At 60.4% G+C, this 115,343-nt stretch carries 102 protein-coding genes, 6 tRNA genes and 3 rRNA genes (2 of these 111 running past the window's edge); 49 read left to right on the plus strand and 62 right to left on the minus strand.

The genetic code is table 11. The features are described from left to right. A protein-coding gene (gene can, locus GFU70_RS24075) for a carbonate dehydratase (RefSeq protein WP_058546018.1) crosses the window boundary here: on the minus strand, positions 1–307 show its start. 338 nt of this gene lie to the left of the window's left edge; the window shows 307 of its 645 coding nt (coding positions 1–307); the start codon lies at positions 305–307; its stop codon lies beyond the left edge, outside the window. Between the two features lie 132 nt (positions 308–439). Between can and GFU70_RS24080 the strand changes: the two genes are divergently transcribed. Next, positions 440–844 (plus strand): hypothetical protein, encoded by a 405-nt coding sequence (locus tag GFU70_RS24080; protein ID WP_058546017.1) that lies wholly within the window; start codon positions 440–442, stop codon positions 842–844. A 70-nt stretch (positions 845–914) separates the two neighbouring features. Here the strand turns inward: GFU70_RS24080 and rimI are convergent, their stop codons facing one another. Together rimI and GFU70_RS24090 are read right to left on the minus strand one after the other, a co-directional pair. Then, positions 915–1,367, minus strand: coding sequence for a ribosomal protein S18-alanine N-acetyltransferase (gene rimI / locus GFU70_RS24085; protein WP_058546016.1), 453 nt, complete (start codon positions 1,365–1,367; stop codon positions 915–917). Next, a complete protein-coding gene (locus GFU70_RS24090; RefSeq protein WP_064106943.1) occupies positions 1,360–2,139 on the minus strand; it encodes a hypothetical protein in 780 nt (259 codons plus the stop codon). The genes rimI and GFU70_RS24090 overlap by 8 nt, the downstream gene beginning before the upstream one ends. 181 nt (positions 2,140–2,320) lie before the next feature. Between GFU70_RS24090 and mksB the strand changes: the two genes are divergently transcribed. Genes mksB through mksF form a run of 3 tightly spaced genes read left to right on the plus strand, consistent with a single transcriptional unit; the run spans position 2,321 to position 7,129 of the window. Then, positions 2,321–3,601 carry an Mks condensin complex protein MksB gene (gene mksB, locus GFU70_RS24095; RefSeq protein WP_153388906.1) on the plus strand — a complete coding sequence of 427 codons (1,281 nt, stop codon included), beginning with the start codon at positions 2,321–2,323 and terminating at the stop codon, positions 3,599–3,601. After that, positions 3,591–4,292 (plus strand): Mks condensin complex protein MksE, encoded by a 702-nt coding sequence (mksE, locus tag GFU70_RS24100; RefSeq protein WP_014340217.1) that lies wholly within the window; start codon positions 3,591–3,593, stop codon positions 4,290–4,292. The genes mksB and mksE overlap by 11 nt, the downstream gene beginning before the upstream one ends. Further along, on the plus strand, positions 4,289–7,129 hold the full coding sequence (gene mksF, locus GFU70_RS24105) for an Mks condensin complex protein MksF (RefSeq protein WP_058546015.1): 2,841 nt from the start codon (positions 4,289–4,291) through the stop codon (positions 7,127–7,129). The genes mksE and mksF overlap by 4 nt, the downstream gene beginning before the upstream one ends. 304 nt (positions 7,130–7,433) lie before the next feature. Here the strand turns inward: mksF and GFU70_RS24110 are convergent, their stop codons facing one another. The 14 genes from GFU70_RS24110 to GFU70_RS24175 form a co-directional block, all read right to left on the minus strand. Then, the gene (locus tag GFU70_RS24110; protein ID WP_058546045.1) at positions 7,434–9,737 is read right to left on the minus strand and encodes a PqiB family protein; all 2,304 of its coding nucleotides are present in this window, start codon (positions 9,735–9,737) and stop codon (positions 7,434–7,436) included. Continuing rightward, the gene (locus GFU70_RS24115) at positions 9,730–10,353 is read right to left on the minus strand and encodes a paraquat-inducible protein A (protein ID WP_058546014.1); all 624 of its coding nucleotides are present in this window, start codon (positions 10,351–10,353) and stop codon (positions 9,730–9,732) included. The genes GFU70_RS24110 and GFU70_RS24115 overlap by 8 nt, the downstream gene beginning before the upstream one ends. Then, positions 10,340–10,999, minus strand: coding sequence for a paraquat-inducible protein A (locus GFU70_RS24120; protein ID WP_058546013.1), 660 nt, complete (start codon positions 10,997–10,999; stop codon positions 10,340–10,342). The genes GFU70_RS24115 and GFU70_RS24120 overlap by 14 nt, the downstream gene beginning before the upstream one ends. Positions 11,000–11,147: 148 nt before the next feature. Next, a 5S ribosomal RNA gene (rrf, locus tag GFU70_RS24125) occupies positions 11,148–11,263 on the minus strand. Between the two features lie 167 nt (positions 11,264–11,430). After that, positions 11,431–14,322: ribosomal RNA gene (locus GFU70_RS24130) — 23S ribosomal RNA — on the minus strand. Between the two features lie 245 nt (positions 14,323–14,567). Next, a tRNA-Ala gene (locus tag GFU70_RS24135) sits at positions 14,568–14,643 on the minus strand. Between the two features lie 30 nt (positions 14,644–14,673). After that, positions 14,674–14,750: transfer RNA gene (locus tag GFU70_RS24140), tRNA-Ile, on the minus strand. A 160-nt stretch (positions 14,751–14,910) separates the two neighbouring features. Next, a 16S ribosomal RNA gene (locus GFU70_RS24145) occupies positions 14,911–16,447 on the minus strand. The 16S, 23S and 5S rRNA genes sit together here with 2 tRNA genes alongside, the layout of an rRNA operon. A gap of 553 nt (positions 16,448–17,000) precedes the next feature. Further along, complete coding sequence (msrQ, locus tag GFU70_RS24150) at positions 17,001–17,621, minus strand: protein-methionine-sulfoxide reductase heme-binding subunit MsrQ (protein ID WP_153388907.1); 621 nt, start codon at positions 17,619–17,621, stop codon at positions 17,001–17,003. Beyond that, positions 17,621–18,634: a protein-methionine-sulfoxide reductase catalytic subunit MsrP gene (gene msrP, locus GFU70_RS24155; RefSeq protein WP_058542139.1), complete on the minus strand. Its 1,014-nt coding sequence runs from the start codon at positions 18,632–18,634 to the stop codon at positions 17,621–17,623. The genes msrQ and msrP overlap by 1 nt, the downstream gene beginning before the upstream one ends. Before the next feature lie 75 nt (positions 18,635–18,709). Then, on the minus strand, positions 18,710–19,555 hold the full coding sequence (gene pssA, locus GFU70_RS24160) for a CDP-diacylglycerol--serine O-phosphatidyltransferase (RefSeq protein WP_058542140.1): 846 nt from the start codon (positions 19,553–19,555) through the stop codon (positions 18,710–18,712). A 143-nt stretch (positions 19,556–19,698) separates the two neighbouring features. Further along, the gene (gene ilvC, locus GFU70_RS24165; RefSeq protein WP_003185459.1) at positions 19,699–20,715 is read right to left on the minus strand and encodes a ketol-acid reductoisomerase; all 1,017 of its coding nucleotides are present in this window, start codon (positions 20,713–20,715) and stop codon (positions 19,699–19,701) included. A gap of 45 nt (positions 20,716–20,760) precedes the next feature. Continuing rightward, positions 20,761–21,252 carry an acetolactate synthase small subunit gene (gene ilvN / locus GFU70_RS24170; RefSeq protein WP_057450890.1) on the minus strand — a complete coding sequence of 164 codons (492 nt, stop codon included), beginning with the start codon at positions 21,250–21,252 and terminating at the stop codon, positions 20,761–20,763. 2 nt (positions 21,253–21,254) lie between these two features. Continuing rightward, positions 21,255–22,979: an acetolactate synthase 3 large subunit gene (locus tag GFU70_RS24175; RefSeq protein ID WP_003205612.1), complete on the minus strand. Its 1,725-nt coding sequence runs from the start codon at positions 22,977–22,979 to the stop codon at positions 21,255–21,257. A 401-nt stretch (positions 22,980–23,380) separates the two neighbouring features. On the opposite strand from GFU70_RS24175, the gene GFU70_RS24180 reads away from it, so the two are divergent. Further along, positions 23,381–23,803 (plus strand): DUF4124 domain-containing protein, encoded by a 423-nt coding sequence (locus GFU70_RS24180; protein WP_058542141.1) that lies wholly within the window; start codon positions 23,381–23,383, stop codon positions 23,801–23,803. 6 nt (positions 23,804–23,809) lie between these two features. Here GFU70_RS24180 and GFU70_RS24185 read toward each other — a convergent pair whose 3' ends face one another. From GFU70_RS24185 to mrcB, 3 genes are read right to left on the minus strand one after another with little or no spacing between them, the layout of a single operon-like run. After that, a complete protein-coding gene (locus tag GFU70_RS24185) occupies positions 23,810–24,139 on the minus strand; it encodes a YqcC family protein (RefSeq protein ID WP_058542142.1) in 330 nt (109 codons plus the stop codon). Continuing rightward, positions 24,139–24,858 (minus strand): tetratricopeptide repeat protein, encoded by a 720-nt coding sequence (locus GFU70_RS24190; protein ID WP_058542143.1) that lies wholly within the window; start codon positions 24,856–24,858, stop codon positions 24,139–24,141. The genes GFU70_RS24185 and GFU70_RS24190 overlap by 1 nt, the downstream gene beginning before the upstream one ends. 16 nt (positions 24,859–24,874) lie before the next feature. Further along, on the minus strand, positions 24,875–27,193 hold the full coding sequence (gene mrcB / locus GFU70_RS24195) for a penicillin-binding protein 1B (RefSeq protein WP_058542144.1): 2,319 nt from the start codon (positions 27,191–27,193) through the stop codon (positions 24,875–24,877). A gap of 129 nt (positions 27,194–27,322) precedes the next feature. Between mrcB and GFU70_RS24200 the strand changes: the two genes are divergently transcribed. The 3 genes from GFU70_RS24200 (at position 27,323) to GFU70_RS24210 (ending at position 29,805) form a co-directional block, all read left to right on the plus strand. After that, positions 27,323–28,879: an AAA family ATPase gene (locus tag GFU70_RS24200; RefSeq protein WP_058542145.1), complete on the plus strand. Its 1,557-nt coding sequence runs from the start codon at positions 27,323–27,325 to the stop codon at positions 28,877–28,879. 91 nt (positions 28,880–28,970) lie between these two features. Beyond that, positions 28,971–29,312, plus strand: a complete 342-nt coding sequence (locus GFU70_RS24205) for a pentapeptide repeat-containing protein (RefSeq protein WP_058542146.1) — start codon at positions 28,971–28,973, stop codon at positions 29,310–29,312. 220 nt (positions 29,313–29,532) lie between these two features. Beyond that, complete coding sequence (locus GFU70_RS24210) at positions 29,533–29,805, plus strand: TfoX/Sxy family protein (protein WP_058542147.1); 273 nt, start codon at positions 29,533–29,535, stop codon at positions 29,803–29,805. A 353-nt stretch (positions 29,806–30,158) separates the two neighbouring features. Here GFU70_RS24210 and GFU70_RS24215 read toward each other — a convergent pair whose 3' ends face one another. From GFU70_RS24215 to GFU70_RS24230, 4 genes are read right to left on the minus strand one after another with little or no spacing between them, the layout of a single operon-like run. Next, positions 30,159–31,010, minus strand: coding sequence for a ChaN family lipoprotein (locus tag GFU70_RS24215; protein WP_153388908.1), 852 nt, complete (start codon positions 31,008–31,010; stop codon positions 30,159–30,161). Positions 31,011–31,034: 24 nt separating this feature from the next. Then, positions 31,035–31,802, minus strand: coding sequence for a heme ABC transporter ATP-binding protein (locus tag GFU70_RS24220; protein WP_058542149.1), 768 nt, complete (start codon positions 31,800–31,802; stop codon positions 31,035–31,037). Then, complete coding sequence (locus GFU70_RS24225; RefSeq protein ID WP_193034317.1) at positions 31,802–32,785, minus strand: FecCD family ABC transporter permease; 984 nt, start codon at positions 32,783–32,785, stop codon at positions 31,802–31,804. Before GFU70_RS24225 ends, GFU70_RS24220 begins: the two co-directional genes overlap by 1 nt. 50 nt (positions 32,786–32,835) lie before the next feature. Beyond that, positions 32,836–33,714, minus strand: coding sequence for a heme/hemin ABC transporter substrate-binding protein (locus tag GFU70_RS24230; RefSeq protein WP_153388910.1), 879 nt, complete (start codon positions 33,712–33,714; stop codon positions 32,836–32,838). Positions 33,715–33,969: 255 nt separating this feature from the next. On the opposite strand from GFU70_RS24230, the gene GFU70_RS24235 reads away from it, so the two are divergent. Beyond that, on the plus strand, positions 33,970–34,287 hold the full coding sequence (locus GFU70_RS24235; RefSeq protein ID WP_116641330.1) for a Rieske (2Fe-2S) protein: 318 nt from the start codon (positions 33,970–33,972) through the stop codon (positions 34,285–34,287). Here GFU70_RS24235 and sfsA read toward each other — a convergent pair. Together sfsA and GFU70_RS24245 are read right to left on the minus strand one after the other, a co-directional pair. Next, on the minus strand, positions 34,243–34,989 hold the full coding sequence (gene sfsA, locus GFU70_RS24240) for a DNA/RNA nuclease SfsA (RefSeq protein WP_153388911.1): 747 nt from the start codon (positions 34,987–34,989) through the stop codon (positions 34,243–34,245). The two genes, GFU70_RS24235 and sfsA, sit on opposite strands and share 45 nt — an antisense overlap. Further along, on the minus strand, positions 34,989–36,161 hold the full coding sequence (locus GFU70_RS24245) for a pyridoxal phosphate-dependent aminotransferase (protein ID WP_153388912.1): 1,173 nt from the start codon (positions 36,159–36,161) through the stop codon (positions 34,989–34,991). Before GFU70_RS24245 ends, sfsA begins: the two co-directional genes overlap by 1 nt. A 351-nt stretch (positions 36,162–36,512) precedes the next feature. Here GFU70_RS24245 and dksA point away from each other — a divergent pair, with 351 nt between their 5' ends. The 15 genes from dksA to GFU70_RS24320 all read left to right on the plus strand — a co-directional run bounded on the left by dksA (position 36,513) and on the right by GFU70_RS24320 (position 56,632). Next, a complete protein-coding gene (dksA, locus tag GFU70_RS24250; RefSeq protein ID WP_058542230.1) occupies positions 36,513–36,956 on the plus strand; it encodes an RNA polymerase-binding protein DksA in 444 nt (147 codons plus the stop codon). A 234-nt stretch (positions 36,957–37,190) separates the two neighbouring features. Then, complete coding sequence (gluQRS, locus tag GFU70_RS24255) at positions 37,191–38,081, plus strand: tRNA glutamyl-Q(34) synthetase GluQRS (RefSeq protein ID WP_116641327.1); 891 nt, start codon at positions 37,191–37,193, stop codon at positions 38,079–38,081. Positions 38,082–38,159: 78 nt separating this feature from the next. Next, a complete protein-coding gene (locus GFU70_RS24260) occupies positions 38,160–38,336 on the plus strand; it encodes a hypothetical protein (RefSeq protein ID WP_003176118.1) in 177 nt (58 codons plus the stop codon). Beyond that, complete coding sequence (locus tag GFU70_RS24265; RefSeq protein ID WP_165826005.1) at positions 38,320–41,274, plus strand: sensor histidine kinase; 2,955 nt, start codon at positions 38,320–38,322, stop codon at positions 41,272–41,274. The genes GFU70_RS24260 and GFU70_RS24265 overlap by 17 nt, the downstream gene beginning before the upstream one ends. Before the next feature lie 22 nt (positions 41,275–41,296). Next, a complete protein-coding gene (locus GFU70_RS24270; protein WP_058542227.1) occupies positions 41,297–42,730 on the plus strand; it encodes a sigma-54-dependent transcriptional regulator in 1,434 nt (477 codons plus the stop codon). A gap of 714 nt (positions 42,731–43,444) precedes the next feature. After that, positions 43,445–44,842 (plus strand): polynucleotide adenylyltransferase PcnB, encoded by a 1,398-nt coding sequence (locus tag GFU70_RS24275; protein WP_058542226.1) that lies wholly within the window; start codon positions 43,445–43,447, stop codon positions 44,840–44,842. Positions 44,843–44,845: 3 nt separating this feature from the next. Further along, complete coding sequence (gene folK, locus GFU70_RS24280) at positions 44,846–45,331, plus strand: 2-amino-4-hydroxy-6-hydroxymethyldihydropteridine diphosphokinase (RefSeq protein ID WP_116641325.1); 486 nt, start codon at positions 44,846–44,848, stop codon at positions 45,329–45,331. Between the two features lie 364 nt (positions 45,332–45,695). Then, positions 45,696–46,496 carry a 3-methyl-2-oxobutanoate hydroxymethyltransferase gene (gene panB, locus GFU70_RS24285; protein ID WP_058545001.1) on the plus strand — a complete coding sequence of 267 codons (801 nt, stop codon included), beginning with the start codon at positions 45,696–45,698 and terminating at the stop codon, positions 46,494–46,496. Beyond that, positions 46,493–47,353 carry a pantoate--beta-alanine ligase gene (gene panC / locus GFU70_RS24290; protein ID WP_116641324.1) on the plus strand — a complete coding sequence of 287 codons (861 nt, stop codon included), beginning with the start codon at positions 46,493–46,495 and terminating at the stop codon, positions 47,351–47,353. The genes panB and panC overlap by 4 nt, the downstream gene beginning before the upstream one ends. A gap of 208 nt (positions 47,354–47,561) precedes the next feature. Further along, the gene (gene panD / locus GFU70_RS24295) at positions 47,562–47,942 is read left to right on the plus strand and encodes an aspartate 1-decarboxylase (protein ID WP_058545003.1); all 381 of its coding nucleotides are present in this window, start codon (positions 47,562–47,564) and stop codon (positions 47,940–47,942) included. 302 nt (positions 47,943–48,244) lie between these two features. Further along, positions 48,245–49,909: a glucose-6-phosphate isomerase gene (pgi, locus tag GFU70_RS24300; RefSeq protein WP_116641323.1), complete on the plus strand. Its 1,665-nt coding sequence runs from the start codon at positions 48,245–48,247 to the stop codon at positions 49,907–49,909. Between the two features lie 171 nt (positions 49,910–50,080). Further along, entirely contained in the window at positions 50,081–52,018 is a 1,938-nt protein-coding gene (gene acs, locus GFU70_RS24305; RefSeq protein WP_153388913.1) for an acetate--CoA ligase, read from the plus strand. Between the two features lie 244 nt (positions 52,019–52,262). After that, on the plus strand, positions 52,263–53,279 hold the full coding sequence (locus tag GFU70_RS24310) for a class I SAM-dependent rRNA methyltransferase (RefSeq protein WP_116641321.1): 1,017 nt from the start codon (positions 52,263–52,265) through the stop codon (positions 53,277–53,279). 121 nt (positions 53,280–53,400) lie between these two features. After that, positions 53,401–56,334 (plus strand): DUF748 domain-containing protein, encoded by a 2,934-nt coding sequence (locus GFU70_RS24315; RefSeq protein WP_153388914.1) that lies wholly within the window; start codon positions 53,401–53,403, stop codon positions 56,332–56,334. A gap of 1 nt (position 56,335) precedes the next feature. Beyond that, positions 56,336–56,632 carry a DUF2845 domain-containing protein gene (locus tag GFU70_RS24320; protein ID WP_058542683.1) on the plus strand — a complete coding sequence of 99 codons (297 nt, stop codon included), beginning with the start codon at positions 56,336–56,338 and terminating at the stop codon, positions 56,630–56,632. 324 nt (positions 56,633–56,956) lie between these two features. On the opposite strand, the gene GFU70_RS24325 is transcribed toward GFU70_RS24320, so the two are convergent. Then, positions 56,957–57,310, minus strand: a complete 354-nt coding sequence (locus GFU70_RS24325; protein WP_058542682.1) for a BON domain-containing protein — start codon at positions 57,308–57,310, stop codon at positions 56,957–56,959. 273 nt (positions 57,311–57,583) lie between these two features. Further along, positions 57,584–57,994, minus strand: coding sequence for a pilin (locus tag GFU70_RS24330; RefSeq protein WP_058542685.1), 411 nt, complete (start codon positions 57,992–57,994; stop codon positions 57,584–57,586). Positions 57,995–58,219: 225 nt separating this feature from the next. Here GFU70_RS24330 and pilB point away from each other — a divergent pair, with 225 nt between their 5' ends. Genes pilB through yacG form a run of 5 tightly spaced genes read left to right on the plus strand, consistent with a single transcriptional unit; the run spans position 58,220 to position 62,831 of the window. After that, positions 58,220–59,920: a type IV-A pilus assembly ATPase PilB gene (gene pilB / locus GFU70_RS24335; protein WP_058542681.1), complete on the plus strand. Its 1,701-nt coding sequence runs from the start codon at positions 58,220–58,222 to the stop codon at positions 59,918–59,920. Positions 59,921–59,922: 2 nt separating this feature from the next. Further along, entirely contained in the window at positions 59,923–61,140 is a 1,218-nt protein-coding gene (locus GFU70_RS24340; RefSeq protein ID WP_058542680.1) for a type II secretion system F family protein, read from the plus strand. A 1-nt stretch (position 61,141) separates the two neighbouring features. After that, the gene (locus tag GFU70_RS24345) at positions 61,142–62,011 is read left to right on the plus strand and encodes a prepilin peptidase (protein ID WP_153388915.1); all 870 of its coding nucleotides are present in this window, start codon (positions 61,142–61,144) and stop codon (positions 62,009–62,011) included. Beyond that, positions 62,011–62,634, plus strand: a complete 624-nt coding sequence (gene coaE / locus GFU70_RS24350) for a dephospho-CoA kinase (protein ID WP_058542678.1) — start codon at positions 62,011–62,013, stop codon at positions 62,632–62,634. Before GFU70_RS24345 ends, coaE begins: the two co-directional genes overlap by 1 nt. Beyond that, complete coding sequence (yacG, locus tag GFU70_RS24355; RefSeq protein WP_058542677.1) at positions 62,631–62,831, plus strand: DNA gyrase inhibitor YacG; 201 nt, start codon at positions 62,631–62,633, stop codon at positions 62,829–62,831. Before coaE ends, yacG begins: the two co-directional genes overlap by 4 nt. 185 nt (positions 62,832–63,016) lie before the next feature. Here the strand turns inward: yacG and GFU70_RS24360 are convergent, their stop codons facing one another. Both GFU70_RS24360 and GFU70_RS24365 read right to left on the minus strand, forming a co-directional pair. Next, positions 63,017–63,232 carry a hypothetical protein gene (locus tag GFU70_RS24360; RefSeq protein WP_013694234.1) on the minus strand — a complete coding sequence of 72 codons (216 nt, stop codon included), beginning with the start codon at positions 63,230–63,232 and terminating at the stop codon, positions 63,017–63,019. A gap of 63 nt (positions 63,233–63,295) precedes the next feature. After that, the gene (locus GFU70_RS24365) at positions 63,296–63,982 is read right to left on the minus strand and encodes an energy-coupling factor ABC transporter permease (RefSeq protein WP_058542676.1); all 687 of its coding nucleotides are present in this window, start codon (positions 63,980–63,982) and stop codon (positions 63,296–63,298) included. Positions 63,983–64,125: 143 nt separating this feature from the next. On the opposite strand from GFU70_RS24365, the gene GFU70_RS24370 reads away from it, so the two are divergent. The 4 genes from GFU70_RS24370 to GFU70_RS24385 all read left to right on the plus strand — a co-directional run bounded on the left by GFU70_RS24370 (position 64,126) and on the right by GFU70_RS24385 (position 66,870). Further along, positions 64,126–64,752, plus strand: coding sequence for a DUF1780 domain-containing protein (locus GFU70_RS24370; RefSeq protein WP_003205682.1), 627 nt, complete (start codon positions 64,126–64,128; stop codon positions 64,750–64,752). Continuing rightward, positions 64,749–65,276: an MOSC domain-containing protein gene (locus tag GFU70_RS24375; RefSeq protein WP_153388916.1), complete on the plus strand. Its 528-nt coding sequence runs from the start codon at positions 64,749–64,751 to the stop codon at positions 65,274–65,276. The genes GFU70_RS24370 and GFU70_RS24375 overlap by 4 nt, the downstream gene beginning before the upstream one ends. Positions 65,277–65,328: 52 nt before the next feature. Continuing rightward, positions 65,329–65,502, plus strand: coding sequence for a DUF3094 domain-containing protein (locus GFU70_RS24380; protein ID WP_003205686.1), 174 nt, complete (start codon positions 65,329–65,331; stop codon positions 65,500–65,502). Positions 65,503–65,571: 69 nt separating this feature from the next. Beyond that, the gene (locus tag GFU70_RS24385) at positions 65,572–66,870 is read left to right on the plus strand and encodes an NAD(P)/FAD-dependent oxidoreductase (protein ID WP_058542674.1); all 1,299 of its coding nucleotides are present in this window, start codon (positions 65,572–65,574) and stop codon (positions 66,868–66,870) included. Between the two features lie 112 nt (positions 66,871–66,982). On the opposite strand, the gene GFU70_RS24390 is transcribed toward GFU70_RS24385, so the two are convergent. The 8 genes from GFU70_RS24390 to rluD all read right to left on the minus strand — a co-directional run bounded on the left by GFU70_RS24390 (position 66,983) and on the right by rluD (position 73,997). Continuing rightward, positions 66,983–68,608, minus strand: a complete 1,626-nt coding sequence (locus GFU70_RS24390) for a methyl-accepting chemotaxis protein (RefSeq protein WP_153388917.1) — start codon at positions 68,606–68,608, stop codon at positions 66,983–66,985. A gap of 146 nt (positions 68,609–68,754) precedes the next feature. Further along, positions 68,755–68,831, minus strand: a tRNA-Pro gene (locus GFU70_RS24395). 93 nt (positions 68,832–68,924) lie between these two features. Next, a tRNA-Lys gene (locus tag GFU70_RS24400) sits at positions 68,925–69,000 on the minus strand. Between the two features lie 5 nt (positions 69,001–69,005). Then, positions 69,006–69,082: transfer RNA gene (locus GFU70_RS24405), tRNA-Pro, on the minus strand. 7 nt (positions 69,083–69,089) lie between these two features. Continuing rightward, a tRNA-Asn gene (locus tag GFU70_RS24410) sits at positions 69,090–69,165 on the minus strand. Between the two features lie 452 nt (positions 69,166–69,617). After that, positions 69,618–72,182 carry an ATP-dependent chaperone ClpB gene (gene clpB, locus GFU70_RS24415; protein ID WP_053125348.1) on the minus strand — a complete coding sequence of 855 codons (2,565 nt, stop codon included), beginning with the start codon at positions 72,180–72,182 and terminating at the stop codon, positions 69,618–69,620. 130 nt (positions 72,183–72,312) lie between these two features. Continuing rightward, the gene (gene pgeF, locus GFU70_RS24420) at positions 72,313–73,038 is read right to left on the minus strand and encodes a peptidoglycan editing factor PgeF (RefSeq protein WP_153388918.1); all 726 of its coding nucleotides are present in this window, start codon (positions 73,036–73,038) and stop codon (positions 72,313–72,315) included. Then, a complete protein-coding gene (gene rluD, locus GFU70_RS24425; RefSeq protein WP_003205696.1) occupies positions 73,035–73,997 on the minus strand; it encodes a 23S rRNA pseudouridine(1911/1915/1917) synthase RluD in 963 nt (320 codons plus the stop codon). The genes pgeF and rluD overlap by 4 nt, the downstream gene beginning before the upstream one ends. 150 nt (positions 73,998–74,147) lie before the next feature. Here rluD and GFU70_RS24430 point away from each other — a divergent pair, with 150 nt between their 5' ends. The 4 genes from GFU70_RS24430 to GFU70_RS24445 all read left to right on the plus strand — a co-directional run bounded on the left by GFU70_RS24430 (position 74,148) and on the right by GFU70_RS24445 (position 78,449). Continuing rightward, the gene (locus tag GFU70_RS24430; protein ID WP_058546854.1) at positions 74,148–75,164 is read left to right on the plus strand and encodes an outer membrane protein assembly factor BamD; all 1,017 of its coding nucleotides are present in this window, start codon (positions 74,148–74,150) and stop codon (positions 75,162–75,164) included. Between the two features lie 126 nt (positions 75,165–75,290). Then, the gene (locus GFU70_RS24435) at positions 75,291–75,527 is read left to right on the plus strand and encodes a PP0621 family protein (RefSeq protein ID WP_058546855.1); all 237 of its coding nucleotides are present in this window, start codon (positions 75,291–75,293) and stop codon (positions 75,525–75,527) included. Next, complete coding sequence (locus tag GFU70_RS24440; protein ID WP_153388919.1) at positions 75,517–77,106, plus strand: two-component system sensor histidine kinase NtrB; 1,590 nt, start codon at positions 75,517–75,519, stop codon at positions 77,104–77,106. Before GFU70_RS24435 ends, GFU70_RS24440 begins: the two co-directional genes overlap by 11 nt. Beyond that, positions 77,103–78,449: a sigma-54-dependent transcriptional regulator gene (locus tag GFU70_RS24445; protein ID WP_058546857.1), complete on the plus strand. Its 1,347-nt coding sequence runs from the start codon at positions 77,103–77,105 to the stop codon at positions 78,447–78,449. The genes GFU70_RS24440 and GFU70_RS24445 overlap by 4 nt, the downstream gene beginning before the upstream one ends. Before the next feature lie 82 nt (positions 78,450–78,531). On the opposite strand, the gene GFU70_RS24450 is transcribed toward GFU70_RS24445, so the two are convergent. The 8 genes from GFU70_RS24450 to GFU70_RS24485 form a co-directional block, all read right to left on the minus strand. Continuing rightward, positions 78,532–78,897 carry a DUF6124 family protein gene (locus tag GFU70_RS24450; protein ID WP_039014157.1) on the minus strand — a complete coding sequence of 122 codons (366 nt, stop codon included), beginning with the start codon at positions 78,895–78,897 and terminating at the stop codon, positions 78,532–78,534. 1,934 nt (positions 78,898–80,831) lie between these two features. Then, positions 80,832–81,932: a glycine oxidase ThiO gene (gene thiO, locus GFU70_RS24455; protein ID WP_153388920.1), complete on the minus strand. Its 1,101-nt coding sequence runs from the start codon at positions 81,930–81,932 to the stop codon at positions 80,832–80,834. Between the two features lie 56 nt (positions 81,933–81,988). Beyond that, a complete protein-coding gene (locus tag GFU70_RS24460) occupies positions 81,989–82,390 on the minus strand; it encodes a type IV pilin protein (protein ID WP_058544090.1) in 402 nt (133 codons plus the stop codon). An 11-nt stretch (positions 82,391–82,401) separates the two neighbouring features. Then, entirely contained in the window at positions 82,402–85,497 is a 3,096-nt protein-coding gene (locus GFU70_RS24465; protein ID WP_153388921.1) for a pilus assembly protein, read from the minus strand. Next, positions 85,484–85,954 carry a PilX N-terminal domain-containing pilus assembly protein gene (locus tag GFU70_RS24470; protein ID WP_116643726.1) on the minus strand — a complete coding sequence of 157 codons (471 nt, stop codon included), beginning with the start codon at positions 85,952–85,954 and terminating at the stop codon, positions 85,484–85,486. Before GFU70_RS24470 ends, GFU70_RS24465 begins: the two co-directional genes overlap by 14 nt. 20 nt (positions 85,955–85,974) lie before the next feature. Continuing rightward, on the minus strand, positions 85,975–86,691 hold the full coding sequence (locus GFU70_RS24475) for a PilW family protein (RefSeq protein ID WP_058544087.1): 717 nt from the start codon (positions 86,689–86,691) through the stop codon (positions 85,975–85,977). Next, positions 86,688–87,149, minus strand: a complete 462-nt coding sequence (gene pilV, locus GFU70_RS24480) for a type IV pilus modification protein PilV (protein ID WP_153388922.1) — start codon at positions 87,147–87,149, stop codon at positions 86,688–86,690. Before pilV ends, GFU70_RS24475 begins: the two co-directional genes overlap by 4 nt. Further along, positions 87,146–87,619 (minus strand): GspH/FimT family pseudopilin, encoded by a 474-nt coding sequence (locus tag GFU70_RS24485; protein ID WP_058544085.1) that lies wholly within the window; start codon positions 87,617–87,619, stop codon positions 87,146–87,148. Before GFU70_RS24485 ends, pilV begins: the two co-directional genes overlap by 4 nt. A 158-nt stretch (positions 87,620–87,777) precedes the next feature. On the opposite strand from GFU70_RS24485, the gene GFU70_RS24490 reads away from it, so the two are divergent. Then, positions 87,778–88,317, plus strand: a complete 540-nt coding sequence (locus GFU70_RS24490; RefSeq protein WP_058544084.1) for a GspH/FimT family pseudopilin — start codon at positions 87,778–87,780, stop codon at positions 88,315–88,317. On the opposite strand, the gene ispH is transcribed toward GFU70_RS24490, so the two are convergent. From ispH to murJ, 6 genes are all read right to left on the minus strand, one after another. Then, the gene (gene ispH / locus GFU70_RS24495) at positions 88,271–89,218 is read right to left on the minus strand and encodes a 4-hydroxy-3-methylbut-2-enyl diphosphate reductase (RefSeq protein ID WP_058544083.1); all 948 of its coding nucleotides are present in this window, start codon (positions 89,216–89,218) and stop codon (positions 88,271–88,273) included. The two genes, GFU70_RS24490 and ispH, sit on opposite strands and share 47 nt — an antisense overlap. Positions 89,219–89,326: 108 nt before the next feature. Continuing rightward, complete coding sequence (gene fkpB, locus GFU70_RS24500; protein ID WP_058544082.1) at positions 89,327–89,764, minus strand: FKBP-type peptidyl-prolyl cis-trans isomerase; 438 nt, start codon at positions 89,762–89,764, stop codon at positions 89,327–89,329. Further along, on the minus strand, positions 89,757–90,269 hold the full coding sequence (gene lspA / locus GFU70_RS24505) for a signal peptidase II (protein WP_058544081.1): 513 nt from the start codon (positions 90,267–90,269) through the stop codon (positions 89,757–89,759). Before lspA ends, fkpB begins: the two co-directional genes overlap by 8 nt. Further along, complete coding sequence (gene ileS / locus GFU70_RS24510; protein ID WP_058544080.1) at positions 90,262–93,093, minus strand: isoleucine--tRNA ligase; 2,832 nt, start codon at positions 93,091–93,093, stop codon at positions 90,262–90,264. Before ileS ends, lspA begins: the two co-directional genes overlap by 8 nt. A gap of 13 nt (positions 93,094–93,106) precedes the next feature. Further along, on the minus strand, positions 93,107–94,045 hold the full coding sequence (gene ribF, locus GFU70_RS24515) for a bifunctional riboflavin kinase/FAD synthetase (RefSeq protein WP_058544079.1): 939 nt from the start codon (positions 94,043–94,045) through the stop codon (positions 93,107–93,109). A gap of 129 nt (positions 94,046–94,174) precedes the next feature. Further along, on the minus strand, positions 94,175–95,713 hold the full coding sequence (gene murJ, locus GFU70_RS24520) for a murein biosynthesis integral membrane protein MurJ (RefSeq protein ID WP_153388923.1): 1,539 nt from the start codon (positions 95,711–95,713) through the stop codon (positions 94,175–94,177). A gap of 254 nt (positions 95,714–95,967) precedes the next feature. Between murJ and rpsT the strand changes: the two genes are divergently transcribed. Then, complete coding sequence (gene rpsT, locus GFU70_RS24525) at positions 95,968–96,246, plus strand: 30S ribosomal protein S20 (protein ID WP_003185593.1); 279 nt, start codon at positions 95,968–95,970, stop codon at positions 96,244–96,246. A 122-nt stretch (positions 96,247–96,368) separates the two neighbouring features. Here rpsT and GFU70_RS24530 read toward each other — a convergent pair whose 3' ends face one another. From GFU70_RS24530 to rplU, 5 genes are all read right to left on the minus strand, one after another. After that, a complete protein-coding gene (locus tag GFU70_RS24530) occupies positions 96,369–96,833 on the minus strand; it encodes a CreA family protein (RefSeq protein ID WP_116641307.1) in 465 nt (154 codons plus the stop codon). A gap of 9 nt (positions 96,834–96,842) precedes the next feature. Further along, a complete protein-coding gene (gene proB / locus GFU70_RS24535) occupies positions 96,843–97,961 on the minus strand; it encodes a glutamate 5-kinase (RefSeq protein WP_058544076.1) in 1,119 nt (372 codons plus the stop codon). A 326-nt stretch (positions 97,962–98,287) separates the two neighbouring features. Then, on the minus strand, positions 98,288–99,511 hold the full coding sequence (gene cgtA / locus GFU70_RS24540) for an Obg family GTPase CgtA (protein ID WP_116641305.1): 1,224 nt from the start codon (positions 99,509–99,511) through the stop codon (positions 98,288–98,290). A 190-nt stretch (positions 99,512–99,701) separates the two neighbouring features. Continuing rightward, positions 99,702–99,959 carry a 50S ribosomal protein L27 gene (gene rpmA, locus GFU70_RS24545; protein WP_003205738.1) on the minus strand — a complete coding sequence of 86 codons (258 nt, stop codon included), beginning with the start codon at positions 99,957–99,959 and terminating at the stop codon, positions 99,702–99,704. Between the two features lie 35 nt (positions 99,960–99,994). Further along, positions 99,995–100,309 carry a 50S ribosomal protein L21 gene (rplU, locus tag GFU70_RS24550; RefSeq protein WP_003176051.1) on the minus strand — a complete coding sequence of 105 codons (315 nt, stop codon included), beginning with the start codon at positions 100,307–100,309 and terminating at the stop codon, positions 99,995–99,997. A 239-nt stretch (positions 100,310–100,548) separates the two neighbouring features. Between rplU and GFU70_RS24555 the strand changes: the two genes are divergently transcribed. The 3 genes from GFU70_RS24555 (at position 100,549) to GFU70_RS24565 (ending at position 102,528) form a co-directional block, all read left to right on the plus strand. Beyond that, positions 100,549–101,517 carry a polyprenyl synthetase family protein gene (locus GFU70_RS24555; RefSeq protein ID WP_153388924.1) on the plus strand — a complete coding sequence of 323 codons (969 nt, stop codon included), beginning with the start codon at positions 100,549–100,551 and terminating at the stop codon, positions 101,515–101,517. Between the two features lie 204 nt (positions 101,518–101,721). Continuing rightward, positions 101,722–102,063: a zinc ribbon domain-containing protein YjdM gene (locus GFU70_RS24560; RefSeq protein ID WP_003205741.1), complete on the plus strand. Its 342-nt coding sequence runs from the start codon at positions 101,722–101,724 to the stop codon at positions 102,061–102,063. Between the two features lie 207 nt (positions 102,064–102,270). After that, complete coding sequence (locus tag GFU70_RS24565; RefSeq protein ID WP_003205743.1) at positions 102,271–102,528, plus strand: hypothetical protein; 258 nt, start codon at positions 102,271–102,273, stop codon at positions 102,526–102,528. 133 nt (positions 102,529–102,661) lie between these two features. Here GFU70_RS24565 and GFU70_RS24570 read toward each other — a convergent pair whose 3' ends face one another. From GFU70_RS24570 to GFU70_RS24585, 4 genes are all read right to left on the minus strand, one after another. Continuing rightward, on the minus strand, positions 102,662–103,279 hold the full coding sequence (locus GFU70_RS24570; RefSeq protein ID WP_003205746.1) for an FKBP-type peptidyl-prolyl cis-trans isomerase: 618 nt from the start codon (positions 103,277–103,279) through the stop codon (positions 102,662–102,664). 204 nt (positions 103,280–103,483) lie between these two features. Continuing rightward, the gene (locus tag GFU70_RS24575) at positions 103,484–103,972 is read right to left on the minus strand and encodes a TIGR00645 family protein (protein ID WP_014340287.1); all 489 of its coding nucleotides are present in this window, start codon (positions 103,970–103,972) and stop codon (positions 103,484–103,486) included. 132 nt (positions 103,973–104,104) lie between these two features. Beyond that, a complete protein-coding gene (locus tag GFU70_RS24580) occupies positions 104,105–104,446 on the minus strand; it encodes a hypothetical protein (protein WP_013694243.1) in 342 nt (113 codons plus the stop codon). Between the two features lie 341 nt (positions 104,447–104,787). Further along, positions 104,788–107,226 carry a Lon protease family protein gene (locus GFU70_RS24585; protein WP_058544073.1) on the minus strand — a complete coding sequence of 813 codons (2,439 nt, stop codon included), beginning with the start codon at positions 107,224–107,226 and terminating at the stop codon, positions 104,788–104,790. 274 nt (positions 107,227–107,500) lie between these two features. Between GFU70_RS24585 and GFU70_RS24590 the strand changes: the two genes are divergently transcribed. The 6 genes from GFU70_RS24590 to GFU70_RS24615 all read left to right on the plus strand — a co-directional run bounded on the left by GFU70_RS24590 (position 107,501) and on the right by GFU70_RS24615 (position 112,930). Further along, on the plus strand, positions 107,501–107,989 hold the full coding sequence (locus tag GFU70_RS24590; RefSeq protein ID WP_003185616.1) for a DUF3015 domain-containing protein: 489 nt from the start codon (positions 107,501–107,503) through the stop codon (positions 107,987–107,989). Positions 107,990–108,079: 90 nt separating this feature from the next. Further along, a complete protein-coding gene (locus tag GFU70_RS24595) occupies positions 108,080–109,933 on the plus strand; it encodes a DUF4105 domain-containing protein (RefSeq protein WP_116641304.1) in 1,854 nt (617 codons plus the stop codon). A gap of 134 nt (positions 109,934–110,067) precedes the next feature. Beyond that, positions 110,068–111,330, plus strand: coding sequence for an AAA family ATPase (locus tag GFU70_RS24600; RefSeq protein WP_058544071.1), 1,263 nt, complete (start codon positions 110,068–110,070; stop codon positions 111,328–111,330). Then, complete coding sequence (locus tag GFU70_RS24605) at positions 111,327–111,896, plus strand: hypothetical protein (RefSeq protein ID WP_039014169.1); 570 nt, start codon at positions 111,327–111,329, stop codon at positions 111,894–111,896. The genes GFU70_RS24600 and GFU70_RS24605 overlap by 4 nt, the downstream gene beginning before the upstream one ends. A gap of 115 nt (positions 111,897–112,011) precedes the next feature. Continuing rightward, complete coding sequence (locus GFU70_RS24610) at positions 112,012–112,368, plus strand: hypothetical protein (RefSeq protein WP_116641302.1); 357 nt, start codon at positions 112,012–112,014, stop codon at positions 112,366–112,368. A gap of 70 nt (positions 112,369–112,438) precedes the next feature. Next, positions 112,439–112,930: a GreA/GreB family elongation factor gene (locus tag GFU70_RS24615; protein ID WP_153388925.1), complete on the plus strand. Its 492-nt coding sequence runs from the start codon at positions 112,439–112,441 to the stop codon at positions 112,928–112,930. Positions 112,931–113,114: 184 nt separating this feature from the next. On the opposite strand, the gene ettA is transcribed toward GFU70_RS24615, so the two are convergent. Next, positions 113,115–114,779 carry an energy-dependent translational throttle protein EttA gene (ettA, locus tag GFU70_RS24620; protein ID WP_058544068.1) on the minus strand — a complete coding sequence of 555 codons (1,665 nt, stop codon included), beginning with the start codon at positions 114,777–114,779 and terminating at the stop codon, positions 113,115–113,117. Positions 114,780–115,050: 271 nt separating this feature from the next. Between ettA and GFU70_RS24625 the strand changes: the two genes are divergently transcribed. Beyond that, positions 115,051–115,343, plus strand: partial view of an EAL domain-containing protein gene (locus tag GFU70_RS24625; RefSeq protein ID WP_153388926.1) — the beginning only. 3,556 nt of this gene lie beyond the right edge of the window; only the first 293 of its 3,849 coding nucleotides appear in the window; the start codon lies at positions 115,051–115,053; the stop codon falls past the right edge of the window.

A 115,343-nucleotide genomic window follows, 5' to 3' on the forward strand; every position in this document is an offset into this window, starting at 1 on the left:
CGCCACAGCCGTAATGGCCGGTGACCAGGATGTGTTTGACCTTGAGCACGTCCACCGCGTACTGGATCACCGACAGGCAGTTGAGGTCCGTGTGCAGCACTACGTTGGCCACGTTGCGGTGTACGAACAGATCGCCCGGCAGCATGCCGACGATCTCGTTGGCCGGCACCCGCGCATCGGAACAGCCGATCCACAGGTACTCTGGGGTTTGCTGACGAGCCAGCTTGGAGAAGAAGTCAGGATCTTCCTGCTTGATCGCATCGGCCCAGCGCGCGTTGTTATCAATCAGATCTTGTAATTCGTTCATGCTGTCTAGCCTCGATTGAGAGTGCGCAACTGTGACAAACGACCGCCGGTCGAGGTCACGTCGGCAATGCATTGGAATTCCTGGATGCGCTGCCGGTCGACACCAGTAAGGCCCATAGTATGAGGAATTGCCATGAATGATTCACGACGCCCCTTCGATGCGACGCAACCGGAACCCATCGACGACAACGAAGATCGCATGGGCTCGATGCATGAACTGGAGTTCGACGAAGAAGAACCCAGCGCGAAAATCGGTGACGAACTGCCGGAAAACGAACGCGAGCACCTGATGCCTCGCGAACGCGTCCGTGAAGCCGGGCTGACCGGGGCTTCGACGGATGATCACGAATCGACCGACGACGACATGAGCCCGGAAACCCTCATCCGCGAAGACGGCGCTCGGGATGCCCACGAGACCGGGGACGACGAACAGGCGGACTGGGACCTGAGTGTCGTCGATGAAAACGATATTGGCGGAGGCGATGGGCTGGATGAAGCGGAAATGGCGGATATCGATCCGCTGGATGGCAAGCGGTAAGCCGACAATCGCCATCGTGAGCAAGCTCGCGATGGCGGCGTTGTGGTCAACCTCAATGTGATGTGGCGCTTCAGTCCACCAAGGTACAAGCCATGACCACCGCATCCTCACGGCCGCCCACCGCCGGGTAGTAATCCCGGCGCCGGCCAATTTCATTGAAGCCATAGCGCTCATACAGCCGGAACGCCGTGCGATTGCTGTCGCGCACTTCCAGGAAGCATTCCCGGGCCTGGGCCTTGTAGGCGATCGACATCAAATGTTCCAACAGGCGCAAGCCCAGGCCACGGCCCTGGTTTTCCGGTTTGACGGTAATATTGAGCAGGTGCGCCTCATCCAGGATGATCTGCACCACGCCATGGCCGACTTGCTGCTGGCCTTCGAACATCAACCAAATCTGGTATTTGCCCAGCCCGTCGAGAAATATCCCGCGGGTCCAGGGGTGGCTGTAGGCGGCGTATTCGATTTTCAGTACAGCGTCGAGGTCCGCCTCGGTCATCGGGCGGAACGATACAGCGTCACTCATTCGATTCTTTCCAGCGCGCCATCAGCCGGCGCATGGCTTGCCAGACATCAGCCTTGCGCTGTGGCGTTTCCATTAACAATTCCAACCCGGGCAACGCCCAGGCCGAGCCCAGGCCTTCGACCTGCAGTTCGCGATTGAACGCTTCGGCGTCCGCCTCGCCGGCAAACTTCACCGCCGGCAGGCCGATCAGCCACAGGCACACGCAGGGCTCGTCTTCGAGACGCGCCGAAACGAACCCCTGGACGAAATCCCGCGCCGCTTCGGGCCCCTGGTCCATGGTGCCGCGCGACAACAGCGGCCAGCGCACCGGTTCGCCAATGATCTGCGGGCTGTCTGGCAGACCGGCGGCGCGCAGCATGTCCTTGAGCAGCAGATAGGCCGGGTCACGGCTTTGGAACGGCTCGCCCGTGGGCAACTCCACCAACAGCAGGCAACGCCCGGCCCGCAGCAGCTGCAGGGCGAAACGCGGCGGTGCGACGTAGGGGGCCTTGGGCGGCGCCTCGACAACCTCTTCCACCGGCTTGGCGTTGGTACGGGTCGAGGCCAGGCTGGGACGCGGCACTTCGATTTTTGGCCGTTCGACCACGGGCGCCACCGGCTCGGCAACCGTCTTGGCCACAGGCGCAGTCACGACCGGCGCGATGTACTCGGGCTCGGGCGTTTCCAGCAGCTCGGGCCGCGACGGGGCGGCGAACGGCAATTCGGTACGCGGCAGCCAGTTGACCACCTGCATGGCGGTCAGATAGGCGCGGCGACGGGACTCGATAAGCAAGGGTCGGCCACTTGTGGATAACGGAAAGTGGGAGCGATTCTACCGCCCTTCGGCGCGGATCGCTTCCCTGTTGAGCCAATAGTTGATCGATAGCAAACGACAGTCCGTCCAAGGGGTGAATCGCAACCGGCCCGATGCAGTACAATCGCCGCTTTTAATTGCCAACCCGACGGCCATTGCGATGATCGAACCCAAGCGCGTCTTGCGCGCCCTCGCTGAACACTGGGCATTGCTGGAACCTTTGTGCGAGCACTTCGACCAGGGCACCCTGAGCCTCAACGAATTGCGTTCACAGCTGGCCGCCCAACAACTGGACAGCACGCCCCAGGACATCACCAGCCTGCTGGATGTGTGGATCCGCCTGGACATCCTCGTACCGGTGGCGAAAAGCCCGAACCGCTTCGAGCTCAACGCCCAGATCCATGACTTCCTCGCCTACCTGCGCCGCGAACACCGGCTGGGCCTGTGCCTGGAGATCGAAGCCTACCTGCGTCACCTCGAGCGCCTGGCCGGTTACATCCAGGACGCCTTCGATGTGCGCGACGGCAACGACCTGGCCCGCCAGTTGCGCCTGCTGGACATGCGCGTGCGCGACGTGCTCAAGAAACTCGCCAACGACGAACAGGCCCTGGTGGCCGTCGCCGAACGAGCCAAGACCAGCGACCGGCAGATCCCGTTGCGCCAGCGTTATGCCGAAGTGCTGGCGACCTGGGACGAATACGTCGAGCCGATGATCCAGTTGGTGAACGCCGACGGCGCCTTCGAGCAAGGCGTGCGCAAGGTCGAGAACGTGCTGTTGCGCATGCTCACCGAACAGCAGCGCCTCGGTCACCTGGTGGACGACGACATGCTGCTGCGCACCCACGCGCGCATCCTGGAGATGCAGACCAGCGCCCAGTTGACCCTGCGTCATGCCCGAGAATTGCTCCTGCCACTGCGCGAAGAGGCCCGCCGCCACAACGCCGTGACCCGTGGCGCCGCCCTGGCCCTGGCCGCCATCCGGCGCAAAGGCATCGATGCCGTACCGCAGGCCGCCATGCCGCTGTTCACCCGGCCGCAAAGCACGTTCCTGGGCAGCGCCAGCCAGGTCGAAGCCTATGTCTACGCCCTGGCCCGTTTCGAACCGAAACCGGCGCGCTTCCCCAAGTCCCACAAGACCCACAAGGGTGGCGATGCACCACGCGCGCCACGCACCGTGCGCGAGATGGTCGAGCGTTGCGAAGACGCCCTGCCGATGCCGGACCTGATGTCCTGGCTGCTGGAGCAGGAACCGGACGGCGCCACCGACGAATTGCTGTACTGGTTCTCGCGCCTGTCGCGGGAAAAACGTTTCAAGCGCGAGCGTCTGGAACGCCGCGACTATCACACTCACGAGCATCAGGTCAGCCTGCGCTCCTTCGCCCTGCTCTCGGCCGGCGACACCGCCGTCGAGGATTCTGCGAGCATCCCCCATGCATCTTGATCTATCCGAACTCTCCCAGCTGGCGCCGATCTTTCGCGAGCTGTTCAAGGGCTACCACGTCAGCCGCCGCGACCCGGAGCTGTACGCGCAACTGTCGAACTTCCAGGACCAGTACCGCACGCTGTTCAAGGCCCTGGGCTTCGAACTGGTGTGCGATACCCGTGGCTTCTATTACTTCGTACCGGACCTGGCCGCCGCGGCGGTGAACAAGACCGCCCAGCGCCTGGCCCTGTTCACCTTCATCCTGGTCGAGCACCTGGCCGACCAGGGCCGCGACCCGATTGCCGTGCTCGACGGCGGCAGCCTGGGCCGCGATGAGCTGCCGTCGCTGCTGGAAAAGTACCGCGACCTGTTCATCCAGGCCGAAGTACAGACCCAGGAAGAACTGGAAGAGAAAATCATGCGGCGCATGACCCAACTGGGTTTTGCCAGCGAAGAAAACGGCGTGTACCGCTTCCTGCCGCCGATGCATCGTTTCCTCGACGTGTGCCTGTCGGTCCAGCAGGACCGCGACCTGGCCGCCAGCCTGCACAGTGTGCTGCCGTTGCCGGCGCCGGTGCTGATCGACGAAGACAGCGACGAAAAATTGCTGCAGACCGATGATCCGCTGGACCTCAGCGAATTTGAAGGTGAGAGCGAAGAAGACGCACTGGCCCGCGCCATTGCCGAAGAACAGGAGACCGACGCATGAGCAAGGAACGCTACGGCATCCGCCGCTTTGCCCTTTTGAACACCGCCGGCTACAGCCTCGGTTTGTTCCCGCTGGAAGAACCGCTGTCGGTCTATGGCGCGAACAACCTCGGTAAATCCGCCTCGATCAACGCCTTGCAGTTCCCGATCCTGGCGCGCATGTCGGACATGAGCTTCGGCAAGTACAGCCTGGAGCAATCCCGGCGGTTCTACTTTGCCTCGGACACCAGCTACATCCTGGTGGAAGTCGCCCTGCCCCACGGCCCGCACGTGATTGGCGTGGTCGGTCGCGGCCCTGGCGGCGGTTTCGGTCACCAGTTCTTTGCCTACGCCGGCAAACTGGACCTGGCCCACTATCAGAAAAATGACACCTGCCTGCGTCAGAAAGAGCTGTTCACCAACCTGGAGCGCGAAGGCCTGAAAGCCTACGAACTCAAGCCCGATGAACTGCGACGCCTGCTGGTGGGTGGTCACACCTCGATCCCGCTGGACCTGACGCTGATCCCGCTGCGTTCCACCAGCGAGCAAAGCCTCAAGACCTTCCGCGCGCTGTTCATCAACCTGCTGCACATGCGCGAAATCACTGCAGCCAAGCTCAAGCAACTGTTCCTCGACGCGTTCGAGCACAGCCTGCGCTCCGGTAGCGTGGACTACATCGCCGCGTGCGAAGAAGCCTTCCGCGACGTACGCCGCATGGAGCAGGACTACAACTCCCTGGTGGCGGCCGGTCCGCTGGTGGAAGCCCTGGCCAATGGCGTGAAGCAGCGCGATATCCTGCGCGGCAAATTGCATCGCCTGTCGCCATTGCTCGACTCGTTGCTGGGCACCTGGTCGGATTACGCCAGTGCGCGCAAGGAAGAGCTGACCATCCAGGCCGAGCACTACCGCAACGAACAGGATTCACTGCAGAACGACCAGCGCGGCGGCACTCAGGAGTTGATGCGCCTGGAGCGGGAAATCAGCGGCATCCAACGCTGGATCGGCGAGCTGTCGGTGCTCAAGAACCGCTTTGCCCTGGTGGATGACGTCAAGGTCCTGGAGCAGCAATTGCTCGCCGCCAAGGACGCCCACGACGAACTGGCCGGCGCCTTGGCCCAGTCCCGGCAGTTCAGCGCCGAAGACCTGGAAGAGCGTCTGCGGGACCTGGAAAAACGCCTGAAGTCGGTCAAGCAGCAACTCGATCACGCCGACAACAACAGCTACGCCCGCCTGCGCGAAGAGTTCTCGCAACAGGACGTCGAACGCCTGATGCGCCTGTTCAACAGCGCCCTGTTCAGCCTGCCGCTGGGCGAACACGGCATCGCCCTGGACGAGAACGGCGAGTGGGTCAAATCCATGGAACTGATCCTCGACGGCTTCAAGGGCGAACGTTTCGAAGTGCCCGGCCTGTCCATCGACCTGTCCCACATCGAGCCGCCTGCCCTGCAAGCCCTGGCCGACCGCGCCGCACTGCGCGACCAGAAAGAGCGCCTGGAAAAAGAACTCAAGCAGCTCAAGACCCAGCAAGCCGTGGCTGCCGACCGCGCCGCGAGCAAGACCCAGACCGAGGCGCTGTACCAGCAGGTCCTCGATGCACAAAAAGCCTTGGAAGATTTCCGTCGCACCCAGACCTTGAGCGCCGAGGAAGGCGAAAAGCTCGAGCAACTGGCGCAGATGGAAGCCGCCCAGGACGAACTCAAGCGCTCCAGCGATGCCTTCACCGAGCGCGTCCAGCAGTTGTCCGCCAAGTTGCAGTTGGTGGGTCGGCAGATCGCCGACATGGAAGCCAAGCAACGCACCCTCGACGACGCCCTGCGCCGTCGTCAATTGCTCCCGGCGGACTTGCCGTTCGGCACGCCGTTCATGGACCCGGTCGACGATTCCATGGACAACCTGCTGCCGCTGCTCAATGACTACCAGGACAGCTGGCAAGGGCTGCTGCGGGTCGACGGCCAGATCGAAGCGCTGTATGCCCAGGTGCGCCTCAAGGGCGTGGCCAAGTTCGACAGCGAAGACGACATGGAGCGACGCCTGCAACTGCTGATCAACGCCTATGCCCACCGCACCGATGAAGCGCTGACCCTGGGCAAGGCGCGCCGTGCGGCGGTGACCGACATCGCCCGGACCCTGCGCAACATCCGCAGCGACTACGACAGCCTCGAGCACCAACTGGCGCTGTTCAACCGCGAGATCAACAAGCGCCAGGTCTCCAACCTGCAGAGCTTCCGGATCGTCCTGGCGCCGAACAAGGAAGCGCTCAAACACATCGACCAGATCATCCACAGTGCCGGCCAGTACGAGGAAGGCGAGACTTTGTCAGTGTTCGACCTCAGCCAGAGCGCCGAGCAGGACAACAAGAACGAAGAAGCCAAGGAGTACCTGGCACGGCTGGTGGCGGCGAACCACAACCAGCTTGGCCTCAAGGACCTGTTCGAACTGGCGTTCGAGATCACCAAGGTCAACGGCCAGCCAGTGATCCACACCGACATCGACGGCGCGGCATCCAACGGCACCACCATGACCATCAAGGCGCTGACCAACATGTACTTGTTGCTGCACCTGATGGACCGCGAACAGGCCGGCCGCGTGCGCCTGCCGTACTACCTGGACGAAGCAGCGGACATCGACGAGAAAAACCAGGCTGCATTGCTGGAAACCAGCCTGCAGCTGGGCTTCGTGCCGATCCTGGCCAGTGTGAAGCCGCAAGTCTGCGCCAGTGTCGCCATCGACCTGGAAGGCGGCAGCGGCCCGAACGGCATCTACATCGACGAAGCGGACTGGAAATACATCCGTCGTCACGATGCGGTGAAGGCCACGGTGAATGTCCAGGCCGACGAGCCGGAGCTGGATCCGGTGTGAGGTGAATAGCCGGACATGAAAAAGGCCGCGATCCAAATGGATCGCGGCCTTTTTCATGCACCGTGGCGAGGGAGCTTGCTCCCGCTCGACTGTGCCCGTAAGAACTGTGTAGCAGCTGTGTAGGAGCTGTGTAGGAGCTGTGTAGGAGCTGTCGAGTGCAACGAGGCTGCGATCTTTTCCCAGGCACTTGAGTCTCAAGCAAAAGATCAAGATCAAGATCAAGATCAAAAGATCGCAGGCTTCGCCAGCTCCTACAGAGCCCAGCGGGAGCAAGCTCTCGCCACAAGTGCTACATCCAATAACCTTACTTACCGAGACTGATTTTCGGCGCCCAGGTCAGCCATTCATCTTCAAACTTATCGAACAGTGGGAAAGTCTGCTCCGGTCGGGCCGGATTGCCCATTCGCTCGCCATCCGGCGTTGCGAACGCAATGCCGCCCTGGATAAGCGTTTCAAGCGACTCGGTTCGCACCGTCGCACCCTTGAACAGACCGAAGTCCAGACCGAAGCCACTGCTATTCCAGAACCGTGTGCCGCTGCGCACCAGCGGCGCATACTTGGGCTCAATCAGGATATGGATCAGCACCCGGTCCGCGGTCTGGCCCAGTTCATAACCGGTGACCTTGCCCACCGTGATCTCGCGATAGGTGACCGGTACGCCGATCTTCAACGAACCACGGCGGGCTGCGCTCAGCACCAGGCTCAATCCCGCTTCGGGCACAGCGCTTTGTGGTGGGTCGGCCAGGGCCACGAAGCTTTTTTGCGGCCCGAGGTTTTTCGCCGAAGGCTGCACTTCAATGTATTGGCCGGTTACCAGCGTTTCCAAGTTGGAAGTCTTGATCAACCCCAACTCAGGCTTGACCACCCAGAACTGGGACCCGACCCGGGCGATGCGCTCCGGCACTTCGGTGATACGCGCCGTAAGCAGCACAGACTGCATGTCGGCGCTGAGATCGACATCCTCGATCTTGCCCACATCCAGGCCTTTGAAACGGATCGGCGTACCACTGCGCAAGCCATCGGCGCGGTCGACCTTGATCGTGACCACGGTGCCTCGTTGTTGTGCAGCTTCGTGATCGGCAAACAGACGGAAACGTGGGATGCGTCTTTTCAGCGGCACATTCGGTTCCGGAGTTTCGAAGGCAATCCCGCCGGCCATGAGGCTTTGCAGGGACTCGCTCTTGACCTGGATCCCGCCCGTCAAACCTCCCGTGAGGGTGATACCACTGGCGTTCCAGAAGCGTGTCGAGCCGTTGACCAGTCCTTCGTACTCCTTCTCGATGTGTACCCCAATGATCAACCGCTTCTTCTTACGCGAGAACTGGTAGCTCTGCACCGACCCGACCTTGACCTGTTTGTAGAGGATCGGACTGCCAACCTCCAGCGATCCGAGGTTTTCAGTCAGCAGGACCAAGTGCAGCCCCGGGGAACGCAAGTCCAACGGTGGCGCTTTTGCCCGGGCTTCGAATTCGCGTTGCGGCGCGCCGCCCTTGTCACCCGGTCGCACGGCAATATAGTTGCCCTTGACCAACGCTTCCAGGCCGGTGATACCCGCCAGGGAAATCGATGGTTTGACGACCCAAAACTGAGCGCCGGCCACCAGATAATCTTCGGCCAACGGATCGAGGGTCAGCTCCGCGCTGGCGCTGGACAGGTCCGGGTCGACTTTCAAGGTCTTCAGGCTACCGACCTGGATGCCCTTGTACATCACCGGCGTGCGGCCAGCCTGCAATCCTTCGAAGTCGCTGAGCTTGACCTTGACGCGAATCCCCGCGGCGGCGGCATCGAAATCTTCGTACAGACGAAACGGCAGGCTTGGGTCCGTAGGTGGGCTGTCTTTACGGTTTTCCGGCGTGGCAAACGCGATACCTCCCGCCACGATGCTGGCCAAGGACTCGCTGCGCACTTTGACGCCCGAGAGGTTGGCATCGATGCTGATGCCACTGGCGTTCCAGAAACGCGTGTGTTTGCGCACCAGGTTGGCATAGGTCGGCTCGATGAAGATTTTGATCTCGACCTTGCTCTGATCCTCCGACAGCAGGTAACTCTTCACCTGACCGACCTGAATCTGTTTGTAGAACACCGGACTGCCACGGTTCAGCGAACCCAAGCGATCAGCCTTGAGGGTCAGGTGCAAACCCGGCTTGGCGTCCGACAATGGCGGCTCTTCGGCCAGCGCCTTGAATTTACGGGTCAACTCACCTTCACCCGGGCTGATAGCCACATAGTTACCCGATACCAGGGTTTCCAGACCAGTGATCCCGGCCAGGCTCACGCTCGGCTTGACCAGCCAGAAACGCGTCCCGGTCTTGAGGTATTGCTCGACGTCCTTGTTCATCTCGATGGTCGCGACCACGCCCTTGGAGCTGCCTTGGTCATCGAGGGTAAGGGCCGTCACTTTGCCGACCGGCATCCCTTTGTAGACGACTTCGGTTTTGTTGACTTGGATGCCTTCGCCGCTCTCAAAGCGCACGTTGATCTCGATTCCGGTCTCGTTATAAGCCCGCCAGCCGAGCCAGCCGCCGATGATCAAGGCAATCAACGGCAGGACCCAGATGGCCGACCAGTTCGAAGCCGGTCGAGTTTTAGCGGTAGGCAAATCAGTCATGGTCGTCATCCGACTCCGTGTTATCCCAAATCAGTCGGGGATCGAAGGTTACTGCGGCAATCATTGTCAAAATCACTACGCTGGCGAAAGCGATCGCGCCGAGACCGGCTTCGACACTGGCGAGCCGTCCGAAATTCACCACGGCCACCAAAATAGCGATCACGAAAATATCCAGCATCGACCAGCGACCAATGAATTCGATGAAACGATACATAAAGATGCGTTGCCGCGCCGACATCGGCTGATGCCGCTGCACGGAAAATAACAACAAAGCGATGCCCACCAGTTTGAAAGTGGGTACGACGATGCTGGCGATGAACACCACGGCGGCAATAGGAATCATGCCGTGTTGAACCAGCTCGATGACACCGGCCATGATGGTACTCGGGGCGCCCTCGCCCAGCGAGTTGATAGTCATGATCGGCAAGATGTTGGCCGGAATATAAAGAATCGCGGCCGTGATCAACAATGCCCAAGTGCGCATCAAGCTGTTCGGGCGGCGGGGGTGAACCAGCGCACCGCAGCGAGTACAAGTTTGGTTATCGGCCTCAGCATCCTGCCGATTCAACTCATGGCATTCCGTACAGATCAAAATCCCTGCATCAATCGCCCGCATGGGCATCTTCTCCTGACAACGCCTGCCAGATCTGATGGGGTGACATCACCACTTCCAGCCAGACCTGGACCAGCAACAAACTGATGAAGCACACCAGACCAAGGCCTACGGTGATGGCCGCCATATCTGCCAACTTGACGATGGCCACCAGTACGCCCATGAGGTAGACCTCAAGCATCCCCCAGTCTCGTAGATGGTGATAAATGCGATACAGCAACAAACCGTAACTGCGGCCAAAATCCAAGCGGATGGACAACAACACCACCAACTGGCAAAGCAACTTGAGTAGCGGAATGCCCATGCTGCACAAGAACACCACTGCCGCAATGCCTTGCATGCCGGTATCAAACAGGCCGACCACCCCACTCCAAACGGTGTCCTGGGAGGACTGCCCGAGCAGATTGAGTTCCATGATGGGTAAGAAGTTGGCCGGCACATATAACAGCAGGGCGGCGATAACCAAGGCAAGGCTGCGTTCGACTACATTGTGCCGATGAGCATAAAGCTCATACCCGCAACGGGGGCACTCGGCTTTTTCGCCATGGGCCAGCCGAGGCTTGCGCATCAACAAGTCGCACTCATGACACGCCACCAGATCGCTCAGGGGCAGATCTGACAACCTATCAATGTCTGACGGATCGGGCATAAACAGCTCTGGCTCAGCTAAGGTGGGGCTATTCTAGTGTTCCAGCTCGAAAATAACTGTGCAAATTTATCACGAGCTTTCGCGGACTTTCCTGGGGACAAAAACAAAACCCCTACCTGCATCAGCAGATAGGGGTTTCGGAATTTAATCTTGACGATGACCTACTCTCACATGGGGAAACCCCACACTACCATCGGCGATGCATCGTTTCACTGCTGAGTTCGGGATGGGATCAGGTGGTTCCAATGCTCTATGGTCGTCAAGAAATTCGGGTACTGAGTCGCGGCCAGCTGGCCTCGCTTCAGCAAATTGGGTATGTGATAGCTTCGGTGTTTTGTGAGATTCGAACTTTCGGTTCGTTTCGTCTTCACACACCGCAATCTGGTCTCTTTGCTTTTCAGCTTGGAGCATACAAATTGCTTGGGTGTTATATGGTCAAGCCTCACGGGCAATTAGTACAGGTTAGCTCAACGCCTCACAGCGCTTACACACCCTGCCTATCAACGTCGTAGTCTTCGACGGCCCTTCAGGGGACTCAAGGTCCCAGTGAGATCTCATCTTGAGGCAAGTTTCCCGCTTAGATGCTTTCAGCGGTTATCTTTTCCGAACATAGCTACCCGGCAATGCCACTGGCGTGACAACCGGAACACCAGAGGTTCGTCCACTCCGGTCCTCTCGTACTAGGAGCAGCCCCTCTCAAATCTCAAACGTCCACGGCAGATAGGGACCGAACTGTCTCACGACGTTCTAAACCCAGCTCGCGTACCACTTTAAATGGCGAACAGCCATACCCTTGGGACCGGCTTCAGCCCCAGGATGTGATGAGCCGACATCGAGGTGCCAAACACCGCCGTCGATATGAACTCTTGGGCGGTATCAGCCTGTTATCCCCGGAGTACCTTTTATCCGTTGAGCGATGGCCCTTCCATACAGAACCACCGGATCACTAAGACCTACTTTCGTACCTGCTCGACGTGTCTGTCTCGCAGTCAAGCGCGCTTTTGCCTTTATACTCTACGACCGATTTCCGACCGGTCTGAGCGCACCTTCGTACTCCTCCGTTACTCTTTAGGAGGAGACCGCCCCAGTCAAACTACCCACCATACACTGTCCTCGATCCGGATAACGGACCTGAGTTAGAACCTCAAAGTTGCCAGGGTGGTATTTCAAGGATGGCTCCACGCGAACTGGCGTCCACGCTTCAAAGCCTCCCACCTATCCTACACAAGCAAATTCAAAGTCCAGTGCAAAGCTATAGTAAAGGTTCACGGGGTCTTTCCGTCTAGCCGCGGATACACTGCATCTTCACAGCGATTTCAATTTCACTGAGTCTCGGGTGGAGACAGCGCCGCCATCGTTACGCCATTCGTGCAGGTCGGAACTTACCCGACAAGGAATTTCGCTACCTTAGGACCGTTATAGTTACGGCCGCCGTTTACCGGGGCTTCGATCAAGAGCTTCGCGTTAGCTAACCCCATCAATTAACCTTCCGGCACCGGGCAGGCGTCACACCCTATACGTCCACTTTCGTGTTTGCAGAGTGCTGTGTTTTTAATAAACAGTCGCAGCGGCCTGGTATCTTCGACCGGCGTGGGCTTACGCAGCAAGTGCTTCACCCTCACCGGCGCACCTTCTCCCGAAGTTACGGTGCCATTTTGCCTAGTTCCTTCACCCGAGTTCTCTCAAGCGCCTTGGTATTCTCTACCCAACCACCTGTGTCGGTTTGGGGTACGGTTCCTGGTTACCTGAAGCTTAGAAGCTTTTCTTGGAAGCATGGCATCAACCACTTCGTCACCCAAAGGGCAACTCGTCATCAGCTCTCGGCCTTAGAATCCCGGATTTACCTAAGATTCCAGCCTACCACCTTAAACTTGGACAACCAACGCCAAGCTGGCCTAGCCTTCTCCGTCCCTCCATCGCAATAACCAGAAGTACAGGAATATTAACCTGTTTTCCATCGACTACGCTTTTCAGCCTCGCCTTAGGGACCGACTAACCCTGCGTCGATTAACGTTGCGCAGGAAACCTTGGTCTTTCGGCGTGGGTGTTTTTCACACCCATTGTCGTTACTCATGTCAGCATTCGCACTTCTGATACCTCCAGCAAGCTTCTCAACTCACCTTCACAGGCTTACAGAACGCTCCTCTACCGCATCACTTACGTGATACCCGTAGCTTCGGTGTATGGTTTGAGCCCCGTTACATCTTCCGCGCAGGCCGACTCGACTAGTGAGCTATTACGCTTTCTTTAAAGGGTGGCTGCTTCTAAGCCAACCTCCTAGCTGTCTAAGCCTTCCCACATCGTTTCCCACTTAACCATAACTTTGGGACCTTAGCTGACGGTCTGGGTTGTTTCCCTTTTCACGACGGACGTTAGCACCCGCCGTGTGTCTCCCATGCTCGGCACTTGTAGGTATTCGGAGTTTGCATCGGTTTGGTAAGTCGGGATGACCCCCTAGCCGAAACAGTGCTCTACCCCCTACAGTGATACATGAGGCGCTACCTAAATAGCTTTCGAGGAGAACCAGCTATCTCCGAGCTTGATTAGCCTTTCACTCCGATCCACAGGTCATCCGCTAACTTTTCAACGGTAGTCGGTTCGGTCCTCCAGTCAGTGTTACCTAACCTTCAACCTGCCCATGGATAGATCGCCCGGTTTCGGGTCTATTCCCAGCGACTAGACGCCCTATTAAGACTCGCTTTCGCTACGCCTCCCCTATTCGGTTAAGCTCGCCACTGAAAATAAGTCGCTGACCCATTATACAAAAGGTACGCAGTCACCCAACAAAGTGGGCTCCCACTGCTTGTACGCATACGGTTTCAGGATCTATTTCACTCCCCTCTCCGGGGTTCTTTTCGCCTTTCCCTCACGGTACTAGTTCACTATCGGTCAGTCAGTAGTATTTAGCCTTGGAGGATGGTCCCCCCATATTCAGACAAAGTTTCTCGTGCTCCGTCCTACTCGATTTCACTTCTAAGATCCTTTCGCGTACAGGGCTATCACCCACTATGGCCGCACTTTCCAGAGCGTTCCGCTAAAATCAAAGAAGCTTAAGGGCTAGTCCCCGTTCGCTCGCCACTACTAAGGGAATCTCGGTTGATTTCTTTTCCTCAGGGTACTTAGATGTTTCAGTTCCCCTGGTTCGCCTCTTGCACCTATGTATTCAGTACAAGATAACCATCTTATGATGGCTGGGTTCCCCCATTCAGACATCTCCGGATCAAAGTCTGTTTGCCGACTCCCCGAAGCTTTTCGCAGGCTACCACGTCTTTCATCGCCTCTGACTGCCAAGGCATCCACCGTATGCGCTTCTTCACTTGACCATATAACCCCAAGCAATCTGGTTATACTGTGAAGACGACATTCGCCGAAAATTCGATCTTGCTCAAAGAGCAACTCACAAATTTTACCTTAGCCTGATCCGTTACCAGTGAAAGTAACGTTCAGTCTATCTTTCTATCACATACCCAAATTTTTAAAGAACGAACTAGTCAAAGACTAGAAATCAACATTCACCATCGAACCGATGGAATGCTCATTTCTAAGCTTTATACAATCGAAGCAGTAGTGGTGGAGCCAAGCGGGATCGAACCGCTGACCTCCTGCGTGCAAGGCAGGCGCTCTCCCAGCTGAGCTATGGCCCCGTATTTCTACAGGCGTTTCCCACACAAAATTGGTGGGTCTGGGCAGATTCGAACTGCCGACCTCACCCTTATCAGGGGTGCGCTCTAACCAACTGAGCTACAGACCCAATTTCGAGCTACTAAGGCCGACCTCACCCTGCTCTTTACCACAGAGCATGGGGTGCGCTCTAACCAACCAAGCCACAACCCTTTTGGCTGCTTCTTTCGTCTTCTTCAATGAATCAAGCAATTCGTGTGGGAGCTCATGGAGCAGCTGCGGTCGTCGATTAAGGAGGTGATCCAGCCGCAGGTTCCCCTACGGCTACCTTGTTACGACTTCACCCCAGTCATGAATCACACCGTGGTAACCGTCCCCCCGAAGGTTAGACTAGCTACTTCTGGTGCAACCCACTCCCATGGTGTGACGGGCGGTGTGTACAAGGCCCGGGAACGTATTCACCGCGACATTCTGATTCGCGATTACTAGCGATTCCGACTTCACGCAGTCGAGTTGCAGACTGCGATCCGGACTACGATCGGTTTTGTGGGATTAGCTCCACCTCGCGGCTTGGCAACCCTCTGTACCGACCATTGTAGCACGTGTGTAGCCCAGGCCGTAAGGGCCATGATGACTTGACGTCATCCCCACCTTCCTCCGGTTTGTCACCGGCAGTCTCCTTAGAGTGCCCACCATAACGTGCTGGTAACTAAGGACAAGGGTTGCGCTCGTTACGGGACTTAACCCAACATCTCACGACACGAGCTGACGACAGCCATGCAGCACCTGTCTCAATGTTCCCGAAGGCACCAATCCATCTCTGGAAAGTTCATTGGATGTCAAGGCCTGGTAAGGTTCTTCGCGTTGCTTCGAATTAAACCACATGCTCCACCGCTTGTGCGGGCCCCCGTCAATTCATTTGAGTTTTAACCTTGCGGCCGTACTCCCCAGGCGGTCAACTTAATGCGTTAGCTGCGCCACTAAGAGCTCAAGGCTCCCAACGGCTAGTTGACATCGTTTACGGCGTGGACTACCAGGGTATCTAATCCTGTTTGCTCCCCACGCTTTCGCACCTCAGTGTCAGTATCAGTCCAGGTGGTCGCCTTCGCCACTGGTGTTCCTTCCTATATCTACGCATTTCACCGCTACACAGGAAATTCCACCACCCTCTACCATACTCTAGCTCGACAGTTTTGAATGCAGTTCCCAGGTTGAGCCCGGGGATTTCACATCCAACTTAACGAACCACCTACGCGCGCTTTACGCCCAGTAATTCCGATTAACGCTTGCACCCTCTGTATTACCGCGGCTGCTGGCACAGAGTTAGCCGGTGCTTATTCTGTCGGTAACGTCAAAACACTAACGTATTAGGTTAATGCCCTTCCTCCCAACTTAAAGTGCTTTACAATCCGAAGACCTTCTTCACACACGCGGCATGGCTGGATCAGGCTTTCGCCCATTGTCCAATATTCCCCACTGCTGCCTCCCGTAGGAGTCTGGACCGTGTCTCAGTTCCAGTGTGACTGATCATCCTCTCAGACCAGTTACGGATCGTCGCCTTGGTGAGCCATTACCCCACCAACTAGCTAATCCGACCTAGGCTCATCTGATAGCGCAAGGCCCGAAGGTCCCCTGCTTTCTCCCGTAGGACGTATGCGGTATTAGCGTCCGTTTCCGAGCGTTATCCCCCACTACCAGGCAGATTCCTAGGCATTACTCACCCGTCCGCCGCTCTCAAGAGGTGCAAGCACCTCTCTACCGCTCGACTTGCATGTGTTAGGCCTGCCGCCAGCGTTCAATCTGAGCCATGATCAAACTCTTCAGTTCAAACATCTTTGGGTTTTGAGAAAACCCTAAACTTGGCTCAGCAATCGTTGGTTACATCTTTGATTTCTCGCGGAGTAACTTGTGATGCTGATAATCTGTTGACTAGCAGTCTGACTCCACAAGCACCCACACGAATTGCTTGATTCAGTTGTTAAAGAGCGATTGGCTGAGTCTTTCGTCTCAACCGAGGCGCGCATTCTACAGCGCCCCGCGTATCTGTCAAGCGGTTATTTTAAGAAGTTTTCAAAGTTTCGCTTCGGAAACATCAACAACTTCAACCACTTGCGCTTCCGATCTCTCGTTAGCGGGAGGCGAATTCTACAGCGTTACTCGCTGCTGTCAACACCTCTTTTTCACCGCTTTCGACCGAGAAGATCGAACCGCCGATAGAGCCAAACAACACTGCTCTACCTGCTCCTTCCGGGCTTCGATGAACTGAAGCCCAACACCTTCGAAACTTACTTAACTCATTGAATCTCAAGGAGTTTTCCGTTTCGACTGCGCCGGAAGTGGGGCGAATTATAGACTTCCAGAATCTGCCGTCAACCCCTAATTACGCTTTTGTTGCAGAAGGCACTTTCCTGCCCAGTAAACGCGGGATCCGGCGCTTAACTGGCGGGACTCTTAGCATCAACAGTACGGCCCCTATGAAGGCGTATATCGCCCACTCCTTCAGATCCGCCCGCACGATCCACAGCATATGCAGCAACCCAAGCCCCAGAATCAGATAGACCAGGCGATGCAATTTCTTCCAGCGCACGCCAAGCCGCCGCTGACTGTAGCGATTGGATGTAACCGCCAGCGCCAATAGGCCAAGAAACCCAAGGGCCCCGACAATAATGTAAGGCCGTTTGCTCAGCTCGACGCCCAACTGCGACCAGTCGAATCCCAGTATGAACGCCGCATACCCACTCAAATGCAGCACCACATAAGCAAAGCACCACAACCCCAACTGCCGCCTGACCGCAATCCACCCCGCCCATCCCGTCAGCTTTTGCAGCGGTGTCATGCTCAAGGTGATCAACAGCAGGATCAGCGTGCCCAACCCAAGCCGATCCACCAGCACCTTGCCCGGGTCAGGACCCAGCGAGTTCATCAAGGCCTCGTAAAGCCAGAACAGCGGCCAGACTGCCGCCGCGATGAAAACGCTAATTCGCCAGACTGGAAAACGCATCAGTAGTCCTTCCTCAGGTCCATCCCTGTATATAAAGAAGCGACTTCATCCTGATAGCCGTTGAACATCAACGTATCGCGAACATTGGGACTGAACAGCCCGCTTGGTAAACGACGCTCATGCGCCTGGGTCCACCGCGGATGATCAACCGTCGGATTGACGTTGGCATAGAAACCATATTCGTCAGACGCAATGCTTTGCCAAGTCGTCTTCGGCTGCTCGCTCACCAGACTGATACGTACGATGGACTTCACACTTTTGAAACCGTATTTCCATGGGACCACCAACCGCAGCGGCGCGCCGTTCTGGTTCGGCAACTCCCGTCCGTACATTCCCACCGCCAGAATGGCCAGCGGATTCATGGCCTCATCCAATCGCAAGCCTTCGACATACGGCCAGTCGATCAAGGCGAAACCGGAACGCTGCCCCGGCATGACCTTGGGATCCTGCAGGGTTTCGAAGCGGATGTACTTGGCCTTGGAGGTCGGCTCAACCTGCTTGAGCAATGCAGAGATGGGGAAGCCAATCCACGGAATAACCATCGACCAGGCCTCGACACAGCGCAATCGATAAATACGCTCTTCCAGTTGATATGGCTTCATGAAGTCTTCCAACCCGTAGCGTCCCGGCTTGCCCACCTCCCCGTCCACGACCACGCTCCAGGGCTCGGTCTTCAACGATCCAGCATTGGCTGCCGGGTCTCCCTTGTCGGTTCCGAACTCATAGAAGTTGTTGTAATGGGTTGCGTCCTTGAACGGCGTGATGGGCTCATTCTTGACCGTGATCGCACCCCATTGGACTGAAGGCAGTTTCTCGGCAAACCAGGACGGCGCCTTGCCGGGCTCGACATCGGCATAACGCGCCGCATCGGCAGCACTGGCCCATTGAGGCAAGCTGCTGACGGCGAGGCCAGCCAGGGTTGCACCGAGCATTTGCCGACGGGAGAGATAGAGGGATTCGGGCGTGACGTCCGATTCACGGCAGTCGGACGACTTGGGGATCTTGATCAGCATAAAAACTCCGCAGTATTGGAGGGCAGATGCACCAATAGACTGCGGAGTATGGGGGAAATTACATTAAGGCAACGTTTAGCGTCGGCGAAGACGCAACAAGTATTGCACCGGTCCGGAGGCGGCATAGCCCAGGAACACCAACAGCAGGATACGCGGTGGATCACTGAACACGACTGCGAACACCAGCACCACCGCCAGAATCGCCACGAACGGCACACGGCCCTTCAGGTCCAGCTCCTTGAAGCTGTTGTACTTGATGTTGCTGACCATCAGCATCCCGGCCGCCGCAACCAGCAGCGCCACCAGGAACGACATTTTTGAACCCTGGATCCCGTAATCGCTGAATGCCCAGACAACGCCTGCCACGACACCCGCCGCGGCCGGACTGGCCAGGCCGATGAAGTAACGTTTGTCGGCCTTGCCGACCTGAGTGTTGAAACGAGCCAGGCGCAACGCCGCACCCGCCACATAGACAAAGGCAACCATCCAGCCGACCTTGCCCATGTCCCCCAGCGCCCAGCCGAACGCCAGCAAGGCGGGAGCCACACCAAAGGCGACCATGTCGGACAGCGAATCGTATTCGGCGCCGAACGCGCTCTGGGTATTGGTCATGCGGGCCACGCGCCCGTCCAGACCATCGAGCACCATGGCGACGAAGATCGCAATGGCGGCGAACGCGAAGTAACGGCTCGCCCCTGCGCTATCGCCAGCGCTCAAGGCAGCCTGGGCACTCATGGAGTTGATGATGGAATAGAAACCGGCGAACAGGTTCGCGGTGGTGAACAGGTTCGGCAGCAGATAGATGCCACGATGCCGGACCTTACGGCCTTCAGCGTCATGGCCTTCTTCGACGTGTTCATCGATGGGCAACAGGCTTTCGGCGTCAGGAGCCTGGTTTGGCTCGTCGGGACGTTCGCTCATGGACAATACCTTGCAACGGTGTGAAAAATTCGACAGATGTCTGGGACGACGGTTCGCCCGCAAACGATGCAGCTTTATACCAGAAGCCACCGCCCAAACGAAAAAACGCGGCCGAAGCCGCGTTTTTCGATCAAGCTCGCGACTTAGTTCTTGGCTTTGTCGACGATCTTGTTGGCACCGATCCACGGCATCATCGAGCGCAGTTGCTCGCCGATGATTTCGATACCGTGGGCGGCATTGTTACGACGCTTGGCGGTCATCGAAGGATAGCCGGTAGCACCTTCACTGATGAACATCTTGGCGTATTCGCCGTCCTGAATACGTTTCAGGGCGTTGCGCATGGCCTGGCGGGATTCGGCGTTGATGACTTCCGGACCGGTCACGTACTCGCCGTATTCGGCGTTATTGGAGATCGAGTAGTTCATGTTGGCGATACCGCCTTCGTACATGAGGTCAACGATCAGCTTCAGTTCGTGCAGGCACTCGAAGTAGGCCATTTCTGGCGCGTAGCCTGCTTCAACCAGGGTTTCGAAACCGGCTTTGACCAGCTCCACGGTACCGCCACACAGAACGGCTTGTTCGCCGAACAGGTCGGTTTCGGTCTCGTCCTTGAAAGTGGTTTCGATGATGCCGGTACGACCGCCGCCCACGCCAGCAGCGTAGGACAGGGCCACGTTCTTGGCATTGCCGGACGCATCCTGGTAGATCGCGATCAGGTCAGGGATACCGCCGCCTTTCACGAACTCGGAACGCACGGTGTGACCCGGGGCCTTCGGCGCGATCATGATCACGTCGAGGTCGGCACGTGGCACGACCTGGTTGTAGTGGATCGCGAAGCCGTGGGAGAAGGCCAGGGTGGCGCCTTTCTTGATGTTCGGTTCGATTTCGTTCTTGTACAGCGCCGATTGGAACTCGTCCGGGGTCAGGATCATGACCAGGTCGGCAGCAGCAACGGCAGAAGCCACGTCGGTCACTTTCAGGCCGTGGGCCTCGGCCTTGGCAACGGTGGCCGAGCCTTTACGCAGGCCGACAGTCACGTCAACACCGGAATCTTTCAGGTTGCACGCTTGGGCGTGACCCTGGGAACCGTAGCCGATGATGGCGACTTTCTTGCCCTGGATGATCGACAGGTCGCAGTCTTTATCGTAGAAAACTTTCATGAATTTCCTCTCTATCCGGCCGTTCAGGCCATTCGCAAATTTGGTTTAAACGCTCAATACTTTGTCGCCACGGGCAATCCCGGTGACGCCACTGCGTACGGTTTCCAGAATCGAGGCAGTGCCGATCGATTGAATGAAGCTGTCAAGCTTGTCGCTGGTACCGGTCAACTGAACGGTATAGACGCTGGCGCTGACATCGACGATCTGCCCACGATAAATATCGGTAGTGCGTTTGATCTCGGCGCGCTGGGCGCCGGTGGCCTTGACCTTGACCAGCATCAGTTCACGCTCGATGTGAGCGCTTTCCGACAGGTCCACCAGCTTGACCACCTCGATCAGCTTGTTCAGGTTCTTGGTGATCTGCTCGATGATTTCATCGTGCCCTACGGTGGTCAGCGTCAGACGCGACAGGGTCGGGTCTTCGGTTGGCGCCACGGTCAGGCTTTCGATGTTGTAGTTGCGCTGCGAGAACAGGCCCACAACACGAGACAGAGCACCCGGTTCGTTTTCCAGAAGCAGGGAAATAATATGTCGCATGATTAGGTACGCTCCGTCTTGCTCAGCCACATATCGCGCATGGAGCCGTCTTTGATCTGCATCGGGTAGACGTGCTCGCTGGTGTCGACCGCAATATCGATCACCACCAGGCGATCCTTCATGGCGAACGCTTCCTCCATCTTCGACTTCAAATCCTTCGATTCGGTGATGCGCACGCCAACGTGACCGTAGGCCTCTGCCAGCTTGACGAAATCAGGCAACGATTCCATGTACGAGTGCGAGTGACGGCTGCCATAGCTCATGTCCTGCCACTGGCGAACCATCCCCAACACACCGTTGTTCAGGATCACGATCTTCACCGGCAAACCGTATTGCAGGCAGGTGGACAGTTCCTGGATGTTCATCTGGATGCTGCCCTCGCCCGTGACGCAGGCGACATCAGCCTCTGGAAAGCTCAACTTGATGCCCATGGCCGCCGGAAAACCGAAGCCCATGGTGCCCAGGCCGCCGGAGTTGATCCAGCGGTTGGGTTTGTCGAACTTGTAGTACTGCGCAGCGAACATCTGGTGCTGGCCCACGTCGGAGGTCACAAAGGCATCGCCCTTGGTCACTTCGCACAGGGTTTCGATCACGGTCTGCGGCTTGATCACACTGCCGTCACCCTTGTCATAAGGGAACAGCCCACGATCGCCGCGCCATTCATCAACCTGCTTCCACCAACTGGCCACGGACTCCTTGTTCGGAACCTCGCCGATTTCCTTGAGAATGGCGACCATTTCGGTCAGCACGCTCTCTACAGGACCGACAATCGGCACGTCTGCCTTGATGGTCTTGGAGATGGACGCCGGGTCGATGTCGATGTGGATGATCTTGGCGTTCGGGCAGAATTTCGCCGGACCATTGATGACGCGGTCGTCGAAACGTGCGCCGACCGCCAGGATGACATCGGCGTGGTGCATCGCCAGGTTGGCGGTATAGCTGCCGTGCATGCCGAGCATACCGATGAACTGACGGTCGGTGCCCGGGAACGCGCCCAGGCCCATCAGCGTATTGGTGACCGGCAGGTTGAGCATTTTCGCCAGTTCGGTCAGCGGCGCGGAGCCACCACCGAGGATCACGCCACCACCGGAGTACAGCACAGGGCGCTTGGCCGCCAGCAGCATTTCGGCTGCCTTGCGGATTTGCCCGGAGTGGCCGCGTACGGCCGGGCTGTAGGAACGCAGCTTGGCTTTTTTCGGGAAGATGTATTCGAACTTCTCGGCCGGGTTGGTCATGTCTTTCGGGACATCGACCACGACCGGGCCCGGACGCCCGGATTCTGCCAGGTAGAACGCCTTCTTCATGACTTCCGGGATTTCCGACGCGTGCTTGATCATGAAGCTGTGCTTCACGATCGGCCGGGAGATACCGATCATGTCGGTTTCCTGGAATGCATCGGTGCCGACCATGGTGCTGGGCACCTGGCCGGAGATGATCACCATCGGGATGGAGTCCATGTACGCGGTGGCGATACCGGTGATGGCGTTCGTGGCGCCTGGACCGGAAGTCACCAGTACCACGCCGGCCTTGCCGGTGGCACGGGCATAGCCGTCAGCCATATGGGTGGCCGCCTGCTCGTGACGAACCAGGATGTGAGTCACTTCCGGTTCTTTGAACAGGGCATCATAGACATGAAGAAGAGCACCACCGGGGTACCCGTAGATATATTTGACGCCTTCGTCACGCAAAAAGCGGACGAGCATCTCACCGCCAGATAAAAGCTCCACGTTGTTCACCTCTAAAACGCCAGAATACCGACCCACAAGAAAGGGACGGGTCTTAATAGGTTTACTTCTCGGCAGAGCATGAGCGACGGTGGTCGCCGACTACGTCAGCACTGACTGAGCAAGTATTGGGATCGTCCCAAGTGTTGCGGGCCTTTCCCACCCAGCGCGAGGTAACGCGTTGCGGGTGTAACAGGTCGGCGCGGATGTGCGCCTCATGATCTGCCGAGTGGGTCTGCTTCTGGCAGTCCCTCTACAGCGGACTTTGGATTCTTCTGTTTCGCCTCCTTCAAGTCAAGTCGTCTATGTGCTTTATTCGAAGTAAGCGCATGAGAACGCAAGAAAAAACCTTTAAACGGCAACTGTGTTAGCTTCAATTGCGCAACCCATGACAAGGAAACAGCATGCGAATGATCTTCTTGACGGCCAGCCTGCTGGTTGGCCTGAGCCCGATGTGCATGGCCGGTCAGATCTACAAATGGGTGGACGCCCAAGGCGTTACCCACTTCAGCGCCCAGCCGCCCGAAGGCACGGAGGCCACAACCGTGATCAAGTCCGCCCCGCCTCCCGCCAAACCGGCGGCACCGCCGTCTGGCGGGGTCATTGGCGACCAGAAGGCCATCGACCAACAGGTCAAGAAAGAGATTGCCGAGCAGCAAGCCCAACTCAAGGCGTTCTGCGAACAGGCCCGGACCAACCTGGCACAATTGCAGAACAACCCCAGGGTTCGCGAAGACGTGGAAGGAGAAATGCGCCGCCTCACCGATGAAGAGCGGCGCCTGCGGATCGACGAGACCCGCAAGCAAATCGAGGAGAACTGTCAGTAACGTCGGTCAGCCGGCGTTGCTGATCAACTGATCGAACTGCGCCAGCAGCCGCTGTAACTCCATCCCCTGCCCTGGCCGCTGGGCATAGACCATCTCGGCCATGGCAAGGATGCCCGAGGCGTTGGGCAGCGGCAGGTCGTTTTCCAGGATGGCTTTCATCCTGGGCAGGAAAATCCATTGCAGCCATTGCTCGAAGTCCAGCGTGTCGACCGCGAACGGCTCGACACTGGCCAGTGCCTGCGCCGAAGGCGAAACATCGCTCCACCAGCCCTGGACCCGCAGTTCCCGCTCGATCAACAGCAACTGATCGGCGATCTGAGGAAAACGCGTATCCATCAGAGCGAAACCTTGGCCTTCTGACGGGCCAATGCCGCACCAGCGGAATCGCCCTGTTTCTCACGGGCCTGAGCGATCAATTCCCACAGGCTGGCCTGAAGTGCCGGGCGACCACTGGATAGTGTCAGGCCACGACGGGCCAGCTGTTCGGCTTGCGGCGCATCGCCCTGGGCCATGCGCACCTGGGCCAGGCGATAAAGCACCTGGGGTTCGCGCGGTGCCACACGCTGGGCACGCTCCAGGCTGGAAGACGCACCATTGAGGTCGCCGCCGGCCTGTTGCTGTTGCGCCGTGGTCAGCAGGGCCAGCACCGGGCCGTCCAGTTGTTCATCGGCGGACAAACCACCGGCCCCTGCCGACGGGATGCTGCTCGGCGTCGAAGGCATGCTGTAGCTACCCTGATCGATCGGCGAGGTCTCGATAGGCCCCGGGATGATCGGGCCCGGCGTGATCGGCGTGCCACTGATCGGCGCCGAGGTCGTCGCGCCGCCACCAGGCACCATCACGACGACACCGGTGTCGCCCTGCGGGATTGCCTGGACCTGGCCCTGCGCCGGCCGCTTCACTGTCGTTTGACGGAAACCGCCGTTGGCCGAGACGCGCTCGCTGTTGGACACAGCGGTGCCGGAATCAACGACCGGAATCGAACCGCGTTGTACGGTAGAGCAACCACTGAGCAAAGCCACGGCCGTTACCGCTGGAATCAACCACTTGTTCACTTGAAGCCCTCTTTGCTTAATTCATCCAGTCCTTGACCCAATCCATCACCGATTCGGCGGGATTGGTGCCGCCACAGGCTGCACCGGGTGGCGGTTCGCTGCCGCGAATATACGGCATCTGCACGGCACCCGGGCAATTGGCATCGGAACCTTGCCCCGTACGCGAATCGACCCACGCCTGGACGATGTTGTCCGGTTGCGGCATGTCCAGCGGCAACGGATCGGCCTTGCGCATGAAACTGGTCCAGACCTGCAGCGCGCCGGTGGCACCGGTGAACGGGGTCTTGCCATTGTCATCACGTCCGAGCCAGACCACCGCCAGCAGGTCCTGGCTGAAACCGGCGAACCAGCTGTCGCGCGAGTCGTTACTGGTGCCGGTCTTGCCCGCCAGGGTCAGGGTCCGGGGCAGCACGTTATAGACCGAGCTGCCGGTGCCTTCACGCATGACCCGCTGCATCGCGCTCTGGATCAGGTAAATGGAGGCTGGGTCGAAACGTTGCTGGATCTGGAACGGATAACGCTTGAGCGGCTCGCCATCGGCGGTCAGGACGCTGCGGATCCCGCGCATCGGCGTATTGAAGCCACCGTTGGCCAGCGTCTGGTACATGGCCGCCACTTCGATCGGCGTAAGGCCACCGGCCCCCAACAACATCGATGGAAACGCCGGGAATTCGCGACTCACCCCCAGGCGCGCCAGGGTCTTGAGTACGTTCGGCACGCCGACTTCCAGCCCGAGGCGAGCCGTCGACAGGTTGTAGGAATGCGCCAACCCCTGGTATAGGAACACCGTGCCGTGGGAACGACGATCATAGTTCTGCGGCTTCCAGACCTGGCCATCCGCGCCCTTGACCGAGAACGCCTCGTCCGACAGCCAACTGGTCAACGTGTACTGGCTCGGCTTTTCCAGGGCGGTGAGGTACACCGCCGGCTTGATCAGCGAGCCAATCGGACGCACCGCATCCAGGGCTCGGTTGAAGCCGGCGAAACTGGCCTGGCGGCTGCCGATCATGGCCTGGACTTCACCGGTTTCCGGGTTGGTCACCACCATCGCGGCTTCAACTTCATCAGAGCCCTTGCGCCCGGCCAACCGTTTGAAGGTGTCATTGACCGAAGCTTCAGCCTTCATCTGCAGGATCGGGTCGAAACTGGTGAAGATCCGCAAGCCTTCTTCAGTCAAGTCTTCGTCGCGGTAGTCCTCACGCAGTTGACGCTTGACCAGGTCCATGAAGCCCGGGAACGAACTGTCTGCCAGACGGCCACGCTTGGTCACGCCCAACGGCATCTTTTTCGCTGCCTCGACTTGCTCGGCCGTCGCCACACCCTGTTGTTGCAGCAGGTCGAGCACCAGGTTGCGCCGTTCGAGGGCACGCTCCGGATTACGCCGCGGGTTGTAGGAAGACGGCCCCTTGACCATGCCCACCAGCAGCGCCACCTGATGCAGCTTGAGCTCGGACAGCGGCTGGCTGAAGAAGAACTGGCTGGCGAGGCCGAAACCGTGCACCGCCCGTTGACCGTCCTGGCCGATAAATACCTCGTTGAGGTAGGCCTCCAGGATCTCCCGCTTGTCGTAGTGCAACTCCAGCAACAACGCCATCATGGCTTCGGTCAACTTGCGGGTCAGGCTGCGCTCGTTGGTCAGGTAGAAGTTCTTGACCAATTGTTGGGTCAGGGTACTGCCGCCCTGGCGCATATGGCCCGAGGAGGTGTTGACCCAGATGGCCCGGGCAATCGATTTGGGCGAGACGCCGAAGTGATGGTAGAAGTCGCGGTCTTCGACGGCGATCAGCGTATCGAGCAGGAACGGCGGCACCTGGTCGATCTTGATCAGGATCCGGTCTTCGAGGTTCTTGGGGTACAGGCCACCAATGAGCAGTGGCTCGAGGCGCACCACCGACAGGCTGGCGTTCTTGGCGCCGGTCAGTGCAGCGACATAATCGCCGGAAAAACGCACCCGCACCGGTTGCGCCTGCTCCAGGCCCTCATAGAACTGGAAGCCACGGGTGTTGAGGTCGATGGTATTGCCATTGACCGAGGCCTCCCCCGGGCCATTGACCACGCTTTCACGGCGATAACCCAAGGCATCGAGTTCGGTCAGGAAATCGTCCTTGCTCAGCTTTTGTCCGACGAACAGCTCCAACGGCCGGGCATAGACCTTGGCCGGAATGGTCCAGCGCTTGCCGGAGAACTTCTCCTGGACCACGGCATCGAGATAGACCGCAAAACCGGCGAGCACGACAAGGCCCACCAGACTGAGTTTAAGGGCCCAGCCCATCCAGGGCCGCAGGCGGCTGGCGGGTGGTTTCTTGGGGGTACGGGGAGATCGGGTACGAGTCATGGCGGCGGATTATACGCACTTTGTCGCGGTTCAACATGAGCCCAGCCACACAGGTCATCCGGTTTGCGTTCGCGTCGCTTGCCGCCATAATGACGACCTCGAATTTTTCCAGACTCTGAAGGACCGCCCGTGAGCCAATCCCTGATCGCTGCCCTGCAAAACCCGGCCCTCTACCCGCATCCCGTTGAAGGGTTTCAGGTCATCGAAACCCATATTTCCTGGGTATTGCTCACTGGGCCATACGCCTACAAATTCAAAAAACCGGTCAACTTCGGCTTCCTCGATTTCACCAGCCTCGAGGCGCGCCAGCATTTCTGTGACGAAGAGTTGCGCCTCAACCAGCGTCTGACCCAGGATCTGTATCTGGAGGTCCTGCCGATTACCGGCAGCGCCGAAGCGCCACAACTGGGTGGCGACGGCCCGGCCATCGAATACGCCCTGAAGATGCGTCAGTTCCCCCAGAGCCAACTGCTCAGCACGCTGCAAGCCAACGGCGAACTGACCACCGCGCACATCGACGAGATGGCCACGCAGATCGCCCAGTTCCACCTTTCCACGCCCAAGGTGCCCGCCGAAAACGACGCTGGCACCCCGCAAAGCGTGATGGCACCGGTGCTGCAGAACTTCGAACAGATCCGCCCGTTCCTCAACGACAAGGCCGACCTGTTGCAACTCGAAGCCTTGCAAGCCTGGGCCGAAAGCAGTTTCGAACGCCTCAAGCCGCTGCTCACCCAGCGCAAGGCTGAAGGTTTCATCCGCGAATGCCACGGTGATATCCACCTGGGCAACGCCACCGTGATCGACGGCAAGGTGGTGATTTTCGATTGCATCGAGTTCAACGAACCGTTCCGTTTCACCGACGTCTACGCCGACACCGCGTTCCTGGCAATGGACCTGGAAGACCGCGGCCTGAAGTCGCTGGCGCGGCGTTTCGTCAGCCAATACCTGGAACTGACCGGTGATTACCAGGGCCTGGAGCTGTTGAACTTCTATAAAGCCTATCGCGCCCTCGTCCGGGCAAAAGTCGCGCTGTTCAGCATGCCAGCCGAAGCCGATCCGGTGCAGCGGGCCACCACCCTGCGCCAGTACCGCAACTACGCCAACCTGGCCGAGAGCTACAGCACCATTCCTTCGCGCTTCCTGGCCATCACCCACGGCGTTTCGGCCGTTGGCAAAAGCCATGTCGCGATGCGCCTGGTAGAGGCGCTGGGCGCCATCCGCCTGCGTTCGGACGTGGAGCGCAAGCGCCTGTTCGGCCAGCAACAGGTCCCCAACGATCCACAGGCCGGCATTTATAACAGCGATGCCAGCAGCGCGACCTACGCTCGCCTGCATGAAATCGCCGCAGTGATCCTGCACGCCGGATTCCCGGTGGTGATCGATGCCACTTACCTCAAGCGTGATCAGCGCGACGCAGCGGCGAAAATCGCCGAGGCCACGGGTGCTCCGTTCCTGATCCTCGATTGCGAGGCGCCGCAAGCGGTCATCGAAAGCCGCCTGGCGCAGCGTCAGGCCGACCAGAAAGACCCCTCCGATGCGAACCTGGCGGTCATTGCCGCACAACAATCCAGCCGTGAAGCCCTGACCCCAGCGGAAATTCTCTGCAGCAAACGGGTCCAAACCAACGAAAGCGGCACACTCGACATCGTGGTCGCGCAGATCCGTCAACGCCTGCCAGGCCTGTAGTTAACTATTTCGGCCGTGAACCGATGCCCGACTTCACGGCCGTCAAATAGTGGCACTATACTGGCGTCATAAAACCAACAGGTGATATGAAATGAGCCTTCCCAAGCTTCTCAATACCCCGCTTTATGCCTTGTTGCGCAAAGATGATATCGCCGGGTTCAACAACGAACGTCCACAAGGCCTGGTCGACATGCGCGGCGGCGACTTTCGAGGCCTTGACCTGCGGGAACTGAACGCGGACGACGTTGACTTCAGCGACGCCTACTTCCGCTCCGCCGACCTGCGTGGTATCGATTTTCGCAAGTCTTCACTGGAAGGCGCGAGCCTGGCCCATGCACAAATCTCTGGAGCCTACTTCCCGCCCGAACTGTCTGCGGACGAGATCCTGATGTCGATGAACTTCGGCACCCGCCTGCGCTACCGCACCCGCTGACAGGTAAACCAAGTCGGCCAACGCGCGGACTTGCCACCACCGAACGGATCTCCAGCGCCCCCGCTTGCGCTGGAGAGTGCAGCCTTTTCCCACCCCATCGTGCGTAATGCATTAGAAGCTTTTGCATCGAATCCCACCAAAGAATCACGCTTTTCCTACTGACCGCTACACTGCTCAGAAGCTTGCCCACTGCACCGATCGGCCGTCGCAAGGAGGCTCGATGAATGATGAACTGCAACACCTGAAGAATCTGGGCAAGACATCAGCCCAGTGGCTGCACGCCGTGGGCATCCACAGCGCTTCCGATCTACGCCGGCTCGGCGCGGTGGACGCCTATCGCGCCGTGCGCACGCGTGGCTTCCGGGCGTCCAAGGTGTTGCTGTACGCCATCGAGGGCGCGTTGATGGACGTGCATTGGAATGACATCCCCGCCGAGCGCAAAGACGCCCTGAATAAACAACTGGATGCCATTTCGACGCGCCACAAGGCCTGACCCCCCTTTCGTTGCCAGCGAAAACCCTGGCCTTGAGGTTATTTCGACAAATCGTCAAACAATGTTTGACATGGTAATGAGAATCGCTATTATTACCACATCCGGTCGCGAGACTGGTCGATATTTGAACAGCCCTTGGTTCGGACTCTCAGATATCTCCTCATCAGGCTAATCACGGTTATTTGACCCGGCTTTTGCCGGGTCTTTTTTTGCCTGGAAGAACCACACCGCCCCGTAGAAGCCGTGTAGGAGCTGTCGAGTGCAACGAGGCTGCGATCTTTCCCCCGACACCCGAATCTCAAGCGAAAGATCAAAGGATCAAAAGATCAAAAGATCGCAGCCTTCACCAGCGCCTACGGGGCTGGGTAGGATTTGCGCATCTGCGCGCAGTAATCCTGTGGCGGCATGGCCGGCGTGTACCACACGTAATCGGCCATGGCCGACGTCACCTCACTGCCCTCCTCGGCCAACATCAGCACGATGGGCGCCTCGCTGGCGCCAAGATCCAACGCATGCAGCGGCACAGCGACGTCTTTTCGAGCGTGCCAGGCACCGGCGAACAACATTGCCGGTGTCGGCGCTTGCAGCAGGCGCTCGGCCATGCGTCGATCGCGCTGTTGCTGCACGGCCAGCATCGCCGGCATTTGCGACTCTGGCAGCAAACCGCAGTGGGATTCACGGATTTGCCCCAACAACTCGTCCTTCACAGTAGCGGCATTGGAGCGAGTGCCCATCAAGCCCGGCGCTTGTCGATAGAAACGCTGGATCTCGGCGGCGTCCAGATTGGCGGCCAGCAACGGATAGCGTTGCGCCAGGGCAAACTCGACGACGGGGCCATACAGGCTCCAATCCCAGCCCGGCGACCAGTCCAGTGCACCGGGCAGGTCCTTTGGCAAGGCGGGTAGCTGGCGGACCGAATCAACGCGTGGCTGCTGGGCGGGGGTGAGCATTTCCAGCAACAGGCTGCCTTGGGCCCGCTGCCCGGCCAGGGCCTGGAGCAGCCATACCTGCAGTGCGTGGTGATCGCGATTGTCGTGCCGCTCTCCCACCACCACCCGAGGCGCCTTGGCCAGGCGTTCGACCAATGCCTGGGGCGTCACGGCCTGGCCATTGTGCAAATCACGGATTCGCCCGCCGAGTGGGGGCGGTGCGATGCTCTGACACGCCGTCAGTACACTCAATGCCAGAATCAGGAGCAGACGCACGTCCGTATCCTCCAGGGCGCCCTCTCAGCGGGCAATGATCAATGGATGCCCACGCTCCGGATGGTCTTGCACCAGCACGTCCAGGCCAAACACCGCCTTGAGGGGTTCCGGGCGCAGCACGTGCCGAGGCGTGTCCAGGGCCGCCGGCCGACCGGACGCGAGCAGCAACAGGCGATCACAATAACGCGCCGCCAAGTTCAGGTCATGCAGGATCACCAGCACGGCAGCGCCGCGACTGGCGAACTCACGCACCGCCTGAAGGATGGTGTGCTGGTGCAGTGGGTCCAACATCGAGGTCGGCTCGTCCAGCAACAGGGTTTGCCCCGCTTCACCTGGCCACAACTGTGCCAACACCCGCGCCAGATGCACCCGCTGACGCTCGCCACCGGACAACGCCAGGTAACTGCGACCATGCAGATGCGCGGCGTCTGCCGCTTGCAGCGCCGAGGCGACGATTTGCTCGTCGCGCAGCCGACCACTCTGGTGCGGCAGGCGTCCCATGCCGACGACTTCCTCGACACGGAAAGCAAAATCCAGGGTCGAGGACTGCGGCAAGACCGCCAGGCGACGGGCGCGTTCGGCACCCTGCCACTGGGCCAGTGGCCGGTCATCGAGCCAGACCTGCCCCTGGGCCGGGCGCAATTCGCCGCACAGCCCCGCCAGCAAAGTACTTTTACCTGCGCCGTTGGGCCCAAGCACTCCGAGTACTTCGCCAGGGTTGAGCGCCAGATCGACGTCCGCCAGCACCGTCTTGCGACCACGATGAATGTGCAGGTTCTGCGCTCGCAGCATCAGGCGCGCCCTCGCACCAATAGATAAAGGAAGAACGGCGCGCCTATAAAAGCCGTGACAATGCCGATCGGCAATTCCGCAGGGGCCAGTGCCAGGCGCGCCACCAGATCGGCGAACAACAGCAGGCTCGCACCCGCCAACATCGAAGCGGGCAGCAACACGCGGTGGTCAGGGCCCGCCACCAGCCGCACCAGATGCGGCACTACCAGCCCGACAAAGCCGATCATGCCCGCAGCCGCCACCGCTGCGCCAACCCCCAAGGCCGTACAAAACACCAGTTCACGCTTGAGGCCTTCGACATTAACACCCAGGTGGGCAGCCTCGGACTCCCCCAGCAACAACGCATTGAGCGCCCGGGCCCGGCGAGGCAGCCAGAGCGCCACACCAGCGCTGACCAGCAACAGCGGCCACAACCGCGCATAGCTGGCGCCGTTGAGACTGCCCAGGTTCCAGAACGTCAAGGTGCGCAGGGTCGCGTCGTCCGCCAGGTAGGTGAACAGGCCGACGGCCGAACCGGACAGTGCGGTCAGGGCAATACCGGCCAGGAGCATAGTCGCGACATGGGTCTGGCCGTTGCGGCGGCCGAGACGATAGACCAGCGCCGTAACGCCGAGCCCGCCAAGGAATGCACACAACGACAACACGTAGGGACCAAAGGCTTCGGGCAACCCACCCAGCGCCGAGCCACCGACAATGGCGAACGCGGCGCCCAGTGCCGCACCGCTGGATACACCCACCAGCCCCGGGTCGGCCAGCGGGTTGCGAAACAGCCCCTGCATCGCCACACCGGACAACGCCAATACCGCGCCCACCGCCAACCCCAGCAAGGTGCGCGGCAAACGGATCTGGCCGAGGATCAGTTCGGCCTGCTCCAAACCATCGGCGGCCACCGGCAAGCCCAACAGGCGCAAGGCGGCGCGCAAGGTGTCGAGCAGCGGCAAGCTCACCGGCCCCAGGGCCAGGGACAGCCAGGTCGCCAGCAGACACAGCAAGCCCAGGCCGATAAATAAGGTGCGTGATTTGACCAACGCGGTCATGGCGCCATAGCCGACGCCGCCGGATAGAAGCCTGCCGTCAGTGTCACCAAGCTTTGTGGCAACCGCGGGCCCAACCCGCCTACCAGCAGCGTCGGATCAAGCTCCATGACACGCCCGTCCCTGGCGGCCCGGGTCGAGGAAAGAATCGGGTTTTCCCTGAACAGTGCCGCACGCGCCTTTTCACCGCTCAAGGCACGGTCAGCAAAGACCAGTACTTGCGGATTCAGGCTGGCCAGGGTTTCCACGGAAAAAGATTTGTAACCACTGTGGGTCGCCAGGTTGTGACCGCCGGCCTGCTGTAACAGCCAATCCGCGGAAGTGCCCCTGCCAGCAACCAGTGGCTTGCCGCCGGAACTGCCCACCAATAGCAATACGCCGGGAGCCTTTTGTTTGCGCTGGGCTTCGGCCACCCGGGTCTGTTGCTGGGCGAGCTGTTTTTGATAGAGGTCGAACAACCGCGCCGCCTCGACCTCGGCTCCCAACAATTGCCCCAAGTGCTGCAAATTGCCCTGCAGGGCCGCCAGTTCTGGTGTGGCCGAGAACAGTTCGACCTGCACGCCGGCGCTGCGAATTTGCGCCAGCACGGGCGGCGGCCCCATTTCCTCGGTGCCGACCAGGATCTGCGGACGCAGGCTCAGCACACCCTCCGCCGACAGCTGTCGCTGATAGCCGATACTGGGCAAGGCCCGCAAGGATTCAGGATGCTGACTGGTTGAGTCCACGCCCACCAGCTTCGACTCGCCCCCCAGTGCACTGACCCACTCCGACACGGCGCCGCCGGCGCTGACCCAGCGTTGCGGCAATTCGGCCGCGCCGGCCCCCTGGCCGGCCAACAGTGCGACACAGAGCGCAACAACGCGGATGTTCAGGCGCATCGGGCAGCTTCCTCAAAGAAGTTTTTCACAGGACCGAGCCTGGCCAAGTATCCTCAGCCACCTGTGAAGAAGGCTCCATTTGATAATTGTTTTCATTTGATCGTCAAGCGTGGATCTTTTGCCACACGAAACCTTGTGGGAGCGAGCTTGCTCGCGATAGCGGCGTGTCAGTCACTGAGATGCTGAATGTGCCGCCGTCATCGCGAGCAAGCTCGCTCCCACAGTGGATTCACTCCGACAAATATTGAGACACACATGAAGTTTCTTTGTACCGCCGCCCAATTGCCCGACAACGGTAGTCGCGGTTTCGACCTCGATGGGCGCAAAGTGCTGGCCGTGCGGCGCGCCGGCCAGGTGTATGCCTATCTCAACCGTTGCCCACACCGGGGCGTGCCGCTGGAATGGCAACCCGACCAGTTCCTCGACCCCAGCGCCAGCCTGATCCAATGCGCGACCCACGGCGCGCTGTTTCTGATCGAGAGCGGTGAATGCGTGGCTGGCCCCTGCGCCGGGCAGTTCCTGGCGACCCTAGACAGCCGGGAGGACGAGCAAGGCATCTGGGTCGAGCTCTAGCAACACTGGCAGCGCCCGGTCCACCCGCATCTGCTCGGGCGTCAGCGTGACCCCGTAGGCCAGCACCTCCACACCCGCGGCCACCGCATCACGCAGGGCAGCGGCGTACGCCGGGTCGATTTCCTGTGCCGGGCGCACCGCATCGACACCGCTCAGGTTCACGCAATACAGTTGCACCGCCCGCACGCCTTCCCGGGCCAGGCAGGCAAGTTCCCTCAGGTGCTTGGCCCCGCGCAGGGTCACTGCATCGGGAAACGCCGCCACATTCGTGCCATCGAACCCCAGCGTGACACTTTTGACTTCGACCCAGGCCGAGCCTCGGTCGTAGTCCAGGCGAAAATCGATACGGCTGTTTTCCACCCCATAAGCCACTTCACGCTTGAGCCCGGTAAACCCGTTCAGTTCGCTGATGACCCCGGCGCGCAAGGCTTCTTCGACCAACGCGTTGGCTCGCGCGGTATTGATGCAGGCGAGCCGCCCTTGAGGGGTTTCGCCGATTTCCCAGGTTCCGGGCAACTTGCGCTTGGGGTCGTTGGAGCGACTGAACCAGACACGCGCGCCTTCAGCCATGCAATTGAGCATGGAGCCGGTGTTGGGGCAGTGAATAGTGAGCAGTTCGCCATGAACGGTCTCGATATCGGCGAGAAAACGCTTGTAACGTCGAATCAAGCGACCTTCTTCCAACGCAGGGAAAAAACGCATCAGCCTTGCCAGCTCCGTAGTCCGCGTTCGATGCGCGCCACCGCTTCCTCTAGCCGCGGCAAGCTCTGGGTGTAGGCGAAACGCACATGGTGACCGGCCTGATGGCGACCGAAATCCAGGCCCGGCGTGAAGGCCACATGTTCGGTTTCCAGGAAGTGCTGGCAGAACGCGAAGGCATCGCCGCCGAACGCGCTGATATCGGCATAGAGGTAAAACGCCCCTTCCGGTTCCACCGCAATACCGAAGCCCAACTCACGCAAGGCCGGCAGCAGAAAGTCACGGCGCCGCGCGAACTCGGCCCGCCGCTGCTCGAAGATCTCGATGGTCGCCGGCTCGAAACAGGCCAGGGCGGCGTACTGAGCCATGCTCGGCGCACTGATGTAGAGGTTCTGCGCGAGCTTTTCCAGCTCGCCGACAGCCGCCGAAGGGGCCACCAGCCAGCCAAGTCGCCAGCCGGTCATGCCGAAATACTTGGAGAAACTGTTAAGGACAAAGGCATCGTCATCGACTTCCAGCACGCTGGCGGCGTCGGTGCCGTAGGTCAGGCCGTGATAGATCTCGTCCACCACCAGATGGCCGTTGTGGCCCTTGATGGCCTTGGACAGCCCCGCCAGCTCGTCCCGGGTGAGAATCGTCCCGGTCGGGTTGGCCGGTGAAGCCACCAACGCACCGACGCTGTCCTGATCCCAATGACGGTTCACCAGGTCTGGCGTCAATTGGTAACGCACCTCCGGCCCCACGGGCACCAATTGCGCCGCCCCTTCGACCAGGCGCAGGAAATGACGGTTGCACGGATAACCGGGGTCGGCCAGCAGCCAATGCTTGCCTGGGTCTACCAGCAAGGCGCTGGCCAGCAGCAACGCGCCTGACCCGCCCGGGGTCACGAGAATGCGCCGAGGGTCAATCTCCACCCCATAGCGCTGGCCATAGAAACCGGCGATGGCCTCGCGCAGCTCGGGAATGCCACGGGCCGCGGTGTAACGGGTCTTGCCCGCCGCCAGCGCGGCCTGGCCAGCCCGGATGATCGGCTCGGCGGTGGTAAAGTCCGGTTCGCCGATCTCCAGGTGGATGACGTCATGCCCGGCGGCCTGCAGTTCGTTGGCACGGGCCAGCAACGCCATCACATGGAAAGGTTCGATGGCGCGGCTGCGCGCACTGTAGGGCTGAACCATTGGCCTTCCTTCAGGGGAAAAAAGAACCGATTCTACCCAACTCTCCAGCCAAGTCAGAAACAACTGCGCGAATCCGCGCGAACTGCAATAGGCCTGAGCCCGTGGATTGCAGGAAATGACTCCCGCGATTGGCCCAGGCTTGACTAGAATCAAGCATTGAGCAGGTTTACATCCTCACCGAAGCGAACCCGGCCACGTTTTACAGGCCCCGGCCGCCGCAGGCTCGACAACCGGGAGTAGCGCGGCCCGATTTGATCTGGTAAGTTCGCCCGCTTGCAGCCGCAGGGCCGGCAGGTGTCGGTGATGGAGCAATCCTGCGTAGTGGATTACAAGAGTAGAGGCGGTCCATTCATGCCCACCCAAGCAAAGCAAAATCAAAATAACGCGCTCAGCGGGTTTGAGCCTTACGTCCCGCAAGCTGGCGAAGAGTACATGGGCGCCCCCATGCGCGCGCACTTCACCAAGATCCTGAACAAGTGGAAACAGGACTTGATGCAGGAAGTCGACCGCACCGTGGATCACATGAAAGACGAAGCGGCCAACTTCCCCGACCCGGCCGACCGTGCCAGTCAGGAAGAAGAGTTCAGCCTTGAGCTGCGCGCCCGTGACCGCGAGCGCAAACTCATCAAGAAAATCGACAAGACCTTGCAACTGATCGAAGACGAAGAATACGGTTGGTGCGAGTCCTGCGGCATCGAGATCGGCATCCGCCGCCTGGAAGCCCGCCCGACCGCCGACCTGTGCATCGACTGCAAGACCCTGGCGGAAATCAAGGAAAAACAGGTCGGCAAGTAATTGCCGGGGCTGTCACAGAAACGGAGCGTTCATACGCTCCGTTTTTTGTTTCCGATATTTTCTCCAAGCTTTGTTGCCCTCCTGTGGGAGCGAGTTTGCTCGCGATAGCAGTGGGTCAGCCAACAGTGATGTGGCTGACAGGCCGCTATCGCGAGCAAGCTCGCTCCCGCAAGGGGATATGCTTCGGCATCAAGATTTGTATGCCTGCCGCCCAGACCCAGTAACATTCGCCCTATGACTGCCACCGCCCCCTACATCGGACGCTTTGCCCCCACCCCCAGCGGCCACCTGCACTTCGGCTCGCTGGTCGCCGCCCTGGCGTCGTACCTGGATGCCCGGGCCGTGGGCGGGCGCTGGTTGCTGCGCATGGAAGACCTCGACCCGCCCCGGGAAGAACCGGGCGCGCAAGCGGCGATTCTCAAGGCGCTGGAAAGCTACGGGTTCGAATGGGACGGCGAGATGGTTCGCCAGAGCGAGCGCCATGACGCCTACGATCAAGTCATCAACCGGCTGATCAGCCAGGGCCTGGCCTACGCCTGTACCTGTTCGCGCAAGCAACTGGAGGCGTACCAGGGCATTTATCCGGGCCTGTGCCGTAACGCCGGGCACGGCACCGAGGACGCTGCCATCCGCCTGCGCGTCCCCGAGCTTGAGTACCACTTCACTGACCGGGTCCAGGGCGAGTTCCGCCAGCACCTGGGCCGTGAGGTCGGTGACTTCGTGATCCGCCGCCGCGACGGGCTCTACGCCTATCAGCTGGCCGTGGTCCTGGACGACGCCTGGCAAGGGGTGACCGATATCGTGCGCGGCGCCGACCTGCTGGACTCCACGCCGCGCCAGCTCTACCTGCAAGAACTGCTCGGGTTGCCGCAACCGCGTTACCTGCACGTGCCGCTGATCACCCAGCCCGACGGACACAAGCTCGGTAAATCCTACCGTTCACCGCCGCTGGCAGCCGATCAGGCCACGCCGCTGCTGTTACGGGCATTGCGTGCGCTGGGCCAGCAACCGGGTCTCGAACTGCTCGATGCCAGCCCACGGGAACTGCTGGCTTGGGGCATTCGCCACTGGGACGCGGACAAGATCCCGCGCACACTGAGCCTGCCCGAAGCGCAAATACGTTGACGGCCCTTGCAGCTTGGCGCCCATCCGTTACCATCGCCGCACGTTTTTTGGGCACGCGCATAAATTAGAGAGGCCGGGATGTATATCTATCGCTTGGTCCTGCTCCTGGTAGTGGGGATTTATCTGTTCTCCCCGGCCATCATGGATTGGTGGATCGATGCCACGGGTGCCTGGTATCGGCCGTATCTGCTCTGGCTGATCCTGATTGTCGTGACCTTCATCCTGCAGAGCCAAAAAGATGCCGATGAGCTTTAGCCTGACCCAGATGATCCTGATCAGCGCCGCCTACCTGGCCGTGCTGTTCGGCGTAGCCTGGATCAGCGAACGAGGCATGATCCCCCGGGCGATCATCCGCCACCCGCTGACCTACACCCTGTCGCTGGGTGTCTATGCCAGCGCATGGGCGTTCTATGGCACGGTCGGGCTGGCCTACCAGTATGGCTATGGTTTCCTGTCCAGTTACCTGGGGGTGTCAGGGGCGTTCCTGCTGGCGCCGGTGTTGCTCTATCCGATCCTGAAAATCACCCGCACCTACCAACTGTCGTCACTGGCCGACCTGTTCGCCTTTCGCTTTCGCAGCACCTGGGCCGGCGCGCTGACCACCATCTTCATGCTGATCGGGGTGCTGCCGCTGCTGGCCCTGCAGATCCAGGCCGTGGCCGACTCCATCAGCATCCTGACCCGCGAGCCGGTGCAGCACCGGGTGGCGCTGAGCTTCTGCGTACTGATCATCCTGTTCACGATTTTCTTTGGTTCCCGACACATCGCCACACGGGAGAAACACGAAGGCCTGGTGTTCGCCATCGCTTTCGAATCGGTGATCAAGCTGATTGCCATCGGTGGCGTCGGTCTCTATGCCCTGTACGGTGTGTTCGATGGCCCGCAACAGCTGGAAGTGTGGCTGCTGCAGAACCAGACCGCCCTCGCCGCCCTGCACACACCCTTGCAGGAAGGCCCATGGCGCACGCTGTTGCTGGTGTTCTTCGCATCAGCCATCGTGATGCCGCACATGTATCACATGACCTTTACCGAAAACCTCAACCCGCGCTCGCTGGTGAGCGCCAGCTGGGGCCTGCCGCTGTTCCTGCTGCTGATGAGCCTGGCGGTACCGCTGATCCTCTGGGCCGGCCTGAAGCTGGGCGCCAGTACCAATCCGGAATACTTCACCCTGGGCATCGGCATCGCCGCCAACAACAAGGCCCTGGCGTTGCTGGCGTATGTTGGAGGCCTGTCGGCGGCCAGTGGCCTGATCATCGTCACCACGCTGGCATTGTCGGGCATGGCCCTCAACCACCTGGTGCTACCGCTCTACCAGCCACCGGCCGAAGGCAATATCTACCGCTGGCTGAAATGGACACGGCGGGCGCTGATCGTCGCGATCATCATGGCCGGCTACGGCTTCTACCTGATGCTGGGTGAGGGACAGGACCTGGCCAACCTGGGCATCGTCGCCTTCGTTGCCACCTTGCAGTTCCTGCCCGGCGTGCTGTCGGTGCTGTATTGGCCGACCGCCAACCGCCGCGGCTTTATCGCCGGCCTGCTGGCAGGGATCCTGGTGTGGCTGGTCGCGATGCTGTTGCCATTGATGGGCAACCTGCAGGGCTTCTATATTCCGCTGCTGAACATGATCTACGTGCTCGACGACACCAGTTGGCATATGGCGGCCATCGCCTCCCTGGCGGCGAACGTGCTGATGTTCACCCTGATCTCGCTGTTCACCAACGCCAGTAGCGAAGAGGCCAGCGCTGCCGAAGCTTGCGCGGTGGACAATGTCCGCCGCCCGCAACGCCGCGAATTGCATGCCGCCTCGCCCCAGGAGTTCGCCACGCAACTGGCCAAGCCCTTGGGCGCCAAGGCCGCGCAAAAGGAAGTCGAACAGGCACTGCGCGACCTCTACCTGCCCTTCGATGAACGTCGCCCGTATGCCCTGCGTCGCCTGCGGGACCGGATCGAGGCCAACCTGTCCGGCCTGATGGGGCCCAGCGTGGCCCAGGACATGGTCGAGACGTTCCTGCCCTACAAGGCCGGCGGCGAGAACTACGTCACCGAAGACATCCACTTCATCGAAAGCCGCCTCGAGGATTACCATTCGCGCCTCACGGGCCTTGCCGCCGAACTGGACGCCTTGCGCCGTTACCACCGCCAGACCCTGCAGGAACTGCCGATGGGCGTGTGCTCCCTGGCCAAGGACCAGGAAATCCTGATGTGGAACAAGGCCATGGAAGAGCTCACCGGGATCGCCGCCCAGCGCGTGGTCGGTTCACGCCTGAGCACCCTGGGCGAACCGTGGAAAGGCTTGTTGCAAGGTTTCATCGACCTGCCGGACGAGCACTTGCACAAACAGCACCTGGCCCTCGACGGCCAGACCCGTTGGCTGAACCTGCACAAGGCGGCGATCGACGAGCCATTGGCTCCGGGTAACAGCGGCCTGGTGCTGCTGGTCGAAGACCTGACCGATACCCAGATGCTCGAAGACAAGCTGGTCCACTCCGAACGGCTGGCAAGCATCGGCCGATTGGCCGCCGGGGTGGCCCACGAAATCGGCAACCCGATCACCGGCATCGCCTGCCTGGCGCAGAACCTGCGCGAAGAGCGCGAGGACGACGGCGAGCTGACGGAAATCAGCGGCCAGATCCTCGAACAGACCAAGCGCGTGTCGCGCATCGTCCAATCGCTGATGAGCTTCGCCCATGCCGGCGGTCACCAGCACAATGACGAGCCCGTCTGCCTGGCCGAAGTGGCCCAGGACGCCATTGGTCTGCTGGCGCTCAACCGGCGCAATTTCGAGGTGCAATTGTTCAACCTGTGCGATCCGGATCATTGGGTCGATGGCGACCCCCAGCGGCTCGCCCAGGTGTTGATCAACCTGCTATCCAACGCGCGGGACGCCTCACCGGCCGGCAGCGCGGTGCGGGTCAAGAGCGAAGCCTTCGAACACACGGTCGACCTGATCGTCGAAGACGAAGGCAGCGGTATTCCACAGAACATCATGGACCGATTGTTCGAACCCTTCTTCACCACCAAGGATCCTGGCGAAGGCACCGGTCTGGGCCTCGCACTGGTCTATTCCATCGTTGAAGAGCATTATGGACAAATCACCATCGACAGCCCGGCCGATGTACAAAGCCAACGCGGCACCCGTATCCGGGTGACTTTGCCGCGTCATGTCGAAGCGACGTCCGCTGTGAACTGAGACCGTCGAGAGAATCGAATCAATGCCGCACATTTTGATCGTCGAAGACGAAACAATTATCCGCTCCGCCTTGCGCCGCCTGCTGGAACGCAACCAGTACCAGGTCAGCGAAGCCGGTTCAGTGCAGGAAGCACAAGAACGTTTCAGCATTCCCACGTTTGACCTGATCGTCAGCGACCTGCGCCTGCCTGGCGCCCCGGGTACCGAGCTGATCAAGCTCGGCCAGGGCACCCCCGTGCTGATCATGACCAGTTACGCCAGCCTGCGCTCGGCGGTCGACTCCATGAAAATGGGTGCGGTGGACTACATCGCCAAACCGTTCGACCACGACGAGATGCTCCAGGCCGTGGCCCGCATCCTGCGTGACCGACAGGCGGCGACCAGCAACCCGGCGGAACCCGTCGGCAAGGCCAGTGCCTCGGCGAAAGCCGGCGCCAGCAACAGCAATGGCGAAATTGGCATCATCGGTTCCTGCCCGCCCATGCAGGACCTGTACGGCAAGATCCGCAAAGTGGCGCCGACCGACTCCAATGTCCTGATCCAGGGCGAGTCCGGTACCGGCAAGGAGCTGGTAGCCCGTGCCCTGCACAACCTGTCACGCCGGGCCAAGGCACCGATGATCTCGGTAAACTGCGCGGCAATTCCCGAAAGCCTGATCGAGTCCGAACTGTTCGGTCACGAGAAAGGTGCGTTCACCGGCGCCAGCGCCGGGCGCGCAGGATTGGTGGAAGCGGCGGACGGCGGCACGTTGTTCCTCGATGAAATCGGTGAGCTGCCGCTGGAAGCCCAGGCGCGGTTGTTGCGGGTGCTTCAGGAAGGCGAAATCCGCCGGGTCGGCTCGGTGCAGTCGCAAAAGGTCGATGTCCGCCTGATCGCGGCCACCCACCGTGACCTCAAGAGCCTGGCGAAGATCGGCCAGTTCCGCGAAGACTTGTATTACCGCTTGCACGTGATTGCCTTGAAGCTGCCAGCCCTGCGCGAGCGTGGCGCGGACGTCAATGAAATCGCCCAGGCATTCCTCGCTCGCCAGAGCGCGCGGGTCAACCGCACCGATCTCAAGTTCGCCCCGGACGCCGAACAGGCCATTCGTCATTACGCCTGGCCGGGTAACGTTCGAGAGCTGGAAAACGCAGTCGAGCGGGCGGTGATCCTGTGCGAGAGCCCGGAAATCTCTGCCGACCTGCTGGGCATCGACATCGAACTGAGCGACCTGGACGACGAAGAGTTCATCGGCCTGGCCCCGCAACAGGGCGGCGCAGCCAACAACACCAGCCATGAACCCACCGAAGACCTGTCCTTGGAAGACTACTTCCAGCACTTCGTCCTGGAGCACCAGGACCACATGACCGAAACCGAACTGGCACGCAAACTGGGCGTAAGCCGCAAGTGCCTGTGGGAACGTCGCCAGCGCCTGGGGATTCCACGACGCAAGACCGGGGCGACCAGCGAAAGCTGAGGTGTGGGGTAACACCGCTGAATGTGAAAAAACTGTTACCTCAGCTTTTTCACGTAACAAAAGCCGGGGTTTACGGTAACGAAACCCCGGCTTTTTTTCGCCTCGGAAAAATGGCTATAACCTTAGACCCCCCGGTTTCGCTGGGCCTCGCAAAAGTTGGCACGCACCCTGCTATAGCTTTGGTACAAGAACAATAACAAGCAATGCAAAAGACAATAAAAATAAGACGAATCGACTCACGCACAATAAAAACAAGACGGCGAGAGGCGCAGCTAACTGATTCTTTTGGAGAGGCGTTGTATTTGGGGCTTGCCCCACAACCAGGCCGAGAACAATAAAAACTGTCTCAAGACAGGTGCCTGAACTGGTTGGATCGATCGATCACTGCAACACAGCGACCAAAGCAATCCGTTTGCTCTTGGCTCCCGATTGGGAGGGTCACGAAGGAAAAACCTTGTGGCGTGGGCACTCAACAAAAACAAGAAGCCCGAAACCAATAATAAAAATAGAGCACGTAACTAATTCTGGGGGAGCTTCGGCTCCCCTTGTGGTTTCTGTCGTCCCGCCGCCCCTTAGCCTACAAGGCTTGTCGCTAAAGCTTGCAGCTCTAAACTGCTCCGTCCTACACCATCCCTCGACTAAATGCTAGAATCTCGGCCCATCATGCGGTCATTCTTCGTTTTTGGCCGAATATTCCTTCAAACAGTGCATCCCATGCTGAAGAAGCTGTTCCAGTCATTCCGTTCTCCCTTGCGTCGTACGCAACACATTCGCAGCACGCCTGAAGTGCTCAACAGCGGCCAGCATTCACTGCAAAAGGCCCAGTTCAGCCGTTATGCGGTGAACATCGTCGAACGTTTGCAGAACGCCGGCTACCAGGCTTACCTGGTCGGTGGCTGCGTGCGCGACATGCTGCTCAACATCACCCCCAAGGATTTCGACGTTGCCACCAGCGCCACGCCGGAACAGATTCGGGCCGAATTTCGCAATGCGCGGATCATCGGCCGGCGCTTCAAGCTGGTCCACATCCACTTCGGTCGCGAAATCATCGAAGTGGCGACCTTCCGCGCCAATCACCCGCAAAACGATGAAGAGGAAGACAGCAACCAGTCTTCCCGCAACGAGAGCGGGCGCATCCTGCGCGATAACGTCTACGGCACGCTGGAAGAAGACGCGCAACGCCGCGACTTCACCATCAACGCCCTGTATTACGATCCGGTCAGCGAGCGCATCCTCGATTACGCCAACGGCGTACACGACATCCGCAATCGCCTGATCCGCCTGATCGGCGACCCCAAGCAGCGCTACCAGGAAGACCCGGTGCGAATGCTGCGGGCCGTGCGTTTCGCCGCCAAGCTGGATTTCGGCATCGAAAAACACAGCGCCGTGCCGATTCGCGAACTGGCACCGATGCTGCGGGAAATCCCTTCGGCGCGCCTGTTCGAAGAAGTGCTCAAGCTGTTCCTCTCGGGCAACGCCGCGGACACCTTCGAGATGCTGGTGGATCTGCAGTTGTTCGATCCGCTGTTTCCCGCCAGTGCCGAGGCCCTGGAGCACAACCCGACCTACACCCATACCTTGATCAGCGAAGCACTGATCAACACCGACCTGCGCATCAAGCAGAACAAGCCGGTGACGCCTGCGTTCCTGTTCGCGGCATTGCTCTGGCCTGCCCTGCCGGCCCGGGTGTTGCGCCTGCAAGAGCGTGGCATGCCGCCGATCCCGGCAATGCAGGAAGCCGCCCACGAGCTGATCGCCGAACAGTGCCAGCGCATCGCCATTCCAAAACGCTTCACGATGCCGATCCGCGAGATCTGGGACATGCAGGAACGTCTGCCACGGCGCAGCGGCAAACGTGCCGACTTGCTACTGGACAACCCGCGCTTCCGCGCCGGCTACGACTTCCTGCTGCTGCGTGAAAGCGCGGGCGAGCAGACCGATGGCCTGGGCGATTGGTGGACCGATTACCAGGACGCCAACGACAGCGAGCGCCGCGACATGATTCGCGAGCTCAGCGGCAAGGATGACGGCGCCAGCGGCCCGCGCAAGCGCCGTCGCAGCAGCGGTGCCAAGCGCAAGCGTGCCGGGGTACCGAGCGCATCGGGCGAGTAATCGATGGAACGCATCTACATCGGCATGGGCAGCAACCTGGCCGAACCCGCCGAACAATTGCGCAGCGCCATCCAGGCGCTGGCGCAGTTACCCGACACCCAACTGGTGGGGGTCTCGGCGTTTTATCAAAGTGATTCCCTGCTGCCCGGCCAGCCGCGCTACACCAACGCGGTGGCGTCGCTGGACAGCCGCCTGGCACCGCTGGACCTGCTCGATGCGCTGCAGGCCATCGAAACCGGACAAGGCCGCGAACGCCTCGAACGCTGGGGCCCGCGCACCCTGGACCTGGACATCCTGCTGTTCGGCGATCGCCAGATCGATGAGGCCCGTCTCAAGGTCCCCCACTACCACATGCAGGCCCGGGCCTTCGTGCTGTATCCGCTAGCGGAATTGGCGCCCACCGACCTGCGCCTGGCCGATGGGCGCTTGCTCAAGGACCTGCTGGCAGCGTGCCCATTCGCTGGCCTGGAACGCTTGCCACCTGCCTGACGAACACCATCCCCTGTGGGAGCGAGCTTGCTCGCGATAGCGTCGGCACATCCAGTATCTAGGGTGACTGACACACCGCCATCGCGAGCAAGCTCGCTCCCACAGGATACGGACCCGGCAGTCAGATCAGAAACACACCTCCACGCTGAAACGCATCAGTAACCCCGGTAACACCCGGCGGTAACACATCCAATTGACTTCCCGGGTGCTCCTCACGACTATAGGCGTCCCGTTGCCGCCAATACGGCGCTGAAGGGCGCAATCCAGGCCTTACAAGCACCACGCATAGAAGGTGCGCCTGTATAAATGACGAATCATGCGCGTTACTCGCAGTAGTTCACGAGCGCCTAATGAGGACTTTTTCATGCCAGCTATTACCCTGACCACGCTGCAAGGTCTCAAGCAAAAAGGTGAGAAAATCGCCATGCTGACCTGCTATGACGCAACTTTCGCCCACGCCTGCAATGAGGCCGGTGTCGAAGTGTTGCTGGTGGGCGATTCCCTCGGCATGGTGCTGCAAGGTCACGACAGCACGCTGCCGGTGACCACCGCCGAGATGGCCTACCATGTGGCCGCCGTCAAACGCGGTAACACCGATGCACTGATTCTCGCCGACCTGCCATTCATGGCCTACGCCACCCTCGAACAAACCATGACCAACAGCGCCATGCTGATGCAGGCCGGTGCCCACATGGTCAAGATCGAGGGCGCGTTGTGGCTGGCCGATTCGATTCGGCTGCTGGCCGAGCGGGGCATCCCGGTGTGCGCGCACCTGGGCCTGACCCCACAAGCGGTCAATATCCTCGGTGGCTACAAAGTCCAGGGCCGCAATGAAAACCAGGCGCGGCAGATGCGCGCCGATGCGATTGCACTGGAGCAAGCTGGCGCGGCGATGTTGCTGCTCGAATGCGTGCCCAGCGAGCTGGCCGAAGAAATCACCCAGGCGGTAAATATCCCGGTAATCGGGATCGGTGCCGGCCACGCCACCGATGGCCAGGTGCTGGTGCTGCACGACATGCTCGGGCTGTCGATCACCGGTCGCGTACCCAAGTTCGTGAAGAACTTCATGGTTGGGCAAACGTCCATCCAGGCGGCTTTGGGCGCCTACGTTGCGCAAGTCAAAGCAACGACTTTCCCTGGCGCCGAACACGGGTTTTCTGCATGAACACCGTAAAAACCGTACGCGAACTGCGGGCCGCCGTGGCCCGTGCCCGCGGCGAAGGCAAACGGATCGCCTTCGTGCCAACCATGGGCAACCTGCACAGCGGCCACATGGCGCTGGTCACCAAGGCCGCGCAACGGGCCGACTTCGTGGTGGCGAGCATTTTCGTCAACCCCCTGCAATTCGGAGCCGGCGAAGACCTGGACAAATACCCCCGCACCCTGGCGGCCGACCAGGAGAAACTGCTCCAGGCCGGCTGCCATCTGCTGTTCGCGCCCAGCGTCGAAGAGATGTACCCCGACGGCATGGCCGGACAGACCCGGGTCAGCGTCCCGCAATTGTCCGAAGGCTTGTGCGGCGCCAGCCGTCCAGGGCATTTCGAGGGTGTGGCGACGGTGGTCAGCAAGCTGTTCAACATGGTCCAGCCTGACCTGGCGGTGTTTGGCCAGAAAGACTTCCAGCAACTGGCGGTGATCCGCGCACTGGTCCATGACCTGAACATGCCGATCCAGATCATTGGCGAGCCGACCGTTCGCGCCGAGGACGGCCTGGCGCTGTCCTCGCGCAACGGCTTCCTCAGCCCGGATCAACGTGCCGTTGCGCCCGTGGTCTATCGCGCCCTGAGCCAGATCGCCGAGGCCATCAAACAGGGCCGACGAGATTTCCCGGCGCTGGTCGATGAGCAGCTCAAACAACTCGAAGCCGCCGGCCTGCGTCCCGACTACCTGGAAATCCGTCACGCCAAGACCTTGCGCCCGGCGTTGAGCGAGGACCGTGACCTGGTGATTCTGGTGGCAGCCTTCCTGGGCACCACACGCCTGATCGACAACCTGCACCTGGACCTCGACACGCCCGCCTGAAATCCCCTTTGTAGGCGCACGTCTGTGGGAGCAAAGCTTGCTCGCGATAGCGGTCTGAAACTCGACATACATGTCGAATCTGACCATGTCGTCGCGAGCAAGCTTTGCTCCCACATACAGACTGCACCTGCAAATCCCTCGCGTATTGCCGCCCCACAAGCCTTCAGGCAGACTGCCCGCCGTTCGGACCCGACCAGAGGAAACATTCATGCACGCCATCATGCTCAAGGCCAAGCTGCATCGCGCCGAAGTCACCCACGCGGTGCTCGATTACGAAGGCTCCTGCGCCATTGATGGTGAGTGGCTGGACCTGTCGGGGATCCGTGAGTACGAACAGATCCAGATCTACAACGTCGACAATGGCGAGCGCTTCACCACCTACGCCATCCGTGGCGAGGAAGGTTCGCGGATGATCTCGGTGAACGGCGCCGCAGCGCACAAGGCCAAGGTGGGTGATCGTGTCATCATCTGCGCCTACGCCCACTACAGCGAAGCCGAGCTGGTCAACTTCAAGCCTCGCATGCTGTACATGGCCCCGGGCAATGAACTGAGCCACACCAGCAATGCCATTGCGGTCCAACTGGCCTGATCGAACCCTGCTGTGGGAGCAAAGCTTGCTCGCGACTGCAATGGACCGTTGCATGGATGTCGCCTGGCACACGGCTATCGCGAGCAAGCTTTGCTCCCACAGCGAACCATTCCCTCCCCCTGTTGTATAAAAAAGTACCGGGAACCGGTCAGACAAAGTCAAGACAGATCGCAACGCGAGGTTTACTGTATTCGCCCTGCGTCCGGCGATCGAGCCAATGCAGTGTCCGGACGCCCACCTCGAGCCGCGCCGGAATTTTTAGTGTACAAAAGGTCGTTCAAGTAAAAAGGAAACCCGCAGCGATGGCGTATTACCGAACCCCTCATGACGTGACCGCTCTGCCAGCCTGGCAAGCGCTGAATGACCACCGCAAAGCCATGCAGGATTTCAGCATGCGCGAAGCGTTCAATGCCGATCCGCAGCGTTTCACTCAATTCACCCTGTCGAGCTGCGGCCTGTTTCTCGACTACTCGAAAAACCTGATCAACGCCCAGACCCGCGACCTGCTGGTGGGCCTGGCCAACGAAGTCGACCTCAAGGGCGCGATCAAGTCGCTGTTCGAAGGCGAAATCGTCAACGCCTCGGAAAACCGCCCTGCCCTGCACACCGCCCTGCGTCGGCCGGTGGGCGACAAGTTGCTGGTCAACGGCGTCAATGTGATGCCGGACGTGCACAAAGTGCTGAACCAGATCACCGACCTGGTGGGCCGCATTCACGACGGCCTGTGGCGCGGCTACACCGAGAAGCCGATTACCGACGTGGTGAACATCGGCATCGGTGGTTCTTTCCTCGGCCCGGAACTGGTGTCCGAAGCGCTGTTGTCCTACGCGCAAAAAGGCGTTCGCTGCCACTACCTGGCGAACATCGACGGCAGTGAGTTCCATGAACTGACCATGAAGCTGCGCGCCGAGACCACGCTGTTCATCGTCTCGTCGAAATCCTTCAACACCCTCGAAACCCTGAAGAACGCCCAGGCCGCCCGCGCCTGGTACCTGGCCCAGGGTGGCTCCGAAGCGGAGCTGTACCGCCACTTCATCGCCGTGTCGAGCAACAACGCCGCCGCCGTGGCCTTCGGCATCCGCGAAGAAAACATCTTCCCGATGTGGGACTGGGTCGGTGGGCGTTACTCGCTGTGGTCAGCCATCGGCCTGCCGATTGCCCTGGCCATCGGCATGTCGAACTTCAAGGAATTGCTCTCCGGTGCCTATTCCATGGACCAGCATTTCCAGAGCGCCCCGTTCGAGCAGAACATGCCCGTGCTGCTGGCACTGCTGGGCGTGTGGTACGGCAACTTCTGGGGTGCGCAGAGCCATGCGATCCTGCCGTACGACCACTACCTGCGTAACATCACCAAGCATTTGCAGCAATTGGACATGGAATCCAACGGCAAGAGCGTGCGCCAGGACGGTACACCGGTGTCGACCGACACGGGCCCGGTGATCTGGGGCGGCGTCGGCTGCAACGGTCAGCACGCCTACCATCAGTTGCTGCACCAAGGCACCCAGTTGATCCCGGCCGACTTCATCGTGCCGATCGTCAGCTTCAACCCGGTTTCCGACCATCACCAGTGGCTGTACGCCAACTGCCTGTCCCAGAGCCAGGCGCTGATGCTGGGCAAGACCCGCGCCGAGGCCGAAGCCGAGCTGCGTGACAAGGGCGCCAGCGAAGAAGAAGTTCAGAAACTGGCCTCCCACAAGGTGATCCCGGGCAACCGTCCGAGCAACACCTTGGTGGTCGAACGCATCAGCCCCCGTCGTCTCGGCGCACTGGTGGCGCTGTATGAACACAAGGTGTTCGTGCAGAGCGTGGTCTGGGGCATCAACGCCTTCGACCAATGGGGCGTGGAACTGGGCAAGGAACTGGGCAAGGGCGTCTACAATCGCCTGGTGGGCAGCGAAGAAAGCCCGGCCGAAGATGCCTCGACCCAGGGCTTGATCAACTACTTCCGCGGACGTCACCGCGGGTGATAGTCTGACAGAGCGGCTCACCCGCCCTGTCACCTTTCATTTAGGACAGTTCCTACGGCTCGGGTCACCCGCAAACCGTGGGGGACACGGTACCGTAGGAGCTGCCGAAGGCAGCTCCTACGGGGGTCGTGCAGCTCCCCTCTTGTCACAAAACAAGAATAAGGAACCGTCATGTTCGATATCAGCCAGTACCCCCAAGCCGATGCCGTCCGCCGGGCTGCGCAACTGAGTCAGGACGAGTACAAGCGGCTCTATAAAGAATCCATCGAACACCCCAGCGCCTTCTGGGCCGAGCAGGCCACGCGCTTTCTCGACTGGATGACGCCCTGGCAAACCGTCCAGCGCTATGACCTCAAGAACGGCGACGCAACCTGGTTTGCCGGTGGCCAGCTGAACGTCAGCGCCAATTGCATCGACCGTCACCTGGAAACGCGCGGCGATCAGGTCGCAATCATCTGGGAAGGCGACAACCCCGCCGAGTCGGCGCAAATCACTTACAAAAAACTTCACAACCATGTGTGCCGCCTGGCCAACGTGCTGAAAAGCCGTGGCGTGAAGAAAGGTGACCGGGTCTGCATCTACATGCCGATGATCCCCGAGGCCGCCTACGCCATGCTCGCCTGTACCCGCATCGGCGCGGTGCATTCAGTGGTGTTCGGCGGTTTCTCACCGGACTCGCTGCGCGACCGGATTCTCGACGCCGATTGCCGCACCGTGATCACCGCTGACGAAGGCGTGCGCGGCGCACGCTTCATACCGCTCAAGCGCAACGTCGACAAGGCCCTGGAAAGTTGCCCGAACGTCAGCACCGTGCTGGTGGTCGAGCGCACCCAGGGCGAAGTGGATTGGGTTGAAGGCCGTGACCTGTGGTACCACCAGGCCATGCACGAGATGAGCGACGATTGCCCACCCGAACCGATGGACGCCGAAGACCCATTGTTCATCCTCTACACCTCCGGCAGCACTGGCAAACCCAAGGGCGTGCTGCACACTACGGGCGGCTATCTGCTGCAAGCGGCGATGACGTTCAAGTACGTGCTCGATTACCGCGACAACGAAGTGTTCTGGTGCACCGCCGATGTCGGCTGGGTCACCGGCCATAGCTACATCGTCTATGGCCCGCTGGCCAATGGCGCCACCACACTGATCTTCGAGGGCGTGCCGAGCTACCCCAGCAGTTCGCGCTTCTGGCAGGTGATCGACAAGCATCAAGTCAATATCTTCTACACCGCACCGACCGCCCTGCGCGCGCTGATGCGCGAAGGTGCCGGACCGTTGCAGGAAACGTCCCGCAAAAGCCTGCGATTGCTCGGCACCGTCGGTGAGCCAATCAACCCGGAGGCGTGGGAATGGTATTTCAACACGGTAGGCGAACAGCGCTGCCCGATTGTCGATACCTGGTGGCAGACCGAAACCGGCGGCATCATGCTCAGCCCGTTGGTGAGTACCCCACGGCTCAAGCCAGGCTGCGCCACCCGGCCGATGTTCGGCGTGCAACCAGTCTTGCTGGATGAAGTGGGCAAGGAAATCAGCGGCGCCGGCAGCGGCGTACTGGCGATCAAATCCAGTTGGCCGGGACAGATTCGCAGCGTCTATGGCGATCATCAGCGCATGGTCGACACGTACTTCAAGCCCTACCCTGGCTATTACTTCACCGGCGACGGCGCGCGCCGCGACGAAGACGGCGATTACTGGATCACCGGGCGCATCGACGATGTGATCAACGTCTCCGGGCATCGCATTGGCACCGCCGAGGTGGAAAGCGCCCTGGTGCTGCACGACAACATTGCCGAAGCGGCCGTCGTCGGCTACCCCCACGACCTCAAGGGCCAGGGCATCTACGCCTTTGTCACGCCGATGAACGGTGTGGAGGCCAATGACGAGTTGAAGAAGGAATTGCTGGCCCACGTCAGCAAGGAAATCGGCAGCTTCGCCAAGCCGGAACTGATCCAGTGGGCGCCGGCGTTGCCCAAGACCCGTTCGGGCAAGATCATGCGGCGCATCCTGCGCAAGATCGCCTGCAACGAACTCGACAGCCTCGGCGACACCTCGACCCTGGCCGACCCAAGTGTGGTGGAGGGGTTGATCGACAAGCGCCTGAATCGCTAAGCCAAACGACGCGGTTCCCCAGAGGCACCGCGTCCTTGTGGTGAGGGGCTTGGTGGGAGCAAAGCTTGCTCGCGATACAGGCACCTCGATTCCTGAAAGACCGCATCGCCTTCATCGCGGGCAAGCCTTGCTCCCACAAAGCCCTTCGCCACAGGTCGAGCCCGACTCAACAACATGCAATACCCAACCCGAGTATGCATAACTGCTAAACTCCCGCGCCTCATTTCTCTAAGGCGCGCCCGGCATGTCTTCCTTGAATCAGGCGCTGCGCGCCGCCCTCGACCAGCGCCAGGCGCTGCTCGGCCAACTGCACCCGCAAGGCACCGACTGCTATCGCCTGTTCCATGGCAGCCAGGAAGGCGCGCCCGGCCTGACCATCGACCGCTACGGCCCGCAACTGCTGGTGCAAAGCTTCCATCAGTCGCTGGAGCGCGACGACCTGCTGCAACTGCACGGCATCGTTAACGAGCATCTGGGCCTGGACACCCTGCTGGTCTACAACGACCGCGCCCGGGGCAATTCGCGCGTCGACCGCCAGGACACCGTCTATCAGGCGGACGAGGCTGCCCTGCAAGACCTGGTCGGGCATGAATGGGGCTTGAATTATCGCGTCCGTGGCCGCCATGCAGGGCAGGACCCACTGCTGTTTCTCGACCTGCGCAATGCCCGGGGCTGGGTCAAGGCACACAGCCGCAATAAAAGCGTGTTGAACCTGTTCGCCTACACCTGCGGCGTCGGCCTGAGCGCCGCGGCCGGTGGTGCGCGGGAGGTGTGCAACCTGGACTTCGCCGAAGGCAACCTGGCGGTGGGCCGCGAAAACGGCCTGCTCAACCCCGAGTTGCCGCCGATGGAATTCGTGCAGTCGGATTACTTTCCGGCGATCCGCCAACTGGCCGGCCTGCCCATCAGCCAGCGACGCGGGCAGAAACTGCCCAGCTACGTGCGCCTGGAGCCGCGCCAGTACGACATGGTGCTGCTCGATCCACCGGCCTGGGCCAAAAGTGCCTTCGGCACCGTCGACCTGCTGCGCGACTATCAAAGCCTGCTGAAACCGGCACTGCTCGCCACCGCCGAAAATGGCGTGCTGATCTGCTGCAACAACCTGGCAAAAGTCCCCATGGACGACTGGCGCGAGCAGGTATTGCGTTGTGCGCAGAAAGCCGGTCGCACGGTGCGCGAGTGGAGCGTGTTGACGCCCGGCAGCGATTTCCCTTCCCGGGACCAGCAGCCGCCGCTCAAGACGTTGATCCTCCAGCTCTAGGCCCGCGTCGGAATTATCACTGAGAAAATCAGAGAAATCGCATAAATCACAGTGGCTTCGGAACCGTAAACGCATGCCATACTCCAAGGCATTCCGAATTCACACCAAGATGAAGCCGCACATGTCCAAAGGATTGATTCGCGCTATCGGCGCCCTGTTGACCGCACTGGCCCTCTACAGCCTGTTGGGCTTCCTGATTTTGCCGGGCATCGCCTTGCGCATCGCCAACCAGCAATTGGCTGCCCTTGCGACGGTGCCGGCCCAGATCCAGCGCATCGAACTCAATCCTTTCAGCCTGGAAGTCACCCTCTGGGGCCTGAATATCGGCGAACCGGGCAAGGAACAGGTCGGCTTCGAACGGCTGTACGCCAATTTGCAACTCGACAGCCTGTGGTCCGGCGCCCTGCACCTGGTCGACATCGAGTTGGACAAGCCCAAGACCGACGTGGTGTTCGCCAAGGACGGTCAGTTGAACCTGCTGGGCCTGTTCAAGCTGCCGGCCAGCGAACCGACGCCCACCGATCCCGAGGCCAAGCCGTTCCCCCTGCGGGTCGATCGAATCAAGTTGGCCGGCGGTTATTTGCATTTCCAGGACCTGCGTCCCAGCGAGCCCATTGAGTTTCTCTACGACACCCTCGATTTCGAACTGAATAACCTCAGCACCCTGCCCGACGACAACGCCGACATGACCCTGGTGGCCATAGGTCCCAACGGCGGGCGGCTCGACTGGACCGGTAATTTCAGCCTCACCCCGATTGCCTCCCAAGGCATGCTCAAAGTCACTGGCGGCCAAATGAAAGCCTTTTGGCCCTACGTGCGCGACGCCGTACCGTTGGTTCTGGAAAACGGCGTCCTGAACCTCAGCACCGACTACAAGCTCAATCTGAACAAGGGCACCGAACTGCTGCTCAGCAACGCCACCGTCAGTGTCGCGCCCTTCGCCATCAAGGCCCCCGATGGCCGTCCATTGGTGAAGCTCGAACGCCTGGACGTGAGTGAAACCACGCTGGACCTGGCCAAGCAGCAAGTGGTGGTGGGCAAGATCCGCAGCCAGAATCTGGAAACCTGGGCCGCTCGCGAGGCGGACGGGCAACTGGACTGGCAGAAACTCTTCGCCAGCCAGCCGGCCAAACCGCAGGTCAAGGCCGAAGCGGCGTCAGCCCCGGCCGCCGCCGATTCGCCAAAAGCTGAACCGGCACCGCCTAGCAAACCATGGCAGGTGATTTTGAAGGATGTGCAACTGCGCGACTACAAGGTGCACCTGGCTGACCGTCAGGCCCAGCCCGCCGTGGCACTGGAGGTCGGCCCACTGAACCTCGACCTGCAGAACTACGACACCCTCAACGGCTCGCCCTTTACCCTCAAGCTGGACACCGGGATAGGCAAACAGGGCAAGATCCTGGCCGACGGCGAGGTCAGCCTGAACCCGATCACTGCCAAGCTCAAGGTCAAGACCCAGGACGTCGACCTGCGCGTCGCCCAGTCGTACATCAACCCGTTCATTCGCCTGGAGCTGCGCTCCGGGATGCTCGGCAGCGACCTGGCAGTCGACCTTAAAAGCACCGAGCCACTGGCATTTGCCGTCACTGGCCGCGCCCAGGTCGATCAGTTGCACACCCTCGACACGCTCAAGACCCGCGACTTCCTCAAGTGGCAGAGCCTGGTCCTTGAAGGCCTGAACTATCGGCACGGGGACAGCCTGTCCATCGACAAGGTCAACCTGTTCCAGCCTTACGCGCGCTTCATGATCAACGACGACCGCACCACCAACGTCGATGACCTGCTGATCCCGCAACCGGCCGACAGCGGCACGAAGAACACCGCGGCAAAACCGACGTCCCAGGAAAAACCGCTGGGCATCCACATCGGCGGCATTGCCATCAATGACGGTTCGGCCAACTTCGCCGACTTCAGCCTGACCCCTAACTTCGCCACCGCTATCCAGCAGCTCAATGGCCAGATCGGCACCATCGACAGCCGCCAGGCCAAACCGGCCAGCGTGGACATCAAGGGCAAGGTCGATCGCTATGCTCCGGTCACCATCAAAGGGGCGCTCAACCCCTTCGACCCGATGGCCAGCCTCGACATCGCCACCAGTTTCAAACGGGTCGAGCTGACCACACTGACCCCCTACTCCGGCAAGTTCGCCGGCTATCGCATCCGCAAGGGCCGGCTCAATCTCGACCTGCATTACCGGATCACCCAAGGCAAGCTCCAGGCGGACAACAAAGTAGTGGTCGAGCAACTGCAACTGGGGGAGAAAGTCGATAGCCCGGACGCCGTGAGCCTGCCACTCAAATTGGCGGTCGCATTGCTGAAGGATTCCGATGGCAGGATTTCCATCGAGCTGCCGGTGTCCGGCGATCTCAACGACCCGCAATTCAGTGTCATGCCGATCATCTGGCAGACCCTGCGCAACCTGGTGGTACGAGCGGCCCAGGCGCCGTTCAAACTCATCGGTGGCCTGGTGGCCGGCGGCGGCTCGGAAGACTTGGGCAGCGTGGCGTTTGCGCCGGGTTCCAGCGACCTGAGCAAGGACAACGAAGGCACGCTGCTCAAACTGTCCGAAGCCCTTGGCAAACGTCCGGAGCTGCGCCTGGAGATCGAAGGCACCGCCGCCGAGAGCAGCGACGGTCCGCTGCTCGCCGCCCAGCGCCTTGAACGCGAATACCAGTACAACTACTACAAGATACTGCAGCGTCGGGGCGACAAAGTACCGGCCCAGGCCTCGCTGATACAGGTGCCCGAGGATGAAAAGGCACCGCTGCTCGAAGGTATCTACCGCACCCGCCTCAAGACCCAACCGCCCGTGGAATGGACGCAATTGGATAAAAAGGCCCGCACCGAGAAACTGCGTGAAGGCGTGATCAAGTTCTGGAGCGGCAGCGACGTGCTCTTGCGTCAACTGGGGCAGGAACGGGCCAGCAGCATCAAGGATTTCCTGGTCGACAAAGGCCAGTTGGCCGACGACCGCGTGTATTTCATCGACGCCAGCCTCGGCCAGGCCGAAAGCGATGGCCGGGTGATTACCCCGATGCATCTGGATGCCGAATAAGATGAAACCTGGGTTTGGGCTCTGCCTGGGTCTAGTGCTGGCCGCCGGCCAGGCCGCGGCGGCCGACACGCTGCGCTGCGGCAGCCAGTTGATCAGCGTCGGTGACCGCTCCAGCGAAGTGCTGCAAAAGTGCGGTCAGCCGGCGGCGCGGGATGACCTGGGTTACAAGCGCAGTGTCAATCGCCGGGAGGAATACCCGGTGGAAGAATGGACCTACGGCCCCAACAGCGGCATGTACCAGTACCTGCGTTTCGAAGGTAATCGGCTGGTGCAGATCACCAGCAAGCGGGGGCGGTGACCTTGTCCGCACAGATGTGTTGAATGTGCCGCCGCCATCGCGAGCAAGCTCGCTCCCACATTGTTCAGGGTGATCTCAAAATCCGTGTTCACCGCCGCCCCCTGTGCGAGCTTGCTCGCGATGGCGGCAACTCGGTTCTGACTTACGTGCAAACGCTGACCCGCAGATTGATTCCCCAGAATAGAACAGGCCCCCGGCACGAATGCCGGGGGCCTGTAATGGCCACGTCCGTGTGGCCTTTCGCATGAACTCCAAAGCAACGGCAAACGTATATCCTGGCCCGCTTGCCGCGCCTTCTCCCAGTCCAGGCGAGAAGTCTTAGCCTTACTCGGATTTCAGGCCATCAGCCGATACGGCTTTCACACCTTTGATCTTTTTGGCGATCGCCACGGCGGTCTCTTTTTGCGCATCAGTTACTGCAGTAGTCGAAGACAGGGACACAACACCTTTATTGGTTTCGACTTTGATATCGGTGCCTGGAATGCCTTTTTCGGTGACCAGGTCAGCTTTGACTTTGGTGGTGATCCAGGTATCGGAGACGTCTTCTTTAGCCTCTGTCACTTCACCAGCAGCCAGCATCATTGGCGCCTGAGTTGCTTGAGTGGTCTCGGCGAATGCGCTAGCCATGGTCAGGGTCAGAGCGGTAGCAGCGGCGGCAGTGATAGCGAACTTCTTCATACGAGTAACTCCTGTTTTTCTCAAAAACTGCCGGAGGTGCATCCCGGCAGGGTTATCAGGAGTAGTGCGAACGCTGTGCCAGCTTTGAAACTTTTATTAATTGCTTATAAATCAGTAAGTTAAGCGAAACGGTAATTTTCTATATCATGCAAAATGCATGAAGCGATGATTCTGGACATGCAACTTGCGGGTTTTGAACCTCTCTCCTAAGTTTATGAATTGCGAACGGTTTTCTGGCGAGGGAGGGCTTCCTCCCTCGCCATATGAAACCAATCAAACACCAGGGCAGCCGGCCGGTAAGAACTCCTTGGCAGCGGTAGAAGCACACGTCCAGGCGCCATTCGCGTCACGACTGAGCGTGATCGTCTTGGACGCTACGGCAGCGGGAGCGTTCTGAAGGGTACAAACGATGGTGCCTGTACCCGCTGAAGCGGTACCTGTGACTGCGATTGCGCAGTTGCTGGTAGGCGTCGTTATGCTCATGTTGGTCGCTGAAGGGTTAGTGCCTTGATTCATCATGTCCTCAAACGGCACCTTCAGTGCAGAAATTTCCCCGAGCCCCGCCGTCGCCTTCGCCCGCGCCTGATACTTCGAATATTGCGGCAACGCAAAGGTCGCCAGAATGCCGATGATCGCCACGACGATCAGCAGCTCGATCAAGGTAAAACCACTCTGCTTATTCATAGACATCTCCCATGCATGAGTCGAAATCTCATGACCTGAATCGGCCATTGCAGGGCACATGCCAACCCTCAAGCTCCATCAATAAAGGGGGTTGAACCCACACAACGGCGACGTCCTACCTCAACAACCGCACTATCTGACGTTTTTTGTCACCCTGCCCCCGCTGGTTTGGCGTCGAGGCTTGACTAGGCTATAAGTCATGAATCGTTCGCCGCCGGGATTCCCATGAATGACATCGCCCTCAGCGGCCTGACCAAGCAATTGGTGTTGGCCGAACTGCTCACCGAGCAAAGTGCGCAACAGGCGTATCAACAGGCCCAACGCAGCCGCATCCCCCTGGTCAGCTATCTGGTGCAGAACCAACTGGTGCAGAGCCGCCAGATCGCCGAGATCGCCTCGGAGCATTTCGGCGTTGCCCTGCTGGACCTCAACAGCCTGGACAAAGAAGCCCAACCCAGCGGCCTGGTCAGCGAAAAACTGGTGCGCCAGCATCACGCCCTGCCGCTGTGGCGGCGTGGCAACAAATTGTTCGTGGGCATCTCCGACCCCACCAATCACCAGGCCATCAATGACATCCAGTTCAGCACCGGCCTGACCACCGAAGCCATCCTGGTGGAGGACGACAAGCTCAGCGACGCCATCGAAAAGTTCTTCGAATCCAGCAGCACCGGCCTGGAAGGCATGGGCGATGTCGACCTCGACGGCTTGGACATAGAATCGATCGACGACACCAGGCAGGAGTCCATCGCCGGCCAGGACACCGACGACGCGCCCGTGGTGCGCTTCGTCAACAAGATGCTGCTGGACGCGATCAAGGGCGGCTCTTCCGACCTGCACTTCGAACCCTATGAAAAGATCTACCGGGTGCGGGTGCGCACCGACGGCATATTGCGCGAAGTGGCCAGGCCGCCTATCCAGTTGGCCAACCGTATCGCCGCGCGCTTGAAAGTCATGGCCAGCCTGGATATTTCCGAACGGCGCAAACCCCAGGACGGGCGCCTGAAAATGCGCCTGTCGAAAACCAAGTCCATCGATTTCCGGGTCAACACCCTGCCCACGCTCTGGGGCGAAAAAGTGGTGATCCGGATCCTCGACCCGTCCAGCGCGCAAATGGGCATCGATGCCCTGGGCTACGAACCGGACCAGAAAGACCTGTACATGGCCGCCCTCAAGCAACCGCAAGGGCTGATCCTGGTGACAGGCCCGACCGGCTCGGGCAAGACCGTGTCGCTGTACACCGGGCTGAATATCCTCAACACCGTGGACATCAACATTTCCACTGCCGAAGACCCGGTGGAAATCAACATGGAAGGCATCAACCAGGTCAACGTGAATCCGCGCCAGGGGCTGGATTTCGCCCATGCCCTGCGCTCGTTCCTGCGCCAGGACCCGGACGTGATCATGGTCGGCGAAATCCGTGACCTGGAAACCGCCGAAATCGCCATCAAGGCCGCCCAGACCGGGCACCTGGTGCTCTCCACCCTGCACACCAACAGCGCCGCCGAAACCTTGATCCGCCTGCAGAACATGGGCATTCCGGGGTTCAACATCGCCACCGCCGTGCACCTGATCATTGCCCAGCGGTTGGCGCGCAAACTGTGCAGCCACTGCAAGACGGCCATCGAGATCCCCGAGGAAGCCTTGCTCAAGGAAGGTTTCCCTCGGGAACGCATCGGCACATTCACGATCTATGAGCCGGTCGGTTGCGAACAGTGCAACCACGGTTACAAAGGGCGCGTGGGGGTTTACGAAGTGGTCAAGAACACGCCCGAGCTGCAACGGTTGATCATGGCCGAGGGCAACTCGCTGGAAATCGATCTGCAAATGCGCAAGGACGGTTTCAATGACCTGCGCACGTCGGGGCTGCTAAAAGTGATGCAGGGCGTCACCAGCCTCGAAGAAATCAACCGGGTCACCAAGGATTGAACATGGCGGTCAAGGCAGTCAAAACCGATGTTTACACTTGGGAAGGCAAGGACCGCAAAGGCACGAAAATGACCGGCGAGCTGACGGGCCAGAGCCCGGCCCTGGTCAAGGCACAGCTGCGCAAGCAAGGCATCAACCCGCAGAAGGTGCGCAAGAAATCCACCTCGATATTCAGCAAGGGCAAGCGCATCAAGCCGCTGGATATCGCCCTCTTCACCCGCCAGATGGCGACGATGCTCAAGGCCGGCGTACCGCTGTTGCAGGCGTTCGACATCATTGGCGAAGGCTTCGACAACCCCAACATGCGCAAGCTGGTGGACGAGGTGAAGCAGGAAGTCGCCGCCGGCAACAGCTTCGCCGCAGCGCTGCGCAAGTGCCCGCAATATTTCGACGAGCTGTACTGCAACCTGGTGGACGCCGGCGAACAGGCCGGTGCCCTGGATACCCTGCTGGACCGGGTCGCGACCTACAAGGAAAAGAGCGAAGCGCTCAAGGCCAAGATCAAGAAAGCCATGACCTATCCTGCGGCCGTGGTCCTCGTTGCCGCCGTGGTCACGGGGATTCTGCTGGTCAAGGTGGTGCCGCAGTTCGAATCGGTATTTTCCGGGTTCGGCGCGCAATTGCCGGCCTTCACGGTGATGGTCATCGGCCTGTCGGAATTCATGCAGCAGTGGTGGTGGATGTTGCTTGGCGGGTTGGCAGGGGCTTTTTTTGGTGTGAAGTACGCGCTCAGGCGTTCGGAGCGCTTTCGCGACTGGCGCGACAAATGGCTGCTCAAGCTGCCGCTGATAGGCACCTTGCTGTACAAGTCCGCCGTGGCTCGCTACGCCCGTACGCTTTCCACCACCTTCGCCGCCGGCGTGCCACTGGTGGAGGCCCTCGATTCGGTGTCTGGCGCCACCGGCAACGTGGTGTTCAAACGTGCCGTGCAACGCATCAAGCAGGAAGTCTCGACCGGCATGCAGTTGAATTTCTCCATGCGCGCCTCAGGGATCTTTCCGAACCTGGCGGTCCAGATGACCGCCATTGGCGAGGAATCCGGCGCGCTGGACGACATGCTCGACAAGGTGGCGAGCTTTTATGAGGCCGAGGTGGACAATCTGGTGGACAACCTCACCAGCCTGATGGAACCCTTCATCATGGTGGTCCTGGGGGTGGTCGTCGGTGGCCTGGTGGTTGCCATGTACCTGCCCATCTTTCAACTTGGCTCTGCGATCTGACATGCCCCTGAGCGAATTCTTCGTGCTGTATCCCCTGGCTTTCGTGCTCGTTGCAGCATTGCTCGGCCTGATCATCGGCAGCTTCCTCAACGTGCTGGTGTGGCGCCTGCCGAAGATGCTCAACCGCGAATGGCGCCTGCAGGCCCACGACCTGCTGGGCCTGCCGGCCGAACCCCCGGGCCCGGTCTACAACCTGATGCTGCCCCACTCCCAGTGCCCACACTGCGGTCATCGCATCCGCGCCTGGGAGAACATCCCCGTACTCAGCTACTTGATGCTGCGCGGCCGCTGTTCGAGCTGCGCCGCGCCCATTGGCAGGCGTTACCCCCTGACCGAAGTGGCCTGCGGGGCGTTATCGGCGTTCGTCGCCTGGCATTTCGGCTTTGGCTGGCACGCCGCGGTGGTGATGGTGTTGACCTGGGGCCTGCTGGGCATGAGCCTGATCGACGCCGAACATCAATTGCTGCCCGATACCCTGGTGCTGCCGTTGTTGTGGCTGGGCTTGATCGTCAACAGCTTCGGGCTGTTCGTGTCCTTGAACCAGGCAATGTGGGGTGCGGTGGCCGGCTATCTGGCGCTGTGGTCGGTTTTCTGGGTGTTCAAGCTGATCACCGGCAAGGAAGGCATGGGCTATGGCGATTTCAAGCTGCTGGCGATGCTTGGCGCCTGGGGTGGCTGGCAGATCCTGCCGCTGACGCTGCTGTTGTCGTCGCTGGTGGGTGCCGTTCTTGGGGTGATTGTACTGCGCTTGCGTGATGCTCCCGGGTCGACGCAGATCCCTTTCGGGCCTTATCTGGCCATTGCCGGCTGGATTGCCTTGCTCTGGGGTGGTCAAATAACCGACTTCTATTGGCAGTCTGTCGGTTTCTAATGAATACCCCTTTGGAAAAACCCTGGATTCTCGGCCTGACCGGTGGCATCGGCAGCGGCAAGAGCGCAGCGGCCCAGCACTTCATCGACCTGGGCGTGCACGTCATCGACGCCGATCATGCGGCGCGTTGGGTGGTGGAGCCCGGGCGCCCGGCGCTGGCGAAAATCGCCGAGCACTTCGGCCCCGGCGTATTGCAGGCCGACGGCGCCCTGGACCGGGCGGCGCTGCGCAAGCTGATCTTCGAGAATGCCGATGAACGCCGCTGGCTCGAGGCGCTGCTGCATCCGCTGATCGCCGAGGAAATCGCCCATCATCTGGCCCAGGCACAATCGCCCTATGCAATCCTGGTATCGCCGCTGCTGATCGAGTCAGGGCAGTACGCCATGACCCAGCGGATCCTGGTGGTCGATGCGCCGGAACAACTGCAGATCGAACGTACGTTGCAGCGCGACCAGACCAGCGAGCAACAGGTCCAGGCGATTCTCAAGGCCCAGTCCAGCCGCCAGGATCGCCTGAGCCATGCCGACGACGTGGTGGTCAACGATCGCGACCTCGCCTGGCTGCACAGCGAGGTCGAGCGCCTGCATCACTTTTACCTTACTTTGCGTGGAGGCCAATCATGAGCCAAACCCCAACCGTTGATTGCCCAACCTGTGGCGCCCCTGTGGAATGGAGCCCGGAGAGCAAATTCCGGCCGTTCTGCTCTGATCGCTGCAAATTGATCGACCTCGGCGCCTGGGCGTCGGAAGAACACAAGATTCCGGTCAGCCCCGACGCCGAGGACGAGCTGTTCAGCGAAGACTTCGAGCAACGCCACTAAGGCCCGGTCGAATCATTGTGGCGAGGGGATTTATCCCCGCTGGGCTGCGAAGCAGCCCCAAAAAAAGCTATTTACGGTCAATTTGAAACACCATGCGGTCAGGTTTCAGGGCTGCTACGCAGCCCAGCGGGGATAAATCCCCTCGCCACAGAGTCATCTGCGTTCCTGGTGACCAGCATTCACCCCTAAGGCCGCATGAAACCGTAGTCCTGCTCATCATCGAGGTTTTCCGCCAGGAAACTCAACTCATCGGCCAGGTCTTCAGGGCTGCGCACTGTCTTGCTCTGTTGCACGATCGCACTGAGCAAGGCGCGCAGGCTCAAGCCTGGGTCAAAACCGATCTCCATTGCGGCGTCGTGGCTACGCCTGATTTCTTGTCTCGCCCACTCATAAACACTCATGGCTGTGCTCCTGGAAATTTTCCAAAGCATGAAGGGCGTGTGGTGGTGCAGCCTTGACGTGAATCAAGGCTTGTCATCATCGTTCCACGGGGCCGACAGGTAGCGCGTGCGATTGAAGGTCTCCAGCCATTCGGGACTGAACACCACCAACGCACTGATCACCATGCCGTTGATGAAGGCCTCGGGGAAGATGATCAGCCAGAGGTAGCCGACAAAATCTTCCAACCAGTAAGGCATGGCGAATATACCGTCGTGCCACAGCAGGCCAAGCCCCAGCAGCAGGCACGCCAACGCCGAAAGCGCGGCCGCGAGAAACCCCGAACAGAAGATGTACACGAACAGATTGCGCGGCTGGGCGCGCTCCACCAGGATCGCGCAACACTCGGTGACCAGCACCGGCAACAGGATCAGCAGCGCACCGTTGACCCCCAACGCAGCCATGTCCTGACGGCCCAGCAGCACCAGCGCAAGCTGCGCGCACAGGCCACCGAGGATCGCCAGCGGCCAGTCCAGCAGCAGCGTCACGGCGGTCATGCCGATAAAGTGATACGAAACACCCGTGTCGAAATCCCGTCGCACCAGCCACAACATGAACAGCGCCAACACTGTGCCAAATAGCAAATGCTGGCGCCGGCTGTCGGTGAATAATTCGACCCACGGCGCCCGCGACACAGCCCAGACCAACACTGGCACATAAACCAGCCAGCCGAGCGCCTGGGTCTGTGGTGAGAGCAATTCGGCACCGATCATGGGACTCTTCCTTTCGCTTGGCCCTTGCAGCAAATTTTCTGTGGCGAGGGGATTTCAAGCCAACAGTCTACATCCCACTATAAAGCCCTATTAATCAACGCAACGCTTCCAGCTTGTCGCAATTGAACGCTAAGCTTGGGCTCATGGATGACTCCGATTACTTACGCCTGCTGACCATCGCGGCCGAGCAAGCCAACGCCTTTCTCTCCAATGCCCGCAAATGGGAGCGTGAGCGTTGGGTCTGCCAGCGTCTGCTGCAAGGGCTGAACGTGCCTTATCGCGCCGACGAGTTCGCGCCGGCCGGGGAGCCGCCGGACGTATTGTTTCGCGATGCCAATTTCGAGGTGTTTTTCGTGCTCGACGAGGGGCGTCGCCTCAATGACGAATGGCGCGATGAACTGCAACGCCGTCGCAGCGCCTTTTCCTTGAGCCAACTGGTGCGTCGCGAGGCCAAGCCGCGGCGGATCCCGGCCAATGAGTTCCTGATGCGGCTGGCCCCGACCCTGCGCAAGAAAGCTCACAACTACACCGAGCGCGGCATGGACCTGGGTGACCTGGACATCATCGCCTTCGCCAGCCTCAAGCGCGAAGTGCTGGACCTCAACAGTCACTTCCCACCGCCGACCGAGTACCTGCGCCAGGGCTGGCGCTCGCTGTCGCTGGTGGGGCCGACGTTTGCCCGAGTGCTGTTCGCCCACCCCGACGCGCCGGACTTCCTGCGAAGCAACCTGGGCCGCAGCATTGTGTTCGATGTCGGGATCAGCCTGTGAGCCCTTTGCAGGAACTGATCGCCGCCGTGCCCCAGCAAGGCCGCGTACGCTGGATTGGCGTACGACCCCAGGGTCGTGCGCCCATGATCGAACTGGACGCCGTGGAGGCCCGCCTGGAAGCCGGACTGACCGGCGATCATGCCCGCCCCGGTGTGCGCAATGCGCGACAAGTGACGCTGATCCAATGGGAGCACCTGGCCGTGATCGGCTCGCTGATGGGCCGTCCCGAAGACCGCCCCGTGCTGCCACAGGAGCTGCGACGCAATATCGTGGTCAGCGGCATCAATCTGTTCAGCCTCAAGGGCCGGCGCTTCCGTATCGGCCAAGCCATCTTTGAAACCACCGGCTGGTGCCAGCCTTGTGCCCGATTGGAGAGAAACCTCGGCGAAGGTACGTTCCAGGCCGTACGCGGCCATGGCGGAATCACGGCCCGGGTGTTAAAAAGTGGAATCATTCGCCTGGACGACAGCCTGGTCGTCGACCCCGTTCCGGCGAGCGGCTACGCTGCTTTCAATGCCGGCTAGCCGGACGCTGTAACGTCTGCACATTCCGCAACGTCTACCTGACGAGGCCTTTATGACCAGCCGCCTGAACCCAGAAGACCAGAAGCATGTCGAAGAGTACCTGCAACTGTCCCAGCACCGAGTCGAGCGCCGGCCTTTCCGGCCGTGGATGCTCCTGGTGGTGGTACTGGCCGTGACCATCGGCCTGGGCCTGTTGAGCCGACTGATCAGTTACCTGACGCTATGAGCCGCCCAGCCACACTGCCGCTCGCTCGGGTAACGGCACCGATTTCCTTTAGCCTTGCGAGATATCCCCATGACTCATCGTATTGTCATCGTTGGCGGCGGCGCCGGCGGTCTGGAGTTGGCTACCCGTCTGGGTAAGACTCTGGGCAAGCGCGGCACGGCCAGTGTGATGCTGGTCGACGCGAACCTGACCCACATCTGGAAACCGCTGCTGCACGAAGTGGCCGCCGGCTCCCTGAACTCCTCCGAAGACGAACTCAACTATGTCGCCCAGGCAAAATGGAACCACTTCGAGTTCCAACTGGGGCGCATGAGCGGCCTGGATCGCGAGCGCAAGAGAATCCAGCTGGCCGCCACCTATGACGAGGCCGGCGTCGAGCTATTGCCGGCCCGGGAACTGGGTTACGACTCCCTGGTGATTGCCGTTGGCAGCACCACCAACGACTTCGGCACCGAAGGCGCAGCGCAGCATTGCCTGTTCCTCGACACCCGCAAACAGGCCGAGCGCTTCCATCAGCAATTGCTCCACCACTATCTGCGGGCCCACGCCGGGCAGACGGATATCGTCGAGCGCATCAGCGTCGCCATCGTCGGCGCCGGTGCGACCGGGGTCGAACTGGCCGCCGAGCTGCACAATGCCGCCCACGAACTGCACGCCTACGGCCTGGACCGGATCAAACCGGAGAACATGCACATCACCCTGATCGAGGCGGGCCCACGCGTCTTGCCAGCCCTGCCGGAGCGTATCGGCGCACCGGTGCACAAGACCCTGGAAAAACTCGGGGTCAACGTCATGACCAACGCCGCCGTCAGCCAGGTGACCGCCGACAGCCTGATTACCGCGGACGGCAAAGTGATCGACGCGAGCCTGAAAGTCTGGGCCGCCGGGATTCGCGCCCCGGACTTCCTCAAGGACATCGACGGGCTGGAGACCAACCGGATCAACCAGTTGCATGTGCTGCCCACTCTGCAGACCACCCGCGACGAGAACATCTTCGCCTTCGGTGACTGCGCCGCCTGCCCGCAACCCGGCAGCGAGCGCAACGTACCGCCCCGTGCCCAGGCCGCGCACCAGCAAGCCTCGCTGCTGGCCAAATCCTTGAAACTGCGGATCGAGGGCAAGGCCCTGCCCGAATACAAATACACCGACTACGGCTCGCTGATCTCGCTGTCGCGGTTCTCGGCAGTGGGCAACCTGATGGGTAACCTGACCGGCAGCGTGATGCTCGAAGGCTGGCTGGCGCGGATGTTCTACGTCTCGCTGTACCGCATGCACCAGATGGCGCTGTACGGCATGTTCCGCACGGCCATGCTGATGCTGGGCAGCAAGATCGGGCGTGGGACAGAGCCTCGGCTGAAGCTGCACTGAGTCAGCAGCACTGATATTGAATGAGCCACCCTCATCGCGAGCGAGCTCGCGATGAGGGCAGCACAGTTAATACTCAAGCTCGGGCAAGACCTCTGTCCGAGCTATCCATCGATCAAACCTGAAACCGCTGCACCATCGTGCGCAACGAATTCGCCAGTTGCGACAACTCATGACTGGACGCGCTGGTCTGGTTCGCACCCGTGGCCGAGCGCACGGACAAATCACGAATATTCACCAGGTTGCGATCCACCTCACGGGCCACTTGTGCCTGTTCTTCGGCGGCGCTGGCAATCACCAGGTTACGCTCGTGAATCTCGCTGACCGACGCCGTGATGGTCTGCAGCGCCTCCCCCGCCCGCTCTGCCATTGCCAGGGTACTGGCGGCGCGACTGGAGCTGGCCTGCATGGAATCCAGCGCTTGGGTGGCACCGCTGCGCATGCCCTGGACCATCTGTTCGATTTCCTGGGTCGATTGCTGCGTGCGATAAGCCAGCGCCCGCACCTCATCGGCCACCACCGCAAACCCACGACCGCTCTCCCCGGCCCGTGCTGCCTCGATGGCCGCGTTGAGCGCCAGCAGGTTGGTTTGCTCGGCAATGGCGCGGATCACGTCCAGCACCTTGCCGATATCCTGCGACTGGTTGGCCAGGGATTGCACCAGGCCACCGGTTACTTGCACGTCACTGGCCAGGGCGCCGATGGCGTCGACCGTGTCGCTGACCCGCTGCTGCCCAAGGGACGCCGACTCACTGGACTGACGCGTGGCATTGGAGGTGGAAACAGCATTACGTGCGACCTCCTCCACGGCGGTGGTCATTTCAGTGACAGCCGTGGCGGCCTGTTCGATTTCGTGGTTCTGCTGCTGCAGGCTGTGCGTGCTATCGACGGTGACTGCGTTCAGCTCATCTGCAGCGGTCGCCAGTTGCGCGGCCGAGCCGCTGATACCCTGCAGGGTTTCACGCAAGTTCTGCTGCATGGTCGCCAACGCCTTGAGCAAGCGGCTCACTTCATCGTTGCCATGGGTCTCGATCGGACGGGTCAGGTCACCTTTAGCCACGCTCTCTGCGGCACTCAGCGCCTCGCCCAAGGGTTTGACGATGCTGCGGGTAAGCAGCATGGCCAGGGCAACCGTAGCCAGGGCGGCGAGCACAACGAACAGGCTGACGATCATCCGGGAATTGGTGTAGTGAGCCTGGGACTTCTGACTCTCGATGGAGACCTGCTTGGAAAACAGCTCCGCCAGGTCGTTGAGCTGTTTGCCAGAACCGTCCACCACAGTCTTCATGTCCACCAGCAGCAACTTGATCAGCTCGTCCCGGCGCCCTTGTTCTGCCAGGGTGAAGGATTGAGCGATGCCTGTACGGTAAGCGGCGAAGGTTTGCTTGAACTGGTCATAAAGCGCCTTGCCTTCAGGCGTCACGACGAGTTTTTCGTAGGCAGCGATTTTTTCGCCCAGCTCCTTGTCGCGCGTGTCCATCTGCCCGCGATACACCGCAATGTTCTTCGGGTCCTGGTCCAGGGCCATGCGCAGGGAAATGGTACGGATCCGCAACATCCACTCGCGGATCTCATCACCGCCGCGAATGCTCGGCAGCCACTGGGTTTGCACCGCGACTTCACTGTCACGAATACTCGACATCTGTCCCAGCGCGAACACCCCGAGCAGCGCCACCAGCACGGCGATCAAGGCAAAACCCAACGCGGCACGAAGGGCGATATTCAGCTGACGAAGAACCATGGGGAATGCCTTTTTATTGTTGGCCTGAAGTGGGGGCCAGGCCCCTGTCGGCGGGTTATCGGCAAGTTGTACGATGTCTTAAGTCCAATCCACTTTATCGCAGGCAAAAAAAATCCCCGTATCTTTCGATACGAGGATTTTTAATATGGTCGGGGTAAGGGGATTCGAACTCCTGACATCCTGCTCCCAAAGCAGGCGCGCTACCGGACTGCGCTATACCCCGGTAAAAAAAAGGCGACCTTCGCAAGTCGCCTTCTCGATCAGCGCTTTTGGCCTCTGATCTTAAGATTCGATTCCAGCGAACTGGTTTCAAAAATGGTGGGTCGTGTGGGATTCGAACCTACGACCAATTGGTTAAAAGCCAACTGCTCTACCAACTGAGCTAACGACCCAAAAATGGTCGGGGTAAGGGGATTCGAACTCCTGACATCCTGCTCCCAAAGCAGGCGCGCTACCGGACTGCGCTATACCCCGATTGAAATGGCTCCGTGACCAGGACTCGAACCTGGGACCCAATGATTAACAGTCATTTGCTCTACCGACTGAGCTATCACGGAACTGATATTTCAAGTTACTGCAATTTTGAAGCTACAACGTTGAAGCTAGCTTCAACCTCTTCTACCCTTACGCATCGCTGCGTTCGTGTGTCTGAGGCGCGCTATTCTACAATCTTCAAAACCTCTGTCAACCCCTTAAATTGCTTTCAAGACAATGATTTGCAACTTATTTTGGATTCCTTCTCAGCGAGAAGTAACCCTTGGGGTGACTGACTGCGGGGCGCACTTTACAAGCCTTTTCCTTTGAGTTCAACGGCCTGATGAAAAAAATGGCCTCGCAACACAAACACGCCCTGTGACAAACGATGGACTGTGTAGGAGCTGACGAAGGCTGCGACCTTTTGATCTTCCCCTTGAGACTCAAGTGTCTGGGGAAAGATCGCAGCCTCGCTGCACTCGACAGCTCCTACGGCGCGCTCCAGGGCGAGCTTGCTCTCGCCACAAAAGCCCGCTCAGTTGAAGACGATTTCGTCGTTCTCCACTGTACCGGTCACGGTTTCGCCCGGCATGAAGCGACCCGACAGGATCAACTGCGCCAGCGGGTTTTCGATCCAGCGCTGGATCGCCCGCTTCAGCGGTCGTGCGCCATAGACCGGGTCGTAACCCACCGCAATCAGCTTGTCCAACGCCTCATCGCTCAATTGCAGTTTCAGCTCACGTTCGGTGAGGCGACTGCGCAGGCGACCCAACTGGATCTCGGTAATGCCGGCAATCTGATCACGGGCCAACGGCTCGAAGATCACCACTTCGTCGACCCGGTTGATGAACTCCGGCCGGAAGTGGGTGGAGATCGCATCCATCACCGCTGCGCGTTGCGCCTCGCGGTCACCCACCAGTTCCTGGATCTGCGTCGAGCCCAGGTTGGAAGTCATCACGATCACCGTGTTGCGGAAGTCCACCGTGCGCCCGTGGCTGTCGGTCAGGCGACCATCCTCCAGCACCTGCAGCAGGATGTTGAACACATCCGGGTGCGCCTTCTCGACCTCATCGAGCAGGATCACCGAGTACGGCTTGCGACGCACGGCCTCGGTCAGGTAACCGCCTTCTTCATAACCGACATAACCCGGTGGCGCACCGATCAGCCGTGCCACGGAATGTTTCTCCATGAACTCGGACATGTCGATACGCACCATGGCCTCTTCCGTATCGAAGAGGAACTCGGCCAGCGCCTTGCACAGTTCGGTTTTACCGACCCCGGTCGGGCCGAGGAACATGAACGAACCGCTCGGACGGTTGGGATCCGACAGCCCGGCACGAGAGCGGCGCACGGCATTGGACACCGCCACCACCGCCTCTTCCTGGCCGATCACACGCTGGTGCAGCAGGCTTTCCATCTTCAGCAGCTTGTCACGCTCGCCTTCGAGCATTTTCGAGACAGGAATGCCGGTCCATTTGGAGACCACTTCGGCAATCTCTTCCTCAGTGACCTTGCTGCGCAGCAACTGGTTTTCGCTCTTGCCGTGCTGGTCGACCATCTGCAGGCTGCGCTCCAGATCCGGGATCACCCCATACTGCAGCTCGGCCATGCGGTTGAGGTCGCCTTTGCGGCGAGCCGCTTCCAGCTCCTGGCGGGACTGTTCGATCTTTTGCTGGATCTGCGCCGAGCCCTGGACTTCGGCCTTCTCCGAGTTCCAGATTTCCTCGAGGTCGGAATACTCACGCTCGTGACGAACGATTTCTTCCTGCAACCTTTCCAGACGCTTCTTCGCCGCTTCGTCGCTTTCTTTCTTCAGGGCCTGGGATTCGACCTTGAGTTGAATCAGGCGCCGCTCCAACCGATCCAGCACTTCGGGCTTGGAGTCGATTTCCATGCGGATGCGGCTGGCCGCCTCGTCGATCAGGTCGATGGCCTTGTCCGGCAACTGGCGGTCGGTGATGTAGCGGTGGCTGAGCTTGGCCGCCGCGATAATCGCGCCATCGGTGATCGCCACCTTGTGGTGGACTTCGTAGCGTTCTTTAAGGCCGCGCAAGATGGCGATGGTGTCTTCCTCGCTCGGTTCTTCCACCAGCACTTTCTGGAAGCGCCGCTCAAGGGCTGCGTCCTTCTCTATATATTGGCGGTACTCGTTGAGCGTGGTCGCGCCGACGCAGTGCAACTCGCCACGGGCCAACGCGGGCTTGAGCATGTTGCCGGCGTCCATCGAGCCTTCGCCCTTGCCCGCGCCGACCATGGTGTGCAGTTCGTCGATGAACAGGATGATCTGCCCTTCCTGCTTGGACAGCTCATTGAGCAGGGCCTTGAGGCGTTCTTCGAACTCGCCACGGTATTTGGCACCGGCGATCAACGCCCCCATGTCCAGGGACAACAGGCGCTTGCCCTTGAGGCCGTCCGGCACTTCACCGTTGATGATGCGCTGGGCCAGGCCCTCGGCGATGGCGGTTTTACCCACGCCAGGCTCACCGATCAGTACCGGGTTGTTCTTGGTGCGGCGTTGCAGCACCTGGATTGTGCGGCGGATTTCATCGTCGCGACCGATCACCGGGTCGAGCTTGCCTTCCTCGGCGCGCTTGGTCAGGTCGACGGTGTATTTGTCCAGCGCCTGGCGCGACTCTTCGTGGTTGGCGTCGTTGACCGCTTCGCCGCCACGCAGGTTGTTGATGGCATTTTCCAGGGCTTTCTTGCTCACGCCTTGGCCGAGCAGCAATTTGCCGAGCTTGCTGTTCTCGTCCATGGCGGCGAGCAGCACCAGCTCGCTGGAAATGAACTGGTCGCCCTTCTGCTGGGCCAGGCGATCGGCCTGGTTGAGCAGCCGCGCCAGGTCCTGAGACATGTTCACGTCACCGGTGGGGTTCTGGATCTTGGGTAACTGGTCGAGCTCCTTGGCCAGTTCTTTGCGCAGGCTGTTGACGTCAAAGCCGACCTGCATCAGCAGGGGCTTGATGGAACCGCCCTGCTGTTCGAGCATGGCCTGCATCAAGTGCGCCGGTTCGATACCGGGATGGTCCAGGCCGACGGCCAGGGACTGGGCATCGGACAGGGCCAACTGTAATTTGCTGGTTAAACGATCAATACGCATGGGTCACCTTCCTAATGAGCAGGCCGGACCTTGGAAACATCCTGAATGAAGAAACCTGCCAGATACCGTTATAGATGTGGTCGATTCTGGAAGATTCAAGCCGGGCGCCCTTGATACAGATCAGAGAAGTCTAGCGTTCGATCCAGATCAGTGAGGCGAAGCGACCGGTGCGCGGGTTGCGGCGGTAGGAAAAGAAACGTGGGTCGGTCACAGTGCACAGACCGCCACCGTAGACGGCCGTGACACCGCGTGCGGCCAGGCGCAGCCGTGCCAACGCGTAGATATCGGCCAGGAACTTGCCGGCGTTGGGGCTCGCGACAAAGGCTTGTGCCGCCTGGGGCAGTTGCGCGATGAAGGCTTCACGCACTTCCGGCCCGACTTCGAACGCTTGCGGACCGATGGCCGGGCCGAGCCAGGCGAGGATTTCATCCGCAGGCACGGCAAGGCTGTCGAGGGAGGCTTCCAGCACGCCGTTCGCCAGCCCGCGCCAGCCGGCATGGGCCGCCGCAACGCGGGTGCCGGCACGGTTGCAGAACAACACAGGCAGGCAGTCCGCCGTCATCGCCGTGCAGGCGATACCCGGTGTGTCGGTCCAACTGGCATCGGCGGTCGCCACCTGGGCCGGGTCAGCCTCGACCACGGCAATGCCGTGGACCTGCTGCAGCCACGCCGGGGTGATGGCGAATTGATCGGTGAGGCGACGACGGTTTTCGGCGACGGCCACAAGATCGTCGCCCACATGGTCGCCCAGGTTGAGGCTGTCGAACGGCGCCAGACTGACGCCACCCGCACGGGTCGTGATGCAGGCCTTGACCCGGGCCGGCGCGGGCCAGTCGGGTATCAGCCAGTCATTCATCCGATGAACGCCTCGCGGTCCTGCTTGAGCAACGTCAGCAGCCAGACGAAGTCATCCGGCAGCGGCGACTCCCAGCTCATGCGCTTGCCGGTCGTCGGGTGATCCAGCTCCAGGAAACGTGCATGCAGCGCCTGGCGCGGGAAATTCTTCAGCGACTCGACCATGGTCTGGCTGGCAGCCGGCGGAATGCGGAAACGACCGCCGTACGCCGGGTCGCCCACCAACGGGAAGTTGATGTGGGCCATGTGCACACGGATCTGGTGGGTCCGGCCGGTTTCCAGCTTGACCCGCACATGGGTGTGGGAACGGAAACGCTCCAGCACGCGATAATGGCTGACCGCCTGCTTGCCGCCCTCCATCACCGCCATGCGCTGGCGCTGTTGGCCGTGCCGACCGATGGGAGCGTTGATCTTGCCACCGGCGGTGACGACCCCGATCACGATGCATTCATAGATGCGGCTGACGCTACGGCTTTGGAGCTGTGTGACCAGCTGTGTCTGCGCCTGGATGGTCTTGGCCACCACCATCAGACCGGTGGTGTCCTTGTCCAGGCGATGGACGATGCCGGCACGCGGCACATTGATAATGTCCGGAACGTGGTGCAGCAAGGCATTGAGCAAGGTGCCATCAGCATGGCCGGCGGCCGGGTGCACCACCAGGCCCGCAGGCTTGTTGATCACCAGGATGTCATCGTCTTCGTAGACGATATCCAGGGCGATGTCCTGGGCGACCCATTCTCCCTGGGCCTCCTGTTCGGCAGTCAGCTCGAGAATGGCACCGCCGTGGACGATGTCGCGCGGGCGGATCACCGCCCCATCCACAGTCAGGCGGCCGTCCTTGATCCAGGCGGAAAGGCGCGAGCGAGAGTGCTCGGCAAAGAGTTGTGCGGCGACTTGATCGAGGCGTTGGCCGCCCAATTCGGACGGCACCTCTGCGCGAAGTTCTATTTTATCGGACATGCTCGGACTGGGCGTCGGCACAGCCTTTGGTTTCGGCTGCGCGCTTGTGGTTAAATACGGCGTCTTTTGCCCCGAGGCTTTCAACGGGGCGCTCATCATAACAGGACGGCCCCGCCCAAGACAGCGGCCGTCATAGGGACGCAAGCCGCCATGCAAGTGAAACACCTGCTGCTGATCGCCATCCTCGCATTGACTGCTGCTTGCTCGTCGAAGGAAGTCGTAGACGAAAACCTGAGCGAAGTCGAACTGTACCAACAGGCGCAGAACGACCTGGATAACAACAGCTATACCAGCGCCACCGCCAAGCTGAAGGCGCTGGAGTCGCGGTATCCGTTCGGTCGCTACGCCGATCAGGCCCAATTGGAGCTGATCTACGCCAACTACAAGAACGCCGAGCCGGAAGCCGCCAAGTCCGCCGCCGAGCGTTTCATTCGCCTGCACCCGCAGCACCCGAATGTCGATTACGCCTATTACCTCAAGGGCCTGACCTCCTTCGACCAGGACGTTGGCCTGCTGGCGCGCTTCCTGCCGCTGGACATGACCAAGCGTGACCCGGGCGCCGCGCGCGACTCCTACAATGAGTTCGCCCAGCTGACCAGCCGCTTCCCCAACAGCCGCTACTCGCCGGACGCCAAGCAGCGCATGATCTACCTGCGCAACCTGCTGGCGTCCTACGAAATCCATGTGGCCGACTACTACCTGACTCGCCAGGCCTACGTCGCCGCCGCCAACCGCGGTCGCTACGTGGTGGAAAACTTCCAGGAAACCCCTTCGGTGGGTGATGGCCTGGCCGTGATGACCGAAGCCTACCAGCGCCTGCACCTGGACGACCTGGCGGCCACCAGCTTGGAAACCCTCAAGCTGAACTACCCGGATCACCCTTCCCTGGTCGATGGCCAGTTCACCCCACGGGTCGACGAAGCGGACAACCGTTCGTGGCTGAGCAAGGCAACCCTGGGCCTGATCGAGTCCCGTCCACCCCTGCCGCCAGGCGAGACACGCGCCAACCAGGACGTACAGCGCCAGTTCCAGGATGCCAAGGAAGCCATTCCGAACGAGCTCAAGCCCAAGGACGAAAATGGCGACGTGATCGAAGAAGAAGAGCCTGAGAACGAGTCCAGCGACCGCTCTTGGTTCAGCTACATGACTTTCGGCCTGTTCGACTGAGGCTAAGTCCTCGCAAAAAAAGGGAGACCCGGCGGTCTCCCTTTTTTGTGCCTGGGTTTTATTGCGCTGTGCGCCGTTCCCGTCCTTGGCTAAACTGCCTGATCACTCGCCAAAAAGCCGCCCATCATGCTTCGTTTATTGATCTTGTTCGCCGTCGTCGCCTCAGCTATCTGGATCTTTCGCGGGGTGAAGAAGACCAGCGCCCGTGCATCCCGTCCTACCCAGGAACAGGACGCACCGCCGATGGTTCGCTGCGCCCATTGCGGCGTACACCTGCCCCGTGACCGGGCGCTGCCCCTCGAACAACAATGGTATTGCAGCCAGGCTCACCTCGAGCAAGGCCCGGGCAGTCGTGATCGCTGAGGCCTCGAGCCCACGCGAAAAACAGGCGCAGCGCCTGCTGCGCCTCTATCACCTGTATCGCCTGAGCATCGGCATCACCCTGGTGCTACTGATATCCAGCAAGCTGGACAACCGCCTGTTGGAGTTCGCCAATGACGACCTGCTGCGCAGTGGCAGTTGGTTGTACCTGGTGCTGAACATCCTGCTGGTGGTGTTCCTTGAGAATACTCGCCGCCCCGCCCGGCTGTTCGGCCTGGCACTCACCGATGTGCTGCTGCTCTCGTGGCTGTTCTTCGCCGCAGGTGGTGTGCCCAGCGCCATCGGCAATCTGCTCATTGTCTCGGTAGCCATCGGCAATACGCTGTTGCGAAGCCGGGTCGGCCTATTGATCGCCGCTGTCGCCACGATCGGTATCGTCGGGTCGACTTTTTTCCTCGGCCTGAGCGACTCGAACCGTCCCAGCAGTTATCTGCAAGCCGGCACCCTGGGGGCACTGTGTTTTGCCGCCGCCCTGCTGGTACAAGGCCTGACCCGGCGACTGGAAGCCAGTGAAACCCTGGCCGAGCGACGGGCCAGCGAGGTGATCGGCCTCGAAGCGCTCAACGCACTGATCCTGCAACGCATGCGCACCGGCATCCTGGTGCTCGACCGCGAGCGGCGCGTGCAACTGGCCAACGAAAGCGCCCTGAACCTGCTGGGCATGCACGACCTGGTTGGCCAGCGGATCGATGATTATTGCACCGCCCTGGTCGAACGCCTGCAATTGTGGCTGAACAACCCCAGCCTGCGTCCCCCCAGCCTGACCGTGACCGGCACAGGCCTGACCCTGCAACCGAGCTTCATCGCCTTGGGGCACTACGATCAGCAACAGTTCCTGGTCTTCCTTGAAGACCTGGCCCAGGTTGCCCAACAGGCCCAGCAACTGAAACTCGCCTCCCTCGGGCGCCTCACCGCTGGCATTGCCCATGAAATCCGCAACCCTTTGGGCGCCATCAGCCATGCAGCGCAATTACTGCGCGAATCCGAGGAACTGAACAACGCTGATCGGCGTCTGACGCAGATTATTCAAGATCACTCCCAACGAATGAATCGCGTCATTGAAAACGTCCTGCAACTGTCCCGCCGCCAGCAGACCACGCCGCAACGCCTGGACCTGCGGGCCTGGCTCGAACAGTTCGTCCGTCAGGCCCGCGAAAGCATGGCCGAGCACCAACACTTGCACCTGAGCATCGACCCGGGGCAATACACCACGCTGATGGACCCCGACCAGTTGACCCAGGTACTCGACAACCTGCTGCGCAACGCCTGGCGCCACAGCGCCATGGCCCACGAACAGGCCGAGGCCTGGCTGAAACTGTTCATCGACCCCCACAGCCAGCTGTCCACGCTGGACATCATCGACAACGGCCCCGGTGTAACACCCGAGCGGCAGGCGCATTTGTTCGAACCCTTCTTTACCACCAGCAGCCAGGGCACCGGCCTTGGGCTCTATCTGTCCCGTGAGCTGTGCGAAAGCAACCAGGCCCGCCTAGACTTCAAACCACGCCAAGGCGGCGGTTGCTTTCGCATTACCTTTGCTCACGGACGGAAACAGATTTGAATAATCGCTCACGGCAACGAATCCTGATCGTCGATGACGAACCGGACATCCGCGAACTCCTGGACATCACCCTGGGCCGGATGAAACTCGACACCCGCAGCGCCAAGAACCTTACCGAGGCCCAAACCCTGCTGGCGGACGAAGCCTTCGACCTGTGCCTGACCGACATGCGCCTGCCCGATGGCACCGGCCTGGAACTGGTGCAGCACATCCAGCAACGTTACCCCCAACTGCCCGTGGCGATGATCACCGCCTATGGCAGCCTGGACACCGCCATCGACGCCCTCAAGGCCGGCGCCTTCGACTTCCTGACCAAACCGGTCGACCTGGGCCGGCTGCGGGAGCTGGTCACCAGTGCCCTGCGCCTGCCATCGGTTGGCGTTCCGGCAAGCACCCTTGAGCGTTGCCTGCTGGGCGACTCCCCTCCAATGCGCAGCGTGCGCAAACAGATTGAAAAACTCGCTCGCAGCCAGGCACCGGTGTACATCAGTGGGGAGTCAGGTTGCGGCAAGGAACTGGTCGCCCGACTGATCCACGAACAGGGCCCCCGCTCCACCCAAGGGTTTGTGCCTGTCAATTGTGGGGCGATTCCCACGGAGCTGATGGAAAGCGAGTTTTTCGGCCATCGAAAAGGCAGCTTCAGCGGCGCCATCGAAGACAAGCCCGGGCTGTTCCAGGCCGCCCACGGCGGGACGCTGTTCCTCGACGAGGTGGCCGACCTGCCCCTGGCGATGCAGGTCAAACTGTTGCGGGCGATCCAGGAAAAAGCCGTGCGCGCCGTTGGCGGCCAGCAGGAAGAAGTGGTGGATGTGCGAATACTCTGTGCCACCCACAAGGACCTGGACGGCGAAGTGGCCGCCGGGCGCTTTCGCCAGGATTTGTATTACCGGCTGAACGTCATCGAACTGCGCGTGCCGCCCCTGCGCGAACGCCGCGAAGACATCGAGCTGCTGGCCAACCACATGCTCCAGCGCCTGGCAGCCAATACCGGCAGTCCACCGGTCAGATTGCATCCACAGGCGTTGGACGCTCTCAAGAATTACCGCTTCCCGGGCAATGTGCGGGAATTGGAGAACATGCTCGAACGGGCCTATACCCTTTGCGAACAGCAGCAGATCGAAGCGGATGACCTGCGCCTGGCCGAGGGCAGTAGTGCTAGCGAGGCGGGCAACCCCGATTTGATGCAGGTCGACAACCTGGAGGATTACCTGGAAGACGTCGAGCGTAAGCTCATCCTCCAGGCATTGGAGGAAACCCGCTGGAACCGCACGGCGGCGGCGCAGCGGTTGAAATTGTCGTTTCGGTCGATGCGGTATCGGTTGAAGAAGCTTGGGCTGGATTGAGCCACGGTTTTGAAGCTCACGCTTACCCCCTGTGGCGAGGGAGCTTGCTCCCTTGCCACGGGTTTCATGTTTGCCGCCGCGACTATCTTCCGTCCGCAGGCGCCTGCTCGTCCAGAACACGATTGGCCAGTAATTCACTCAGCTCAATCAACTGCAGTACCCCCAAGGCAATATGCCGTCTCGAACCGTCAAGCTCGAAAGCCAGATCGCTGATTGTTGCGTTGGCGGAGGCCAGGGTTTCGCTGAGGTTGGTGAGGAGGCATTCGGTGTCGATGCCGGCCACGACAGTGAATAACTGGTTTGAGGCGGGTTTCTTTTTGGTTTCGGGCTTTGGGCCGAGGTAATAGTCGAGGGCGCGTTTGGCGGCTTCATCGAGCTTTTGGTGATCAGGATCGACGTGGGTTGACGAGGAACCTGTTTCTGGGGGGTTGGGTGTATCTTTAATCATTGTGCATCTCCAAGTTTTTGGAGCTGTCACCGATCGCCGCGACGCGATTGGAGGTGGCAGCTGTACGCAGGTTCGCGGACCGAACTTGGAGCTTCGGCATACCCGAAGGTATCCCACGCACAGCCAACCATGACACAACGACAAATACCGAAGCACCGTCGTCGGCTGGAATTATGCACCAAGTTAACGGGCCGCGACGCCCGGACGCTGAATTGGCAGCGACGGGAAAAGGTTAGCCAGAGTTCTTCCCACCCGGCAACCGCCAGAACTCGTCGGAAAATTCGGCTCGAATCAGAATCTTGTCCGACCATTCCCACAAAGCTTGGTCGGCTGTGAGGGCGGTGTGTATATCCGTTTCTGCGGTAACGGCTACTTAGGATTCCGCCCGGCGGCTCACTTTTGAAAAGCGCAAAAGTAAGCAAAACGCTCTTGCCCCACCACTCGGTGCCTCGCCTAGGCTCGGCATGCCCTCACTCCGGCATTGCTCCGTGGGCCCACTCCACAATGCCTGCGTTCGGCCAGCGTGGTTAACGGGGCGCCGAAATCAACGTCCACCGCGAGGCGGCCTGATAGCCGACCTGGTTCTGGGTGATCGCGTTTCTCCTGTGGGAGCGGGCTTGCTCGCGAAGGCGGTGATTCAGTTAGATAGAGATTGGATTGGCTGTCGTCATCACGAGCAGGCCCGCTCCCACACGGGGTCGGTGACGATCTACAGATTTGCGGCCACCGCAAATCCCTGTGGGAGCATAGCTTGCTCGCGATGGCGGTGGATCAGCTGGCATCAACCTCGGATGTACCGCCGTGTTCACGAGCAAGCCCGCTCCCACACGGGGTCGGTGACGATCTACAGATTTGCGGCCACCGCAAATCCCTGTGGGAGCAAAGCTTGCTCGCGATGGCGGTGAATCAGCTGACATCAGCCTTGGATATACCGCCGTCTTCGCGAGCAAACCCGCTTCCACACTGGGTCGGGAACGAACTACAGATTTTCGGCCACTGCAAATCCCTGCGGGAGCAAAGCTTGCTCGCGATGGCGGCGGATCAGCTGACATCAGCCTTGGATATACCGCCGTCTTCGCGAGCAAGCCCGCTCCCACACGGGGGGGTCGGTGACGATCTACAGATTTGCGGCCACCGCAAATCCCTGTGGGAGCAAAGCTTGCTCGCGATGGCGGTGGATCAATTGGCATCAGCCTCGGATGTACCGCCGTCTTCGCGAGCAGGCTCGCTCCCACACGGGGTCGGTGACGATCTACAGATTTGCGGCCACTGCAAATCCCTGTGGGAGCATAGCTTGCTCGCGATGGCGGTGGTTCAGCTTGCATCAGCCTTGGATGTACCGCCGTCTTCGCGAGCAAGCCCGCTCCCACACGGGGTCGGTGACGATCTACACATTTGCGGCCACTGCAAATCTCTGTGGGAGCAAAGCTTGCTCGCGATGGCGGTGGATTAGCTGGTATCAGCGCGGGATATACCGCCGTCTTCGCGAGCAGTCTCGCTCCCACAATGGGATCGCAGTAGGACCGGAAGAGACAGGTCGGCTGTAAGGACGCCTCGCGAGCAAGCTTTGCTCCCACGGGTCCTGCTCAAACAGATCTGATGGGTGTACGACCAGGAGAACCAGGTCGGCTACTAGGCCGCCTCGGGGCGGACGTTGATCTCGGCGCCCCGTTAACCACGATGGCCGAACGCAGGCATTGCGCAGTGGGCCCACGGAGCAATGCCGGAGTGAGGGCACACCGAGCCTAGGCGAGGTGCCAAGTGGTGGGGCATGAGCGTTTTGCTTACTTTTGACTGGGCCGGCTTCCGGGCTTCTCAAAAGTGAGCCGCCGTCAGGGCGGAACCCTAAGCGGCCGTTACCGCAGCAATGGATATGTACTCGATCAACACACCGCCATCGCGAGCAAACCCGCTCCCCCAGAAAAAACCGGCTCTTACAAGCGCCCCGCCGGCGCATACGGCGCAGGATCGATCACCGGCTCGCGCCCCAGCATCAAATCCGTAAACAACTGACACGACGCCGGCGCCAGCACCAACCCATTGCGATAATGCCCACAGTTCAACCACAACCCGGCAACCCCAGGCACCTCGCCGATATAGGGAATGCCTTCAGGCGATCCAGGCCGCAACCCAGCCCAATGCCCAACCACCTCAGCATCAGCCAGCGCCGGAATCAGTTGCTGGGCCGAAGCCTTCAGGCTCTCCAGCGCAGCATCAGTCGGGGTCTTGTCGAAGCCTTCGCGCTCCAGCGTACTGCCAACCAGAATATGCCCATCACGACGCGGAATCGCATAACGCCCCTTGGCCAGGACCATGCTCGACAGAAAATCCGACGCGCACTTGTACAGAATCATCTGGCCCTTGACCGGCTCGACCGGCAACTTCAAGCCTAAGGTCTCGAGCAACTCGCCACTCCAGGCTCCAGCGGCCAGTACCACCTCATCGCCACGAATTTCACCGGCAGAACTGTGCACGCCCACCACTTGCCCACCGTCGCGAATGAACCCACTGACTTCGCAATGCTCATTAAGCGTGACGTTCGGCATCGCCAGCAAGGCAGCCTTGAGGGATTTCACCAACCGGGGATTGCGCACGTTGGCCACATCGGCCATGTAGATCGCCCGGGAAAAACCCGCGCCCAGCACCGGCACGGCATCGTGGACAGCCGAGATATCCACAGCCCGCATCGGGCGCCCTTCCCGTTCGGCCCAGGCCAGCGCGTCGTCCTGATCGTCCAGGTCCAGCCAATACAGACCGGTGACATGCACTTGCGGATCGACCCCGGTCGCGGCGAACAAACGTTCGCCCAGCTGTGGATAAAAATCCTGCGACCAATGGGCCAGCGCCGTGACCGCCGGGCTGTAGCGCCAGGGGTACAACGGCGACACGATACCGCCGCCGGCCCAGGACGATTCCTGGCCGACACTGGAACGGTCCAGTAGCACCACGCGCTGCCCTTCGGACGCCAGATTGAACGCCGTCAGCAGGCCAATGACTCCGCCGCCGACAATCACCACTTGCTGTTGCCTGGTCATGTTCTGATTCGACTCATAAGACAGAGGGCGCAAGACCGCGCCCGAATAAAAGAAACTCAGCGGCCCCAACAATCCTTGGTGGTCAGCCCGGCGGCGGCGTTCTCTATGCTCCGTACCCCGGTATTGGTGATTTTGAAGTCACCGCATTTGTCCGCGGCCATGGACGAGCCACTCTTGCGCACAGCGGTCAGGATGAAGCTCTGGTCCGTCAGTGTCTGGGTAATGGTATAGAAATCATTGCCGCCGCTCAGGCCGGTCGCATTGGTGTAGACGTTATTCTTCGAGTAGTAGCGCTCGAGAATCTGCGCCTGCTCAGATAACAGCCCGGCGATTTCCGTACGCCGGCCCTTCTTCATGTATTCGGTCAGGCTCGGATAGCCGATGGTAATCACGATACCGATGATCGCAATCACGATCATGATTTCGATCAAGGTGAAACCCCGGTTGGATCTGCGCATGACTTGCCTCTTCATTGTATTTGCCGCCACATGATGCGGCGGCTGCCACCGACGGATTTTTCCAACAGCTCGGTGATGTTGCCGCTGGAGTCGTTGACGATCATGTTGGTGGCCCCGCTGGCGCTGACGACGGCGCTCAAGGTCGGGATACCCCCCGTGAAAACCACCCCGCTGGAGATCGTGTCGGAGCTGTTGAGCGTGCCGTCACCGTTGGTATCGAGCACCGCATAGTTGAGCATCTTACCGTTGAACGCATCCAATTCGATCAGTTTGCCAGTACCGAAGCTGGCGCAAGGGTCGGTGGTGTCCACCGCAGCCGTGGTAAAGACCACGCGCCCAAGCACCAGGTTGGCCGGGTTGATCACCCGCTCCCCGGTCAGCGCATTGTTGTACACCAACGGCAGGTACCAACCCTTTTTCGTCGGATAAGCCACGTCGGTCTGGCTGGTGGTCACGAATTGCCCCGTGCTGCCTGAGAACACACCCGTGATCGACTGGGCCTGCAGGCTCGACACGGTGATTTGCCCGACACCGCCGGCAGCATCCCAGATCGAGTAGAACCCTTGCAGGTCCTTGTTGAGTTTATCCGCCGTTTCATTGAACTTGCCGGTGCCGAAAAACACCTGGGTACCGCCCTGCGGGTTGTCCGCCAGCAGCGGTTGAACGGTGATCGGCTGAGTCGCGCCACCGGGCGCGGTGAACAACGGCTGCCCGGAAAACGCCACGCCCCAGGCGGTCGGGGAAGTGCCGCTGAGGTCAAACTTCCACATCCGCCCTTTCAAGTCGCCACCGTACGCCGCCTGTACCACGTTCTGGGAGTTGACCCGCAACTTGACCGACGACAAGCCATTACCGGTCTCGCTGCTGTTGATGACGATTTTCCTGATCAACGCGCCGTCGCGGATATCCACCACGTACAGTGCGGCGACACCGCTGTTGCTACCGTAGCCGTTGGAGATGAATGCCGCCCAGCGCCCGTCCGCCAGGCGGGCGACTTCGGGGCGGGCGTAGGCGTAGCCCAGGTCATTGAAGGCGTCGGCGGTGTTGGCAATGGTCGGCGCGCTGATTTCCCACAACGCCCGCAACACATTGCCCGCCGTCGCATCGAACAGCTGAACCGCGTAGAACGTCTTGCCCCCGGCACCGGTGCCACCCAGGGCCACTGTCTTCCAGGCACTCCCCGATTGCGTATCGAATACACCGATCTGTCCGTCCACTAAAAACTTGTGGCTCACGCCATTGACGTAGGTGGTGTCGGCAATGCTCTGCAACGATGGCAGCACGCTCGACGGCATATAGGCATAGCGCCGGGTACCGTTTGCACTGTTGATGACGCTGAAAAAACCGTCGTTGGCGTTCACCACCAGGCTGGTATTCATGTTCGCCGCCTTGGTCGTCAGGTACGTGCTGTAGCTGGTGTCGTTGAGCAAATCCGCAGCGGTCTGCTCATTGGGCGATGCCAGTACCAGCGGCGAATTGATGATGTCGCCCAGCAATACATTGCGCACCTTCAAGCCGGTCTTATTGACACCCTTGCTCCACCCCACCAGGTCGTTGCCGGTGATCCCCGTGGGCAGGCTCTGGCTGAGGCTGGTTTGCTGGGCCGGCGAAAAGTTGCCGTAGGCCAGGGTCACGGGCACGTTGGTCGCTGTGTTCCAGGATTGGTAAATTGGTGCCGTGGCGCCGGGCACGATGGCGGTGTCGGTGGTCCACTGCACCGCTGCCTTGTTGACCGTACCTGTCGCGGTGAAACCGAACGCCCGGATGGTGCCGCGCCAGTCCTTGGGGTCGTAGGTGGTCTGGTAGTAACTGGAGGTGCTGGATAATGTGGCGGCGTTGGTCGCGCCCGCGCCCCCGGACCCGGCCTTGGAGGTGATGTCGCTCAGGGCAGAGGCCAATGCTGAGTTCAGGCCTTCGCTGTCGGCCGCCTGGTAATACTTGCCTGCGCCGTAGCGGGCGGCGTCGGACAACATCGGGTTGCTGGCGGTAAAGCCCACAGTGTAGGTATTGAGGTACTGTCGACGGAAATCCGCGGAATCCCAGCTCTGGCCCGTGGCATCGGTACCGGTAGAACGCATGTCGATGTCGAAGGCGAACTTGGCGATGTCATCCAGATAGAGCGTGTCGCCCTCGCCGTCACCATTGAGATCGGCACCATCGTTGTTGACGCCATCCCAGTTCGGCAAACGGGCCAAGCCCAGTGGGTCGTTGGTGGGAAACGTCCGGTCATAGGTGGGTAAACCGTCGGTGATGACCACCCCGAAGTTTTTCTGGCAGCGGTACTGGATCGGGCTGGTGTAAGAGCTTGGTGTGCCATTGTAGTAAGGCGCCATGCCCCGGAAATAGCGGGTGACTTCATAGTAACTTTCGGCCAATGGTGTATTGGCGACTGCGCCCAGGCCGTTGATCGCGTTGATCAGGGCACTGTAGTTGCTGTTGGCCTGGGTCTGGGTCACGCTGCCGCTGACCGGCGACAGGTCGCTGACGACGCGGGCAATGTAGCCCCCTGGGCCGGAGTTGCTGTAATTAGGCGGATTGAAGGTGGCGAGGCCAATACGCAGGGCGCGGTTATTGGCGACCAGGTCATTGGAAACATCCCGGGCCACGTTGATTCGATAGTCATTGGGTATCGTGCCAGTGGTGAAGTCTCGGTTCGACCCATTGGACAAGGACAGCAAATAAGACAGGTATTTGGCTGTATAGCGAGTATTCCCGTTACCCACCGGATCGGGGAGTCTCAGGCAGACTTCTCCCAGATCGCTTCGATAAAAGCCATACCAGTTGCCCGCCTTGGAGCAACCGCCTCGGGACAGGCTCGCCAGCAAAACATTGCCATCGTCCATATTCAGTCTGGCAATGCTGTTGCAGTTAGTAGTGGACTCACATGTATAGACAGTCGGCCAGGACACATTCGGATCAAACCCCGCCGCCCAGATAATGTTATTCATGCTCCCCGAATCATCGATCAGCAGCATCACGTTCGGCGTGACCGCGCCCGCACTCAGCAAGGGCGAATCCGAAGGCGTGAACGCATAGGCCGGCGCCGCCAGGTAAAGACTGAGCAACGCCCCCCACAACGACCCCAGCAGCCCCCTAGTACTTCGCATAGATACTCTCCACCACGCTGCGCTGGTTATTGCCCACCACCGCCACCGCCGTGATCCGGTACAGCGTCGCCGAGGTATTGACCGGCACATTGACTGCCGCAAGCGTAGTACCGATGTTCTGCACGCCATAAAACCCACCGGCAGCGGCAACCCAGAGCACCCCCGACGACGAACTGCGCCCCGCCGCCGTGACGGTCGCCGACTCGGCCGGTGGCGCGCATTGAATCGTGGTGGTACAGACCGCCAGCGAATAGGTCTCGACCTGCACCGCACTCTCACCGATCCTCAACGCCGCTTCGGCAATCTGGAACGACTGGTTGCGCTGCATGACGCTGCTGGTCATTTTTTCCTGGAGGGTGGCGCTCTGCATCGACGACAGGCCGATCAACGTCAGCAGCAACAGGAAAACCAGGCTGACCAGCAGGGCCATGCCACGCTGGCGATGCTTGAGACCCATCGAGCGCATCGATTGCCCCCTCATAGAAGCCGGTTGCGCAAGGCGGCAACCACATTGAAGGTCTGCTCGCGCACCGTGTTCCTTGGATCAAAGAGCGTCAGGCTCAGGCGCACACTGCGGATCAGTGCCGGGTCTGCCGGGTTGCCGGTGTAGCTCGACGCTGCGATATCCGTGGCGCTGCCGGCCACGCCAAACGTCACGTCGAACGCCCGCACGTTGTCCACCAGCACCGACAGGGTAGGCGGATTGGCGGTGCCGCTGCCCAGCAGCAATTGGTTGTTGTTGAAGCTGTAGACCAGTCGACGGATCGGGAAGGCCAACTGCCCCGCCGCTGGCGCCCTTGCGTTCGAGTAGGCCGTCGCCGAGGTACGGCAATCGGAAACGACGGTCCAGGTCGGCACGCCACCGCCACTTCCAATGTCCGCGGTGACCAGGGTCAACCTCCGGTTGGCGTTATCCCAACGGATCGGCGTGGTCTGGCTGGTAGCGAAACTGTTATCCGTTGAAGCATCGATGATGGTCGCCAGGCAACCGAACATGCCCACCATGCGAATTTCCTGGACCATTTTGCTCAAGGCAAACCGCGCGTCCTCCTGAATCACCGCGGCGGCATTCTGACTGACATAGGTGTTTTTGGCGGCAATGAAAATCTGCACGACACCCAGCACGACGATCAGGCTGAGCACCAGCGCGATCATCAACTCGATCAGGCCGAAACCGCGACTGTGCCGGTTCATGGTGTTGTCCCCACCGGGTCGACCGCGACGCGGCTGGTCAGCACGAAGCTGCGCCGCGCCTCGGTCGCGTCGGTGGTGTTGGCGGCCCGGGCGTCGTCCCAGGCAATGGTGATGGTGTAGACCCGCTGGTTCAGCGCAATGGTGCCAGTGGCCGTGGCGCCGCCGAAGGCAATGATATTGGTCTTGAAATCGTAGAGGTCCTGGTCCCGGGCCACGTTGAGGTTCGGCGAGCTGGGCGGTGTGATGGTGTAGTCGGCGCCGGAGTTGGCTCGAATGCGGTCCAGCAGGTCGTAGGCAATGAAACTGGCCTGGCTGGTCATGCGCGAACTGTCGGTGTACTTGAGCGCATTGAGCTGGATCATCGCCGCCCCCAGCAAACCGACGCCGAGAATCAGCACCGCCACCAGCACCTCGATCAACGTCATGCCGGCCTGCGCCCTTTTACTGCAACCCGTCATCCGCAACTTCCACCCAATACGATTCTTCCATTGAGGCAAACACTCAGCGTCCTGCTCTGCGCCCCGCGTACATAATTGAAACTCACCGGCGTGGCCGGTGCCGACAACCCGCCAAGGTTGTTGAAATCAATATTGCTCACCTCTGAGGTTAGCGTCAGAGTCGCGCCGCTGCCCATCGCTGGAACAACCCGCAATACATTGGCCGGCGTGCCAGTACTGTCGTACACCGTCAGTTCGCCGCTCCAGACGCTGCCTTGGGCCGTGGGGCGAATTCGCGTGGTGATACCACGGTCGATTGCCTCCATACGGGCAAAGTTCAGCGCCCGGCGCAAGTCGCCGATCTCGGTATCGGCCTTGGTGCTCTGCAGCGAGCCGGTGAATGACGGCACCGCCATGGTGATCAGGATCAGCAGCACGCCAAGGGCCACCAGCACCTCGATCAGCGTGAAACCTTTTGTACGAAGATCCATCGATGCCCTCCGTTGCCGTTGGCTATACCTGCTTCTACACGCTAGAACAAACCACCGCCTGCGCGTGGTGCTGCAATCTGTGGCGAGGGGATTTATCCCCTCGCCACAATAATTCATAAGTCTTAGATCCGCTTCACACTCTCCAGGGAGGAGACGTCATGTATCAACAAGGCTTCAGCCTGATCGAACTGCTCATGGGACTGGCGATCGCCGCAATTGTTCTGCCGTGGGCCGGCGCGAGCTACAAAGAGCTGATCGAATCCATCGAACGCGAGGACACCGCGCAATTGCTGATCAGCGGGTTGCGCCTTGCCCGCAGCGAAGCCATCACACGTAATCGCCGCGTATTGATACAAGGGATAGACAATGATTGGGGCCAGGGTTGGCGGATCATGCTGGACAACAAGGAGAAAACCTTGCTGATGGAACGCACCGCAAGCGCCCGTGTGATCGGCAACCAGCCGATGAGACGCAGGGTGAGGTTCGGCAACCAGGGGGAAGCACTGCACCCCAGCGGCGCATTCCTGGCCGGCAGGCTGCATGTCTGCGCCAAACGCGGGCCGGTCAGCCACCATCAAGTGATACTGGCGCCCTCCGGCCGCGTCCGCCTGGAAAGCGTCGAGGCCGAGCAGGCGCTGTGCGAGAAAGGACTTAAAGCAAGGAGCGCACGCGCAGCTCTTTCGGCATCGAGAACGTGATGTTCTCCTCGCGACCGGCCAGTTCATCGGCACCGGTTGCGCCCCAGGCCTGCAATTGCTGGATCACGCCGCGCACCAGGACTTCCGGCGCGGAAGCGCCGGCGGTGATGCCGATGCGCTCGACGCCGTCGAACCAGCTGCGTTGCATGTCCTCGGCACCATCGATCAGGTAGGCCGGGGTGGACATGCGCTCGGCCAGCTCACGCAAGCGGTTGGAGTTGGAGCTGTTCGGGCTGCCGACAACCAGCACCACATCGCATTCATTGGCCAGTTGCTTGACTGCATCCTGACGGTTCTGGGTGGCGTAGCAGATGTCATCCTTGCGCGGGCCGCCGATAGCTGGAAAGCGCGAACGCAGGGCGTCGATCACACGGCTGGTGTCGTCCATGGACAAGGTCGTCTGGGTAACAAAAGCCAGGCTCTCAGGGTTGCGGACCTGCAAGGCCGCCACGTCCTCCTCGTCTTCGACCAGGTAGATCGCACCGCCGTTGCTGGCATCGTATTGACCCATGGTGCCTTCGACTTCCGGATGGCCTTCATGACCGATCAGGATGCATTCGCGACCGTCACGACTGTAGCGCGCCACTTCGATGTGCACCTTGGTCACCAATGGGCACGTCGCGTCGAAAACCTTAAGGCCACGGCCGGCGGCTTCGGTGCGTACTGCCTGGGAAACCCCGTGGGCGCTGAAGATCACGATGACGTCGTCCGGCACCTGGTCCAGTTCCTCGACGAAAATGGCCCCGCGGCTACGCAGGTCTTCGACGACGAATTTGTTGTGGACCACTTCGTGGCGCACGTAGATCGGCGGCCCGAAGACTTCCAGGGCGCGGTTGACGATTTCGATCGCCCGGTCCACACCGGCGCAGAAGCCACGGGGGTTGGCGAGTTTGATTTGCATGCTGTGCCTCGTGTCTTGCGCGCAAGAAATTGAATCAGTGCGATTCACGGTGAGAGCGAGCTTGCTCCCACAGTGAATCGGGTGGCAGCAGGAACTGCCTGCGAAACGTTAAACCGCCTTGACCTCAAGGATTTCCACCTCGAAGTTCAAGGTCTTGCCCGCCAGCGGATGGTTGAAGTCCACGGTCACCTGGGCGTCGTCGAAAGCCTTCACCACACCCGGCAGCTCGGTGTTGGCCGCGTCGTTGAAGATCACCAGCAAGCCCAGGGACAGCTCCATGTCCTGGAACTGGGAGCGTGGCATGGTCTGCACGTTTTGCGGGTTGGGCTGACCAAAGGCGTTTTCTGGCGGTACGACCACGGTGCGCTTGTCGCCGGCCTTGAAGCCGAAGATCGCCGCTTCGAAGCCTGGCAGCAGGTTGCCGTCACCGACCTTGAACACCGCCGGGGCCTTGTCGAAGGTGCTGTCGACGGTGTCACCGTTTTCCAGGTGCAGGGCGAAGTGAAGCTTCACTTCGGTGTTTTGAGCGATACGCTGCTCAGTCATGGACGGCTTCTCCGGTTTTCTTGCTCTTGAACATGTCCAGGGCGAGCATCACGGCGCCCACGCTGATGGCGCTGTCGGCAAAGTTGAACGCCGGGAAATACCAGCGGTTCTGCCAATGCACCAGGATGAAATCGATGACATGGCCCAGGGCGATACGGTCATAGAGGTTGCCCAAGGCGCCACCAAGCACCAAGGCCAACGCCACGGCCAGCCAGGTCTCATTGCGCCCCAGGCGCTTGAGCCAGACCACCAGCACCGCGCTGACCACGACGGCGATCAGGGCGAAGAGCCAGCGCTGCCAGCCCGAACTGTCGGCCAGGAAGCTGAACGCCGCCCCGGTGTTGTAGGCCAAGGTCCAGCTGAAGTAGTCGGGAATGATCACGATCTGCTGGTACAGGGTCAGCGAGTTCTCGAAGTAGTACTTGCTGGCCTGGTCGATGACCAGTACCAGCACACTCAACCAGAGCCAGCCCAGCCGCCCGAAGCGGCCCGCCGCGTTAGGCATAATGACGAACCTCACCGGTGCCGCTGATGTTGTCGACGCAACGACCACAGATTTGCGGATGCTCCGGGTTCACGCCGACGTCTTCACGGCAGTGCCAGCAACGGGCGCACTTGGTGTGGTTCGACTTGACGATCTTCAGCTTCAGGCCGCTGACTTCAGTGGCTACCGCATCGGCCGGCGCCTGCACGAAAGGCGCGACGCTGGCGGTGGAGGTGATCAGCACGAAGCGCAGCTCGTTGCTCAGCTTGGCCAGATCGGCACTCAGGGCTTCTTCGGCGTAGAGGGTCACTTCGGCCTGCAGGTTGCCACCGACGGCCTTGGCCGCGCGCTGGATCTCCATCTCCTTGTTGACCGCCGCCTTGACCGCCATCACGCGATCCCAATACGCACGGTCCAGCTCGAAGCCTTGCGGCAGTTCGGTCAGGCCTTCGTACCAGGTGTTGAGCATCACCGATTCGTTGCGCTCGCCCGGCAGGTACTGCCACAGCTCGTCGGCGGTGAACGCCAGGATCGGTGCGATCCAGCGCACCAGCGCCTCGCTGATGTGGAACAGCGCGGTCTGGCACGAACGACGGGCCTTGCTGTTGGCGCCGGTGGTGTACTGGCGGTCCTTGATGATGTCGAGGTAGAAACCACCGAGCTCCTGCACACAGAAGTTGTGGATCTTGGAGTAGACGTTCCAGAAGCGGTATTCGCCGTAGTGCTCCTGCAATTCACGTTGCAGCAACAGGGTACGGTCCACGGCCCAACGGTCCAGCGCAAGCATTTCTTCGGCCGGCAGCAGGTCGGTGGCCGGGTTGAAGCCGGTCAGGTTGGAAAGCAGGAAGCGCGCGGTGTTACGGATCCGCCGGTAGGCGTCCGCGCTGCGCTGCAGGATCTGCTCGGAAACGGCCATCTCGCCGGAATAGTCGGTGGACGCCACCCACAGGCGCATGATGTCGGCGCCCAGGGTGTCGTTGACCTTCTGCGGCGCGATCACGTTGCCCAGGGACTTGGACATCTTGCGACCGGACTCGTCGACCGTGAAGCCGTGGGTCAACAGCTCGCGGTACGGCGCGTGGTTGTCGATAGCGCAACCGGTCAGCAGCGATGAGTGGAACCAGCCGCGGTGCTGGTCCGAGCCTTCCAGGTACAGGTCGGCACGCGGGCCGCTCTCGTGGCCCATCGGGTGCGAACCGCGCAGCACGTGCCAATGGGTGGTGCCGGAGTCGAACCAGACGTCCAGGGTGTCGCTGATCTTGTCGTACAGCGGCGCTTCGTCACCCAGCAGCTCGGCGGCATCCATCTTGAACCAGGCTTCGATGCCTTCGGCTTCGACGCGCTTGGCGACGATTTCCATCAGTTCGACGGTGCGCGGGTGCAACTCGCCGCTTTCCTTGTTCAGGAAGAACGGGATCGGCACGCCCCAGTTGCGCTGGCGGGAGATGCACCAGTCCGGGCGGTTGGCGATCATCGAGTGCAGGCGCGCCTGGCCCCAGGCCGGTACGAACTGGGTTTCTTCAATGGCCTTGAGCGAACGCTGGCGCAGGGTGTCGCCGCTGGCCGGCTGCTTGTCCATGCCGATGAACCACTGCGCGGTGGCGCGGTAGATCAGCGGGGTCTTGTGGCGCCAGCAGTGCATGTAGCTGTGTTCGATGACGGTGGTGTGCAGCAGCGCGCCGACTTCGGTCAGCTTGTCGACGATGGCCGGGTTGGCTTTCCAGATGAACTGGCCGCCAAAGAACTCCAGCGACGGTGCGTACACGCCATTGCTCTGTACCGGGTTGAGGATGTCGTCGTTGACCATGCCGTATTTCTTGCAGGTCACGAAGTCGTCGACGCCATAGGCCGGCGCGGAGTGAACCACGCCGGTGCCTGCGCCCAATTCCACGTAGTCGGCCAGGTACACCGGCGACAGGCGGTCATAGAACGGATGACGGAAATTGATCAGCTCCAGCGCCGAACCTGGCGCGGTGGCGACCACCGAACCTTCGAGGTTGTAGCGGGCCAGGCAGGATTCGACCAACTCTTCGGCCAGCACCAGCAGCTTGTCGCCGACATCGACCAGGGCGTAGTTGAATTCCGGATGGACGTTCAGCGCCTGGTTGGCCGGGATGGTCCACGGGGTGGTGGTCCAGATCACGATCGAGGCCGGCTTGGCCAGCTTGCCAAGGCCGAAAGCCGCGGCGAGCTTGTCTTCGTCGGCGATCGGGAACGCGACGTCGATGGTCGAGGACTTCTTGTTCTCGTACTCGACTTCCGCCTCGGCCAGGGCCGAACCGCAATCGAAGCACCAGTTCACCGGCTTGAGGCCCTTGAACACGAAGCCGCCCTCGACGATTTTCGCCAGGGCACGGATTTCGCCGGCTTCGTTCTTGAAGTCCATGGTCTTGTACGGGTTGGCGAAGTCGCCCAGCACGCCGAGGCGGATGAATTCGGACTTCTGCCCTTCGATCTGCTCGGTGGCGTAGGCACGGCACAGCTCGCGGGTCTTGTCCGCGCCCAGGTTCTTGCCGTGGGTCACTTCGACCTTGTGCTCGATCGGCAGGCCATGGCAGTCCCAACCCGGGACATACGGCGCATCAAAACCCGACAGGGTCTTGGAGCGGATGATCATGTCCTTGAGAATCTTGTTCAGCGCGTGACCGATGTGGATCGTGCCGTTGGCGTACGGAGGGCCGTCGTGCAGGACGAACTTCGGACGATCCTTGCCAATTTCGCGCAACTTTCCGTACAGGCCAATGCTGTCCCAACGCTGCAGAATCTGTGGTTCGCGCTGAGGCAGGCCGGCCTTCATTGGGAAGGCGGTGTCCGGAAGGTTTAGCGTGGCTTTATAGTCGGTCATTTAAGGCTCTTCATTAGCGATTGGCGCTGGTTGCGACAAGGGCACGGGCGGCGGCGATATCTGCATGGATCGCCGTCTTGAGCGCCTCCAGAGAGGCAAAACGCTGCTCTTCACGCAGCTTATGGTGGAAAACCACCGTCAAACGCCGGTCATACAGATCGCCGGCAAAATCCAGAACATGTACTTCAAGATGGGCCTTGCCATCGCCCTGGACCGTGGGCCGCACACCGATGTTGGCGACGCCGGGCCAGGTCTTGCCGTCGATCTCGACACTCACCAGGAACACCCCGGTGAGCGGCACACGACGACGCTTGAGCTGCACGTTGGCCGTTGGCGTGCCCAATTGGCGCGCCAGTTTCTGCCCGTGCAGGATCCGTCCGGCAATCCGGTACGGCCGGCCGAGCAAGCGCTCGGCCAATTCGAAGTCGCCAGCCGCCAGGGCATTGCGGACCTGGGTGCTGCTGACGCGCAAGCCGTCGATCTCGACAGTCTGCGCTGCTTCGACGGTGAAGCCCTGGGCGATACCGGCCTGTTGCAGGTAATCGAAATCCCCGGACCGGTCGCAACCGAAACGGAAATCATCGCCGACTTCCAGATGCTTCACATCAAGACCGTCCATCAAGATGGTATCGACGAATTCGGCGGCACTGAGCTTGCTCAGGCGCTGGTTGAAGGCCAGGCACAGGACCCGGTCGACGCCTTCGGCGGCCAGCAGTTGCAGCTTGTCCCGCAGCCGGGCCAGACGGGCCGGGGCAGTGTCCGGGGTGAAGAATTCCCGCGGCTGCGGCTCGAAGATCACCACGCAGCTGGGCACGCCCAATTCCAGCGCGCGCTCGCGCAGCCGCGCCAGGATAGCCTGGTGGCCACGGTGAACACCGTCAAAGTTGCCAATAGTGGCGACACAGCCCCGATGTTGGGGGCGCAGGTTGTGGAGGCCTCGAACCAGCTGCATAACGCGCTTCTTGCTCATAAAGTGGCCGATTATAACCACACCCGGCGGCCAACGACAGGCAACACCGCAAGCCAAAGTGATCGAACCGACAAAACCGCTGCCCGACCCAGGATTATCGGAGGCAAACCCTCAGCTCAAGGCCTTGCGATTGAAGTCGCGCAGACGGAACCCCATCAGCAGCAACATGCCGAAATACGCCACCACGCCGGCAATCACCAACGCCCCCAGGCGCAGGAAACGCTCGAGCATCTGCCCTTCGCCCCAGGCCGGCATGAAATGCATCGCCCCCAGCAACACCGCCGACATCACCGCCACGGCCACCAGCAGCTTGAGGCCGAACTTGCCCCAGCCCGGCTGCGGTTGATACATCTTCTGCTTGCGCAACTGGTAAAACAGCAGCCCGGCGTTGAGGCACGCGCCGGCGCTGATCGCCAGGGCCAGGCCGGCGTGGGCCAACGGGCCGATGAGCAACAGGTTGAACAATTGCGTCATCACCAGGGTGAAAATGGCGATTTTCACCGGCGTGCGAATGTTCTGCTGGGCATAGAACCCCGGCGCCAGCACCTTGATCACGATGATCCCGAGCAGGCCCACCGAGTAAGCGATCAGCGCCCGCTGGGTCATCAAGGCGTCGAAGGCATTGAATTGGCCGTATTGGAACAGCGAAACGGTCAGCGGCTCAGCCAGGATTCCCAGGGCCAGGGAACAGGGCAAGACCAGCACGAAACACAGGCGCAGGCCCCAGTCGAGGATGCGCGAGTACTCCTGGCGGTCCTGACTGGCGTAGGTCTTGGCCAGGGTCGGCAGCAGGATCGTACCCAGGGCCACACCCAGCACGCCGGATGGCAATTCCATCAGACGGTCGGCGTAATACATCCACGACACCGAGCCGGCCACCAGGAACGAAGCGAAGATGGTGTTGATGATCAGGGAGATCTGGCTCACCGACACCCCGAGGATCGCCGGCAACATCTGCTTCATCACCCGCCACACGCCGCTGTCGCGTAGGTTCAGCCGTGGCAGCACCAACATGCCGATCTTTTTCAGGTGCGGCAGCTGATACAGCAATTGCGCCAGGCCACCGACCAGCACCGCCCAGCCCAGGGCCATCACCGGCGGATCGAAATACGGCGTCAGGAATACCGCGAACACGATCATGCTGACATTGAGCAGGGTCGGCACAAAGGCCGGTACGGAAAAGCGGTTCCAGGTATTGAGGATCGCCCCGGCCAGGGACGACAGGGAAATCAGCAATATATAAGGAAAGGTCACCCGCAGCAGGTCCGAGGTGAGCTGGAATTTTTCTGGCGTATCAGTGAAACCCGGGGCCGTGGCCCAGATCACCCACGGCGCGGCGAGCATGCCGGCCGCCGTGACCAGCGCCAGCACCAACGTCAGCAGGCCGGTGACATAGGCAATGAACGTGCGGGTCGCTTCGTCGCCCTTCTGGCTTTTATATTCCGCCAGGATCGGCACGAAAGCCTGGGAGAACGCCCCTTCGGCGAAGATCCGCCGCAGCAGGTTGGGCAACTTGAAGGCGATGAAGAAGGCGTCGGTGGCCATCCCGGCGCCGAATATCCGTGCGATCAACGTATCGCGAACGAACCCCAGGACGCGGGAAAGCATCGTGATAGAGCTGACGGCGGCCAACGATTTGAGCAGATTCATGAAAAGAGTTTTTGCCTGTCGATAAACAGCAGGCGAACAACGCGCCCACTTGTGCGATACTCCGCGCCGCTAAACAGTGCAGAGCCAAAGCCCGCGAGTTTACAGGTCGCACGCCGGAAAGAAATCCTTCGGTGCGCAGCACCTGCCATTCAGCGGAACGCGTCACCCGCCCTTGACAAGACTTCAACTCATCGGCATGATTCGCGGCCTATTTTGTTTGCTATTTCCCAAAAAGTCTTTCGAGGAGCTCGACGGTGGCCAACACACCTTCCGCCAAAAAACGTGCAAAACAGGCTGAGAAGCGTCGCAGCCACAACGCCAGCCTGCGTTCCATGGTCCGTACCTACATCAAGAACGTAGTCAAGGCCATCGACGCAAAAGACGCTGAAAAAGCTCAAGCTGCTTACGTTCTGGCTGTGCCAGTTATCGACCGCATGGCCGACAAAGGCATCATCCACAAGAACAAGGCTGCTCGTCATAAGAGCCGCCTGAATGGCCACGTAAAGGCCTTGAACGTTGCCGCTGCTGCCTAAGCGACGCGCTCGTTAAAAAACCGACCTCAGGGTCGGTTTTTTATTGCCTGCGATTTACCAGACATACCGCAAAAAAATGTGGGAGCGAGCCTGCTCGCCCCCACAATGGGATTTGCTCGAGGTTATTGGGCATGAGCCCACGGCAGGATCGGAATAGCCGTCACCGCATTCTGCGGGCTGCCCTCGATCACACGATCGCTGTAGACCAGGTACACCAGCGTATTGCGCTTCTTGTCGAGGAACCGCACCACCTGCATGGTCTTGAACACCAGCGAAGTGCGCTCGCGGAACACCTCTTCGCCGTCCTTGAGCTCACCCTTGAAGCTGATAGGCCCGACCTGGCGGCAGGCAATGGACGCCTCGGCGCGATCCTCGGCCAGGCCCAGGCCACCCTTCACACCGCCGGTCTTGGCCCGCGACAGGTAACAGGTCACGCCATCCACCTTGGGATCATCGAACGCCTCGACCACAATCCGGTCGTTCGGCCCGACAAACTTGAACACCGTCGACACTTGGCCAATTTCTTCAGCCGAAGCCAGCAGCGGCACTGCCAGCAGCAAACCGATCAATCCTTTTGCCAAACCCATGATTTTTCCTTAGACGAGGATCAGGTTGTCACGGTGAACCAGCTCAGGCTCCGCCATGTAACCCAACAGACCGACAATCGCATCGGACGACTGACCGATGATTTTCTGCGCTTCCAACGCACTGTAGTTGGCCAGGCCACGGGCGATCTCGCGACCATCCGGCGCCACGCACACGACCATTTCGCCCCGGCGAAAACTGCCCTGGACCAGCTTCACACCCACCGGCAGCAGGCTCTTGTTGCCTTGGGACAGGGCCGACACCGCACCAGCGTCCAGCACCAAGGTGCCACGGGTCTGCAGATGCCCAGCCAGCCACTGCTTGCGCGCCGCCAACATGCCGCGCTCCGGGGAGAGCAAGGTGCCGATGCGCTCGCCAGCTTTCAGACGATCCAGCACCCGCTCCAAGCGCCCACCCACGATGATGGTGTGAGCCCCGGACCGCGCCGCCAGACGCGCAGCGCGCAGCTTGGTCTGCATGCCGCCACGCCCCAGCGCACCGCCAGTGCCACCCGCCACTGCATCCAGCGCCGGGTCATCGGCACGGGCTTCGTAGATCAGCTTGGCATCGGGATTGTTGCGCGGATCGGCATCGAACATGCCGTCGCGATCGGTGAGGATCACCAACAGATCCGCCTCCACCAGGTTCGCCACCAGCGCGGCCAGGGTGTCGTTATCGCCGAAACGGATCTCGTCGGTGACCACCGTGTCGTTCTCGTTGATCACCGGGATGACTTTGAGCTCCACCAGCGCGCGCAAGGTACTGCGGGCATTGAGGTAGCGCTTGCGGTCGGACAAGTCATCGTGGGTCAGCAGGATCTGCGCCGTATGGCGACCGTGCTCGGCGAAGCTTGATTCCCAAGCCTGCACCAGGCCCATCTGACCGATGGCGGCGGCAGCCTGCAGTTCATGCATCGCGCTGGGTCGCGACGTCCAGCCCAAACGGCTCATACCGGCCGCCACAGCCCCCGAAGAGACCAATACCAGCTCGACGCCAGCCTCATGCAAGGCCACCATCTGCTCGACCCACACCGCCATCGCCTGGCGGTCCAGACCCTTGCCATCCGCTGTCAGCAGTGCGCTGCCGATCTTCACGACCCAGCGCCGCGCACCCGTCACCTTGCTCCGCATCATCTTCAACCTTTGCCAGCGAACGGCGCGACCCAGCGCCGCCCATGGGATTATTCGTATTTGCGTTTTACAGATACCAAAACGCCGCTCGAATGAGCGGCGCCTTGGAAACCGGCTGGTTGCGATGATAACACCGCGCCGAAACACTTGAACCTGCCCCCGAGAATCCTTGGGGGGGATGAGCCTGCGCAAGCAAAGCTTGCTCGCGATGACGTCATCACGTCCAACACCTTTGCTGGCCGTAAAATCGCTATCGCGAGCAAGCTTTGCTCCCACAAGCTCACTCACACTGGCCTTAGCCCCAACTGAGTGGCATCAGCACAGGATCAGTCGCGAACGTAGATGATTTCCGGACCGTCTTCGTCATCCACATCTTCTTCGTCCCAATCGTCGTCACCGATGTCATGGACCGACTTGACGCCACTGCGACGCAGGGCACGCTGGTCGTCCAGCGCCTGCAACTGGGCACGAGCCTCGTCTTCGATGCGCTGATCGAGTTCGGCCAGCTCTTCCTTGTAGGCCGGATCGTTGGCCAGGCGGTCGGCGCGATCTTCCAGGTAACGCATGATGTCGTGGCACAGGCGCTCGGTGCCTTCTTTGGCGATGGCCGAGATCACGTAGACCGGGCCTTCCCACTCCAGGCGATCGACGATTTCCTTGACCCGCTCCTCATGTTCTTCTTCAAGGATCTGGTCGCACTTGTTCAGCACCAGCCAACGGTCACGCTCGGCCAGGGCCGGGCTGAACTTGGTCAGCTCGTTGACGATGACTTCGGCGGCATCGGCAGCACTGGTTTCATCCAGCGGCGCCATGTCCACGAGGTGCAGCAACAGACGGGTACGGGACAAGTGCTTGAGGAAGCGAATCCCCAGGCCCGCACCCTCGGAAGCCCCTTCGATCAACCCCGGGATATCCGCGACCACGAAGCTCTTCCAGCGGTCGACGCTGACCACGCCCAGGTTCGGCACCAGGGTGGTGAACGGGTAATCGGCCACTTTTGGCTTGGCCGCCGACACCGAGCGGATAAAGGTACTTTTACCGGCGTTCGGCAGGCCCAGCAGGCCCACGTCGGCCAACACTTTCATTTCCAGCTTCAAGTCACGCTGCTCGCCTGGCTTGCCTGGCGTAGTCTGGCGTGGCGCACGGTTGGTACTGGATTTGAAACGGGTGTTGCCCAGGCCGTGCCAGCCGCCATGGGCGACCAGCAGACGCTGGCCAGCCTTGGTCAGGTCGCCAATCACTTCCTGGGTGGCGGAGTCGATCACCGTGGTGCCGACCGGCACGCGCAGGATCAGGTCTTCGCCCTTCTTGCCGGTGCAGTCGGTGCTGCCGCCGTTGGAGCCACGCTCGGCATCGAAGTGCCGGGTGTAACGGTAGTCCACCAGGGTGTTGAGGTTTTCGTCGGCGAGCATGTAGATCGAGCCGCCGTCGCCCCCGTCACCGCCGTTAGGGCCACCGTTTTCAATGAACTTTTCCCGACGGAAACTCATGCAACCATTGCCGCCGTCGCCGGCCTTTACTCGAATCGATACTTCATCAACAAACTTCATGACACACGCCTCTCGCCATACGGACGAGCCAAAAAAACAAGACATAAGACTCTTGCAAAAATGAGCGCAGCGACCTGATGACACGCCCCAACCGCAGCGCCGACAGCCCATACAAACAGTTTTGCAAGAGACTCACCCCACAAACGAAAAAGCCCCGTCGCAAGACAGGGCTTTTCCAGCGATCTCGCAATTAAGCTGCGATAACGCTTACGTAACGACGACCGAAGGCGCCTTTTACTTCGAACTTGATCACGCCTTCGACTTTAGCGAAGAGGGTGTGATCTTTACCCATGCCCACGCCGTAGCCAGCGTGGAATTGGGTGCCGCGCTGACGCACGATGATGTTGCCTGCTTTGATAGCCTGGCCGCCATACATCTTCACGCCAAGGCGTTTGGCTTCTGAGTCGCGACCGTTACGGGTACTACCACCAGCTTTTTTGTGTGCCATGAGTTCAATTCTCCTAGTGAGGAATTAGGCTGAAATTAAGCCTGAATACCGGTGATTTTGATCTCGGTGTACCACTGGCGGTGGCCCATACGCTTCATGTGGTGCTTACGGCGACGGAACTTGATGATGCGGACTTTATCGTGACGACCTTGGGAGATCACTTCAGCCACAACGGTAGCGCCAGCAACGACTGGAGCGCCGATATTCACGTCATCGCCATTGGCGACCAACAGAACGCGATCAAAAGTCACGGATTCGCCGGTAGCGATTTCCAGTTTTTCGATCTTCAGGTATTCACCTGGGGCGACCTTGTATTGCTTGCCACCAGTAACAATTACTGCGTACGACATGGTATTTCTCCGATAATCCTGCTCACCCAGCGCTTTATAAGAAGAGGTATTGGCTGGCATGGCTGCATGGGCTGGAAGGCCCGGATGCAATTGCGTAAGGCAGGTGCTGCCCAGGAAGTTCAGGGTGCGCGATTGTACGCAAGGCGCAACAGCCTTGCAAGTAGCCGTCCATCGCGCCTTGACAGGCCTGGGTGGGGGTCCTAGCATGCCGCGCAACCCTTCTGGAGCACCTGTCGCTGATGCAACCCCAAGCTTTCTACCGCGCGGTGGCGGACGATTTTAGCGCCGTCGACGGCATCATCAAGAAGCAGCTGACTTCCCGAGTGCCGCTGGTATCGAAAATCGGCGACTACATCACATCGGCCGGCGGTAAACGCCTGCGGCCTTTATTGGTGCTGTTGTGCGGCAAGGCCCTGGGTCGCGAAGGCGACGACATGCGCCTGCTGGCCGCGACCATCGAATTCCTGCACACCGCGACCCTGCTGCACGACGACGTGGTCGACATGTCCGGCATGCGGCGTGGCCGCTCGACCGCCAACGCCATGTGGGGCAATGCCCCGAGCGTGCTGGTGGGCGACTTCCTGTATTCGCGCTCGTTCGAAATGATGGTCGAGCTGGGCTCGATGCCGGTGATGAAAATCCTGTCCCAGGCCACGCGCATCATCGCCGAAGGCGAAGTGCTGCAGTTGTCCAAGGTGCGCGATGCCAGCACCACCGAAGAAACCTACATGGAAGTCATCCGCGGCAAGACCGCGATGCTCTTCGAAGCCTCGACCCACAGCGCCGCAGCCCTGGCCGGTGCCAGCGCCGAGCAGAGCCAAGCGCTGCGCACCTTCGGCGATCACCTGGGCGTGGCCTTCCAGTTGGTGGACGATCTGCTCGACTACAAGGGCGATGCCGAGACCCTGGGCAAGAACGTCGGTGACGACCTGGCCGAAGGCAAGCCGACCCTGCCGCTGATCTACACGATGCGCGAGGGCACGCCTGAACAGGCGGCACTGGTCCGCCAGGCGATCCAGAAAGGCGGGATCGAAGACCTGGAAAGCATCCGTATCGCGGTCGAAGCGTCCGGCTCGCTGGACTACACCGCGAAACTGGCCCGGGACTACGTCGCCCGCGCGATCAAATGCCTCGACGCCCTGCCGGCCAGCGAATACCGCGATGCGCTGGTGGAACTGAGCGAGTTTGCGGTCGCCCGTACCCACTGACACACAGGGCTTTTGTGAGAGCAAGGCTTGCCCGCGATGACGACGATGCGGTCTTTCAGAAACCGAGTCGCCTGTATCGCGGGCAAGCCTTGCTCCCACAAATCCTCTCGCCACAGGATATCCAAACACAGCACCGTCCCTCTTTCGCAACAAAACCCTATATAATGTGCGCCCTTTTGTCCTCCTGATATCCAAGGAACCTTAGTGAGCACGTTGCCTCCCTGCCCGAAATGCAATTCCGAATACACCTACGAAGACGGTACTCAACTGGTCTGCCCGGAGTGTGCCCACGAATGGTCCGCCAGCGGCGAAGCTGAAACAGTGTCCGACGATACCGTGAAGAAAGATTCGGTCGGCAACGTCCTGCAGGACGGCGATACCATCACCGTGATCAAGGACCTCAAGGTCAAGGGCACGTCGCTGGTGGTCAAGGTCGGCACCAAGGTCAAGAACATCCGCCTGTGCGATGGCGACCACGACATCGACTGCAAGATCGACGGCATTGGCCCGATGAAACTCAAATCCGAGTTCGTCAGAAAAGTCTGATCTTGCTGTATTCCATCCCACGCCCCGCGTGTGGGATGGAGCTTTTCCCCCTCCGCTTCGACCCCATTTCTCGGGGCGCCAGCCAACTGCCAGCCGCCCTGAGCCGACAGCACCCATCGTCAGAAAAACAGTCGCAACGCCAATAGAGACTTGCTATTTAGCTAATAAGAATTATTCTCATCAGACCCCATCAAGGAGATGAGAACCATGACTTATTTGATCGATGCCTGGCTGGACCGCCCACATCCCTACCTCAGGATCCTGCATCGGGAAACCGGGGAAGTTTGTGCAGTGCTTGAAGAAGAGGCCTTGAACGAGCTGCAGGACCAAGGAGACCTGGACCTCAACAGTCTCAACTCCAGCGAGCCGTTGGTGCTCAAGGAACTGGTGCGCAATCTGTTCCTGTTCTGCTACGCCCGGGCGTTGCGCCCGACGGGTGATTTCAGCGGCAGGTTCCACGGATGAGCACAAAGAACCTGTGGGAGCGAGCTTGCTCGCGATGGCGGTCGGTCAGTCGACATTTTCGTTACTGACACACCGCCATCGCGAGCAAGCTCGCTCCCACAGTTTTTATCCGGCGGTAAAACCGGACAGGGTCTTACAGTACGTCCAACAGCTCGACGTCAAACACCAGCACGCTGTGCGGTGGAATGCTGCCAACGCCTTGAGCGCCGTAAGCCAGTTCGCTCGGCACGTACAGGCGCCATTTGCTACCGGCATTCATCAGTTGCAGTGCTTCGGTCCAGCCTGGGATCACGCCGCCTACCGGGAATTCGGCTGGCTGGCCACGATCGTAGGAGCTGTCGAACACAGTGCCGTCGATCAGGGTGCCGTGGTAATGGGTGCGCACCTGGTCTTCACGGGTCGGCTTGGCGCCTTCACCCTGGGTCAGCACTTCGAATTGCAGGCCGGAAGCCAGGGTGGTGATGCCTTCACGCTTGGCGTTTTCGGCCAGGAACGCACGGCCTTCGCCTGCGGCGGCTTCAGCCTTGGCAGCGGCTTCGGCCTGCATGATTTCACGAATGACCTTGAAGCTGGCGGACATCTCGTCCTGGCCCACGCGGCTTGGCTTGCCGGCGAACGCGTCGGTCAGGCCGGCCAGGATCGCATCCAGGCTCACGCCCGGTGGCGGGTTGTCGCGCAGTTGGTCGCCCAACTGACGGCCAATGCCGTAGCTGACGCGGGTTTCGTCGGTGGACAGGTTAACTTCGGACATGATGCTGCTCCGCTGTGCGGACGGCTCGAGAATTGCCGTGCGTGACACAGCGCCTCCCGGAGCGCCCGGAACCAAAAGGGCGAGCAGACTAGCACAGATGCCACGGCGGGTGACGAGCCCCCTGCGTCAAAGCAACCCGCCAGAAACGACAACGCCCGCCTGCAATTTGACAGACGGGCGTTGCGCCAGCGCGGTGAACGGACCTCAGTGCTTGGTCAGTTTGTCCAGGTAGCCCATGGCAAATGCCGAAACCACGAAAGTCATGTGGATGATCACGTACCACATCAGGTGTTCGGGATCGACGTTTTTGGCGTCCATGAAAATGCGCAGCAGGTGGATGGAGGAAATGGCCACGATCGAGGCGGCGACTTTCATCTTCAGCGATGAAGAGTCCATGGTGCCCAGCCAGTTGAGCTTTTCCTTGTCGTCGGCGATGTCCAGTTGCGAGACGAAGTTCTCATAGCCGGAAATCATCACCATCACCAGCAGGCCACCCACCAGCGCCATGTCGATCAGCGACAGCAGCACCAGGATCAGGTCGGACTCGGCCATGGAAAACACGTTGGGAATGACGTGAAAGACTTCCTGGAAGAATTTCAGCGCCAGGGCCAGCAAGCCCAGGGACAGCCCGAAGTAGATCGGCGCCAGCAGCCAGCGGGAGGCGTACATTGCATTTTCGATAAAGCGTTCCATTGAATCTCACACCAGGGCTGAAAAATCGCGGCGAGTATATCAGCCACGACCGGCCCCACAAACGCCGGGCCCCTCCCTGGTCCCAGCTCTTGTGTCAAAATTTTACTGCTGGTAGTCGTGCCGTGATGGCCTTCAATGCAGCGGACGAAATTCGAAACCGCCGACGTTGCGACAACGGCCTCCGTTGATTTCACGCAGTTGGGCTTGCATGTGCAGGGACCAGATCTGCGGGTCGTCGGCCAGCTCATAACCGTGCAGTGTCAGGCTTTGCACAATGGTATCGAGGATGGATTCAGCGGCAGTCGGGCCGGGGAATGGCCCTTGGGCCTTGATGGCCGAAGGTTGTTCACCGGCCATTCCGGCGGCGAAGAGCAAGGTCCACATACCGGTATCTCCCGCCAGGGGGCGGATGGCGCATTCGATACGGGTGACAAGGCCCAGGCATTGACGAGTGAGGCAAAGGTTGCGCGACATGGCGGCGCCCCTCGGTAGATCCGGTATTCAGCCCCCGCGAGGAGGCTGTTTCGATCCGATGATGACTCTCGTTATCCTTGAGCTGAGGATAGAAGAAAAGTTCCGGTCGCAAGGACTTTCGAGACCGGAATGCGCCGAGCGGTCACAGTGTGAATATTGACGCCAAAGTGGTGGCGTTTTTTCGTGATAACCCACAAAACATTGATTGCGAGAGCAAGCCTGTGGGAGCAAAGCTTGCTCGCGATGGGGTTGTCACATGCAACACTTCTGTTGACTGGACAAACGCTATCGCGAGCAAGCTTTGCTCCCACAGGGGGGGGCTTGCGGCGGTCAGGAAAACATCAAGCCGGCTTGGCCTCCGCCAGAGCCTGCTGTGCCAGTTCCTTTTCCGCTTCCTTGATGTCGTCCTCGCTGATCATCTCCGCGATCACCCGCAGCCGTTCCACCACGCGGGCATTGACGCTGCCCTCCGGGAATTCGCCGTTTTCATCCGGTTCGCCGGCAGGCTCGCCCACCAGCAGGCTCAGGGCTTCGTCGGCCTGACGCACCGCATAAACGTGGAACTGCCCGGCGCGCACGGCGGCCAGTACCTTCTCGTCGAGCATCAGGGTCGCGACGTTGGCCTGGGGAATGATCGCCCCCTGCTCACCGGTCAGCCCGCGGGCTTCGCAGAGGCGGAAGAAACCTTCGATCTTCTCGTTGACCCCGCCCACCGCCTGCACTTCGCCGAACTGATTGATCGAACCGGTGATGGCGAAGCACTGTTTCAACGGTGTCTTCGACAGGGCCGAAATCAACGTACACGCCTCGCCCAGGGACGCACTGTCGCCGTCCACGTAACCGTAGGACTGCTCCAGGGCGATGCTGGCCGAGATCGCCAGCGGGAATTCCTGGGCATAACGGCTACCCAGGTAACCGGTCAGAATCATCACGCCCTTGGAGTGGATCGGTTGGCCGAGGTTGACCTCCCGCTCGATGTCGACAATGCCGCTGCCGCCCGGGTACACCGTGGCAGAAATCCGCGCCGGCACGCCAAATGCTGAGTCGCCGACCTCGAGCACCGTCAGCCCGTTGCATTTGCCCACCGCCGCGCCGGCGGTGTCGATCAGGATGATCCCCGCCAGCATGTCGTCGAGGATTCGCGCCGAGACACGCCCGGTACGGGTGGCCTTGGCCTTGAGGGCGCGTTCGATATGACCGGCGTCGGTCATCTCGTCACCGGCCAGCTGGCGAATGAAATCCGCCTCGCTGACCAGTTGGAACAGATCTCCGATACGCGCCGACAAGCGTCCCTGGTGTTCGGCCAGGCGCGCACTGTAGGTCGCCAGACGCGCCACCGCATCGGCAGTCAGCGGCGCCATGCCCTCTTCCGAAGTGCGGGTCTTGAGCAACTGGGCGAACTGCTCCAGGCTCTCGTCGCCCATCGGGATGTCTTCGTCGAAGTCCACCAGCACGCGAAACATTTCCTGGAAGTCCGGATCCAGGTCCTGCAAGGCGTAGTAGAGCTGGCGGGCACCGATGATCACAACCTTGACCTGCAGCGCAATGTGCTGCGGCGTCAGGGTCACGGTGGCCACGCGCCCCAGTTCACCGAGCGGCGATTCCATTTTCAGCTTGCGCGATTGCAGGGCACGCTTGAGCGCATCCCACACGAACGGCTCGCCGAGCATTTTTTCCGCTTCGAGAATCAGGAAACCGCCGTTGGCCCGGTGCAAGGCGCCCGGACGCAACTGCCGGTAAGTGGTGTAGAGCGCGCCTTGGTCGGTGCTGTATTCGATCCGACCGAACAGGTTGTCGTAGGTCGGGTGCGGCTCGAACACTACCGGCGCGCCGCCGCTGAACGGATGCCCGACCACCAGGCTCGGGGCGTACTGTTCCTCCAGCAGTTTGCGGGCGATGGCGTCGGTCTTGCTGTCCTCCACCAATTGCTCGACCACGGTCTTGAGCAGGTAGACCTGCATGGCCTGCAGGTAGCCGCAGACCGCAGCGTTCTCTGCGTATTTCTCCGACAGCGGTGCCAACAACGGTTGCAGGGCCAGGGTGATGGTTTCTTCGTTGAGATGGCGCAACTGGTTGCTGGACTCGCGCTTCCATTGCGGCAGGCTGGCGAGCTCTTCGTTCAAGCGCTCTTCCAGGCCCGAGATGTCCTCATGGAAACGCTCGCGCTCGGCTTCCGGTAACTGGGCGAATTCCGCCTCATCCAGGGCCTTGCCTTCGCTCATCGGCGTGAAGGCGATGTTGCTGCTGTCACGGTACAGCGCAACATCCTTCTCCAGCGCCAGGCGCTCGATCACGTCCAAGGCGCGGTCATAGCGCTGGTTGAAGGCGCGGTCGATGGCGCTTTTCTTCTGCTGGTAGGACGGGTGCTCGAACACTGCCGGGAAGGTCGCCAGCAGGTTGTCGATCAGGCCGTTGATGTCGGCGATGAAAGCACCGGCCGTACCTGACGGCAGTTCCAGGGCCCGGGGTTCGCGGGGCTCGTCGAAATTGTTGACATAGACCCAGTCCGCCGGGGTCTGCAGGCGCTTGCCTTCGGCCTTGAGGTAGCGTTTGACGAACGAAAACCGGCCAGTGCCGGGCTCGCCCATGACGAATACGTTGTAACCGGGGCGCGGCATGGCCACGCCGAACTGCAAGGCTTCGACCGCACGTTCCTGGCCAAGCACACCGCGGAAGGGCTCCAGATCATTGGTGGTAGAGAAGCTGAACTGTTCAGCGGAAAACGGACGGGTCAGCGCTTCGGGCGCTAGACGCAAGCTGGCAGCAACAGGATCAGGCATCGGGCTTCCTTACATCAGGCGGGGCAGATAGCGGCATTCTGGCGCCGCCTGCACCTGACTGGCAAGGAGCGCCTCCGCCCAAAGCATAGTCAACGGGAAAACCTTGGACGGGTCCCAGTAGGCAGGTGATCCTCCGTAATGTTTTTGCAAAATGTCACGGAACCCCAGGATCGTGCCTAAACTCCAAATTGCGCGGCTGGAACAATAACCGGCCCACTGGCTGCTATAGGGGCCAGACCCTGTCCATTGGTATGCACATAAAGAGAACATAGCTATGAAACGGATTCTTCTCGGTACTCTCTTCACCGCTGTATCCATCAACGCCATGGCTCAGGCGCCGGGCGGCCCGGATTGCGGCTGGGGCAACATGCTGTTCGAAGGTCAGCGTGGCACTCCGGCACACTTCCTGGCATCCACCACCAACGGCACTTCCGGTAACGCTACCTTCGGCATGACATCCGGCACCAACGGTTGCTCGACCAACGCGGCACTGACCTACGGTGGCAAGTCCTGGCTGGCCATGAATGGCATGATGAACGAGCTGTCCGAAGACATGGCCAAGGGTCAGGGCGAAGCGCTGACCACCTACGCCGTAGTACTGGGCGTGGCGCCGGAAGACCGCGCACATTTCTCTGCCGTCACCCACGAGCACTTCCAGCAGATCTTCAGCAAGGCTGACGTGACCGCCGAAGACGTGCATACCAACACCCTGGCCGTGCTGAAAAGCGATCCTCGCCTGGCCAAGTACGCCACTCAAGCTTAAGCTCGGCATCACTCGCTCCTTTCGGGGAGCGGGTTTTTCTTTTTGGGGCCCCTGCGGTCTTTATTTTTTCGACTTTCCAAGTAGCCGACTATGCTCAAACGCCTTGCCTGGCTGGCGCTCTGTGTGTGCGCCCCGCTGTCCGCCGCGCCTCATGTCGACCCTCAACGTTTGCAGCAACTGGCCAATGACCGCTTCTGGATTTCCCTGGGCCACTACGAAACCGCCAAGCTCGGCGGCTGGCGCAGCTATATCAGCGACAAGAAATTCTTCCTCGCGCCCGATGGCAACGAACATCCCGACCGTGAACTGACCGCCACGCTAGAGGCCCTGTACGGTCCGACCAGCGCCGGCCAGCAACATGCTCAATGCGTGTACCCGGCGCGAACCCGCTGGCTCAAGGCGCAGCTCAACCTGACAGACCTGCCGGCGGTCAATTGCAGCGACTTTACCCAGTGGTTCAAGGACGTCTCGCCTCACAGCGCGGTGATGATCTTCCCCGCCGCGTACCTGAACAGCCCGTCCTCGATGTTCGGCCACACCCTGCTGCGCATCGACCAGGCCGATGTGCAAAGAGACAAGACCGCCCTGCTCAGTTATGCGATCAATTTCGGCGCCTACATCGAAGGCTCCGACAACAGCATCCTCTATGCCTGGAAAGGCCTGATGGGCGGTTATCCCGGCCTGTTCGCCCTGGTGCCGTACCAGGAAAAACTCTCCGAGTACCGTAGCCTGGAGAACCGCGACCTGTGGGAATATCGCCTGAACCTGAGCCAGGCGGAAACCGAGCGCATGGTCGAGCACGTCTGGGAACTCAAGCAGATTCAGTTCGACTATTTCTTCTTCGACGAAAACTGCTCCTATCGTCTGCTCGAACTGCTGCAAGTGGCTCGTCCCAGCCTGCGCCTGACCGAACAATTCCCGCTGACGGCCATTCCCACCGACACCGTCAAGGCAGTAAAAGAGTCCGGCCTGGTAGAAAGCATCCAATATCGACCGTCCCGTGAACGGGAACTGCTCAGCCGCGCCGAACCGCTCAGCGATGATGAACAGCAATGGGTACTCAAAGTCAGCGCCGACCAGCAGCAACTGCAAACCCCCGGCTTCAAGGCGCTGCCGCGCGAACGCCAGGCGCTGATCATCGATGCGGCCTATCGCCTGGAGCGCTATCGCGCCAACGGCCAAGAGCGCGATCCACAACGCGCCCAACGCAGTTTCGAACTGTTGCGGGCGATCAATCAGAATCCCGCGCCGGAACTCGAGATCCCGCAACCGGGCCTGCCCGAGGACGGTCACCAATCGCGTACCTGGCAGGCTGGCCTCGGCACGCGGGGCGACCGGGCGTTCGGCGAGTATGGCTTGCGCATGGCCTATCACGATCTCAACGACAACGCCGAGAGCTTCCCCTTGGGCGCACAGATCGAAATCCTGCAATTGAAACTGCGCCAGTACGAAGGCAATGACTGGCAGCTGCAGCAACTGGACCTGGCGACCATTCGCTCCCTGACCCCACGCAACGAGCTGCTGCAACCGCTGTCCTGGCAGGTCACCGGCGGCCTGGAGCGGGTGCCGGGCAAACACGACGATGAAACCTTGGTCAGCCACGTCAACGGCGGCGCCGGAGGCACCTGGGCACTGGGCGAAGAGGTGCTGGGCTTTGCCCTGGGCACGGTGCGGGTCGAGCACAACAACGACTTCGCCCAATTCATCGCCCCGGCCGCCGGTTTCAACAGTGGTGTGCTGTGGAAAAACCCATTGGGCAACCTGAGCCTGGAAGCCAAGGGCGATTATTTCGTCAACGGCGAAGTGCGCCGCAGCCTGAGCTTGAATCAACAATGGGAATTGTCCCGCAACCTTGGCTTGCGCTTGAGTGCCCAGCGGGAATTCAGCCAATTGGCCTCGCCGCAGAACGAGGTGATGCTCGAGGTGAAGTGGTACCACTATTGAATCTGAGCGAGAGAAGGGGAAAACGAAGCACAACCTCAAGTCGAATCAGGCGTGAGTCCGGGCTCACATTTCGAAGTCAGCCAAAATCAAGTAGATTGGCTTGAATAAACCTTTAATCGGAATTGAATGCTGCGATGCTTGATTATCTGCACATGAAAAACGTGGGGCCCGCTCCTGAGCTCGAAGTTAACTGGGCGCCACGAATCAATCTGATCACGGGTGACAATGGACTGGGAAAAAGTTTTTTGCTGGACCTGGCCTGGTGGGCGCTGACGCGCACCTGGGCCAATACGCCAGCGCTTCCTGTAAACCCCGGCAAGTCCTCAATCGAATATGTTGTAAAAGGTAAATCCGGCGTCGCTCAGCCTGTCGTATCGACCTATAAACGCGAAGACAGCTCCTGGCCCTTGAAGCAAAGCCGTCCCACCATGCCCGGCATCGTGGTTTACGTACGCATCGACGGCGGCTTTTCCGTCTGGGATCCGGCCCGCAATTACTGGCGCTCCGATAAGGATCGCCCCGCCGCATATCACTTCTCTGCCGACGCCGTATGGGATGGCCTTGATGTCAACGGGCAAAGAGTCTGTGAAGGCTTGGAGCGCGACTGGGTCAATTGGCAAAACGGCCGCAAACCCCAATTCAAAGCGTTGGAAAACGCCTTGCGCGACCTTTCCCCCGCCACTGAACCGCTATGCGTCGGGGCGCCCAGACGCGTATACCTGGGCGAGGGTCGAGAACGACCGACACTCACCATCGGCAATCAGAACGTGCCTGTCACGCTGGCCTCGGCAGGCGTAAGACGAATACTGGGGCTGGCTTATTTTCTTGTGTGGGCCTGGTATGAACACCAGGCAGCTGCTGCGCTGCTCGACAAAAAACCCGAACGCCGGTTTGTCATCCTGTTCGACGAACCCGAGACTCATTTACATCCAAGGTGGCAACGCACGTTGATGCCCAGCCTGTTGCAAGCTATCAAGACCTTGCGTGGGAACCACGGTGCCGCGCCTCCCCAACTCCTGATTGCTACGCACTCGCCGCTCGTCGCCGCCTCCCTTGAGCCAGTGTTCGATGAAGAACAGGACGATCAGATTCAATTGTCGATCCAGGACCATAAGGTCACGCTGACACAAGGACACTGGGCGGCCCAGGGTGATGCCAGCAGTTGGTTGGTATCTGACACGTTCGGACTGGAACAGGCGCGCTCGCTGGAGGCAGAAAAAGCCATCGAGGCCGCCGAAGCGTTCATGCGTGGCGAGAAACAACTACCTGAAGGACTCAAGACCCGTGCATCCATCCACAGGTCCCTACAAAAACTGCTTCCTGCCCACGATGAATTCTGGCCACGCTGGCTGATCGAGAGCGGCCTCCTGACGCTCAATGGCGAGGGCAATCAATGATCCCGGTGACCAGGCCAAAGGAACCCGCCGACTTTGATAAAAATGTCAGAACACCGGGAACACAATGGCTCAAGGATAATCCGGGCGCTCCTCGTCCTTCACCGCTCTGGAACAAATGCTCGCAAGCGCTGGCCGATCATTACGCCAACCTATGTGCCTATGCGGCCATGCTTGACCCTACCGGCGGAACGGTTGACCACTACCTCAGCTACAAGAACTTCCCAGGCCTGACCTATGAATGGAGCAATTACCGCTTCGCCTCTGGCACTTTGAACTCCAGCAAGAAAACAGCTGATGACACGGTGCTCGACCCTTATGACGTGGGCCCAGGCTGGTTCGAAATCATTTTGCCGTCGCTTCAGATGCGCACCACAGAAGCGATACCTGCGGCTTATCGTGAAAAAGCCGAGTACACACTCAAGCGACTTAAATTGCGTGACGGTGAGCGCGTCATTCGCTGGCGCCAGAGTTGGTACAACATGTACAAACAAAAAAAGCTGACCCTTGAAGGGCTCCGTGAAGTTGCGCCGTTGATTGCAGATGCCGTTGAAAAAGCAGCCCTCTGAAGGCAGGCTCATTTGCCTGCAACCGCAGATTTTTTTGATCATTCTTTCACCACTCGTCAACAACTTCGCCTCTAGACTCTCCTTGTAAGGCCGCCAATGCGGCAGGGAGACAGGCATGTGGCGCGCGGTAACGATGTTGAGTGTGATGTTGTTGGTCAGCGGCTGTGAAACCACCCACCAAGACCTGATCGCCCGGGGTTATCCACCGGCGTTTGCCGATGGCTACGACGATGGTTGCAGCAGCGGCCGGCAAGCGGCCGGAGTGATCACCGGCCAGTTCAGAAAAGACGTGCCGCGTTACCTCAAGGATCCGCGCTATGCCGAAGGCTGGAGCGATGGTTTCCGCCAGTGCCAGGCCATGCGCGAGAACGAAGAGCGTAATGCCTATCGCGAGCGTCACTGGGATGAGCGTGAGCGGGCCTGGCAACAGCAAAAAGACCGCGACGCCGCCCGGGCTTACCGCTCGCAATAGGTCGCGTACAGGCATTCATCGAAACCAAAAGCCTGCGAGCATGGCCCAAGCTCCAATAGAGGAGAACACCATGAGTCGCGCTTTCGTCAACGAAGACAACGCCGCCGCCCAAGCCGATCAGCCGGTCGAACGCCAGGTCAGTGCACAGCCCAATTACGTGACCCCCTCGGGGTTTACCCAGTTGCAGGCCCGCGTCGCCCAATTGCAGGCGCTACATGGTCAGCACGTGGCCAAAGACGATCAATCAGACAAACAACGCATCGCCGACATTGAACGCGACCTGCGCTATTTCAACCAGCGTGTACAAAGCGCGCAGGTCGTTGTGCCGACGTCAACAGATCACGTGCGGATCGGACATTGGGTGACCTTTGTCGATGAGCATGATCACCAACAGCGGGTGCAACTGGTAGGTGAAGACCAGGCTGATGCGGCCAGTGGATTGATCAACTGGGGCTCGCCGCTGGGACGAGCGTTGCTGGGAGCGAAGGTTGGCGATGAGGTGACATGGGAGCGACCGTTGGGGAATCTCGTTATCGAGGTCGTTGCGATAGATCTCCAGTGATGCTGCCGGTCCGTCTAAACATGCCTAAAGCCTCTAACAAGGCCCGATATTACCCGGTACTCGGGTAGCCCCATCAATTAAGCCTTACAAACTGTGGGAGCGAGCAAGCTCGCTCCCACCATGGATTTACATCCATAAAAAAAAGGAGCCTTTGAAGGCTCCGTTTTTTATGCGACCGACCGAATCAGGCCAATTTCTTGTGCCGTACGCGATGCGGCTGGGCAGCCGCTTCGCCGAGGCGTTTCTTGCGATCGGCTTCGTACTCGGTGTAGTTGCCTTCGAAGAACACCGCTTGCGAGTCGTCTTCGTACGCCAGGATGTGGGTCGCCACGCGGTCGAGGAACCACCGATCGTGGGAGATCACAATGGCGGCGCCCGGGAAGTCCAGCAAGGCTTCTTCCAGGGAACGCAGGGTTTCGACGTCGAGGTCGTTGGACGGTTCGTCGAGCAGCAGGACGTTGCCGCCCTCCTTCAAGGTCAACGCCAGGTGCAAGCGACCGCGCTCACCACCGGACAAGTCCTTGACGAACTTCTGCTGGTCGCCGCCCTTGAAGTTGAAGCGGCCCACATACGTGCGCGACGGGATTTCATAGTTGCCGATGCGGATCTGGTCGGAACCGTCGGAGATCTGCTGGAACACGGTCTTGCTGCCTTCCAGGTCTTCGCGGCTCTGGTCGACGCAGGCCAGTTGCACGGTCTCACCGATTTCGATGCTGCCCGAATCCGGCGTTTCCTTGCCCATCAGCATGCGGAACAGCGTGGATTTACCCGCGCCGTTACCCCCGATCACACCGACAATGGCGCCTTTTGGCATGGAGAACGACAGGTTGTCGATCAGCACGCGGTCGCCATAACCCTTGGTGACGTTCTTGAACTCGATGACCTTGTCACCCAGGCGCGGACCGGCCGGGATGTAGATCTCGTTGGTTTCGCTGCGCTTCTGGAATTCCTGGGATTGCATTTCCTCGAAGCGTTGCAGGCGAGCCTTGGATTTGGACTGGCGGGCCTTGGCGCCTTTGCGCACCCATTCCAGTTCTTCCTTCATGGCTTTTTCATGGGCCGACTGCTGCTTGGATTCCTGGGCCAGACGATCAGACTTGGCTTCCAGCCAGCCCGAATAGTTGCCCTCGTACGGAATCCCTGCGCCGCGGTCGAGTTCCAGGATCCAGCCGGCGACGTTGTCCAGGAAGTAACGGTCGTGCGTGATCGCAACCACGGTGCCTGGGAAGTCGTGCAGGAAGTGTTCGAGCCAGGCGACGGAATCGGCGTCCAGGTGGTTGGTCGGTTCGTCGAGCAGCAGCATGTCCGGGGCCGACAGCAGCAGGCGGCACAGGGCCACGCGACGCTTCTCACCACCGGACAGGTGTTCGACCTTCGCGTCCCAGGCCGGCAGGCGCAGCGCATCGGCGGCGACTTCCAGCTGGCGGTCCAGGTTGTGGCCGTCGCTGGCCTGCAGGATCGCTTCGAGCTTGGCCTGTTCGGCGGCCAGCTTGTCGAAGTCGGCATCCGGATCGGCGTAGGCGGCATAGACTTCATCGAGGCGCGCCTGGGCGTCCTTGATCACGCTGACCGCTTCCTCGACCACTTCACGGACGGTCTTGCTCGGGTCCAGCTGCGGCTCCTGGGGCAGGTAGCCGATGTTCAGGTCCGGCATCGGGCGGGCTTCGCCGTCGAATTCGTTATCGACGCCGGCCATGATTTTCAGCAGCGTGGATTTACCCGAACCGTTGAGGCCCAGTACGCCGATCTTGGCGCCGGGGAAGAAGGACAGTGAAATGTTTTTCAGGATTTCCCGCTTCGGCGGAACAACTTTGCTCAGCCGATGCATGGTGAAGACGTATTGAGCCATGGTGAACCTAGCGTCAGTGACAGGTGAAAAGAACGAGCCAAGCCATGCGCTGCGCCGGCACTTGACGGTCATCAATGCCTGCGCGCGGATAGAGCCTGGGAATCTGGAGCTGGAACGCTCTTGTTTGACCGGCAAAGCTACCTCAACCGTCGGTCAAGGTCCAGCCACCAAGGGCTGGCACTTTGCCACAAGTCAAGGCATGCTAGCCGCCCTCCGGGCGTCCGGCTTATAGTGCACGTCGCGCCAGTCCAGCAAACCGCAGGATTACAGCTTGTCCAACGTCACTCAGCCCCTGTCCCCTCGAGCACCCGCTGTCGTGCCCGGCTCGCCCCTGCGCGGGACATTGAAGAGCGCACTGGCCACGCTGGTGTTGCTGTTGCTCGGTTTGCTGTTCTGGCAATTGCTTGACCAACTGCGCGAAACCCAACAGCAACAACGCCAATACACCATCGACTACACCGCCGATCTCGCCGCGCAGGTCAGCCTGAACATGGCCCTGAACGCGCAAATCGCCCTCAACCTGCTACCGATCGTCGAACAGCCGCAAACGGCCGACGAACAGCG

This window comes from Pseudomonas brassicacearum, assembly GCF_009601685.2.
GTDB classification, from domain to species: domain Bacteria; phylum Pseudomonadota; class Gammaproteobacteria; order Pseudomonadales; family Pseudomonadaceae; genus Aquipseudomonas; species Aquipseudomonas kilonensis_B.

Coding starts and splice junctions, on each gene's coding strand:
- GFU70_RS24180 (WP_058542141.1), top strand. CDS start 23,381: ATGCGAATGATCTTCTTGACGGCCAGCCTGCTGGTTGGCCTGAGCCCG.
- mksE (WP_014340217.1), top strand. CDS start 3,591: ATGCATCTTGATCTATCCGAACTCTCCCAGCTGGCGCCGATCTTTCGC.
- GFU70_RS24390 (WP_153388917.1), bottom strand. CDS start 68,608: ATGGTTCTTCGTCAGCTGAATATCGCCCTTCGTGCCGCGTTGGGTTTT.
- panB (WP_058545001.1), top strand. CDS start 45,696: ATGCCAGCTATTACCCTGACCACGCTGCAAGGTCTCAAGCAAAAAGGT.
- GFU70_RS24210 (WP_058542147.1), top strand. CDS start 29,533: ATGAATGATGAACTGCAACACCTGAAGAATCTGGGCAAGACATCAGCC.
- GFU70_RS24360 (WP_013694234.1), bottom strand. CDS start 63,232: ATGAGTGTTTATGAGTGGGCGAGACAAGAAATCAGGCGTAGCCACGAC.
- GFU70_RS24595 (WP_116641304.1), top strand. CDS start 108,080: ATGCTCAAACGCCTTGCCTGGCTGGCGCTCTGTGTGTGCGCCCCGCTG.
- GFU70_RS24265 (WP_165826005.1), top strand. CDS start 38,320: ATGCCGATGAGCTTTAGCCTGACCCAGATGATCCTGATCAGCGCCGCC.
- GFU70_RS24565 (WP_003205743.1), top strand. CDS start 102,271: ATGACTTATTTGATCGATGCCTGGCTGGACCGCCCACATCCCTACCTC.
- ribF (WP_058544079.1), bottom strand. CDS start 94,045: ATGCAGCTGGTTCGAGGCCTCCACAACCTGCGCCCCCAACATCGGGGC.
- GFU70_RS24340 (WP_058542680.1), top strand. CDS start 59,923: ATGGCGGTCAAGGCAGTCAAAACCGATGTTTACACTTGGGAAGGCAAG.
- GFU70_RS24325 (WP_058542682.1), bottom strand. CDS start 57,310: ATGAAGAAGTTCGCTATCACTGCCGCCGCTGCTACCGCTCTGACCCTG.
- GFU70_RS24220 (WP_058542149.1), bottom strand. CDS start 31,802: ATGCTGCGAGCGCAGAACCTGCACATTCATCGTGGTCGCAAGACGGTG.
- GFU70_RS24530 (WP_116641307.1), bottom strand. CDS start 96,833: ATGGGTTTGGCAAAAGGATTGATCGGTTTGCTGCTGGCAGTGCCGCTG.
- GFU70_RS24430 (WP_058546854.1), top strand. CDS start 74,148: ATGCAAGTGAAACACCTGCTGCTGATCGCCATCCTCGCATTGACTGCT.
- GFU70_RS24080 (WP_058546017.1), top strand. CDS start 440: ATGAATGATTCACGACGCCCCTTCGATGCGACGCAACCGGAACCCATC.
- GFU70_RS24385 (WP_058542674.1), top strand. CDS start 65,572: ATGACTCATCGTATTGTCATCGTTGGCGGCGGCGCCGGCGGTCTGGAG.
- GFU70_RS24580 (WP_013694243.1), bottom strand. CDS start 104,446: ATGTCGCGCAACCTTTGCCTCACTCGTCAATGCCTGGGCCTTGTCACC.
- GFU70_RS24310 (WP_116641321.1), top strand. CDS start 52,263: ATGTCTTCCTTGAATCAGGCGCTGCGCGCCGCCCTCGACCAGCGCCAG.
- msrP (WP_058542139.1), bottom strand. CDS start 18,634: ATGCTGATCAAGATCCCCAAGTCGTCCGACTGCCGTGAATCGGACGTC.
- rpmA (WP_003205738.1), bottom strand. CDS start 99,959: ATGGCACACAAAAAAGCTGGTGGTAGTACCCGTAACGGTCGCGACTCA.
- pilB (WP_058542681.1), top strand. CDS start 58,220: ATGAATGACATCGCCCTCAGCGGCCTGACCAAGCAATTGGTGTTGGCC.
- GFU70_RS24585 (WP_058544073.1), bottom strand. CDS start 107,226: ATGCCTGATCCTGTTGCTGCCAGCTTGCGTCTAGCGCCCGAAGCGCTG.
- pilV (WP_153388922.1), bottom strand. CDS start 87,149: ATGACGGGTTGCAGTAAAAGGGCGCAGGCCGGCATGACGTTGATCGAG.
- GFU70_RS24365 (WP_058542676.1), bottom strand. CDS start 63,982: ATGATCGGTGCCGAATTGCTCTCACCACAGACCCAGGCGCTCGGCTGG.
- GFU70_RS24270 (WP_058542227.1), top strand. CDS start 41,297: ATGCCGCACATTTTGATCGTCGAAGACGAAACAATTATCCGCTCCGCC.
- yacG (WP_058542677.1), top strand. CDS start 62,631: ATGAGCCAAACCCCAACCGTTGATTGCCCAACCTGTGGCGCCCCTGTG.
- mrcB (WP_058542144.1), bottom strand. CDS start 27,193: ATGACTCGTACCCGATCTCCCCGTACCCCCAAGAAACCACCCGCCAGC.
- ileS (WP_058544080.1), bottom strand. CDS start 93,093: ATGACCGACTATAAAGCCACGCTAAACCTTCCGGACACCGCCTTCCCA.
- gluQRS (WP_116641327.1), top strand. CDS start 37,191: ATGACTGCCACCGCCCCCTACATCGGACGCTTTGCCCCCACCCCCAGC.
- GFU70_RS24600 (WP_058544071.1), top strand. CDS start 110,068: ATGCTTGATTATCTGCACATGAAAAACGTGGGGCCCGCTCCTGAGCTC.
- thiO (WP_153388920.1), bottom strand. CDS start 81,932: ATGACCAGGCAACAGCAAGTGGTGATTGTCGGCGGCGGAGTCATTGGC.
- panC (WP_116641324.1), top strand. CDS start 46,493: ATGAACACCGTAAAAACCGTACGCGAACTGCGGGCCGCCGTGGCCCGT.
- pssA (WP_058542140.1), bottom strand. CDS start 19,555: ATGAGCGAACGTCCCGACGAGCCAAACCAGGCTCCTGACGCCGAAAGC.
- GFU70_RS24115 (WP_058546014.1), bottom strand. CDS start 10,353: ATGCGGGCGATTGATGCAGGGATTTTGATCTGTACGGAATGCCATGAG.
- GFU70_RS24465 (WP_153388921.1), bottom strand. CDS start 85,497: ATGCGAAGTACTAGGGGGCTGCTGGGGTCGTTGTGGGGGGCGTTGCTC.
- msrQ (WP_153388907.1), bottom strand. CDS start 17,621: ATGCGTTTTCCAGTCTGGCGAATTAGCGTTTTCATCGCGGCGGCAGTC.
- dksA (WP_058542230.1), top strand. CDS start 36,513: ATGCCCACCCAAGCAAAGCAAAATCAAAATAACGCGCTCAGCGGGTTT.
- coaE (WP_058542678.1), top strand. CDS start 62,011: ATGAATACCCCTTTGGAAAAACCCTGGATTCTCGGCCTGACCGGTGGC.
- GFU70_RS24370 (WP_003205682.1), top strand. CDS start 64,126: ATGGATGACTCCGATTACTTACGCCTGCTGACCATCGCGGCCGAGCAA.
- GFU70_RS24460 (WP_058544090.1), bottom strand. CDS start 82,390: ATGCGCAGATCCAACCGGGGTTTCACCTTGATCGAAATCATGATCGTG.
- GFU70_RS24470 (WP_116643726.1), bottom strand. CDS start 85,954: ATGGGTCTCAAGCATCGCCAGCGTGGCATGGCCCTGCTGGTCAGCCTG.
- murJ (WP_153388923.1), bottom strand. CDS start 95,713: ATGAATCTGCTCAAATCGTTGGCCGCCGTCAGCTCTATCACGATGCTT.
- GFU70_RS24330 (WP_058542685.1), bottom strand. CDS start 57,994: ATGAATAAGCAGAGTGGTTTTACCTTGATCGAGCTGCTGATCGTCGTG.
- mksF (WP_058546015.1), top strand. CDS start 4,289: ATGAGCAAGGAACGCTACGGCATCCGCCGCTTTGCCCTTTTGAACACC.
- GFU70_RS24450 (WP_039014157.1), bottom strand. CDS start 78,897: ATGATTAAAGATACACCCAACCCCCCAGAAACAGGTTCCTCGTCAACC.
- GFU70_RS24320 (WP_058542683.1), top strand. CDS start 56,336: ATGAAACCTGGGTTTGGGCTCTGCCTGGGTCTAGTGCTGGCCGCCGGC.
- rimI (WP_058546016.1), bottom strand. CDS start 1,367: ATGAGTGACGCTGTATCGTTCCGCCCGATGACCGAGGCGGACCTCGAC.
- GFU70_RS24605 (WP_039014169.1), top strand. CDS start 111,327: ATGATCCCGGTGACCAGGCCAAAGGAACCCGCCGACTTTGATAAAAAT.
- ettA (WP_058544068.1), bottom strand. CDS start 114,779: ATGGCTCAATACGTCTTCACCATGCATCGGCTGAGCAAAGTTGTTCCG.
- fkpB (WP_058544082.1), bottom strand. CDS start 89,764: ATGACTGAGCAGCGTATCGCTCAAAACACCGAAGTGAAGCTTCACTTC.
- ilvN (WP_057450890.1), bottom strand. CDS start 21,252: ATGCGACATATTATTTCCCTGCTTCTGGAAAACGAACCGGGTGCTCTG.
- GFU70_RS24610 (WP_116641302.1), top strand. CDS start 112,012: ATGTGGCGCGCGGTAACGATGTTGAGTGTGATGTTGTTGGTCAGCGGC.
- acs (WP_153388913.1), top strand. CDS start 50,081: ATGTTCGATATCAGCCAGTACCCCCAAGCCGATGCCGTCCGCCGGGCT.
- proB (WP_058544076.1), bottom strand. CDS start 97,961: ATGCGGAGCAAGGTGACGGGTGCGCGGCGCTGGGTCGTGAAGATCGGC.
- GFU70_RS24380 (WP_003205686.1), top strand. CDS start 65,329: ATGACCAGCCGCCTGAACCCAGAAGACCAGAAGCATGTCGAAGAGTAC.
- GFU70_RS24260 (WP_003176118.1), top strand. CDS start 38,160: ATGTATATCTATCGCTTGGTCCTGCTCCTGGTAGTGGGGATTTATCTG.
- rluD (WP_003205696.1), bottom strand. CDS start 73,997: ATGTCCGATAAAATAGAACTTCGCGCAGAGGTGCCGTCCGAATTGGGC.
- ispH (WP_058544083.1), bottom strand. CDS start 89,218: ATGCAAATCAAACTCGCCAACCCCCGTGGCTTCTGCGCCGGTGTGGAC.
- rplU (WP_003176051.1), bottom strand. CDS start 100,309: ATGTCGTACGCAGTAATTGTTACTGGTGGCAAGCAATACAAGGTCGCC.
- GFU70_RS24230 (WP_153388910.1), bottom strand. CDS start 33,714: ATGCGCCTGAACATCCGCGTTGTTGCGCTCTGTGTCGCACTGTTGGCC.
- cgtA (WP_116641305.1), bottom strand. CDS start 99,511: ATGAAGTTTGTTGATGAAGTATCGATTCGAGTAAAGGCCGGCGACGGC.
- GFU70_RS24615 (WP_153388925.1), top strand. CDS start 112,439: ATGAGTCGCGCTTTCGTCAACGAAGACAACGCCGCCGCCCAAGCCGAT.
- GFU70_RS24315 (WP_153388914.1), top strand. CDS start 53,401: ATGTCCAAAGGATTGATTCGCGCTATCGGCGCCCTGTTGACCGCACTG.
- GFU70_RS24575 (WP_014340287.1), bottom strand. CDS start 103,972: ATGGAACGCTTTATCGAAAATGCAATGTACGCCTCCCGCTGGCTGCTG.
- GFU70_RS24590 (WP_003185616.1), top strand. CDS start 107,501: ATGAAACGGATTCTTCTCGGTACTCTCTTCACCGCTGTATCCATCAAC.
- GFU70_RS24110 (WP_058546045.1), bottom strand. CDS start 9,737: ATGACTGATTTGCCTACCGCTAAAACTCGACCGGCTTCGAACTGGTCG.
- GFU70_RS24435 (WP_058546855.1), top strand. CDS start 75,291: ATGCTTCGTTTATTGATCTTGTTCGCCGTCGTCGCCTCAGCTATCTGG.
- mksB (WP_153388906.1), top strand. CDS start 2,321: ATGATCGAACCCAAGCGCGTCTTGCGCGCCCTCGCTGAACACTGGGCA.
- clpB (WP_053125348.1), bottom strand. CDS start 72,182: ATGCGTATTGATCGTTTAACCAGCAAATTACAGTTGGCCCTGTCCGAT.
- GFU70_RS24475 (WP_058544087.1), bottom strand. CDS start 86,691: ATGAACCGGCACAGTCGCGGTTTCGGCCTGATCGAGTTGATGATCGCG.
- sfsA (WP_153388911.1), bottom strand. CDS start 34,989: ATGCGTTTTTTCCCTGCGTTGGAAGAAGGTCGCTTGATTCGACGTTAC.
- GFU70_RS24185 (WP_058542142.1), bottom strand. CDS start 24,139: ATGGATACGCGTTTTCCTCAGATCGCCGATCAGTTGCTGTTGATCGAG.
- GFU70_RS24245 (WP_153388912.1), bottom strand. CDS start 36,161: ATGGTTCAGCCCTACAGTGCGCGCAGCCGCGCCATCGAACCTTTCCAT.
- GFU70_RS24485 (WP_058544085.1), bottom strand. CDS start 87,619: ATGGATCTTCGTACAAAAGGTTTCACGCTGATCGAGGTGCTGGTGGCC.
- panD (WP_058545003.1), top strand. CDS start 47,562: ATGCACGCCATCATGCTCAAGGCCAAGCTGCATCGCGCCGAAGTCACC.
- GFU70_RS24235 (WP_116641330.1), top strand. CDS start 33,970: ATGAAGTTTCTTTGTACCGCCGCCCAATTGCCCGACAACGGTAGTCGC.
- pgeF (WP_153388918.1), bottom strand. CDS start 73,038: ATGAATGACTGGCTGATACCCGACTGGCCCGCGCCGGCCCGGGTCAAG.
- GFU70_RS24570 (WP_003205746.1), bottom strand. CDS start 103,279: ATGTCCGAAGTTAACCTGTCCACCGACGAAACCCGCGTCAGCTACGGC.
- pgi (WP_116641323.1), top strand. CDS start 48,245: ATGGCGTATTACCGAACCCCTCATGACGTGACCGCTCTGCCAGCCTGG.
- folK (WP_116641325.1), top strand. CDS start 44,846: ATGGAACGCATCTACATCGGCATGGGCAGCAACCTGGCCGAACCCGCC.
- lspA (WP_058544081.1), bottom strand. CDS start 90,269: ATGCCTAACGCGGCGGGCCGCTTCGGGCGGCTGGGCTGGCTCTGGTTG.
- GFU70_RS24120 (WP_058546013.1), bottom strand. CDS start 10,999: ATGCCCGATCCGTCAGACATTGATAGGTTGTCAGATCTGCCCCTGAGC.
- GFU70_RS24490 (WP_058544084.1), top strand. CDS start 87,778: ATGTATCAACAAGGCTTCAGCCTGATCGAACTGCTCATGGGACTGGCG.
- GFU70_RS24345 (WP_153388915.1), top strand. CDS start 61,142: ATGCCCCTGAGCGAATTCTTCGTGCTGTATCCCCTGGCTTTCGTGCTC.
- GFU70_RS24205 (WP_058542146.1), top strand. CDS start 28,971: ATGAGCCTTCCCAAGCTTCTCAATACCCCGCTTTATGCCTTGTTGCGC.
- GFU70_RS24555 (WP_153388924.1), top strand. CDS start 100,549: ATGCAACCCCAAGCTTTCTACCGCGCGGTGGCGGACGATTTTAGCGCC.
- GFU70_RS24275 (WP_058542226.1), top strand. CDS start 43,445: ATGCTGAAGAAGCTGTTCCAGTCATTCCGTTCTCCCTTGCGTCGTACG.
- ilvC (WP_003185459.1), bottom strand. CDS start 20,715: ATGAAAGTTTTCTACGATAAAGACTGCGACCTGTCGATCATCCAGGGC.